Origin of the sequence: Vreelandella glaciei (genome assembly GCF_013415125.1) — a bacterium.
Classification (GTDB): domain Bacteria; phylum Pseudomonadota; class Gammaproteobacteria; order Pseudomonadales; family Halomonadaceae; genus Vreelandella; species Vreelandella glaciei.
In genome coordinates, this window is record NZ_JACCDE010000008.1 from 56,688 (window position 1) to 139,103 (window position 82,416).

Consider the following 82,416-nt stretch of genomic DNA (forward strand, 5'->3'; position numbering starts at 1 on the left):
CGTTGCTGGCGTGGATGCCTGATGATGAGCGCGCTCAATTGCTGGATGGCCGTGAGCTAGCCAGAGTGACCGCTAATACGCTTTATCAGCCCGAGACCCTGCAAGAGGAAACCCAGCAAATTCGCGCTCAGGGTTTTGCCTGTGACCGTGAGGAGCACGCGATCGGCCTGCACTGCGTCGCTGCCTGCATATTTGACGAACACAGTACCCCGCTGGCGGCGATTTCCGTTTCAGGCCCCATGGCGCGTATCCCTGAAGCGCGGCTGTTAACGCTGGGCGCACTGGTACGCCAAACGGCCGATGAAATCACCCAACAGTTGGGTGGGCAGGTGCCACGCTAACGCGGGCCGCTGAGTTATGTTAAGCCTGTTTTTTGTCGCTTTGGTCAGCGCCACACTGTTACCCGGTGGGTCGGAAGTGTGGCTGGCGCGGCTGTGGTGTATGGGCGAACCACCGCTGGCGCTGTGGCTACTCGCCACTACCGGCAATACCCTGGGCAGCATGATCAACGTTGCATTAGGCCGCTATGCCCGCCAGTTTCAAGATCGCCGCTGGTTTCCCGCCTCGCCACGAAGCCTGGCGCGTGCAGAGGGTTGGTATCACCGCTTTGGGGAGCTAAGCCTACTGATTTCATGGGCGCCGATTATTGGCGATCCCCTTACCGTGTTGGCCGGCGTGTTCCGGCTGCCCTGGTGGCGGGCACTGGCGTGGATTGTGATCGCTAAGGGCGCCCGCTACGCTGTGGTCTTACTGCTCGCGCACTACTGGCTAGCACCGCTATGCCTGTGAAACGTGTTGTTAATTAAGGCATGCTACCCTGTACAACTTTTTAACAAGCTGCACAGGCAGTGTAGAGTGTAAGCAGCCGTTAGATTGAAAAGAATACTCACCCGAAAGGAGATTAAGGTGTGAAGCCACTTCGTTTATTACCCTGGCTAGGTGTCTGGCTGTTGGCAATGATTGCCTTCATGGCCACACCAGCAATGGCACAAAGCACGCCGAGTGAAGCGGCCAGCGCCGAAGGCACTGCATCATCAGAAGCCCCGGCACCGACGTCTTATGAGGCGCTGGCCGATTTATTGGAAGATGAGCAGTCGCGACAAGAGTTGATTGAGATGTTGCGCCATCAAGCCTCAGCGCTGCCCGAGGGGATTGCCACCGAACTCTCGCCAGAAGCTGCTGCACAAGGCAGTGAGATAGCGCCGGAGGATGTCTCGTTGCCGCGCCAACTAGCCGAACTCACCAGTCGTGTGGTTAGTGACGTGGGTGGGCAGTTTGAGCAAGTGGTTAGCATTGTAGGTGGGCTATTAGCCGGTCAAGAGGCTGATAGTGTCTTTGACATGGCCGCGTTCACCAGTGCGGCGATTAATCTGGGCCTTGTAATTGTCGCGACATTTGCGATGTTTATGATTTTCAGGCGCTTGGCGAAGCCGCTGTTTACCAAAATCAGCGGCTGGTCGCTAAATGGCAAAAATTTAACCCCCGTTTTACGCTTGGTTTTCTGCGTGGCGATTGCGGCGGTCATCGATGTGCTGCTTGTGGGCTTGGCCTATGTGGGTGGTAATCTGCTGGCTACCTTTGCGATTGGTGAAGCCGGAGAGCTTTCGACCCGCGCCTCCCTATTCTTAAATGCCTTCCTGGTCATCGAGCTGCTCAAAGCCGGTGTGCGGATGCTGTTTTCGTCGCGCTACGAAGGGCTGCGGCTACTGCCAATTTCAGCCCAGGAGGCGTCCTATTGGAACCGCTGGTTAGCCCGTTTGATCGGCATGGTCGGTTACGGCCTGATGGTGGTAGTGCCGCTGGTTAACTTTTACGTGGCAGCCTCGCTGGGTCAGGCCGTCGGCACGCTGATAATGGTGCTGGCGTTTATCTATGCAGTGGTCGTGGTAGTACGTAACCGCACCCGCCTGCGCGATAATCTCAATGAGATGGCGGCAAAATCAACCTTAACCGCCAGCCGCGTCTCGCTGCAGCTATTTGCGCGCACTTGGCACCTGTTCGCGCTGCTGTATTTCTTGATTGTGTTTGTATTGACACTGACGCGCCCCGGCGATGCGCTGCCGTTTGTGATGTACGCCACCCTGAAGTCATTGGCCGCGATTGTCGTTGGGCTGTTGGTGTCGTCCTTTCTTACTCAGACCATTGGCCGCCGTATCACGCTGTCAGACGACCTGCGGCGCAAACTGCCGTTGCTTGAAAAGCGCCTGAATAGCTACGTTCCCAATGCGTTGCGTGTGCTGCGTACCGTCATTCTGATCGTGGTCATCATGATGGTGTTGAACGCCTGGGGCGCGTTTGATTTAGCCGCTTGGTATGCCTCTGAACGCGGTGCCAATCTGGTCGGCAATCTGGTCGGTGTCGCGGTGATTTTGATTGTCGCGCTAGCGGTTTGGCTGGGGCTGGCGAGCCTGATTGAGCATAAGCTCAACCCGGAAACCGGCTACGGCGAACCTTCAGCACGGGCTAAAACGCTGCTTAGTCTGTTCCGCAATGCGCTGGCAATCGCCATGGTAACGATTACCGGCATGATCGTGCTGTCGGAAATCGGTATCAATATCGGTCCGCTGATTGCCGGTGCTGGTGTACTCGGTCTGGCCATTGGTTTTGGCGCGCAGAAGCTGGTGCAAGACGTTATTACCGGGGTGTTTATCCAGGTTGAAAATGCCATGAACACCGGCGATGTCGTAACGGTAGGTGGCGTGACAGGTACCGCCGAACGGCTAAGCATCCGCTCGGTCGGCATCCGCGACTTGTCTGGTACTTATCACATCGTGCCGTTCTCAAGCGTGGACACCGTTTCCAACTACATGCGTGAGTACGGCAACCATGTGGGCGAATACGGTATTGGCTATAACGAGAGCATCGACGAAGCTATTGAGCAGCTCCAATTGGCCTTTGAAGATCTTAAAGCCAGCGAAGAGCACGGGCATAAGCTGCTCGCTGACCTCACCGTGGCGGGTGTGGTGGCCCTGGCGGATAGCTCCGTGAACATTCGTGTGGTGATCAAAACCACGCCGGGCGACCAGTGGGGTGTTGGCCGCGCTTATAATCGCTTGGTGAAGTTGCGCTTCGATGAGGCGGGTATTGAAATTCCCTTCCCGCATACCACGCTCTACTTTGGTGAGACCAAAAATGGGAAGACACCACCTGCCAATGTGCGGGTCTTGGAGTCAACCGCTAAAGAGAAGGAAGTGGAAGAGAAGCCCATCGTGCAGGAAGAGAGCCAAGCGAGTGTTCAGCAAACCCGCGAACCTGATCACCTCAAGCCTGACCACGATGACGTCGATGAAAGGTAGTGTGTGATTGACGACACCGTAAGCATAAGTGAGGCCGCCTTTGGGCGGCCTCACTGCGTTTTAACGATGCTCGTTGTTAGCTGCTGCCGCTTCTTAAAGAAGCATCGGCTTATAATGCATGTTTATAAAGTATAGTTTTCCGAGTGGCGCCCCTCAATATTGATGGACTCACCGCCATCGACAAACAGGATTTGACCGGCCACAAAAGCGTTATTCAATAAATAGTGCAAAGCCTGTACAAGATGGGCAGGATCACCCTGTCGCTTAAGCGGAATACCTTCAATACGCCACTGGACATAGTCACTGGTGCGCTGGGAGGCAGGTAGTACCACGCCAGGGGCAAGGCCATTAATGCGAATACGCGGGGCGAACTCCAGCGCCGCCATGTGAGTCATCTCCGCTAAACTCTTTTTCGACAGTAAATACGCCGCATAGGGGTATTGGTGATAGGCCACTTTGTTATCAATGATATTGATCACCTGGCCCTCTTGAACCACCTCGGCAAAGTGGCGCGTCAGCAGTAGCGGGGTAAACATATTGACTCGGAACTGAGCTTCCAGCATCGCCAGATCCGTCCCGGCTATCGGTGCTGGCTCATAGGCGGAAGCGCTATTCAGCAGCAAACTAAGCCCTGGGAAGCGCTGCTTTGCCGACTGCAGTAAGACGTGTAGATCGTCGTTTAAAAAATCGCAGTGAAATATTTCACACTCTCGTCCTTTGGCGCGAATGCCGCTGGCGACCTCTTCAGCCTCCTCGCGGGAGCGATTGACGTGCAGTGCAATATCATATCCCGCATCGGCCAATGCTTCAGAAAAGTATCGGCCCAAGCGAGTGGCACCGCCGGTGACCAAAGCAGCTTGTTGGTGCATAAAGCGTTCCCTATCGTTTTATGGATATGCAAAACTCTCTGCGTGAGTGCAGCGTTTGTCAATAACTTATACAGAGCTTAAAACATGGCAGGGGCCTGGAGGTATTTATAATGCTGGCTCACAATAGGGTAGTTCCATGTTTCTTAGAAAACGCCACTAACACAGGATGTCGCCATGCTACCCACGACGTTGCCTAGCGAGCAGGCTGCCGCCCTCCATGAGTGTTTGATCTCCCTGGGGTCCAATATCGATCCTGAACATTATTTTGATCAGGCGCTGACGATTCTTAGCCAAGAATGCAAGCTCTTGGCGTGCTCAAAAGCGATACGCACAACACCGGTAGGTTATCAGCAGCAGCCTGATTTCTTAAATGCAGCACTATTAGTCAGCACGTCACTTGAGCAAGAAGCGTTTCGCGCCTACCTCAAAGAAGTGGAAGACCGGTTAGGTCGAGTACGCGGCGCGATTAAGTCAGGGCCACGCACGATGGATCTCGATATGGTGGCGTGGAATGGGGAAGTTGTGGATGAGGGTTACTACCAGCATGACTATGTAAAAGTACCGGTCGACGAAGTGCTCGCCAGCAGTGGCCGCACCCTTGAACCAGTAAAACGCTCATGATTTTTATGGCTAGGCCGATAGTAACGTTATAGCCGCCCAGCGTCTGGGTCGGTTAGCTTCCTCCGGAGGCGTGCGCCTCTCATCTGGTTACGTATCAATAGCGCTAAAGATGACCCGGCAGGGCAGGCGATTGCTAAACGTATGGCGGCGAAAATCAATGGTATGACCCAGGCCAACCAGCAGCCGCAGATGATTCTGCGCCTGCTGGAAGGGATATAAGGTAGCCAGGGCCAGAGCGGCTTACCTATTCAATGATGCCCTGTTCGCGGGCCATGGCGTAGGCTGCCTGTGGACCATTCCAGAGCGATGGCAACAGTATCAACGACACCGGAATCGCGGTGATAACAATGAACTGCTGCAACGCGCCAATCTGACCAGCACCCATATACAGCAGTACCGCCGCCATTAGCGCCATGGCAATCCCCCAAAACGCCCGCATGACCGGGCTCGGGTTATCGTGCCCCGCGCCGACCACCGCAATGGCGTAACTCATTGAGTCACCGGTGGTCGCTACGAAAATCGTCGTCAGCAGTAAAATGGCTAGCGCCATCCAGGTGCCGCCGGGCAATGCCTGGGCAACGGTTAACGTGGCGACATCAAACTGAAAGTTATTAAGTGCTTCGGTTAAATCGATCACGCCATTAAGCTGGTAGTAGATGCCCGAGCCCCCGAGCAGGGTAAACCAAACGGTAGTGGCGATAGGCGCGAGAATCGCCACTGCCACAATCATTTCGCGAATGCTGCGCCCGCGGGAAATCCGCGCCACAAAAATCGCCATCACGGGGGCATAGCCGATAAACCAGGCAAAGAAAAACACCGTCCACCACTGCATCCACCACGCTGGGGCGGTTTCTGCGGTCATGGTCGCCATGGTAAAGAATTCGCTGACATAAGCGCCCATGCCGGAAACATAGCTATTGACCAAAAACAGCGTTGGGCCAAAGACAATAATCACCGCCCCAATACCTAGCGCCAGCAGCACGTTAAAACGGCTAAGTATTTGAATGCCTTTGTGTACACCGCTCATGGAGGAGAGCACGTAGATGCTGGCAAGTATGCCCAGAATAATCAGTTGGCCGGTGTAGCCTTCCGGCAGCCCAAACAGCTCATGCAGACCAAAACTAACCTGAGTGGCCAGAAAGCCAATGGGTCCAACCGTGCCCGCAACTAACGCAATCACACAGCAGGCGTCGACTAAACCGCCCAGTGGGCCACGCATTAAGCGTTCACCGAGTATCGGGTAGAGTAGCGTACGTGGTTGCAGCGGCTGGCCTTTTACGTAATGTGCATGGGCGAGAACCACCGCTGTTAATGACCCCAGTACCGCCCAGGCCATAAAGCCCCAATGCATAAAGGACTGACCTAAAGCGCCAGAAACGGCTGCAGCGGTGCCCGCTTCGCTATCAAAGGCGGGGGGCGTCACTACAAAGTGGTAAACCGGCTCGCCGGCGGCAAAAAATACGCCACCCCCCGCCAACAGGGTGCACAAAATGATCGATAGCCATTTAAACGTGCTCATTTCTGGTGCAGCTAAGTTGCCGATTTTAGCTTTTGCAGCCGGCGTCATCGCTAAGCCAATGGCAATAAAGAACGTCATCAGCAGTAGTAACTGGAAATAGCTACCTAACACTAACGCCGTCCACGCGAAACCTGCGCTGATACTATCCGCCACTAGGGCTACGTCGTAAAACGACAGCGCCAGAAAAGCGACAATAAAGCCGATACTCAAGATCAGCACAATGGGATCGCCAAGTGAGAAACGCTGGGAACCCTCAGCGTTGGGGCTGGGTTGGTTCATGTTTAATACCTTATGGGGGAGCAAGGGGAAGGTGGAAAAAAAGCTTATCAAAGCACGTCGTTAGGTGGTTTAACGCCGTGTCTCAATGAATGTAAATAGTCATTAATATCAGCAGGCATTAATGGAAGTAGCGGTCTACCAAGTGAAGTTTTAGGTAAAAAAAAGCGCCATTCAATGAATGGCGCAAGGACAGGAAACTGCGCGTAGTATACCGCCGATATAGACCAACGTCTAATATGTTTTATTTTGGTGCGTTTTAGGAGCACGCATGCACGCTATTGGCGTGCGGGCAAAGCGTTCTTCGTTATGATCTTGTCGTAATCATCTGATAATTATAAGAAATACTAAATTTGGCAGTATTGCTGCTAATACTTAAGCATGTTTTGTATACAAGGTATGCCGCCATGTCGCCCGTATTGACGCTTCTCCGTTCTACTTTCAACACTGCTGCCTTACGCCATTCGCCTACACGTTTGTGGGTGGGCGGTGCTGCTGCACTGGTGTTAATGCCGTCTCTCAGCCATGCCGACGACACCCAGATACGCTTTCAGTTGGATTGGCGCTTTGAAGGACCCTCCGCCCCCTTTTTGATGGCTGCCGAGAAAGGCTACTTCGCTGAAGAGGGGCTGGACGTTCAAATCGACTCCGGCAGTGGCTCAGCAGGGGCGATTAACCGCGTGGCGTCCGGTGCTTACGAGATGGGCTTTGGCGACCTTAATGCGCTGGTCGAATTCCTCGCTGAGAACCCTGATGGTCCCGGCATTCAGGGCGTCTATATTGTCTACGATGGCACGCCCGCTGCGGTATTTGCTCGTAAAGAGAGCGGTATTGAAAGTCCGGCTGACTTAGCCGGTAAAACCATCGCCGCCCCGGCCTTTGACACCGGTTACCGTGCCTGGGGCGTGTTTGCCGCCGCTAATGGCCTGGAAGCTGACGCAGTTGAGTGGCAGAACGTCGACCCCACGCTGCGTGAAACGCTGCTCACTCGTGGCGATGTGGACGCGATCACCGGCTTTTACTTTACTAGCCTGCTCAATCTTGAAGAGCGCGGTATGAGTGAAGACGAACTGACCATCATGCCGTTCCCCGACTATGGCGTGCCGCTCTACGGTAACGCGATTATTGCCAGCGAATCCTTCGCCGAATCTAATCCAGACGCCGTGCAGGGCTTTCTGCGCGCCTTCAATAGGGCCCTGGGAGAGACCATTGCCGACCCTGAAGCTGCCATTGAGTACGTCAAAAACCGTGACGGTTTGATCGATGTAGAGATGGAAACCCGGCGGTTGAAGCTCGCTCTGGAGAGCGTCGTGGATACCCCCGATGCCCGTGAGAATGGCGTAGGCGGGGTGGATGACGAGCGTCTGGCTCAGGCGATTCAACTGGTCGCCGATGCCTACGACCTCACGTTAATCCCCTCTCCCGATCAGGTATTTAATTCAAACTACTTACCTGCCCAAGAAGACCGCATGCTGTTTTCGGCAGAGGGCGAATAAGCATGGCGGCAGCGTTCGTCACCTTTGATGACGTTAGCCTGGCCTACGATACGTCGGGTAACGCTATTGAAGATATCAACCTGAGCATCCACGAAGGCGAGTTCGTCGCCTTCGTGGGCCCCTCCGGCTGCGGTAAATCGACCTTTATGAAACTTTGCACCGGTCTGCATGCGCCTACCACCGGTGCCGTGCGAGTGGATGGAGCAACGGTTGCCGGGCCGTTGAAGATCTCCGGTATGGCGTTTCAAAACGCCAATCTGCTGCCCTGGCGCACCACCTTGGATAACGTCTTGCTGCCGCTGGAGATCGTCAAACCTTACCGCCATCAATTCCGCAAGCGGCGCGAAGAGTTTGTCGGCTGGGCGCGCAAGCTGCTAAAGACAGTGGGGCTGGAAGGCTACGAAGATCAATACCCCTGGCAGCTTTCTGGCGGTATGCAGCAGCGGGCGTCGATCTGCCGAGCGCTGATTCACCAGCCGCGTCTACTCATGCTGGATGAACCCTTCGGTGCACTGGATGCCTTTACCCGCGAAGAGCTGTGGTGTGTGCTGCGTGACCTGTGGGAGGCGCAGCGTTTTACGGTAGTGCTGGTGACCCACGACCTCCGCGAAGCGGCGTTTCTGGCCGATACCGTCTACATCATGAGCCGCCGTCCCGGCCGGGTAATCGAGCGCCGTGAAATAGAGTTGTCACGACCCCGTGCACTGGAAACCACCTACCAAAAACCCTTTATTGATTTGGTTCAGGAACTGCGGGCGCAAATTGGCGAAGTACGTAGCACTTGATAAACGCACGCAGTACGTGATGAAAGGCGCGCTTATGACGAAAAATAACCCGCTCATTGAACGACTAGCACCATGGATCGCGGTGGTGGCATTGGTGATCATCTGGGAGGTGACAGTGCGCGTGTTTGACGTGCCCAGCTTTATCTTTCCGAGCGCCATGGAAACCGCCCGGGCGCTGGTGACCTATGCTGGCCCTATCGCCATGCACTCCTGGCAAACCTTCTGGACCACGCTCATCGGCTTTGGTCTAGGCGTTGCGGTGGGGCTGGTACTAGGCTTTATTATCGGTTCGTCGCGCTTTTTGTATAACGCCTGCTATCCGCTATTGGTGGGCTTTAATGCCATTCCCAAAGTGGCGTTCGTGCCCATCTTGGTGGTCTGGTTTGGGATTGGCTCGGTTCCTGCCATTCTCACCGCGTTTTTGATCTGCTTCTTCCCCATTGTGGTCAACGTGGCTACCGGCTTGGCGACGCTGGAACCCGAAATGGAAGATGTACTGCGAGTGCTGGGCGCGCGGCGTATGGACGTATTGCTCAAAGTAGGCCTGCCGCGCTCGCTGCCGTATTTTTTTGCCTCGCTAAAAGTGGCGATTACGTTGGCCTTCGTAGGCACGGTGGTATCGGAAACGGTCGCTTCCAATCAAGGCATTGGCTACCTAATGATGAGCGCGGGCTCGCAAATGCGCATGGGATTGGTCTTTGCTGGGCTACTGGTCATCAGCGCCATGGCGATGGTGATGTATGAGCTATTTGCACAGTTAGAGAAACGCATGACCGGCTGGGCGCACCGCGGTCAGAACCGCTAGTCTCTATGTAAAGGCTCACCAGCGATAAAGCAGCGACGCACTGGTAGTGCTGTCGGTGCGTTCGTTGGTGTCGTCAGGCGGCTGGGAGTTGTGCTTGATTTCGTGGGATAGGCGCAGCGACAGCTTTGAGTTGAGCCGGGCAGTAAGGGCCGTTAGCGAACGGGAAGTGATGTTCTGGCTGGTATACTCAAGTGACATTTCCTGTTCGATATCCGCGTAGTCAGAAAATTCCCAGCGGTAATCCAGTGCGGTGTAGGTCACCATCAAGCGCTCATCGTCGTAGTCGCGCAGACGATCATGGCGGTAACCAGGTCCCGCTTCCAGGGAGAGCGTATGGGTTTCGTTCTCCAAAATCTGCCGTCCGTAGCCGCCAATCGCTGACAACTGCTGGTCGTAACCGGCAAAGCGATCTTTCTCCCAGCGGGCAAAGCCAAACAGATAGTGGGGGCCATCGAGCTCGTAACGCTCGCGCCCTGCGATTAAGTACTGCTCAGCGCTGGTTTCATCATCCTTACTAACGGTGCGTACTTCACCGCGCAGAGAGTAGGTGAATTTACCGGTTAACCACGTTAGCCGTGTTTTGCCGATCAAGGTTTGGCTGTTGGTGTTGCCTGACAGGTGGGTAAAACCAAGCTCAGCATCGCCACTGAATACGGGTGCATCTTCCTGGGGCGGCGGAGGGGCATAAAACGGATTGGCATAAGCCACACTTAGCCACAGTGGCCAGCAGGCCAGCAAAAGCATCCATCGAACGATTCTCGCAACAATAGCCACTATCTCCCTCCTTGGTTTCGGCAATCGAGCATTATATCAGCGAATGATGACATGGCGTGTTGGCGTTTAACGTCGTTTGCTGGCGCGTGCCATAATGGTGCGGTCATGTATTTTGAGTCTATCTATGAGCGCTTCTCGCCCCCGAACACTCGCCGAGCTGCAGCGCTGGCGCCGTACCCGCGTTAGGCGCAGTTGGTATAAACGCAGCTTTCGCCTGCAGGTAATGCTGTTGGTGGGGCTATTGCTGGCGGGCATGCTACTGGCACAGGGCACGTATCTCAATCTCCGCAAGGCGGAAATTATTAGCCAGCAGATGGGCGAACGGGCGCTGGCGGTGGCCAAAACAGTGGCGTCAATGCCGCAAATTATCAACGCATTTGATATCCCTAATCCCGCTTTTATTATCCAGCCGCTGGCAGAACGGGTACGCCAAGAAACAGGGGCGCGCTATGTCGTGGTCGGCAATGCCCAAAGCATTCGCTACTCACACCCCGTGCCGGAACGAATCGGACAACCGATGGTGGGTGGGGATAACGATCAGGCGCTGATCCATGGCCAGTTCTATGTCTCCGAGGCAACCGGTTCACTGGGCACCGCCATGCGTGGCAAAGCACCTATCTGGGATGAAGAGGGCAATATTATTGGCCTGGTTTCCGTCGGCTTTATGATGGATCGCGTCGAAATGGACGTGGCGCGCTACAACAGCTTTGGCTGGGTACTGGTGGCGCTGATGATCTGCCTGGGGTTCGCCGGTGCTTATTGGCTATCGCAGCACCTTAAAAAGGTCATTCTAGGCTTGGAGCCTTATGAGATTGCGCGACTGGCGATGGAGAAAGAGGCCATTTTGCAGTCGATCCACGAAGGCATCCTAGCGGTTAACCGAGAAGGGCATATCACGCTGGTCAACCAGCAGGCGCGGCGTTTTCTTAACTTGGATGACGAGCATGTGCTGTTGGGACAGCCTATCCGTGAAATTGTGCCCAACTCACGGTTATTGGAAGTGCTCCGGCGCGGCGAGCAGGAGTTCGATCAGGAGATGTGGCTGGGCGATCATCCCGTGGTGGTCAACCGGGTGCCGATTCTGCACGAGGGTGAGATCGAAGGGGCGGTGGCCACCTTCCGTAGCCGTCGGGAGATAGTCGACCTCTCCCAGGCGCTAACCCAGGCTAGCCGTGACGTGGATATGCTGCGTGCCCAGGCTCACGAGTTTTCCAACAAGCTCTACACCATCTCCGGGTTACTGCAGTTACAGCGCATCGAGGAAGCCTTGTCGCTGATCCATCAGGAAACCGAGCGTGCCCAGGCGCAAATGAGCTTTTTAATGCGCAACGTGGCTGACGCCGTGCTTAGCGGTACGCTACTGGGTAAACTCACCCGCGCGCGGGAGCTTGGCGTAGCGCTGGAAATTGACGAACAAAGCTCGCTCTCCTGCCCGCTAACGCCTACCGGTCAAGAGGTGATGATGAGCGTGGTGGGTAACTTGCTGGATAATGGCTGCCATGCCGCCCTTCATGGACCAAATAAAACGCCCAAAGTACGCCTGTTTTTCACCGACCTGGGTGAGCAGCTACTGATCGAAGTGGAGGATAACGGGCCGGGGGTGCCCGCTGAACTCGCCGAGTCGATTTTCCAAGAAGGCTTTTCGACCAAAGCGGGCAAACACCAGGGCATTGGCTTAGCGTTGGTGGCTAGGCTCTGCCGTCAGTATGGCGGCGCTGTTACTTTGGAAGAGAGTGAGCTGGGCGGGGCGTGCTTTATCGCCGTGCTTGACCGCTCGCTATGCCAAAATAGGCCTGACAGTGATCTAAACCATCATTTCAAAGGCGATCTCATCGACGATCTCAACAACAAGTCCAAAAACAGTGGCCATAGCGGCGAGGGGAAACGCGATGTCTGATAGGCAGTACGGCATTTTGGTCGTTGAAGACGATTTTCGCATCGCCGATATCCACAGAGCCTTCATTGAAAAGAGCGAAGGCTTTTATGTAGTGGGTATGGCGCGCAACGGCAGCGAAGCCAAGGCGCTGATGGCGGAACACGCCGCTAACATCCAATTGATTTTGTTAGATGCCTACCTCCCCGATGTCGAGGGCTTGGAGCTGCTGTGGGCGATTCGCCGCGACTACGTGCATGTGGATATCGTCATGGTTACCGCTGCACGCGAAGTGGAAACCATTAGTGAAGCGCTGCGCGGTGGGGTATTTGACTACCTGATCAAGCCCATTGAAGCTGCGCGAATGACGCAAATGCTGACTCGCTTCCGTCGCGAGCGTGAAGCGTTGGCCAACCGCGCTGAGATGAATCAGGATGAACTGGACTCCGTGCTGGCGCGCCTTAAGCCCGGCGAGCCGTTGCGGGCAAAAAGTCAGTCACTATCTCAAGCCCTACCTAAAGGCATTGACCGGCTGACACTACGCCGGGTGATCGATGCCCTGGCCGATGCCCCCGACTCCCTTACTGCCATGCAAATGGCGCGCATCATGGGAGCTAGCCGCTCCACCGCGCGCCGCTATTTAGAGTTTCTAGTTGCCGAGCAGGCGGTAAGTGCTGAGCTGGGCTATGGTGACGTAGGGCGGCCCGAACGTCGTTATCGACTGTTGAAGACGGCACATGACTGGCTAGACTCTCTATAAGGAAGTGCTGTGAGCTAGCAGGCGTGAACAAAATGAACAAAATGCGCGTAAAGAACTTTTTGTCTTTTATGCGCACAAGCTTGTCGGTCAGGGTGGCGGTCTTCTAACGTTCGCGGCGTGCAGTCTCACAATAAGACGCCCCATACAACAACACTGACACGTGGAGAACGCCATGATCATTAAGCCTTCCTTTAAGTATTTAACGTTGCTGGCCCTTCCGCTAGCGACGCTTACCACTTTTGCTAGCACCGCTTCAGCCTTCGAGCCAAAAGGTAAGGTGGAGTGTATAGCGCCCTCTGACCCAGGCGGCGGTTGGGACTTTACTTGCCGTAGCGTAGGGAATGTCATGCAGGAACTTGATATAGTTCCTGCGAATGTACAAACCATCAATATGGCTGGTGCTGGTGGCGGTGTGGCGTTTGCTCATACCGTCAGTAAGCGCGCTGGCGATGACCACCTACTGGTTGCAGCCTCTACTGCCACGACCACTCGTCTGGCCCAAGGGCAATTCCCAGGGTTGACTGCCGATCAGGTCAATTGGATCGGAGCGCTAGGGGCGGATTACGGAATTATCGCCGTGGCCGCTGATTCCGAGATCGATGACCTCAATGAACTCATGGAATCGCTCAAGGAAGATCCGCGCAGCGTTAAGTTCGCTGGCGGTAGCGCTAAAGGCGGATGGGATTATCTCAAAGTGCTGATCGCCGCTCAGGCAGCGGATGTCGAAAATCTTCCGCGCATTGCCTACCTCTCCTACAACAACGGTGGCGAAGCGCTAACCCAGGTAATCGGTGGCCACGTGGATGCCTTTACCGGGGATATAACTGAAGCCCAAGGGTTTATGGAATCTGGCGACTTACGCGTCCTGGCGGTTCTTTCTGAAGAGCGTCTGCCTGGTGACTTGGCTGACATCCCCACCGCCCGTGAGCAAGGCATCGATGCCATTGGCCCCAACTGGCGCGGCTTTTATATGCCGGCGGATGTCTCCGAAGAAGCTGAAGCGTATTGGACCGATGCCATGGACACTATTTATGAGAGTGAAGAGTGGCAGGATGTCATGGCTCAGAACGGCTTGATGCCATTTCACATGACCGCTGGCGAGTTCGAAGCGTTCGTACTCAACCAGATCAATGACATTGAACAGCTTTCTAAAGATATTGGGCTAATTCAGTAATGACTTTCAACGACCGCATCTTTGGGGTCCTGATGATCGTCCTGGCCGTCGCGTACGGCTGGGCCGCGACTCAGTTCCCGGAACCGTTTGGTGGGGCCGAAGCCGTTGGCCCGGACACTTTTCCGAAGTTGCTCGCCATAGTGTTGGCAATTTCCAGCCTTTATCTGATTGTACGCCCTGATCCCGATAATGCATGGCCTTGGAGCCGTACCGGTATCGAGCTAATCATCGCCGTAGTGGTGCTGATCTTTTACGCCATGCTGCTTCAGCCGCTGGGCTTTATTATTAGCACTACGCTTGCTGTGGGAACGCTTTGCTGGCGCATGGGGGCTCGGCCGCTCAATGCTTACATGACCGGGGCAGTCTCGGCAGTGGTCGTGTACTTCCTGTTTAGTTTTGCACTCGATCTCGCCTTGCCGCTGGGTCTGCTGTCATTCCTGGAGATGAACTAATGGAAACTCTAGGTTATCTGATGGATGGTTTTGGCGTTGCTCTGCAGCCCCATAACCTAATGTTCGCCTTGCTGGGTGCTTTTCTCGGCACCTTGATCGGCGCCTTGCCGGGATTAGGCCCAGCTAATGGTGTGGCCATCCTGATTCCGCTGGCGTTCAGTTTGGGACTCGCACCAGAAACCGCCCTGATCATGCTGACCTCCGTGTATGCGGGCGCCATGTACGGTGGGCGTATTTCATCGATTCTGTTGAATATTCCCGGCGATGAACCGGCCATGATGACCTGTCTTGACGGGTATCCTATGGCCCAGAAAGGCAAGGCTTCTGAGGCGCTGGCGATCTCAGCCGTGGCCTCTTTTATCGGTAGCCTTATCGCCACTATTGGTTTGATCTTGCTGGCGCCACTGTTGGCTAATTTTGCCTTAACGTTCGGCCCTGCAGAATATTTTGCGCTCTTCCTGCTGGCGTTCGCTACCTTAGGCGGCATCACTGGCAAAAACCCTATGAAAACGGTAGTCGCCGCCAGTATTGGCCTAATGATCGCCACGGTGGGTATCGACAATACTGGCGTGCAGCGCTACACCTTCGGGGTGCTCGAACTTTTTGAAGGCGTGGACTTCATCATTGCTATCGTCGGTCTGTTTGCCATTTCCGAACTGCTGTTCTTTATTGAGGAGCGCGCAGGCGGTGGTAAGGAGAAGATGAAGGTCAACAAGCTTTCGCTCTCCTGGAAAGATATCCGCGATATTCTACCCACCAGTTTCCGTGGCGGGGTGCTGGGGTTTGTTGCCGGTGTGCTACCCGGCGCCGGTGCTTCGTTGGGTAGCTTCATCAGCTATACCCTTGAAAAACGTGTGTTGGGTAAGAAAGGCTATTTTGGACAAGGCGACCCGCGTGGTGTGGCTGCTCCCGAAGCTGGCAATAACGCCGCTTCGAGCGGTGCTCTGGTCCCCATGCTAACCCTGGGTGTGCCGGGCAGTGGTACTACCGCAGTACTCTTAGCGTTGTTGATTTCGCTCAATATCACCCCGGGGCCGTTGATGTTCACCCAGAATGCCGACATCGTCTGGGGCGTGATCGCAGCGCTATTGATCGGTAACTTTTTGCTGCTGATCCTTAACATTCCGTTGGTGGGCATCTTCGTCAAGCTGCTGTCCGTGCCGCCGATGTACTTGCTGCCGATCGTCACGATGATTGCCTTCGTGGGTATCTACTCGATCAGTAACACCATCTTTGACCTCTACTTCATGGTGGCCTTTGGGGTGGGCGGTTACGTCCTGCGCAAGCTTGAGATTCCGCTGGTGCCAGTGATTCTTGGCTTGTTGCTGGGGCCTGAGATGGAGAAGAACCTGCGCCATGCCATGGATATCTCCGATGGCGACTGGATGATTCTTTGGGATAGCGGTCTGGCTATCGGCCTTTGGGTCTTTGCTGGATTGGGCTTGATCTTGCCTTATATTGTGGGTCCTCTCCTGCGTCGTGGGATGAAGGGAGCAACGCCTACGTCAGGCTCGCCTGAAAGCGATTAATACTTAAAAAGTCATCTTGAGCAACGGGGTGTCGACGAAAGTCGACGCCCCGTTTTTATAAGTAGTACCTCTGAAAGATGGTCAGGCTCTTTTCTACAGTTTTTGTAACTGAAGAGTAAGTATAAAGTTTCTAAATTGTATATGACTAATGTAAGTGCCGAGTTGGTGCAGTGTTTTCTTATTGGTGCATTGTTAAGGTGCTTTAATAACAGCTTTGCGCTTTATATTGGTGCATTTGACGATAATGAGGAATATTTTAAGATAACTAAGTGGCTGATTAATTAACTATAAGTGAGCGTTGTGCCAATCTGGCGCATCCCTTGCAGGTGTTAATGGCTAGTGGACGTATTGGGGGAGCTAACACAACAACCCCAAGTGCGAAGCCAACCATCAAGCCCCAATCATAAGGGGTGCAAGGAGATTAACAATGAACACTCTCAAACGCTCGACACACCCGCAACGATTCCTTTCAAGTGGCCGTTTCGCCACCGCGCTACTCACCGCCGCGGTCATGGGGGCCAGCGCCCCGGCCTTCGCGCAAGACGATGACCCGATCAAAGTTGGTATCCTGCACTCGCTTTCCGGCACTATGGCGATTAGTGAGACCGTCCTCAAAGACACCGTCGAAATGTTGATCGAACAGCAGAACGAAGCCGGTGGTTTGCTGGGTCGCCAGCTGGAAGCCGTTGTCGTTGACCCCGCCTCTAACTGGCCGCTGTTTGCTGAACGTGCTCGTGAGCTATTGGCGCAAGAAGAAGTCGACGTCATATTCGGCAACTGGACCTCGGTTTCTCGTAAAGCAGTGCTGCCAGTCGTCGAAGAGCTTAACGGTCTACTGTTCTACCCGGTGCAGTATGAGGGCGAAGAGTCCTCTGAAAACGTCTTCTACACCGGCGCCGCGCCTAACCAACAGGCCATTCCTGCGGTTGAATATTTGATCAACGAAGTGGGTATCGAGCGCTTTGCGCTAGTCGGTACCGACTATGTCTATCCGCGCACCACCAACCGTATCCTCGAAGCGTTCCTCAAGGATGAACACGGCATCGCGGAAGAGGACATCATGGTTAACTACACGCCGTTCGGTCACTCCGATTGGCAGAACATCGTGGCAGAAATTCGTCGCTTCGGTGAAGAGGGTAAACCAACCGCCGTCATCTCAACGGTTAACGGCGACGCCAACGTACCGTTCTATACCGAGCTCTCCAACCAGGGCATCGACGCGGCCGATATTCCGGTTATCGCCTTCTCTGTGGGCGAGCAGGAACTGACCGGTATTGATACCGGCCCATTGGTCGGTCACCTGGCCGCCTGGAACTACTTCATGAGCGTCGATAACGATGACAACTACGACTTTATCGATGCCTGGATCGAGTACACCGGCGACGATATGGCGGTGACCAACGACCCGATGGAAGCGCACTACATCGGCTTCAACATGTGGGCCGAAGCGGTTCGCAAAGCGGGCACGACAGATGTCGATACGGTGAAAGACGCCATTATCGGTGTGACCGTACCTAACCTCTCCGGCGGCTATGCGGCGATGATGCCCAACCACCACATCACCAAGCCGGTGCTGATTGGTGAAATTCAGGATAACGGCCAGTTCGACATCGTGTGGCAGACGCCCTCTACTGTGGCGGGCGACGCCTGGTCTGACTACCTGCCTGGCTCGCGTGACCTGATTGCCGATTGGCGCAAGCCGATGGAATGCGGCAACTTTAACGTCGTGAACGGCTCCTGTGGTGGCAGCACCGCAGCAGAAGAAGCCGAAGCGGCACTCGCTGAGTAAAGCCTAAAACCCCTTGCCGCGTCGTGGTTCGATGGTTGGCGCGGCAAGGAGCACGCTATCTTTCCCTCTTAGATAACCAAAGGAAGAACCCCATGAGGCGTTTCCTTTCCTTGGCGCTGCTCTGCTTCCTGCTGTTGGGTATTACCCTCAACGCACAAGCACAATCAACAGACGCCGCCAGCAGCTCCACTAATGATGCCGCCGCGCTCGAACTGCTAGAGGCGCTGGACGTTGAGTCCTACACCGCCAAAGGCGAAGCCATTACTGCCATTTTGCAAAGCGACGATGAGCGTGCCCGTGACTGGCTGCAAGCCCTGCTGGATGGCCGCTTACAGCGCACCGAAGATGGCCGTTTTGTACTGGTGCTCGAGAACCGCGGCCGCGACTGGCCGGTGGCCGATGTACTCACCGGCGAAGCGCTGGGCGAGATGTCCCGCCGTGACCTGGAACGTATCGGCATTAACAACAACCTGCGTAATCAACTGCGTAGTGCCATCGCGGTAGTTGACCTCTATTCGCTCAACGTGGAGCGCCGTCGCACATCAGCCGAGCGCCTGCTAGGTGAAGTAGACGGTGAGCTGGTGCCCACGCTTGATGACTTGATTGCGCAGGAAGAGGACGAGCAGGTGCGCTACCGGCTGACCCAGGCCGTGGCAATTTATCGCGCTGAAGCCGGTGAAATGGCTGGCGTTGAAGCGCTGGACGGCAGCCTGCATCCGCGCTCACGGGTAGCGTTGAGCCGGGCAGCCAATGGCGATGACCCCGTTGTCGCCAATGCCGCCGCCGCTTCCCTTTCGGGTATCGAGCAGCAGCTTAAAATCAACCGCGGCCTGGAAACGCTGTATTTCGGTTTAAGTCTTGGCTCGGTGCTGGTGCTGGCCGCCATTGGCCTGGCGATCACCTTCGGCGTCATGGGCGTGATCAACATGGCCCACGGCGAGCTGATGATGCTGGGCGCCTACACCACCTGGGCGATGCAGCAGCTGCTGCCCGGCCAGCCGGGGCTGGCGTTGATTCTATCGATTCCCGCAGGCTTTATGGTTGCCGCCTTAGCAGGCGTGGCGATCGAGCGCGGCGTGATTCAGTTCCTCAAAGGCCGCCCGCTGGAGACGCTGCTGGCGACCTTCGGTATCAGCCTGATTCTGCAACAACTGGTGCGCACGGTGATTTCACCGCTTAACCGTACCGTCATCACCCCCGAGTGGATGAGTGGTTCGCTAGTGGTGAATGATGCGTTGTCATTAACGCTTAACCGCATGTACGTGCTCGGCTTTGCGCTGGTGGTGTTTGCCGGGCTGATGCTGATTATGCGTCGCACGCGGCTGGGGCTTGAGGTGCGTGCGGTGACCCAAAATCGCGCCATGGCCCGCTCCATGGGCATTCGTGCCACTCGTGTGGATATCATGACCTTCGCGCTGGGTTCCGGCGTAGCCGGGCTTGCCGGAGTTGCGCTCTCCCAGCTCACCAACGTCGGCCCTAACCTGGGGCAGAACTACATCATCGACTCCTTCATGGTGGTGGTGTTCGGCGGTGTGGGCAATCTGTGGGGCACGCTGGTTGCCGGGCTATCGCTGGGGGTGATCAACCAGGTGCTGGAACCCTGGGCAGGCGCGGTATTGGCCAAAATTATCGTGCTGGTGTTTATCATCCTATTCATTCAGAAACGCCCGCGTGGACTCTTCCCGCAGAAGGGCCGGGCTGCGGAGGGCTAAACGATGTCTTTAACGACCGAATCATCGACGAATTTTTGGCTAACACGCCCATTCAGCGAGCGTTCTACGCAGATTTTTCTCGGCGTGCTACTGGCCGCGCTGGCGCTGGTCACCCTGCTGCACGTGGCAGTGCCGCCGGATAACCCGCTGCATGTGGGCGCCTATACGGTCAACCTATTCGGTAAGTACCTAAGCTACGCGTTGCTGGCTGTGGCGGTGGACTTGGTGTGGGGCTATCTGGGCATTTTGAGCCTCGGCCATGGCGCCTTTTTCGCCATTGGCGGTTACGCCATGGGCATGTACCTGATGCGCCAGATTGGCGATCGCGGTACCTACGGCCATCCGGTGCTGCCGGACTTTATGGTGTTCCTCAACTGGGACAGCCTGCCGTGGTTCTGGCACGGTTTCGATATGGCTTGGTTCGCCTTTGCCATGGTTCTGCTGGCGCCGGGGCTGCTGGCGTTAGTGTTCGGCTTCTTGGCGTTTCGCTCACGGGTCACCGGGGTATATCTGTCGATTATCACCCAGGCACTGACCTTTGCCTTGATGCTGGCTTTCTTCCGCAACGAGATGGGCTTCGGCGGTAATAACGGCCTGACTGACTTCCGCGAAATCGTCGGTTTTGACCTGCGCAGCGATGCCACGCGCCTAGGGTTGTTCCTGGCCACCGGCGTTGCGCTGGCGCTGGGGTATATCCTGTGCCGTGCGATTGTGACCAGCAAGCTGGGGCGGGTCAGCGTGGCCACTCGGGATGCCGAAGCGCGTACGCGCTTTCTCGGTTATCGGGTCGAGCGCTTTCAGCTGTTTGTGTTTGTGGTCTCGGCGATGCTCGCAGGCCTGGCGGGGGCGCTCTACGTGCCGCAAGTGGGGATTATCAACCCCAGCGAGTTCTCGCCGATTTTCTCCATCGAGATTGTGCTGTGGGTCGCACTGGGCGGTCGCGCCACACTCTATGGCGCAGTGATTGGTGCCATTTTAGTTAACTACGCCAAAACCATCTTTACCGGCGTAATGCCTGATGCTTGGCTGTTTGCCCTGGGTGCAATGTTCGTACTGGTCACGGTGTTTCTGCCCAAAGGGGTGGCGGGGCTGTTTCGCTACCTCAAGCGCCGTAAGCGCGAGGAACAAACGACGGATCCTGACCATCAACACACGTCCAAGGAGGCCTCCGCATGAGCTTTCTGCAATCGCTGACACAGCGTGACCGGGTGTTCGATTTTATGGCGCCCCAAGCCTCGCCGGTGGACGTTCGCCATGGGCCGATACTTTACATGGAAGATGTCACCGTGAGCTTCGATGGTTTTAAAGCCATCAATAATCTTAACCTGACCATCAACGACGGTGAGCTGCGCTGCATTATCGGCCCTAACGGGGCGGGTAAAACCACCATGATGGATATTATTACCGGTAAAACCCGACCCACTAGTGGCAGTGTATGGTTTGGCAGCCGCCATAACCTGCTGCACATGAACGAGCCTGATATTGCCAGCCTGGGCATTGGCCGCAAGTTTCAAAAACCCACGGTATTCGAAGCGCTCTCGGTGTTTGAAAATCTGGAGCTGGCCATGGCGGCGGACAAGCGGATTTTTCCTACCCTGACCGCCCGCATGACCGGCGAGATCAAAGACCGCATCGATGACGTACTGGAAACCATTGGCCTGACAGCACTGCGCCATCAACCTGCGGGCATTCTTTCCCACGGCCAGAAGCAGTGGCTGGAGATCGGCATGCTGCTGATGCAGCGCCCGCGTCTACTGCTGGTGGATGAACCGGTGGCGGGCATGACCGAGCAGGAGATGGAGCGCACTGCCGAGTTGCTCACCGGGCTGGCCGGTAAACAGTCCGTGGTGGTGGTGGAGCATGATATGGGCTTTGTGCGTTCGATTGCCCGCCAGGTGACGGTCTTGCATCAGGGCAGCGTGCTGGCGGAAGGCACCATGGATCAAGTCTCCAGCGACCCCAAAGTAATCGAGGTCTACCTGGGTGCCGATGACGAGGAGGCCGCCTGATGCTAGCGATCGAAAAGCTCAACCAGTTTTACGGCGAAAGCCACACCCTCTGGGATCTCGATCTTGAGGTACCCGCCGGTCAGTGTACCTGCGTGATGGGACGCAACGGCGTGGGTAAAACCACGCTGCTGAAAGCCGTGATGGGCGAAGTGGCCGTAAAAAGTGGCGAGCTGCGCTATACCGCCGAGGCAGGCGAGATCGAGCTGACTAAAAAAGCCGTTGAGGCGCGCTCGCGGTTGGGAATTGGCTACGTGCCCCAAGGGCGGCAGATATTTCCGCTGCTGACAGTGGAGGAGAACCTGCGCACCGGTCTTGCCGCCCGCAGTGACGGGCTAAAAAAGATTCCCGAGCGGGTCTATGAACTGTTCCCAGTGCTAAAAGAGATGAAACACCGCCGTGGCGGCGACCTTTCCGGTGGGCAACAGCAGCAGCTGGCGATTGGCCGTGCGCTGGTCATCGAACCCAAACTGCTGATTTTGGACGAGCCAGGTGAGGGCATTCAGCCCAATATCGTCGCCCAAATTGGTCAGGTGATTCGTCAGTTGATCAACGAGGATGGCCTTACGGTACTACTGGTGGAGCAGAAGCTGCCCTTTGCCCGTAAATACGCCGACCGCTTTGTGATTATGGATCGCGGCCGACCGGTGGCCAAAGGGGAGATCAGCGAGCTCTCCAATGAGCTGATCAAGCAGCATCTGACGGTTTAAGTTATCCACACCCGGTTACCGCCTGCCCGGCCAAGCGGTTGTCGAAAGGCGGTCGCTTTTTTGCGCGCGGATGAGCGGTGTTTCCAAAAGCTGGGCTTCAAACGCTGGGCGGCGGTTCCACCGGCGCCTGGCGTGCCCGTTGGCGTTTGACCAGTTGGGTAATCACGCCGTAGCGTGGCCCTGCCAGAAAGGCGAGCATCAGGAATATGCCGGTCATGACGGCCATCATGCCGCCAATGGAGACGTTGAGATACACTGCGAGGTAGTAGCCAGAAATACTCGAGGCGATAGAAATTAGCGCACCGATGATAAACATCATCAACAGCCGGTCGGTCAGCAAATAGGCGGCGGAGGCGGGAACAATGGCAAAGGCGATAAACAACACCGCGCCTACCGCATCAAAGGCCGCCACAGCAGTGGAACTAGTTAGCATTAGCAGCACATAGAAAAGAATCGAGGGCATAAAGCCGAACGTTTTGGCCAGCGCCGGATCGAAGGTGGCCAGCTTCAGCTCCTTATAAAAGAGTCCGATAAACGCATAGTTGAGCACCGTCATCACGCTCATCGATACCAGCGCCTGGGGGATGGGCAGGCCGAAGATGTCGAGTGTATCCAGCCAGACAAAACCGATCTCACCGAGCAGCACGGTATGCGTGTCGATATGCACATCATTGGCATAAATATTCAACAGCAGCACGCCGATAGAGAACAGCGCCGGGAAGACCAGGCCGATAGCGGTATCCTGCTTGACCCGTTTGGTGCTCGCTAAGGCTTCGGTGAGCAAGACGGTTAACAGCCCAGTGAGGGCGGCCCCGATCAGTTGTACCGGCCCGCTCTGTTGCTTGGTCAGCAGCCAGACGATGACGATGCCAAACACAATCGAATGGCTGATTGCGTCGGATAACATGCTGTTGCCGCGGAGCACTAAAAAGGTGCCCACCGCCGAGGAGGCGATGCCTACCATCGCGCCCACTAGCATAATGGGCAGGGCAGTTGTGGTCAGTAGCTCTGCCATCATGATGCTAATTCCTCAAAGGCCGCGACCACTCTTCTAGCCTCCTCCTGGCCCTGTGCCGTTAGCCCCCAGCCGTCGTCGCCGCGTGGAGAGCGGGTTAGGTAGCCTTGCTGCTTAAGCTTGTTGAGCATCCTGCGTGAACCGAGTGTTGAAGGGGTGCATGAGGGATCAGCCGTGTGTTTATATAGCGCATAAAGTAGCTGCTGTTTCTGCAGCGCTGACTTCTGGCGATAGTGCTTTATCACACCCCACAGCAGCCCACGGCCGGGCGCCAATGCCAACGATATAAGCACAATGACGGTTGCGGTCAGGACAATCAGCGGGCCGGTTGCCAGGCCGCGCGATAGGGTGCTGATGGTTGCCCCTGACACGCCACTGACAATACCGACGCCTGCGGCGATGGTGAGCATGCCGCCTAGGTGGCGGCTCCACTGTCGCGCGGCCGCCGCGGGTGCCACGATCATGGCGGCCATCAAAATCACACCGACCATCTGCAGGCCGACGACGACCGCTAGCGCAACCATAGCGGTGAGCGATGCTTCAATCACGGTGATAGGCATGCCGAGCGTGCGGGCGTACTCCGCATCAAAGGTGACCAGCTTGGCCTGTTTCCAGAAGACGGCAAGCAGTAGCAGCGTGACCAGCGTAATGCTGCCCATCACCCATAAATCGGAGCGCAGCGTCGCGGCGGCCTGGCCGAACAGAAAGGCCTCAAGACCGCCCTGGGAGGCGTTATTGGTACTCTGGATATAGGTGAGCAGAACGATACCCACGGCAAAAAAGATACTCAGGCAGGCGCCCAGGGCAGCGTCCGTTTTCAGGCGGCTTAAGCGCGTCAGCATCAGCATAATCAGCGCGGCGGCGGAGCCGGTGATCAGTGAACCAATAATAATCCCGCCAATATCCCGGCTGCCGGTGATGATAAAGCTTAAACAGATGCCGGGAAGGGCGGCGTGGGAAATCGCGTCTCCCAGCAGGCTTTGGCGACGCAGCACCGCAAAACAGCCCAGCGGGCCGCTGATCAGCCCCAGCAGCGAGGCGCCAATGACGACATTCTGAAAGGTGTAGTCAGATAAAAGCTCAAGCCACACCATGGGTTACTTCACCTTTGAGGCGGCAAACATTAACGATTCATTGTCGTTAAGTAGCGCGATTTGACCGCCGTAAGCCTGGCGCAGGTGATCGATCTTGAACACCTCCTCGGCCTTGCCGCTGGCGATGACTCGCACGTTGAGTAGCAGTAGCCAGTCAAAGTAGGTGCGAACCGTTTGCAGATCGTGGTGTACCACAATCAGCGTCTTACCCGCGTCGCGCAGGCGGCGCAGGATATCGATAATGGCCCGCTCGGTGGTGGCATCGACGCCCGCCATGGGTTCATCAAGAAAATACACATCGGCTTGCTGCACCAGCGCACGGGCCAAAAATACGCGCTGCTGCTGGCCACCTGAGAGCTGGCTAATTTGGCGCTCAGCCAAGGCACTCATACCGACCATTTCAAGTGCTTCCTGCGCCTCGTGGCGCTCTTTTCGCCCCGGTCTTTTGAGCCAACCTAAACGCCCGTAAAGCCCCATGGTGACCACATCCAGTGCAGTGGTGGGAAAATCCCAGTCAACGCTTGAGCGCTGGGGCACGTAGCCCACCCGTTTACGCTGCGTGGCGTAAGGTCGCCCATGCACCATCACCTCTCCTGACAGCGACGGCACCAGCCCCAGTAGGCTTTTGATCAACGTGCTCTTGCCCGCCCCGTTAGGGCCGACAATGCCCGCCATGACACCGGCGGGGATATCCAGATCGATATCCCAAAGCACGGGCTGGTTATGGTAGCTCACCGTCAGGTTTTTAATACTCAGTGCGGTGTCTGTAAGGTCGGATGTCGCCATGGATCACTGCCTTATCGAATGCTTATTGAGCGAGTTGCCACTCGCTGGCCCAGTCATCCAGTGCCTTTGGCAGCGGGGCCAAGGAACCGCCTAGCGCCTCGACAATGTGCTGGGTGTTACGGTAGATCATGCCCATATAGGTACCATCTACCGTGCCTTCATCGCCCATGGCGTCGGAATAAAGCTGGCCGCCGATGGTCACATCATGGCCGCGCTGCCTTGCAGCATCGATCACTGCCTGAATGGTGCGTGGATTGATGGTGCTCTCGACAAATATGGCGGGCACGTTACGGGCAACAACGCTATCCGCCATGCTGCGAATATCGGCGATCCCAGTTTCGGTTTCGGTACTGATGCCCTGAATCCCTTCCACCTCAATGTCATAGGCACGGCCAAAGTAGCTGAACGCGTCGTGGGCGGTGACGAGAATACGCTGCTCTTCGGGGATGCTGGCAATGCTCTCTTTAACCCACTCATGCAAGGCTAGCAACTGAGCCTGATAACGCTCGGTATTGGTTTCAATCGTCGTGGCGCACTCAGGGCGTGCTTCGCTCAATGCATCGCTTAGGGTGGGCAGTGTTTGGGCCCATAAAGAGACATCCATCCACAGGTGAGGGTCGACTCCGTAGACATCCTGAGCGGTGATCAACGACGCCGGATCAATGGAAGCGGGCGCCACGGCAAGCGTGGGTGTTCGTGCCGAGAAATTCTCCAGCACACTCCCCAGCTGTCCTTCCAATGAGTAGCCTGAATAGAGAATGTGTTCGGCGCCCCGCAGCAAGGCCACGTCGCTAGCGCTTGCCTGATACAGATGGGGGTCTACGCCGGGGCCCATCATGGCTTCCACATTAACGCATTCGCCGCCTACTTCCTGCGCTACATCGGCAATCATCCCAATCGTTGCCACCACGTTTAAGGGCGTTTCATCGGCAGTTGCCAACGCACTAAAAGGCAGCGTTCCCAATAGAATCACGGCATATTTTGTTGCCATTATTTAGCTCCAGACTCGTCATGAGGTAGATGGGTTGAAGTTGCTTTGTGTAAACTGGTTGTCCTAGGGAAAGAAGTATAGCCTTGGCTAAGTTTGTGACGCTATTGATGAAATGTCAAGCGGATAAAAGACGCTGAGGTGGGCTGAAAAAGGCATTTGAGTATTGCGGGAATAAACGTAAGACGGGCTACTAACGCGCCTTTGAAGTCTGCTAAGAACGGTTTAAGTTATCCACACCCGGTTCAAAGTCTTGGATCGGGCTGGAAGGGCAGTGCCTCGGCCGTCGCGATGATTTGATCGAATAAGGGGTGCGCCGTATTGAGCATGTAGTTGAGCTCTCTCGGCACGACCACGCTCGGCACTGCCAGTGCCAGACTTTGGTTGGATGCCAGCCAGCCATCGCCAAGTTCAGCAGTCTCTGCGGGCGCTGGGGCTTCCTGCCAGTTTTCCGGTAGATCTTCTTCGCCAACGCTTAGAATGGTGTCTGCTGGCAGCGTTAGGCGCAGCAGCGCATACGCATTGAGCAGCCGATAGCTTTCCAGATTCACCATAGTTTCCAGTAGCGCCAGCGACTCGGAGCTTGCCACATACACACAGGCATTCCCCGGGCTGTTCCAGCGCCCACCGTAAAGCCGTGCGCCCTCGCCATCAAACGCTGTTTCCTGAAACTTACGCTTAACCAGCCGATAGGCGGTGACCTCGTTCATACCGAGACCCCGTGCTCCAGCCGCCCGATGAGGTTCAACACCGTTTGATACTCCGCCGATGTGGCGCTCATTTCGACAGGGCGACGACCGCCTAGCCCGGCATTGGGTTTGAGCAGCCAGGCGCGGGCGCCCTCCGCGTCCCCCTCGAATAGATCCAGTGTCGCCTTGAAAAGCTCAGCAAAGCGATACAGCCGGTCACTCTCCGCCATTTTGAAGCGGCCCGATTTGGCGCGACGGCTGAGCGTGGCAGAGGGAATATCCACATAGCGCGCCAGGGCCTTCTGCTCGATACCTGATACCTTGGCAAGTTGGGGATAGACACGATATTCCACGCCTGCATGTAGCAGCTCATGCAGCTTACGGCCGCGAGCAGGCAGACCAACTTGCTGCCAGAATCCGGGCGCCAAAGCTTTGGGAGGCTGATATTGAGTGAAATGGATATCCATGGTGTTTTCCATTTGATAGTTTTATGGGCTATCAAATGATATACAGAGTGATGACGCATTCGTCAAGGGCAAGAGTAGTGCCCTTGTATGGTGCTTTTTAGTTCTATTTAGCACTTTTTTGGTGCGTTTTTAATTTATGTAGCTAACAAAACGCAGTATTAGTCTGATGAATGGCCCTGTCCTCTGCTTTTCACCATTTTGGCGCATTAATTGCACTAATTAGTGAATGGCTTACTGAAAGGAAGCGATAGCTAATTATGATGCTATGCGATATCGCAAAATCTCCCCTTGCCTCTGGCCACCGCTTTGACCAGGACCGCTACTGGGCGGCATCGTTAGATCTGCGGTTTGCCCAGCGCGACGGCGTTACCCGCATGGTGCAGGCGCGCCATCAAGGGCCGCTGCGGGTACAGCGGCCGTTCTATCCGGAAGGCCGCAGTGAGGCGTGCCATGTCTATGTGCTTCATCCACCGGGCGGGCTGGTGAGCGGCGATGCGCTCACCATTAGCGCTCACGTCGAAGGCGGTGCCCATGCGCTACTCACAACGCCTGCCGCCAATAAACTCTACAAAGCCGACAGTCAGGGCGTGGCATGGACTCAGCATACCCGGTTAAGCGTTGAAGACGATGCCACTCTGGAGTGGTTGCCCCAGGAGACCATCGCCTTCGATGGCTCGAAAGGCGAGCAGCGCACCCAAATTGATCTTCACGGCAGTGCCCGCTGCCTGGGCTGGGAGGTGATGGCGCTGGGCCGCCCGGCAAGCGACTTACCCTATGTTTCCGGACGCATTGAGCAACACTTCCGCTTAACCCTGGACGGCAAGCCGCTGTGGTTAGAGCGCCAACCGTTAGACCCACTTCACCCACGCTTTGCCGGGCGCTGGGGGCAGGGTGGTGCCACCGTGCAGGCCACGCTCTGGGCGGTAGGCATTGCCGATGCGCCTGGGGCGATTGAAGCCTTGCGTGAAGCGCTGCCGGATAACCCCCGTTGGGCGGTTACCGTCCGTCACGGTGTTCTGCTGCTGCGCTATTTAGGCAACTCGCGTAACGAAGCCTGGGCGTTATGCGAACAGGCCTGGCAACTGCTGCGCCCCCGGTGGATCGAGCGTGAAGCACATACCCCACGAATTTGGCTAACCTAATAGGCATCACTGCGATGCACTGCTGGAGACACGTTCCATGGAATTAACCCCAAGAGACAAAGACAAGCTGCTGCTGTTCTCAGCCGCCCAGCTGGCGGAGCGCCGCAAAGCACGTGGTTTAAAGCTTAATTACCCCGAAGCGGTAGCGCTGATCAGCTTTGAAATTATGGAAGGCGCCCGGGATGGTCGCAGCGTGGCGGACTTAATGAGCTATGGTCGCGAAATCCTTAGCCGTGAGGATGTGATGGACGGCGTCGCCGAGATGGTCGACGAAGTGCAGGTAGAAGCCACCTTCCCCGACGGCACTAAGCTGGTCACTGTCCACACACCTATCAACTAGTTGTCAGCAACCAGGAGAGCGCCTGATGATTCCCGGTGAGTACCAATTAAAACAGGGTGATATCGAACTGTGTGCTGGGCGTGAGCGGATTAGCGTCGAAGTGGCCAATACCGGCGACCGTCCCATCCAGATCGGCTCCCACTACCACTTCGCCGAAGCCAACCCGGCGCTGGTGTTTGATCGCGCCAAAACCCGAGGTTTTCGCTTGGACGTCGCCGCTGGCACGGCAATTCGCTTTGAGCCCGGCCAGACCCGCGAAGTCACGCTGATCCCGTTTGTCGGTAAGCGCGAAATTTACGGCTTTCGCGGCGATGTCATGGGCGCGCTACTTTCTAACGCGCCCGATGCCGCGCGAAATGAACAAAAACCAGGCGAAGCGGGAGGTCAGTCATGAAGCCTGCCAACAAGATCAGTCGGCAAGCCTACGCCGATATGTACGGCCCCACGGTGGGCGACCGCGTGCGCCTGGGCGATACCGAGCTGTGGATCGAAGTCGAGAAAGACGCCACCCACTACGGCGATGAAGTGAAGTTCGGCGGTGGCAAGGTCATTCGCGACGGCATGGGCCAAAGCCAGCGCGCCGACGACACGGTGATGGATACCGTGATTACCAACGCACTGATTCTCGATTGGTGGGGTATCGTTAAAGCCGACGTGGGCATTCAGAACGGTCGCATCGCCGCGATTGGCAAGGCGGGCAACCCAGACGTACAGCCCGATGTGGAGATCGTGATTGGCCCCGGCACCGAAATCATCTCCGGCGAAGGTAAGATCCTCACTGCCGGCGGCATCGACTCTCATATCCACTTTATTTGCCCCCAGCAGGTCGAAGAAGCGCTGATGAGCGGCGTGACCACCATGCTCGGCGGCGGCACCGGCCCAGCCACCGGCACCAACGCCACCACCTGCACGCCAGGCCCCTGGCATATCGGCAAAATGCTCCAGGCGGTGGACGATATGCCGATGAATATCGGCTTTCTGGGCAAGGGTAACGCCAGCCTGCCCGAGTCCCTGGAGCTACAGCTTAAAGCGGGTGCCATGGGGCTCAAACTGCATGAAGACTGGGGCACCACACCTGCCTCGATCAATAACTGCCTCAACGTGGCGGATGCCTACGATGTGCAGGTGGCGATTCACACCGACACCCTGAACGAATCAGGCTTTGTGGAAGACACCCTGGCCGCGTTCAAAGAGCGCTGCATTCACACTTACCACACCGAAGGTGCGGGCGGCGGCCACGCACCGGATATTCTCACCGCCTGCTCCAAACCTTATGTGCTGCCTTCGTCCACCAACCCAACGCGGCCCTACACAGTCAATACTATCGACGAACACCTCGATATGCTGATGGTGTGCCACCACCTCGACCCCAATATCCCCGAAGACGTGGCCTTCGCCGACTCACGCATTCGCCGCGAAACCATCGCCGCCGAGGATATCCTCCACGATTTGGGTGTGATCTCGATGATCGCTTCAGACTCCCAAGCCATGGGGCGGGTCGGTGAAGTGGTCTGCCGCACCTGGCAAACCGCCCACAAAATGAAGGTGCAGCGCGGCCTGCTGCCGGAAGACGAAGCGATGGGTGCCGATAACTTTCGCGCTAAGCGCTATATCGCCAAGTACACCATCAACCCGGCAATCACCCACGGCATCGCCCACGAAGTGGGCTCCATCGAAGTCGGTAAACTGGCGGACCTGGTGCTATGGAAACCGGCCTTCTTTGGCGTGAAGCCAGCGATGATGATCAAAGGCGGCATGATTGCAGCGGCGCCCATGGGCGACCCCAACGCTTCGATTCCCACCCCGCAGCCAGTGCATTACCGCTATATGTTTGGTGCCTTTGGCCGTGCGGCCAGCCAAACCCGGCTCAGTTTTGTCAGCCAAGCCGCGCTGGATGCGGGTATTAAAGAGACCTTGGGACTAAACAGCGAACTGGCGGCGTGTAAAAACGTGCGCCAAGTGCGCAAAAAGGATATGAAGCTGAACGATGCCTGCCCGGAGCTGACGGTAGACCCGCAAACCTACGAAGTGCGCTGTGACGGTGAAATTTTAACTTGCGAGCCCGCCACCGAGCTGCCGCTAGCTCAGCGTTATCATTTGTTTTAATTGAGGCTATTTCATTAGTTAGAGGTGACGGGGGTAGGCCGTAGAGAGGGTCTTTTGCCAAGGCCGGAAAATGTTCCCAACAATTCCGGCATTTCCGCCATCCATGGCGGTCAGATGGCAAAAGTAGCGTACAGGGAGGTATTCACAGCGCCCTCTCGTAGGCCTACCCGCGGCACAGCCGCAGAGATAGCGAAGGGACGAGAGCAATGCTGAAATTAATAGAACGTTTAGGGCCAGTGGAAGAGAGTGCCGCTAGCGACACGCTGACGCTGCCCTTTGAGCTGCGCATTCGTGGGCGCTTAAAAGCGCAAAGCGATAGCGGCCGCGAGCTGGGGTTGTTTCTCGATCGCGGCCCGGTGCTGCGCAGCGGTGAAGGCCTGAAAGCCGAAAGCGGCGAAGTGGTGCGTGTTTGCGCCGCCGTAGAACCGGTAGTCACTGCAAGAGTAAGTACTGGCTTACCGCTGGCGCGGTTGGCCTACCACCTGGGTAATCGCCATGTACAGCTGGCGCTGGGTGAAGATGAAAAGGGCGGCTGGTTACGCTTCCCGCCGGATCACGTGCTGGAAGAACTCGCCGAGCTTCTGGGGGCCGAACTAGAGCACCACAACGCCACCTTCGACCCCGAGCCGGGTGCTTATAACCAAGTGGGCGGTGGGCATTCACATGGCCATTCTCACGGTCATTCACACGATCATGACCACCCGCATGAGCACCACCATGCACACTGAGCTTACCGCACTAGAACGCCAAGGCGACGAACTAGCGCTGCTTGGGCTGATGCAGTTGGTGAGCCCCGCGCTGCCGATTGGTGCCTTTGCCTTCTCCCAAGGGCTGGAAAGCGCCTTCGAGCTGGACTGGGTGCGCGATGAAGCCAGCCTTGCCGAGTGGTTAAGCGGCGTACTGGAGGACGGCCTGACCCGCTGCGAGCTGCCCGTGCTGGCGCGGCTGCATGAAGCGTTAGATCAAGGGGATAGCCAATCAATCGCCACATGGGAAGAGTGGCTGGCCGCCACCCGGGAAACCGCCGAGCTGGCCGCTGAAGACAGCCGCCTGGGCGTCTCGCTTAAGCGCCTACTGGGCAGTTTGGATTTATTGCCAAGAGACCAACAGCTGCCAAGTGAGGACTTACTAACGCCTTTGCTCCCGCCTCAGGCAGGCTATGTGACGCTGTTTGCCTACACGGCTCACTTACGTGGCGTGTCCGTGCGCCAAACCCTACTGGGGTTTGCCTGGGCGTGGTTAGAGAACCAGTTAGCAGTGGCCTGTAAAGCACTTCCGCTGGGCCATACCGCTGCTCAGCGCGTGATTGAGCAGCTGCGCCCAGCGCTAGTGGATGCCGTTAACCAAGCGCTAGCGCTGAAAGATGACGAACTAGGCCCGGTGCTGCCCGGTTTGGCCCTGGCCAGTGCCCTGCACGAAACGCAATATTCGCGCCTGTTTAGAAGTTAAAAAGCTCATAAGTTAAATAGCTTAGAAGTTAACGAGGAGAGAACGATGACTCACTGTTTACGTGTTGGTGTGGGCGGCCCGGTAGGGTCCGGTAAAACCGCGCTGCTCAAGCAACTCTGCTTAGCGCTGCGGGATTACTACGACATCGCCGTGGTCACCAACGATATCTATACCCGTGAAGACGCCGACTTTCTGCTCAAGCACGATGCACTCCCTGCGGATCGTATTCTGGGGGTTGAGACCGGCGGCTGCCCGCATACGGCCATTCGTGAAGATGCCTCGATGAACCTGGCCGCCATCGATGAGCTGCAGGCGCGTCACCCGAAGCTGGAGCTGGTGATGGTCGAGTCGGGCGGTGACAACCTCTCGGCCACCTTCAGCCCCGAGCTTTCCGATCTGACGCTGTACGTCATTGATGTTTCCGCAGGCGATAAAATCCCCCGTAAAGGCGGGCCGGGTATCACCAAGTCTGACCTGCTGATCATTAATAAAATCGATATCGCCGAGTATGTTCACGCTTCGCTAGAAGTGATGGAACGCGACTCGAAGAAAATGCGCGGCGAACGCCCCTTCGTGTTTACCAATCTTTATGACGGGGTAGGGCTTGAGGAGATCATCCGCTTTATTCTCGACAAAGGGATGCTGGATGAGCGGCGCCCGCAGGCTGATAAAGCGGCTGCCGTGAGTACAGGGGCAATTTAGTAAGTCCGCGATAGACAAAGGCCGCCAAATGTTTGGCGGCCTTTGTGGTTTAGCGGCTTATTATTCCAACAGGTTCCACAGGCCAATGGTGAGTGCGGGGAACATGCACAGTAGCAGGACGATCACCATGGTCGCAGCGATGAAAGGTACCGCCGCACGGAACACGGCGGAAGGCGATACCTTGGCGATCTGCGATGTGATAAATACCAACAACCCCACGGGTGGGGATATCCCCCCTAGCTGTAAGGTAATAATCATCACGATCCCCAATTGCACCGGGTCGACGCCGGCATTGGTCATCATCGGTAAAAACAAAGGAGCGATAATCAGCATCGCAGGCGTCAGGTCGAGAAACATGCCGGCCACGGCAAGCACTACTAAAAGGATGATGAACAAGCCGAACTGACTGTCGGCCGCCGTGCCTGCCCAGCCGACTATTTCCTGGGGTACCTGCTCAGCAATCAATATCCATGCGAACGGTACCGAGGCCGCGATCAAAAAACCGACCAGCGCGGCGTCGGTGCCGCACTCAACGAAGGAGCGGTAAAACTGCTTCCAGTCGTACGCTTTGAATACCAGTTTGCCAAGCACGAACGTCCAGAGCAACGCCACAACGCCCGCCTCGGTGGCGGTAATAACCCCAAAGCGGATCCCGCCCAGTACACCAACGGTGATCACCAACACCGGTAGTGCCCGCACGAAGGTATGCCAGATTGTCGCCATTGGCGCACGCGCCGTGGCTGTCTGGTACTGACGGCGCACGGAGATCCAATAAGCCACCAGCATCAACGCACCGGCGGCCATCAGTGCAGGCACAATACCGGCCATGAACAGGCGGGCGATAGAAACGTTGGCGACCGAGGCATAGACCAGCATAGCGATGGCTGGAGGTACCACGTTGGGCAGAATAGCTGATGAGGCGGTGACCGCGCAGGAGAACGCTGGCGAGTAGCCGCGTTTGACCATCTCAGGCACCAGGATTTTGGTGCTGCTGGCCGCATCGGCACTCGAAGAGCCTGAGATACCGCCAACCATCAGGCTGTTGAGGATGTTGACGTGGGCCAAGCCGCCGCGCAGGTGGCCGACCAGGCTTGTGGCGAAATCAATTAAGCGAGTCGAAAGCCCACCCAGGTTAAGTAGGTAACCGGTAGATAGAAAGAAGGGAATCGCTAGCAGGATGAACTTAGTCGAGCCGGTGACCATGTTCTGAACCACCGCTGGCGCCGGTAGAATAAACGAGGCCGAACTGGCCAGAAATACCCCGAACATCAACGAAAAAGATACCGGTACCCCAACCCCGAGTGCCAGAAAGAAAACCACCAGCATGATCAGGCTTGGTGAGACGCCCTGTAAGGGCCCCAATAGGCCTTGATCCAGCCCTGCATAGATCAAGCCAGCGATGACAATCGCCGCCAAGTTGCGGATCAGAATATTTGTATTGTCAGCGTCGCGGGCGAGCAGGAAAACCAGCGCGATGACACCGGAAATGGGAATGACGGCGTACTTGATAGCCGTAGGCCATTGTAAGCTGGCGCTGGTGCCACCCACCATGTCGGCTAGTTGGTAGCCGCCGAACAGCATCATAATCAGTGTCAGCGAAAGGATAAGATTCTGGGTGAAGCCCAGTACACCGGTGAGCCAGGCTGGCAGATCCTTAGGCAGGAAGTCACCAGCAACATGGCGCTGTTGGCGTACCCCTAATGCCGCGCCGAGAAAGATTAACCAGGTAAAGCACCATATCGCGAACTCTTCGGTCCACGAAAAAGAGTCGTTGAAAACATAGCGAGAAACGACACCGGCGAGCACCGCCAGGGTCATGGCCAGCAAAATACCAAAGACGAGGAAACGCACTAGGCTTTCCAGCCCGGTGGCGGCGCGGCCGATGCCCAATGATGAGGTTGCAAGGGAAAAACGGTAGGCAGACATCCGATACGCTCCAGAAGGGCGGCGCCAGTGAAGACGCAACAAACACTCGGCCCCACCATAGCGGTGGGGCCGACAGGGTTGTTATTCCGCGTTTTCGATCAGCGAAACAAGTGCTTCGCCATTCGGGATTTTTTCAACATATTCGTCGCGGATTGGCTTCATAGCTTCTTGCCATGGCCCTTTGTCTTCGATTTCGATGATCGTCGCACCGTCGGCAACGGTTTCATCCAATGCCGCCTGGTCGTCACTCTTACGCATTGCGGGTAGCTCTGCCTGAACCTCCAGTGCTGCTTCAGTGATCACCTCCTGGTAGTCGTCAGGCAGACGCTCCCACCAGTTCTGTGACACTACCCAGGTACCCATGGCGAAGATGTGATCGGTTTTCACATAGTATGGAGCCACTTCATAGAAGCGGTTGGTCAGATAGTTAGTCGCAGTGTTATCAAAGAAGTCGATAACCCCTGTCTGCATGGAGTTATAGATTTCAGGTGCGGGAACTGGCGTTGGGTTGGCGCCAGCTGCTTGCCAGGCGTCGACGTGCAACGGGCTCTGGATGACGCGCATCTTCTTGCCCTGGATGTCGTCAATCGAATCAATCGGGAAACTGCTCATCAACTGACGGATACCATTGACGGAGAAGCCGAGCAGATGGAACCCCTGCTCTTCAAAGTTGGCTGAGAGTTCTTCGGTCAATGGTTCGCTGAGCGCTGTCGCCTGCTCCTCGCCATCGATCAAATAAGGTAAATCGAGCACTTGAACCTCGGGAATCCAAGAGGTCAGTACAGAGCTGGTGATGATGCCCATCTGAACCGAGCCCAACCGGATACCTTCGGCAGATTCGCTTTCTCCGCCCAGCACGCTGTTAGCGAACAGCTGGATATCAACATTGTTGTCTGTGCGTTCACGCACCAGATCGGCAAACTGCTGCGCCGCTACATACTTGGTATTGCCTTCCGGCACATCGAGCGAGAGCTTGGCATTGTAATCTGCTGCTAGAACGGACGTGCTGCTGATGGCGAGCGCCAATGCCGTCAGCACAGCGGGTGTTGTGGTTAAAGCGTGTTTGATTTGCATGAGCCTAGTCCTTGTATGTTGTTATATAGGTCGTTCATCCGGTCATACCGGTGTGGTTGTCTTTCTCGGGTTTTAAATTGCCGTTAAAGAACGGCCAGCATGCCGCCATCGACGTAAATGATCTGACCATTTACGTAGCTCGACGCCGGGGATGCCAGGTAGACCACCGTCCCAACAAGATCTTCGGGAACTCCCCAGCGTTTGGAAGGGGTGCGGCCAACGATCCAGTCATTGAATTTCGGATCATCGACCAGTGGCTGGGTCATTTCCGTGATCATGTAGCCAGGGCCGATGGCGTTGGTCTGGATGTTATGTTCAGCCCACTCCGCTGCCATGGATTGGGTCAACAGACGCACGCCGCCCTTGGAGGCCGTATAAGCACCCACGGTTGGTCGTGCGACTGAGCTCATCAGAGAGCCGATATTGATGATTTTGCCGCCCTTGCCGCGCGCAATCATTTGACGGGCAACGTTGCGACCCAGCAGGAAGGTGCTGGTCAGATTCGTGTTGATCACGGTGTCCCACTGGTCGCGTTCGAGCTCGACCAACGGGCGGCGAAGCTGCATGCCAGCGTTATTGACCAGGATGTCGATAGTAACGCCATCGGCATCAAGCGCTGCCAGCGCCTGCTCAATGGCAGCTTCGTCGGTAATATCGAACGATGTGGTCAATACGCTATGTCCTTCCTCGGAAAGGGCATCACGCGCTGCTTCGAGTTTGTCGCGATTACGACCATGAATAATGATTTGAGCGCCCGACTGAGCCAATCCGCGGGCCATTGCGAGCCCCAGCCCACCCGATGATCCGGTAATAAGTGCCGTGCGGCCTGTTAGATCGAACAAGGTCATCTTTCTCACCTCTTGTATCATTGTTGTGTGAAAAGAATTTTAGGGTTTAGCTACTTTCTAGAGTGAATTAAGCGTTTTTTGAAGGTTATTAACGTTGCGGTGAAAGCTAAAAGTAAGCAGCGTTAAAGATATGTTAGTCACAAGAGTCTGCTTCCACCGTTATTGAAAACTTATTTTTTAAGAAAACATTAAATAAAGAATCAAGTGATGCGCTACTTAAGCGTTATTGACGTATCCATCACATGTGTTCTGATTAGAAATATATTGGTATATACCTTGATATACCATGATACTTATGTCTAATAAGGCACTAATTTATCGGGATTACAAAATAATGGTCACTAAAACATCGTCTTACGGGATGTCCCAAGGAGAACAGGCTTACGAGAGAATTGAGTCATTAATCGCTCACATGGAGCTCAAACCCGGTGAGACCATGACAATGGCCGACTTGCAGGAGCGGGTATCGCTGGGCCGCACCCCGGTGCTTGAAGCGATTCGCAAGCTTTCGGACGACACCCTTTTGGAAGTACGCGCTGGGCGCGGGGTCAAGATTACGCCCATTGACTTGCATCGCGAACGCCGGTTGTTAAGAATTCGGCGCGATATTGAGAGTTTTGTCGTTGAACTGGCCATTGATAACGCCAGTGGTTTGGTAAGAAGTCAGCTGAACCAACTAGCCCGCATGCTTCGAGAATTAAAGTCAGGCAGTGATATTCGCCCCTTCAATGAGCTCGACAAGCGAATGGATCAATTACTGTTGGAGGCTGCCGACGAACCCTTTGTAGAACGGACATTGCGGCCACTTCACACGACGTTTCGGCGGCTGGGGTATCTTTATCAGAGCCACCTGGGTAGTGAGCGCACCGTGCAGGAAAATATCCAGATGCATGTGGATATGCTCGATGCGATCATTGAGCGTGACACTCCTAAGGCATTAAAGGCGACGCATTTGCTGATGGATTTTATGGAAGAGATGTTCGTGCCGCTTGAGCGGGATCTTGCCCCTTCTTATCTTGATGTTAATATCAAGCCCTTTTGATTTTAGGGCTTTTTGCCACGTCGTTTGGCTGTCTTTTTACTATAACGCCAGTACGCGCAGGGAGCGTCAGCCGCCCCAGGTTGCTCATTCAACCCGTGTAATAGGCTGTCGGCTAGGGTCGAGATGCCAGGCCAGACCAAGGCGCGAGTTGCGTTCCAATTCGGCGATCACCTGGGCGCCCAGCAGTAAAATAATGGCGCCTACTTCCAAACTAATCAGCACGATCACCAGTGTTGCCAGCGAGCCGTAAACAGCGTTTACGAACGATAGATTGGCAAAATAGTAGACCAGTAACAGCCGTACGCCTTCCCAGAGTAGCGCTGCCACAAAACCACCCACTACCGCACGGCGTAAGGCGATACGTACCACCGGCAGCACTTTATAAATAGCGCTAAAGAGCAGGAAAACCCCAATGAAACTGGCTAGGTTCAGCACGGGTTCTGAAAAGCTCGCCAACGGCAGCTCGCGCTCGAATAATAAAAAGACCAACGTATTGAGTGAACTGGCCAGGGTGACCACTAGTGTCAGCACCATCAAGCCCGCCCCCAGCACCACCATAAAGGCATAAGGCAACATCACTGACACCCAGACACGGCGCTTGATGTGCGGGCTCTCCGGCGCATCAAAAATGATCGCCAAGGCGTCTTCCAGCATGCGAAAGGCAAAGGAGCTGAACAGTAATAGAACGGGAAAACTCAGAATGCCGATGACATCGCGCGAATCGAGCAGGCTACGCACAGCCTCAAGCAATACCTCGGCATGGGCAGGCGCCATATGCCGGGCCTGGATAGCGAGCACATTGAGAAGATGCTGCTGATCAACGACTTGAGTTAACAGCACCACCAGTACAGCAAATAACGGCACGATGGAGAGCAAAATATTGTAGCCCACCCCGCCTGCCAGCAGAATGCCGTGGTTTTTCAGAAAATTACGAAGTACGCGCCAGGAAAAATGAGCCAACTGAGGAAGCAGGAGCAAGGCCGCGTTAAACAGAGAGGAATTACGAATCATGGCTTGCCATACTCCTTGTGTACTAGCGCCATGATACGCTGCTGGCGATAGCAAGTAACAAGCGCAAATCACAAGGACGTCAGGAAATGTCAGATCGAGAGTCGATAACGAGGTTATTAAGAGAAGGGAAAAAGACATTAGCAATAAAAAGGTCGCCCTGATCAGGCGGTAGAAAGATCAAGGCAACCGAAGAACATGTGTTAGCGTCTTGCTAAAACGGGCCATCCCTGGCCACCACTCCCCCACCATGAATGGATTAGTGTGTTTTTACCTTAACCTAGGTTATGTATCGTTAGTTATTTAGCTAAATAGCTGCCTATAAAGCAAAAACAACCCAAAAGTGGTTAAAGTTGACACACTTTAAGTCGACATATACTTAGTCTATACGCTAAACCCTTCTGCATGGCCGTGGCTTTGCCGTGGTGGCACAAGAAGTTAGGATTCTGGCCAGTCGTTCGAGCGATGCTTCCAAAGAGATTCGTGCGCTTATCGATACGTCCGTTCAGCACACTGAATCGGGCGCGAAGCTGGTGCGCAGCGCCGGTGATCTCACTGCCAATTCTTTTGGTAGCAGCACCTTTAACAGGTGTGAAATGAAACGGGGTTTGCCAATGGCAAGCCCCGTTTCGTTCTAATGAGCGATGCTTAGACAGTGTGGTTAATTGCCAGACCAGCCCAACATAATCGGCACGTAAACCACTAACAGCAGCACCCCGATCAGCCCCAGCAGGTAAGGGATGATCGCCCGAGTAATGCGCTCCAGTGGTAGCTGGGTGATCGAAGACGCCACATAGAGGTTGATCGCCACCGGCGGGGTAATCATGCCGATGGAGAGCCCCACCACGATAATCAAACCAAAGTGGATCGGATCAATCCCCAACTGCAGCACCAGCGGTAGCAGCACCGGTGTGAGGATAATCAGCGCACTGGCGGTTTCAATAAACACCCCGGTGAGCAGAATAATTCCCACGATCAGCAGCATAATCACATAAGGGTTGGTAGACAGCGACAGTACGGCCTGAGCAATCGCCCCCGGCACCTGCCAGCTAGACAGCGTCCAACTCAATACCGCCGACATGGCAATCACCAGCATAATCACCGCGGTGGTCATCGCCGAACGGATCAGCAGCTTATACACCTGCGGAAAGGTCAGGTCACGGTAGACAAACAGCGACACCAGCATGGCGTAGTTCACCGCCACGACCGCCGCTTCCGACGGGGTGAATATTCCCGAGAAGATACCACCCAGGATAATCACCGGCGTCATCAACCCCCAGCTGGCATCTTTAAAGGTATGCCAGATGGTGGCCAGCGAGAGCGGTGTACCCTTGGGGTATTGGCGCTTATACGCCTGAGCAATGGCAATGGCCATTAACCCTAGCCCCATCGCCAAACCCGGCAAAAAACCGTTTAAAAACAGCTTGGAAACGGACTGCTGGGCGATCACCGCGTAGATGATCATCGGCACCGAGGGCGGAATCACCACCCCGATGGTGCCGCTGGCGGCGATCAGGCTGGCCGCCGAGGCCGGGTCATAGCCTTTACGCTTGAGCTCCGGCACCAGGCTGGAACCCACCGCTGCGGTGGTCGCGGCGCCAGAGCCGGAGATGGCCGCAAAGAACATGCCCGCCATCACCGAGACCACCGACAGCCCGCCACGCATAAAACCGACCAAAGAATCGGCAAAGCTGACCAGCTTTTCGCTCACCTTACCCTGGGCCATTAAATCCCCAGCGAGGATAAACATCGGGATAGCCACCAGGGCAAAGGAGTTGATGCCCTGGAACATCTGCTGGGTGACCACCATCAGTGGCACGCCGGATTGATACAGCGCATAGAGCGTGCTGGCGCCAATCGCAAAGGCAATCGGCACGCCCAACAGCATAAACAGGAAGAACAGCCCAAACAGCAGCAGCGTCATAGCGACTCCTCCTGGGGCTGGGAGGTTTCGCCGTTAATCAGCAGCTCGATGATATCGACCAGCGCATACCAGGCCATAATCGCCGCACAGATTGGCATTACCGCGTAAACATAGGTCATCGACAGCCGCAGCGAGGCGGATTTCTGAAAGCTTTGTACCTGCATATAGCGGTAGCCGATCACAATCAGCGCGATCATAAACGCCAGCACAATCAGCAGGGCGGCAAGCCGGGCTAGCTGGCGCAGTCGGCCGGGCAGGGCATCGACCACAAAGGTCACGGCGATATGCCGCCCACGCTGGAATGCCAGAGTGCCCGCTAAGAAGGTGATCCACACCAGCAGAAAGCGGGCGACCTCTTCCGTCCAGCCGACGGCGGTGAATAGCACACGAGAGACGATCTGCAGGGTAATCACCCCAATCAGCGCCGCCATGCCCGCAAAGACCACGGGCTGTAGAATGGCGTCCAGAAAGCGTTCAGAACGCTGTAGCAGCGTTACCAATGGATGCGTGTGAGTGGGCACTTACTTCACTTCCTCCTGAATGCGTTGCAGGTAGTCGCCGAACTGGTCACCGTACTTCTCATACACCGGCGCAACGGCTTCCTGGAAGGCGGCGATATCGGGCGACTCATTTATTTCCATGCCTGCCTCAGCCAGTTCGGCTAACTGCTCGGCTTCCATGATGGCATTTTGTTCTCTGGCATAGCTAGCAGCTTCGCTGGCGGCATCGAGTACGATCTCCTGAACTTCCTCTTGCAGGCCGTTCCAGGCGGGTAAGCTCATAATGAAAATCGCTGGCGCATAGATATGCCGCGTCATGGTGAGGTAGCCCTGGGTTTCCGCCAGGTTAAAGGCATGGATGGCGTTAACCGGGTTTTCCTGACCATCAATCGTGCCTTGTTGCAGGGCGGTCAGCGCTTCTGTCCACGCCATGGGCACGGCATTGGCGCCGAGTTCGCGGAACGTATCCACATAGACCTCATTCTCGATGACGCGCAGTGTCAGGCCTTCGAGATCCTGGGGCGCATTAATCGCGTGCTGACTATTGGTGATATTGCGAAAGCCGCGCTCAGCAAATGCCAGCCCTTTAAGGTTCACATCCTCTAATTTACCCAGTATCTCCTGGCCGATCTCGCCATCCAGCACCGAGTAGGCAGATTCGGCGGAAGGGAAGAGGAAAGGCAGCTCAAACACTGAGAACTCATCAACGAAGTTGGCCACGGGCCCGTTGGTGATCACGCCCATATCGACAGTGCCGATCTGCATGCCTTCCAGAATGGTGCGCTCGTCTCCCAGAGAAGCGTTGGGGAAGATCTCGACAGAGACCGCACCGTCGGTCTGTTCGCTGACTAACTGCTGAAAGCGCTCGGCGGCGATATGGTAAGTATCTTCTGTATTCACCACGGTCGCTAAGCGCAGATTGGTAGGGGTTATTTCCTCGGCGTGGGCCATGAGCGGTAAACCAAGCAGGCCAGCGCATAGCAATGACAATTTTAACTGTTTGAATTTGCTTGTATTACAGGATGCGGCGTGAGCGGTGAAGCGGGCGTTGTGATTCACATTATCTCCTAGTGGTGGCTGTTCTTATTATCTTATTGGGCTTCATCTATATCACATCGAACTAACAGGGCAAATTACTTATTTTCATTCCACTATTCGCGATAATAATCCAAAAAATCTTTATAGATCTGGGGCTTGAGAGTGGTGATGGTTAGCGCTAGCCTGCAAGCATTACGATTGATTAAACGCCTTGGAAGGCAATTGTAAGGCTTAGTCGGTGGTTAAGTCTTACTAACCATGGCAACGCCAGCTAAAACAGGAATAACCAATGGATAAGTTGCTTAACGACCTAGTAGCGGTAGTCGGCCCAGAAGGCGTGCTGCTCGGTGAAGATGTCTCCCAGCGTAGCGTCGACTGGTTTACCGGGGCGCCCTGTCGTGCCAAGGCCATTGTAAGGCCCCGCAACACCGAACAGCTCAGCCGGGTGATGGCCTTATGCTACCAGGCCGACCAGTTGGTAGTGACCCATGGCGGCATGACCGGCATTGTGCACGGTGGGGAAGCCAGCCCCGAGGAACTGGTGGTTTCCCTGGAACTAATGAACCAGATCGAAGAGGTCGACCTGGTTGGCTCTACGATTCAGGTTCAGGCCGGGGTGACACTCCAGCGTGTGCAGGAAGCCGCGGCGGAGATCGATATGCAGTTTCCGCTCGATCTTGGCGCCCGGGGATCGTGCACCATTGGCGGCAATATCGCCACCAATGCGGGCGGCATAAGGGTCATTCGCTACGGCATGATGCGCCAGCAAGTGCTGGGGCTGGAAGCCGTACTCAGCGACGGCACCGTGGTAAGCTCGCTGAACAAAATGCTCAAGAATAACGCTGGCTACGACCTCAAACAGCTATTTATCGGTAGCGAAGGCACGTTGGGTATCGTCACCCGTGCAGTACTCCGGTTGCAGCCACATATGCCCAGCGAACAAACCGCACTGGTCGCGGTGCCCTCCTTCGAGGCCTTGACCCAGCTGTTACGCAGGGTCTCCCAAGAGCTCGCCAATAGCCTTAGCGCCTTCGAGGCGTTGTGGAATAGTCACTACAAGTTAGTGACCACCGAGAGCGGCAAGCACGTGCCCCCGTTGGCCGACGACTCGCCTTTCTACGCGATCATCGAAACCCTGGGGCTAGATGACGCCCAGGATGCGGCGCATTTCTCAGAGATTCTGCAAAAGGCGATGGAAGACGGCTTGATCACCGATGCCGTGCTGGCCAGTTCCGGTGCCCAGCGCCAGGGCATCTGGGCGATCCGAGAGGATATCGAAGTGCTGGTGCACCAGCTGAAGCCGATGTTCTCCTATGATATCAGCCTGCCGATTCCGCATATGGACGCGTACGTCGATACCCTGGAGCAAAACCTCAAGGCGCAGTTTCCGCAAACCGGTAAAATGATTGTGTTTGGTCATCTGGGCGATGGCAACCTGCACATCATGATCACGGTGCGCGACGACAGCCCGCAAAGCCGCCGCCAGGTTGAGCAGTTGGTATACTCCCCCCTACAAGCGTACGGCGGCTCGATCTCTGCCGAACACGGCATTGGGCTCGAAAAGCGCGACTACCTGAGCATTTCCCGCACCAGCGAAGAGATCGCTTTAATGAAGCGTATGAAAGTCGCTCTTGATCCCAAGCTGCTGTTGAACCGCGGCAAAGTCGTGGCGGTGGAGTGAGTTTGGCTATTTGATTAAGGGGCGCCCAGGGCGGAGGGGGCGGGTGTTATCAGCTCCCTGGTGAGGTGCCGTAACCAGTGGATGCCTGCATCGTGATCCTTGCGTTCATCCCAGCACAGGCAGACCTTGAACGCTGGGACATCCAGGGGCAGGGCGTAGAACTTCAGGCTATTGTTGCGGCAAATGACCCTGGCGGCGCTCTCTGTGACCACGCAGAGCAGCGTTGTGGAGGCCAATATTTCCTGCAGCGGATTAATATAGGGCGTCTTGGCGACGATTTTGCGCTCCAACCCTAGTTCCCGCAGCTTTTCATTGATGAGCAGCGGGCTGTCCTCGCGATGGGATAAAGCCACTTGCGGGGAGTTTAAAAACGCCTGAAGGCTAATGGTGCTGCCCTCGCCATGAAAAGTCGCATCGCCCACACAGCCAATCACATCGTCAAACAGGTACTCATGATGCGCGGTGAGCGGCAAGGTTTCGAGCTGCACCACCGCCAGGTCGATATCGTGCTCTTGAAGGACTTGTTGGGCGCCTTCCGCGCTGGCGATGCGCGTGGAGAGCATGTTGAAACACACATCGGGCGCGTGCTCCAAACAGTGCTGGATCAGTTTGGGTTGCAGCTGCTGGCTGACATAGTCCACCAAACTGACACGAAACTCCCGCTTTGATGTGGCGGGAGAAAACTCGTTAGTGCTGTGAACGGCCTGGTCAAGGTAGAACAGCCCTTTGGCCACCGCGGCGTCCATCTGCCGGGCGAGCGGGGTGGGCTGCATGCCGTCCAACGTCTTGATGAACAGCGGGTCGTCCATTAACAGGCGCAACTTTTTCAGCGAGTGGCTGACCGCCGGTTGCGTCAGGCAGAGCGCCTCAGCGGTCAGCGTTAAACTCCGTTTCCAATACAGCGTGTGAAAGACCAATAGTAAATTGAGATTTACCTTATTGAGTCTGTTCGCCAGCTTAAGATGGGCGGTGTCAGCCATCAGGCGATTCTCTTGTATTAGGCGCGTTACTTGAGTGCCTCCTGGATGCGCGGCAGGTAATCACCGAACTGCTCGCCGTACTTCTCATACACGGGTACAACGGCGGCTTGGAAAGCTTCCATATCCGGCGTGTCGTTGATCTCCATGCCGGCATCGCGCAGGGCCTGCAACTGCTCGCTCTCCATCTCCGCGTTCACCTGACGTTCATACTCCGCTGCTTCCTGGGCGGCCGCTAGCAACACTTCCTGTGCGTTTTCAGGCAACTGGCTCCAGGCGGGCATACCCATGACAAAAATCGCCGGGGCGTAGGTGTGGCGGGAAAGGGTCATGTAGTTCTGGGTTTCATCCAGGTTGAACGAGTGAATCACGTTCACCGGGTTCTCCTGGCCGTCGATGGTGCCCTGCTGCATGGCGGTGAGCGCTTCTGTCCACGCCATGGGGATGGCGTTGGCACCCAGCTCGCGGAAGGTATCGGTATAGACCGGGTTTTCCATTACGCGAATGCGCAGGCCGTCCAGATCTTCCGGTGAGTTTACCGCCCGCTCGCTGTTGGTCAGGTTGCGGAAACCGCGCTCGGCGTAGGCCATGCCTTTCAGGTTCACCTCGGAAAGCTTATCGAGCAGTTCCTGGCCAATCGGGCCATCGAGCACTGCGTAAGCGGCTTCCGGGGAGGGGAACAGGAACGGCAGCTCGAACACCGCCATCTCTTCCACAAAGTTAGCCACCGGGCCGTTGGTAATCACGCCCATATCCACCGTGCCGATCTGCATGCCTTCCAGCAGCGTGCGTTCGTCACCCAGGGTGGCGTTGGGGTAGATCTCGATATCCACCTTGCCCTCGGTGCGCTCTTCGACCAGCTCTTCAAACTTGGTGGCGGCAATGTGGAAGCCATCCTGCTCATTGACCACGTGGGCCAGGCGCAGGGTGACAGGATCCATATCCGCAAAATCAGCGGCGTTCGCGGCGCCCACAAGCGCCAGTGAGATGCCCAGAGCCAGCGTGCTACGTGCAAATGTTTTCATATTATTGTGTTCCCAATCGATAAAGGTGCAGAAGTGCTCTCAAAGCATGCACCACCGCGGGGAAAACGGTCAATTGACCAAAGGACTCAAGCGCCATACGGCTGGACACAGCGCCCCTGCACAGTTACGATACGCACCCACAAGCGCCCGTAGCTCAGTTGGATAGAGTATCGGCCTCCGAAGCCGAGGGTCGCAGGTTCAAATCCTGCCGGGCGCGCCAAACATCAGAAAAGGGGCCTACGAGAAATCGTGGGCCCTTTTTTTGTTTGGCTGCTTTCGGCCAGGAGCTATCTTTTAGTCGTCTCTGATATAACTCCGAAGCTCAGTTGCCGCGGGAGCAACCGAAGGCTGCGGAGGGAAGCCAAAGCGCGGCAGCGCTTTGGGCGGTCAACTGCAGCGATATGTTGGGCCTTTTCACTGGAGCGGACGGATAAATAGACTCCAAAGATGTTCCGCCACTCCTTGTTGGGAAAGTGCTTCATCCGCGCGGTTCTCAAACGACTGCATGCCCATGGGCGCAAGCGCGAGCGAGTATCCGTCATCAACAACGGAGATCATCTCGTTAAAACTATTGCGGCTATTGTCGTCTGAGTTCGAATAACAAATCCCATGGCCACCAAGCGTGCCGCCAAACCAAATAGAACATGTAGCAGCGCGAGTCCCAGATGAGTAGATTGAACCGGTAAAACGCGTGTTATCAATGCGCTTAAACCGCGCTTGAATTTGCGAATTCCTTTGCTCGAGTTCTTCCAAAGAGCCAGCGAAGAAGCGCGCTATATATTCGTAGCTATCTTCTAGAAATTCGTCTTTTTCGTGATCATTGAAGCTTCGCTTGATCGCAAGATTACTCGATCTAGGTTTCGTCATCGGAGACCTCGTCGGCTCAGACGTTTCAGTATCAGGCTCAGTTGAGAGTTGACGTGGTCGAGCTTCTATGGCTTCGCGAATATCTTTAGTGATTATTGAAAATGCTTCTTGAGCATTACCGTGCATTGAAACTGGTTTCCCATCGGTTGGTGTCGCACGTAGATGGCCGAATGGAGCCGAATGCCAGTCGCACGGATGTAAGATTACCGGGATGACAACCGCTAAACCGCCATTGTGCTTCTCGATAGCATGGTTCATCTCCGTGTCGTAGCAATAATCAGACGCGAGAAAGTTAGCGCTAACGAGGAGAAGAATAATTTCCGCTTCCTCCAACTCTTGGCTAATCGTTCGATGTATATCGGTACCCGCTGAGATTCTCCGATCGTGCCATGCCGTGATACGCCCCTGACGCTTCAACAATGCAAGATGAGTTTCTAGCTCATTACGCATAGCCTCATCTTTATGCGAATATGAGAAAAACAAGGTCGTCATCAGTCTATCCTCGTCTTTAAGGTCCAGCGCCGCGCTCTGTTATGCATTGTTCTCTCTGACCTGAGCCAAGCAAAGGACTACGTGCATGATTCTATCTGCCGTGGAATAATTGAAGGCACCTACCGGGCTGATTCCATGGCATACATCATTTCGCATATTCCAACCGCGTTGATCAGTAAGTAGCATCCTGAAATAGAACGATGAATCAGTACCAAAACAGTCTTCTACCCTTTCGTCTCTTAGTAAATCGTCAAACATCCTCAGCTGTAGTCCACCCTGCCTATTCTTCCTTAAAGTAGCACCCCCCATTAACTCCACTAACGTTCGAATAGCTGCCTCTGCCTGGGGAACCAGTATGTGTATTGCAGAGATATAATTCTCGGCAAGGTAAGCTTGGATACCAGTATGAATAAGATTCTTTTTAGACTCTTCGAATATAGGTGACTGAAATATATATTCGGTCAATTCTTGATCGTCAAATCCGTAAACTTCAGAGGCTTTGTTAAATGAATGCCTGAGAAAAAATGAGTCAATATTCATATTTTGTGAAAGCTGGTGAATAACGTTGCCTTCTAGATCTTCTTCTATTCCTCCAATCGTCGCCACAGGTCTTCCCTTGTGGTCCTGCAGTGTCTTCGTAAATAAATATGTCAATGGATGATTTTTTGCCAGATCCAAGACCTGCTGTTCTACTTGACCTTTCTTCGGAATAAATTGCGCTGCGATTCTACTAAGTGTTTTATGAAGCCCACCTTCCGTCATCGAAGCTAGATATGCTTCTAATTTTTCCTTTGGAATCTCCATGCTATGAGAGAATTCTTGCATACTCTCTACGACACTTGGCCCTACCTCAGATATCTTCTTCGAAACGAGTTCTGCGTTTTCGATCATGTTGAAGCTTATATAAATGTCGTGCACATGTTGGAGCCAAGAAGAGACCTGAATTGGAGCCAAGCCATCACACGTATCTTCAAAACAATTTCCAACAACTCCAATCACTCGAGCAACATCGTCGTTCATTCCCTTGCTACGATAATAAGTGGCTAACGGGATAGCCGCCGATTCACACACCCATGGTGAATGCTCTTTGGAGACACGTGTTAAACGGGACTCGAGATCATCCACAAGATTCTGCTCTTGTGCCTCAGACAAATTCCTATATTTACCTAAAACAAAAAGCTCAAAGCAAAATCCCCAAAGGCCCGCCTTGTCATCTTCAGCAATTCTGTCTTCTAATTTAATCGCGCTTTCAACACACCTTTCTGCCAATTCTCTGTTATTCAGTGCGGACGCAACTTTGAACGCCCTAGTGATTTTCGTTATTGCTTCGGTTGGGTGTTCGCAGAGATCATTATCAGTTACATCAAGAAGTGCATTTACATAGTCAATAGCAATCCTATAGTCAGGCTTTTCGTCCACGGCAGCTTCAGAGAGATCCCAAATAAGCCCAGCATAGCGAGCTTTCATTAATGGATTATTGGTTTCTTGTGACCTGCTTCTCCAGTGCTCAATAGTCTCTTTGGTTACCAATGCAATGCTGGGACTTTCATACGCTTTACCGTCATCCCCTACCCAAACCATCATAGGCCCAAAATATGTGCCCCAGCCATTTGGCTTATCCAAATATTCTTCGCAAAATCCAAATGCAATTCGTTCGGCTATGGCCTTTGGACTTTGATCATTTTCGGTAGCACGATTTATTTTTGACGAAATAGAATATTCGCTAGCTATCTCCTTAGAATGATCCAAATCTTCCATTAATCTAACTAGCTCTTCATTCATGATAAGCTCCTCGTTGAAGTTGCCTAACACCTGAGTTAAGTCGCACCGCGAAGCGGTGCCGGCTTGGACGAATTGTTAGGCGCTCTCCCGACGATGCCACAGAACACGCTGTTACAGGCCATAGACCTGCTCCCAGTCCACGCGCTCGTCAAGAATGGCGTGGAAGTTCTCCATGGCGATAGCCCATAGCTGCATGTCTAGCTCCACGTGCCATGCTGACTTTCCCTGTTTGCCGTGCAAATGATAACAGCCGGCCCAGTACTCTATCTTCTTGGCTTTCCGAAGGTTGGCGCAGGCCCAGCCGAGATCAACCTTGCTAGCGTGAATGATCTTGTTGCAGCTTTCGCGAACGGTGAGGTCAAAGGCTCCGCTGTGAACGACGCCAATCTCGAAGCCTTCTCTAGCCTCACCGTCTACGCTAGCCAGATCGACACCGGTGCTGTTGGCTGCGACAAAGTCTTGAACCATACTGGTCTTGATAGCGCACTCGATGGTGTAAGAACTGACGAGTTCCTGCAGCCGGTACGAATAATCGCTCCACGCGCCCTCGCCATAACGACCAACGGTACGTCCTATGTCCCTTTCTACACAGTATGCGCGACTGCCAAGGACAATATTTTGGATAAGGAAGAGCTTTTCTTCGATTCTTTTAAAGTCGATGCTATGGGTCATAACGTGCCTAACAGCGTATTAGACGGCACGCTCTATGACTCAATGAGCGTGCTAGGACTGGTTTCTGGCAAATACAGCTTGTATCCCGATCCTAAGTATATGATTTTATGGGTTATAAACTTCCATTAGGCGGTGTATCCAAAATTCACGAGCCTGCTGTACTTTCCAGAGGAACGCTTAGGGCGTTTTCAGCCTTGTACCACTAGCTTTTGATCTTTCGCCCAGTGCTTAATGAAATTAGCCTAGCACAAGGCTCCCAAATAGACTGAGGCTCCTGAGCTTTTTCTGTTCAACGCTCATTCGTAGCTTGCTGCTGATGGCTCGCACCGTCCTACAGCGTTGGCAGTTGTGCAGGCGATGCAGTCTTGGTTAGGAGGGAGTCAAAGTGCAGAGAAAACAATAACTCACGGGCAAGTTGGTGAGGGCCAAGAGTCTCAAGATGGGCTTGTTGGCATCATGCTGTTAGCCGTTATACCAAAAGCCCCATCCTGCCGCGGAAAGATAAGGGCGCTTCATAGGAAGCGCCCTCATGGTAACGGTAAAGAGGGTGCGTTACTTAAAACTCGACGGTTGCCGAAAGCTTGAAGGTGCGTGGTTCGCCTTGAATCAAATAATTCGCAAAGGACGTCGAGGCGCCCGACCAGTAGTTTTCGTCGGTAACGTTGTCGATGCCTGCGCGCCAGATCCAATCAGCGCCACCGACCGGCGTGGTGTAGCGCAGGCCAAGATCGAGGCGTGACCAGGAATCCAACTCCAAGTCGTTGGCTACATCGGCGTACTGCGAGCCCGTGTGCAGGACGCGACCAGTGGCAGTGAGGCGCTCGACGAAGGGCGTATCCCATTCGCCACCAAGCACAAAACGATACTCAGGAACGCCCGTGGCGTCATTTCCTTCGTTGCCATCCTGAGCTTTGGTGAGTTCGGCATCTATCCAGGTCGCGCTACTGAACAGGCGCACTCCTGTCGTCGGCTCACCGTAAAGGCTTAGCTCCAGGCCGCGATTACGCTGCTCGTTATCCAGGTTGCCGACGCCATCGACGACCGCTGCAGAGGGTAGCTCGATCTGGAACAGGCTAATGCCACCGCCTAGGTTGCCGTAGTCGAACTTAGCGCCCACCTCGTGCTGCTCGGCATGGGCAATGCCCAAGTGCTGCCCAAAGTTCAGCGCTGTGGTATCGGTGACCGTGCCGCCATCCCGCAATGCTTCGACGTAGTTGGCGTAGAGCGAGATACTATCCGTGGCCTTGAACACCGCGCCGACGGCGGGGGTTACCCGACGATCGGCATAGCGATTGCTGCTGCCGTCGTTAGGACGTTCGTCGATCTCGAGTTCCTGATAGCGTGCGCCCAGCGTCAGCAACAGTCGGTCATCGATGAATCCAAGCGTATCGCTCAGCGTGACCCCTTGGGAGCGTGTGCGCGTCACGCTACCCCCCACGAAAGGCGTGCCATCCGGGCGAGATAAATCGACAGGATCGTAGATGTGGGTCGTGCCTGCCGCGAGGAAATTCCAGTCCGTGTCGAACTTGCGATAGGCGCTAGAGTAGCCAACGGTGATGTCATGGCTAACCGGGCCGGTCAACACATACCCACGAAGCCCCGCCTGGCTGGCGACGTTGTCGATATGGTTGTTGGTCTCGAAGTCGTTGACACTGGCATTACCCGCGTCATCGGTAAGGCGCGGAGTCGCCGACACGATGCCTTCGAGCGTGCGGTTACCCCCCAAGGCCGCGAAAGCGGTCCAGGTGTTGGTGAGGTCATATTCGCCTCTGACCATGCCGAAATTGGTTTCTAGCTCGGTTCCACCGAAAGAGGGGGTGTAGTTCAACGAGGAACCCGGCGCAGCGGGCACCCGAGTGGCCGCGCCGGTGTTGACGCTTGAACGGCCGCCATCCAGGGTGAGCTTTTGATGACCGATATCGAACAATATCCGGCCTCGATCGCCACGGTAGTCGAGCCCAACGACAACGGAGGTATCGCGCTGGTTTTCGTCATCAATGGCGGTGTCACCACGGCCGCGCATGGCACTTACCCGTGCCCCCCATTGCTTCTGATCACCATAACGCTGGCTAGCATCGACGCCCACTTCGCCGTAGCCATCGGAGCGGTAGCCACTGGATAGATTGAGCATCGGGTCATCCCCTGCATGCTTGGGCTCGATGTTGATGGTGCCACCAATTCCGCCGCTCCCGCCGATGGGAATGCCCGACGTAAAGGCGCTGGCGCCTTTGAAGACTTCGACGCGCTCGGCAAGGTCGCTGTTGATTATTTGTCGTGGCAGTACGCCGTAGAGGCCGCCATAAGCCACGTCGTCACCGTTCAGGTCAAAACCGCGCACTTTGTACGCTTCGCCATAGATGCCAAAGCCCAGCCCTACCGATACCGAGGCATCGTTCTGCAGCGTATCGCCTAGTGTTTGGGATTGCTGGTTCTCCATCAGCTCACTGGTATAACTGATGACGTTGAAAGGCACGTCCATCGCGTCCCTTTCACCGATCAGACCCACGCGGCCCCCCGCCGCGATTTGGCCACCGGCGAAGGCAGGAGGTGGCGTATCGCCATAGGTCGGTATGGAGCCCGTGACGGTGACGGTATCCAGGGACTGATTTTCAGCACTCGTTTGCGCCAAGGTGGTCATGGGCGTAATACCCATCGCGAGCAGTGTCATCACGCGCAGGAGCCGTGCTTTGCGGCGCTTAGCCGCTGTGTTAGAGGTGTTCCCAAGAGGCATAATGTCGATCCGATCGTTTGTACAGCAGCACTCGGCCGCCGCGTTTTTTATGAAGGCGATATAAGGAAGCGGAGGACTTGGCTGAGTGCCATGACCACCTGCCCGATGTGGATCTATATAATAAACAAAATGAGATGTATTAGCATCTACGGGTGTTATTTATTCGTGATGCCTTGCAAAAAATGCGCATTGACGTCTAAATGTGCTCTCTTTTTTCTGATGCTCTAGCTGCTATGTGCCACCGGTTGATGCTCTCTTTTGTGGCTCGCTGCTGTTTAACGGCTGCTTGCTTGCTGCCCTTGTCGAATGCCCACGCGCAGTGGGCCACTATCAACTGGACCATTGCCGAAACGCTACTGGCCATTGACGTGTCGTTGATTGGTACCGCTCAACAAAATGGCTACCATGAGTGGGTAGGCGAGCCAAGAATCCCCGACGGCGTTGCAGATCTTGGCCTGCGATCACAGCCCAACCTCGAACTCATGGCGCAATCGCCACCGACGCAAACGTTCATTTCGCCGATGTTCGCCAGTTTGACAGAGCGTCTGGAGAGAATTGCCCCCGTCACGTCGTTCTCCCCCTATTCACCCGGCACCCATACCTGGCAAGAGATACAAACACTCACCCGGCAGCTAGGTGAGTTGACCGGCCACCGGCTGCAGGCAGCGCAGCTAATCAACGAAACGCATGCGTTGATGGACACGCTTAGCCAACAGCGCCCCGATGCACCGCCGCTACTGATGGTGCAATTCATGGATGCCCGTCATGTCAGGATTTTTGGCGGCAACAGTCTCTATAATGCCGTGCTTGAACGAATCAATTTGACCAATGCCTGGGAACGGCCCACCAACGCCTGGGGATTTTCACTCGTGGGTATCGAAGCGCTCTACGACTATCCTGAGGCCACGCTGGTCGTTATCGAGCCGGTGCCCGCTGGAGTTGAAGACACGCTGGCGAAAAGTGGTTTATGGCAACATTTACCCAGCGTTAAAAACGCCACTCTATTGCGTTTACCGCCGGTATGGAGTTTTGGCGCGCTGCCTTCCGCTCAACGCTTTGCTCGGGAGCTGGTTTCTGCCCTGACTTCGCGCGCCCCCCCTTGAGTAAGCGTTTGAGCGCTTAACCCTATTTCCGATCAGACTGGGTGCTATTCCATGTTTTACTTAACATTGTCAGTAAAGTAGGTAGAGACGCCCGCAGGCGCCGAAGTGTTGCTGACGCTTTAGATTGATAAGGCCGTCACTCAGGCTATCGATCCCTGCCAAGCTGAGATTGCCCAGGGCTTCGAACTCGACTAGCCCAGCTGCTTGGAATGCTCAGCTTAGTAGTGTTCGAATTCAGAGCTATTGTGGCCTCTCGCCCAAATCATGCTATGTGGCTAGCTAAAATGTTATTCGCAACAGGTTCGCTATTCAGAGTGGCTGTCTATTATCGCCACAGCTCTACACCACCCAGCCGATGCGCGCTCAATCAGTACCGGGAATGCCGAAAAGGTGAAGCCGTGTGTTGGCAACTCATTGAGCCGAGCTAGTTTCTCGATGTGGCAATACTCCTTATCGCGTCCTGCGTAATGCCCTGGGAAGAATGCATCTGAGTCACCTTTACGAAGCGCCTCGGCCATCATCGGTATAGGAATATCCCATCCCCAACCATCAGTACCCATCATGCGAATACCTTGCTCAATCAACCATAACGTCGCCTCTCTGCCCATACCGGGGTGACGCATCGCCCAGTCGTGTCGATCAAAATCCATCCAGCGATCGGTGCGTATTAGCACGATATCAAATGGTTTTAGCGTGTATTCGATGCGCGCCAGTGCTTGCTGTAGATCATCGACACCAATCACCTGCCCAGCTTCCATCCATGAAAAATCCAAGACCACGCCGTCGCCGTGGCACCACTCCAGAGGAATCTGGTCGATGGTGCGTGCTGGCTTGCCCTCTGAGGTTGGGCCGTAGTGAATGGGGGCGTCCATATGTGTGCCTGCATGGGAGGATAGGGTGATTCGCTCGCTGGCCGAATGGACACCAGGCAATGGCAGATCACCGGGGTCCACTCCATAGGCGGTGGCCCGCTGCCGAGCCATCGCATAGTGGTCGATGTACTCTATATGCTGCTCTTGGGTATCAAATGATGCGTTGCGAATGGGTAATGACAAATCGATGATGTGTTTGCTCAAGGGAAACCTCCTAATGCATTACAGGCTTGATGAAAAGGAATCGCTATCGGCCAGCCAAAGGGGGGCATCGAAGCGATGATCAATAATCGTCTCAAGATGGTGAGCGAGGGCGAGGACGCCTAGGTCTGTATGGCGTGGTCCTACAATCTGCAGCCCAAGCGGTAACCCGTGTTGACCCAGGGCAAAAGGCAGGGATACAGCAGGCACCTCGCAGTAATTGAAAAGAGGGGTAAACGCGGCGTGGGCCCGCTGCGAAGCGGGTTGTCCGCCGATGGTGCCGGGGTGCGAAGCTTTTACTGGCCAGGCTTCCACCGGCGTCGTGGGGCAGATAAGAAAGTCGAAGCGTTCGAAAAAGTTATCCAAGGCCTGAATGAGCGTTTTGCGACGCAGCTCGTCCGCAGCATAATCCGCCCCGATTATGCTTAAGCCTTGAGTGATCTGATCGGCTAGGGCGGGGTCCAACAGTTCCGGCGTATCACGCAGCACATGGCCAAATTGAGCAGCCAGGGCCGCTTGCTGTTGGCGTAATAAAGGATACTCGAATGTATGGGCGGGCCAGTCGGGGGCAGCGTGTTCGAGTGTTAGCCCTGCGTTAACCAGCGTAGCGATGCAGTCATCGAAGGCTGTTGCAACGTCTGCATCGAGGCGAAACCCACAGCCTAGGTCGCTGGTCCAGCCAATACGAATAGCCTGGGAATCGAGACGTTTTAAAGCATTTGTGAAGGGGCGGTCGACGGTGAGCTGGGCGGGTAGCGGATGGCTACGCGGGTCGCGACAGTCATGGAATACCGCGGCGTCGAGTAGCCAGGCGCAGTCCTCAACATCTTTGGCCAATACGCCGATGTCGGAAATCGCATAGCTGGGGTCATCGAACCCATGAGGATCGGGAATCAGGCCATGCGTTGGCTTGAAACCTACTAATCCTGTGTGGGCCGCAGGCCGACGTATCGAGCCACCCGCATCGGTTCCCAGCGCTAGCGTGCCTAGCCCAGCGGCAACCGCGGCTGCCGCACCCCCCGAAGAGCCGCCGGGGGTGGTATTTAAATCCCAAGGATTCCGGGTCGTACCATGCAAGGAGTTACTGGTATGACCTTTGCAAGCAAATTCCGGGCAATTGGTGATGCCGATGCATAGAGCGCCGAGTCGTTTAAGGCGTGCTACAACGGCACTATCGCAGGGGGCTACATGATGGCGATAAACTTGCGAGCCATAGGTCGCAGGCCTGCCACCCAGCCAGAGGTTGTCCTTGATGCTAAACACACTGCCAAGCAGCGGAAGTGCTTCGCCAGCACGTCGGCGTACTTCGATAGCCTCCACCTGACGCATCACATCAGCGTGGTCAGCGTCTACGAAGGCGATCAGTGAGGGGTTGATAGCCTCAATGCGAGCCAGGGTGGACTCAGCGAGTTCGGCCATTGTTAGTCCGCCCTGGTGGATAATGTCATGCAGGGCCTTGGCGCGCAGTTGATGAATCATATGGATGTCCTTGCCGACGGCAGGCCACTTAGTAACTCCGTACACGGGCCGCTAAGGCCTGACAATATCGTGGTGTAAGGCTTGGCATCACCGTTCACGTGTGAGATGGGCAGATTCAGTCGGATCAGGCCTTCCAGGAGAATTACCCCGCTTGAGATGCCATCGAGGAGCGGCACAGGAACCAGTGGTTGTAAGCGACGCTGGAGGCCCGTCATTGAAGCGCCCGCAAGCACCACGGCCTCGCTGCCTTCATTTACGACCAGGTCCATGATAGCTGCGTGAAGGGCAACCTCGCTGTCTACGGGAGCGGCGTGATGCGTTTGTACCGTGGCCTCAATAGCACGTAGCCCGGCAAGCCGTTCACGCAAGCCATAGTTCAAAATGCGTTCACGATAAAGGGGAAGGGTATTGCGATCCGGCATCACCACGCCGAACCGGTTGCCGATAAGGCACGCCTGCCAGCAGGCAGCCTCGGTCATCCCAACCACTGGAACACTCAGTACTTCACGCAGGGCTTCCACGGCCGTATCCAGTGAAATCGCCACCAGAACGGCGTCATAAGGGGCTTGATGGTGTGCCACGGCATCCAGAACAGCATGACCGGCGATAACGTTACTGGCCCGATCCGAGACCAGATCTGCACCGAAGCGGGCTGTTACCGCACTGATCTGAACATTGGCCCCCGCATGACGTTCGGCCTCGGCCAGCAGTTTTTGGGTAACCGTTTTGGAGGTGTTGCCATTGACGAGCAGCAGCCGAGTCATTGTCTGACTCCCGCTTCGAAAGGCGACGGCGGCGGGCAATGTCGCAGCCAGTGCTGGGCTATCTGTTCACGGGTGGCATACCAGATAGGTAGCCCATGCAGGCTTGCGAATAGGTCGCGAAGGCCATCAATGCGTCCAGGGCGACCAATGATACGAGTATGCAAGCCAATGGTGAGCATGCGCGGTGCCTGTTCTCCTTCACGCAGCAGGGCCTTCACGGCGTCCATCACATAGTCATGAAAATCGCGCCCGCGATGAAAGCTATGGTTGACGAAGAAGCGCATGTCATTGGTATCGAATGCGTAGGGGAGTACTAGGTGGGCGCGTTCGCCATGTGTGACGTAATAAGGCAGGTCATCGTTGTAAGCGTCGCTGTCGTAGAGGAAACCGCCATGCTCTATCAATAGACGGCGCGTCTGGACGGACGGGGAAGATTTGGTATGCCAGCCCACCGGCGCGTTGCCAGCAATATGTTGGAAGGTCGCCATGCAGCGGTCGATTAAGGCACGTTCCTCCGGTTCCGACATTCCAGCGTGGGATTCCCAACGCCATCCATGACAGCAGAGTTCATCGCCGCGCTGTCGTGCATAGGCCGCCACCCAAGGAGTCGCCTCGAGGGCGCGGGCACAGACATTCAAGGTGACGGGCACACCGGCTTCCTCAAAGGCTGACATGACGCGCCAATAACCGGCACGAGTGCCATACTCGAAGTGACTCTCCATACACAGGTCTGGAGCGTCCTTGATTTGGCACTGCACCTCATGCGTGTCCTCGTTGCTTGGGTCGCCCGCACGCAGACTAAATTCGGCACCTTCTTCCAGATTGAGCACGAAGGAGAGCGCTAGTCGAGCGTTATTGGGCCATTCAATACGAGGTGGCGAGGCGCCGTAGCCAAAAAAATCCCGTTCGATGAGTAAGGGTAAGCGTGTCTCCATACTCATCGCTCCCACAGGTCGGCGTAGCGTGCTTTCCAAGGAGCAAGGCGCTGGTAGCGCTGCGCCAAGTCGAGCAGTAGGTGTTCCGACTGCCAGGGGCCGATTAGTTGCAGCCCGATAGGCAGGCCTTCATGCGACGGCTCGACCGGTAGGTTGATGGCAGGATTGCCTGCGGCATTCACCCAGCCAGTGAACACTGCATGTCCCCGCGGGCCGACGGGCTGGCCGTCGATGGTCGGCGGGTAGGCTTGGCTGGCAGGCCAGGAAAGGGCGGCGATGCTGGGCATCAGCAACATGTCTGTGCTGGTGAAAAGCGTATCCACCTGGCGGCGCAGGCAAGATACAACGTCCAGAGTGTGCCACAACCGGCTGGCCGGCAGACGGGCACCTGCGTTGGCCATGTCTTGGTACTTAGGGGAAGCATGTTCCAGCCAGGTGGGATGAGTCTCGGCGAGGTGCGCTAGGCCAATCTGCCCGACTTCGCTCCAGATTTCGTTAAGCGCTGCTAACTCCAGTGGGAGTGTATCGAACACGACCTCTAGGCCCATACGGGAGAACGTGGTTGCTGCCTTTTCAACATGTCGACGTATCTGGGGATCGACAGGGCAGCCCGGCAGCGAGGAGACACACAAGACGCGTGATGCCGTGGTTCGCCGCCCAGAGTGTTCCATCCATGATTGGCGGTCCTCTAGACAGGCGCCTTCTAGAACATTCAGCATTAGGGCGGCATCTTCAACACAGCGCGCCAAGGGGCCAGCTACCTCGAAATCGAGCAATATCTGAGGAAATCCATCGGCCCTGGGAACCGTTCCAATGGATGGTTTTAGCCCAACCAGCCCACAATGGGCAGCAGGACGCCTGATCGATCCGCCGCCGTCTGTGCCTAACGCCAGCGGCCCGATGCCAGCTGCGACGGCGGCAGCAGCCCCGCCGCTTGACCCGCCCGGCGTCAACGCAGGGGCCCAAGGGCTTCCCGTCACGCCATATACCGGGTTGTCGGTATAGCCTTCTAAGGTGAATTCTGGCGCGTTCGTCTTGGCGAATAGCACCGCCCCGGCCTGGCGTAGCCTGGCAACGGGCAACTCGTCGTGGTCTGGTATCCAGTGGCGTAGGGCGGTCGTGCCCCAGGTTGCGGGTACGCCTGCCAGCAAAAGATTGTCCTTGATGCTGATGGGCACTCCGTCCAGCGGGCTCAGTGGCCTTCCCTCGATATAACGTAAGCTGCTGCGTTCGGCGGCTTCCTGAGCATCGTCGGCGAGGGCGATGACCGCATTGAGCCCTGGGTTAACGGCTTCCAAACGTTCGAGAACCGAATCAAGGGCCTCCTTCGGTGACCACTGTTTAGCGCGAAAGCCAGCGACCAGCTCCGTTGCCGTGCATTGCCAGAGTGCCGTCATCGCATCATCTCCGGGAGCCACGTCACAATCGCCGGTACGGCGATAATTAAGCCCGCAAACAACAACATCAGTAGTACGTAAGGGAAGGCACCTTTCATAACGCCGCTGATACTTCCATTGTCTGGGCGAATACCATGCACGACGAATAGGTTCATGCCGACCGGCGGGGTAATAAGACCCAATTCACACATTAAGACGACAAAAATACCGAACCAGATTGGGTCGATACCCAGCGCCAGCGCCATGGGGTAGGTAATCGGAATGGTGGCTACCTGCATGGACAGCACATCCATGAACATGCCCAGCACGAGATAGAACACCACAAGCGCCAGCAGGAACATAACCGGTGTTAGGCCCAGGGAGGTGACCCAACTCGACATGGTACTGGCCACACCCGTCAAGCTGATGGTTAGGTTAAGAATGAAGGCGGCAGTGATAATCAGCAAAATCATACCGGTTACCCGGGCCGTTTGGATGAAACAGGTGCGCAGGGTGGTCCACGTCAGCTTGCGCTTGAGCCCGGCAAAGATAAGGGCTGTCACCACACCGAGGGCGGCAGACTCCGTGGCGGTGGCGAGGCCGCTGTAAATACTGCCCATGACAATAAAGAACACAACCAACGGGGGAATCAGGTCAACAGAGGCACTGAGCCGTTCTCGCCAGCTGTAGTTTGCTTCTTTGTCTTCATGGCGGGTTCGCATGAGGCTGGACACGGCAATGTAGGCCATGAAAAGCAGGGTCAGCGTGATTCCCGGGATGATGCCCGCCATGAACAATTGGCCAATGGAGGTATTGGTGAGTGAGCCATAGACAATCAAGTTGACGCTCGGTGGGATCAATATCCCCAAAGCCCCACCAGCGGCCAATGAGCCTAGTGATTGATTAATGGGATAACGGCGTTCATTTAACGATGGCAAGGCCACTGTGCCGACGGTCGCGGCAGTGGCGACTGAGGAGCCGGAGGTCGCCGCGAATAGAGCACAAGTACCGATGTTGGAATGCAGTAGCCCGCCTGGCAGACGCCCAAGCCATATCGATAATGAGCGATACATGCCATCGGCAATGCCTGCACGTAGCAGAATCTCACCGAGCAGCACGAATAGCGGTATGGATGTCAGCAGACTGTCGTTCTGTACTCCCCACACTACCGGAGAGATGGAGTTCATAAAGGGGAGGCCGTAGGCCATGATGCCACCAATGATACCAATGGCGGCCATCGATACGGCAATCGGCAGGCCCAAGAGCATCATGGCGACCATCAGCGCGAAGGCAATGAAGATGTAGTCCAAGCTCATAGCGACGGACCTCGCTGCCGTTGTGATGCACTATCCAACTCATCCTCCAATTCCTGTTTGGCGCTCTTGGGCTGGTACTCCTCGTCAAGACGGGCAAGCTTACCGCTGATAAGCAGCCATAGACTTTTCACAGCCAAGCCAATAGCCGCCAGCATGAAAATGGCCTGTCCGATATACCAAATGCTCTGAGGGTAGATGAGGGGCGTTGCCCAGGACGTCTGGGCAACGCTGCGATAGGCCAAGGTGTCTCCGATGACGTTCCAGGCCAGGTAGCCCAACAGGCCAGCGAAGCTGGCCATCAGGATGCTTGATAAGCAGTTGAGTACTGCCCTGAACAAGCGTGGCAGTCGTTCGTGGATGATATCAATTCGAATGTGATTGCGACCAAACAGCGCCAGGGTGAACGACAGTGTGGCGCCCACCGCCAAGGCATAGCCGCCCAATTCATGGGAGCCCTGAAGGGAGAACCCGAAGAGCTTACGCAGTAGTACCTCCAGCGTTATCAGCACCGAGAGGGCGAGGAAAATGGCACCGAAGATAACGGCCAGCATGTTTTCGAGTCGCTCGATCATGAAAGGCTCCTTATTGGATTACTCGAGACCGATGACCGGTCCAACGTTGGCTTCCCAGTTTGCCGAGCAATCTGGATTCGCCTGATCACAGATATCAGCCCAGGTCGGCAGCGAAATGTTCAGGAGGGCCTCACGCACTTGAGCAAGGTCAGCTTCCGTTGGTTCGACATTAACGAGATCGTATTCAGTGCCGGTTTCACATGGCTGCTGGCCGCTGTTGCAGTTAAGTGCATCGTTGTAGAGCGATTCTGAGTACTCCCAGATCTCATCGTTGAGCTCGTTGAAAGCGGTTTGAAGGGTTTCTTGCTGATTGCTATCCAACTGATTCCAGGCCTTGAGGGAAATGGCATAACCGTTCATGGCGCTGCCCATGCCAAGCGTCAGCTGATGCGTAGTGACCTCTGGCCAGCCGGCTGAGTTGGCGGAGCTAGGGCCTGTGATGGCACAGTCGACGGCGCCAAGCGACAATGATTGATGAACCTCTGGAAAGCTCATCGGCACGGCTGTGGCGCCAACTGACTCAACGAATTTGGCGAGGTTTTGGTCGTAGACGCGAACCTTTAGCCCCTCGATATCAGAGAAGCTGGAAACGGGCGCATCACAAAACAGAATTTGCGGACCGAACGGCCAAGCACCGAGAAGCTTAACGTCAAAGCTTTCCTGAAGTTGCTCGTCAAGCACCGGTAAGTAGGCATCTGTAACCGTTCGAGCCGTAGCGTAATCAGGGTTCAGGCCAACCAGATCAAGGCCGGTCAGGACCGGTGCATCTCGCGAGTTGGGTGACATTCGCAGCGAAACGAGATCGAAAAGCCCCGCTTTCATAATGCGCAACTGCTCGGTATCTTTGATGCCAGTCGTGTCGACAGGCTGATAATTGATTTCAATGGGTAACCCAGTGCGTTCAGCAAAGTTCTCGAAGAACGGCTGCTCTTTCTGGCTCTGTATCTTTCCTGTCGCAAGGGGTTGGCCGAGCACTTTCCACTGAATAGTGTTTTCTTGCGCGGCGGCCGAGCCGATGAGTGAAACTGACATTAAGCCAGCGGCAAGGAGAGTAGGTAGTCGTTGCATCTTGTCGTTCTCCAGTAGAGGGGATAGATGTTGTCAGATATTGCTTCAGATTGAGAACAATCATGAGAACAATAAACGATGTATTGCATGTTATGTGCCAACTGAACGACAAGCGCCGCGCATTACTGATTTATATTGTCTATGAACGGCTAAAGTCAGAGAATGAGCAGGCGAGATGTGAGGCTTTCTGGTGCATTCAGGCGTCGATATGCACCATTCAATGGCAAAGATATTATTTTTGAGCCTTGTCTTTAAGTTGTTCGACGCAATGTTGTTGAGCGCTGTAAACTGAATCTGTACACAATATTGGAAACTAAAAATGCAAAATATGGAGGCTGGAAAGCCCACCATCGAAAGCATCGCTGAGCGCATCAATAACGCTGTGATGGAGCATCGGCTGGCGCCAGGCAGCAAGCTTTCCGAAACACGCATGGCGGCCGCCTTCAATGTCAGCCGTACCAAAATTCGCCAGGTGCTTGCTGTCCTGGCCAAGAAGGGGCTAGTCGAGGTATATCCCAATCGAGGTGCCTTCATCGCTAGCCCTACTGTGCAGGAGGCCCAAGAGCTCTTTGCGACTCGCCGGTTACTTGAGCCTGAAATTATCCGCAATGTAATTGCACAGGCGCAAAAGGCCGACCTGAAGCGGCTACATGAGCACCTCGATAAAGAGAAGACCGCTCGCCAGCAGAAGAATCGTCGGGCCATTATTCGTCTTTCTGGCGATTTTCATCTCCTACTGGCGCGGATCTCGGGGAATCGTTATGTCGAAAGCATGATGGGGGAATTGTGCCCGCTGACCTGCTTGATTATTGCTATGTACGACCTGCCTCAAACCCCCGCTTGTCCCGAAGACGATCATGATAGGATCGTGGCAGCCATTGAGAGGCGTGATGAAAAGGCCGCCATTGAGCTTATGCTGCATCACTTAGAACATATTGAGAGTGCGCTGCACCTGACGAGTAACCACCGCGACGATGTAGACTGGGATCAAATCCTTGGTTGAATCTTTGCAGTAATGAGATTCAGCTTGGCATGGTTTGTGCTTTATATTGTTAACAGTATTGTTTTCATAGTTGTTAACAAATTTTTTCTCGATGCGCTTCACAGCGGACCGGGTCTTAACCAGGAGCTAAGCCAAGTCCATGTCTCAACCTCGCATTCGATTCGGTATCCTTACGCCTTCTTCCAATACCGCCTTAGAACCGCTGACCTGCGCGATGCTCGCCGATATCGAACCGGTGAGTGCTCACTTTTCCCGTTTTCGCGTCACTCAAATTTCGCTTGAGCCTGAGGCATTGGGCCAATTTGATGACCGTCCTATCCTCGCGGCTGCCAAGCTATTAGCCGATGCCAAGGTCGATGTGATCGGCTGGAGTGGCACCGCTGCGGGCTGGCTAGGATTTGAGCACGACATCGAACTCTGTAGGCGCATTGAGGAATCAACCAATATCCCGGCGACTTCTTCAATTCTGGCGCTTAACGAACGTCTTAAAGAAGACAACATTTCAAAGCTAGGGCTTGTATCACCCTACGTTGCCGATGTTCAGTCACGCATTATCGAGAATTACCAAGGTATCGGGATTAGCTGCGTTGCGGAGAGCCATCTCAACATCAGCGATAACTTTTCTTTTGCCGAGGTAAGCCAGGCTTGCTTAACCGATCAGGTCGAGACCGTGGCTAAAGCTTCTCCTCAAGCCATTGTCACTTACTGCACCAACCTGAATGCTGCCCATCTGGTGACTGAATGGGAATCGAAATTAGGCATTCCGGTGCTGGATACGACGGCTACCGTCGTCTGGAAAATGCTGCGCATGACGGGAGTCGATCCGAGGGAAGTCCGTGGTTGGGGCAGTTTGTTCAGGCAGGAGGCTTGATATGGCGAACTTTGATTGCATCATTCGCAATGCTCGCTGTGCAACGGCGTCAGATGTGTTCGAGGCTGATATTGGCATCGTCGACGGTATTATCACTGCTCTAGGCAAAAAATTGAGTGGGGGTGAAAAAGAAATTGATGCTGGCGGACGATGGGTATTGCCTGGGGGTATCGATGGACATTGCCACTTTGACCAACCCACCGAAGATGGCACCGTCATGGCCGACGATTTTCTCTCCGGAACGCGTTCGGCAGCCTGTGGGGGCACGACAACGGTTATTCCCTTTGCCCTGCAGCGTAAGGGGCAAAGCCTACGCGAGGCGGTGGAGGACTATCATCGCAGGGCAGAAGGTAAAGCCACGATTGATTATGCCTTCCATCTGATCGTGACCGACCCCACCCCCCATGTGCTAGACGAAGAATTGCCAGCGCTCATTGCAGAGGGCTATACCTCTTTTAAAATCTACATGACCTATGACGAGCTCAAGTTAGCTGATCGTCAAATTATCGATGTACTCGCGGTGGCGCGCGAGGAGGGCGCGCTGGTGATGGTTCATGCTGAAAATGCAGACTGCATTTCGTGGCTAACCGAACGTCTTCTTCGGGCAGGAAAGACCGCGCCACGCTATCACGCAGAATCACGTCCCATGCTCGCCGAACGAGAGGCGACTCATCGAGCTATTACATTCGCAGAGTTAGTCGATGTGCCAATTCTGATTGTCCACGTCTCAGGGCGAGAAGCTATTGAGCAGATACGGTGGGCGCAAGGGAACGGTTTACGCATCTATGGCGAAACCTGCCCCCAGTATCTCTTTCTTACCGCTGAGGATCTAGGCGGCGAGGATGACGTTGAAGGAGTTAAGTGTATTTGTAGTCCGCCCCCTCGAGATAAAGCTAATCAGAAGGTGGTTTGGGACGCATTAGAGTCGGGGGCCTTCCATGTGTTTTCGTCGGATCATGCCCCTTTCCGTTTTTCTGGTCATGATGGAAAGCTTGCCACGGGTAGCGCGCCTAGCTTTGATAAGGTAGCCAACGGAATTCCAGGCGTTGAGACACGTCTCGGCTTACTCTTTTCGCATGGTGTTGAAAAAGGGCGCATTGATATCAACCAGTTCGTTGCCCTGACATCAACGAACGTGGCCAAGATGTATGGGCTTTATCCGCGAAAGGGGACCATTGCGATTGGGGCGGATGCTGACTTGGTCATATGGGAAACAGGTGGCCAAAAAGTAATCAATAACAACGATCTTCATCATAATGTTGATTACACCCCCTACGAAGGCATTGAGATTAATGCGTGGCCGCTCATTACGATGAGTCGAGGGCGCGTTGTGTGGCGCGACGGCCAATACTTAGGCCAGCCTGATTTAGGTGAATTTCTACCTTGTGCTCGACCGGCCATGGCCACTCCGAAGCCCTTTTGGGAGGAACGTTGATGAACAGTTCTAACACCCTTCTTAGCAAGGCATTAGTCGACGCATGGCGAAGTGGCAAAGTATTGGATGCTGCCGACGCAAAGCGCTTGGCCCCGGAAACGGATCAGGCGGCTTATCGCATTCAGCGTGAAATCGGTGAGGCGTTAGGATGGTTTGCCAATGCTAAACCAAAAGCTTGGAAAGTCGGTGGGACGCTACAACGACCCACTGCTTCACCTATAGCAGATCAGCACATCGTGAAGGGGCCGTTCGCTATGGCCTATAGCGAACGCCATACTATGATCGGTATAGAGGTGGAGTTGGCTATCCAGCTCGAGACGCCCTTACCGCATGGGTCGACGTTGAGCGATGCATACAAAGCGGTAGGATCAGTAATGGCTGCGATCGAAATTTGTGACGTTCGCGCCGAGTGTTGGCAGGAATTGCCAGATACGTTCCTGCTGGCTGACCATCAAATGAATCGTTGTTTGATACTGGGCGAGGCTGTTAAAAGCGGCTGGAAGCCACATTATGCAAACAGCAGCGTTAGTATTAAAAGCAACAAGCGTAATATTAAAGGTAAGGAACTACGTCATCCTCTAGCCGATCCGTTAAGTTTACTTCCTTGGTTAGCAAAACATGCCGCATCACAATACCCGCCGGGACTTCAGGCGGGTGACGTTATCACGACAGGGACTTGGGCTGGCATTTTTGAGGCTCACCCTGGTGAAATAGTTAAGGCTAGCTTTAGCGATATGGTGGAGGTTAGCTTCTCAGTAGAGCAGTAACCTGAGACTCTGAATTAAAAGTTGTTAGTGCAATGAAACTGGAGTCTACGACGGCGGTCTTTGAGACCGCCATATTCCGCTACGCTAACATCTATCCCCTTCCGCGAATAATTGAAATCAAGAACAAAGATCTTACCCAGCAACAATGGACACTTGTTTAAGCAACCATTCGGGCTTCAAAAAGCCTCTGGGCTGTTTATCCAATGGTACTTTACGGCGATATGAATCGCCCCGGATATTCTAGCCACTCGTTAGGCTCTTAAAGTAACGCCTTTCATACTCAACGCAGCTTATGCCCACGAAATGGTTTGGGTTGTGGGATTGGATCAAGAAGGTTCTCCAAGGCAACGGCAATGGCTAATAGCCTCGAATCGTTATTGCCAGGCCCATTTAATTGCAAGCCAAGTGGCAAGCCATTCGAATGTGTTCCCATTGGCAGTGTAACGGCACACCAATCGAAATAATTGGCGGGCTGTGTATTGCGCGTCATACCCATCGCAGCCTGCATCGCCATGTCAGGATCCTGTAGTTCACTCAGCTTCTGCGGTGGCGCTTGGGTGGTAGGGCTAGCAATCACATCGATTTGATCAAACAGCGGTTGAGCTGACTCAATATGACATTGCCGCTCTTCCGCCAGTGTTAAGTAGTGATGGGCTTTGATACTAATACCCTTATCAATACGTGCACGAATAATAGGATCAATGAGTTCCTGGTGTTCTAGAAAGAACTCCTCGCCGAGCCAAGCCAATAAGTGAGCAGGCATGGCGACGGGGAAATAGCGTTCGCGACCATCTACATCCGGAACATGAACGTGAGTCTGCTTAGCGCCATTCCTTTTAAAAACGGATAGGGCACGATCAAATGCGATTTTCATCTCCGAATCGACGCCCTCAAGGAAGTAATTATCAGGCACACCCAGTGTCAACTGGTCAGGTGTTATCGGAGTCTGATGCGGTTGTGATGAGGGGTTGATTCTGTTATTCAGCGCATGAAATGCAATGGAGGCATCCTGTGCGGTTCGTGTGAGCAGGCCGATGGAGTCGGTATTAGGTTCCAGTGGAAATGCGCCGTCAGTAGGCCATAGGCCCACTGTAGTCTTTAAGCCAAACAATCCGCACATCGCTGCGGGAACTCTGACTGACCCCCCTGTATCACTACCTATGGACAGGCCACACAATCCTGAGGCAAGCGCGACCCCGGCACCAGAGCTGGAACCACCAGGAAGACGATGCTGCTGGTCATCCCATGGATTCCAGGGCGTGCCACGAGACTCGGAATGTCCTGTTATGCCGAGCGCAAACTCTACCATCCGAGTGGTACCCAGAATTACGCAACCTGACGATTTCAACGCAAGAATGAAGGTTCCTTCATGAGTACCCAATTTGTCCTGAAGAGGCAGATTGGAGCCAGCATGTGGTGTTATTCCATCAACAATGAATAGGTCTTTCACCGATACCGGCAACCCCATAAGCGGTCCCAGGTCGACCCCGTTGGCCAGCAGCATATCCATGGCGCGCGCTGTGGCTAGAGCACGAGTGGCATCTACTGTTTCATAGGCGCGGACCAATGGATCCAATATTTCAATACGGGCTAGGTACGCACTAACCGCCTGCTCAGAGGTGATATCTCCTCGGCGCAATGCGTCAGCGAATCCAGCGATTCCCAGTGATGCGACTGGGTCCGATGGGAGATTCATGGATGCTCCTTATTCATTGTTTTTGGTGCGATAGAGGTAAATTGTTTGAACGACAGTGGTTACCGTTTAATGAAGTTGGCTTGCTAACGTTTGTAAGCTTGATCTATACATAATTTAGTCGTGAATAATCGAAAAGATACTAAAAAATCGACTACATGTCCTTTTATAGATCTTATCAAGAGGCAAGATAATGAAAAAATTAATCGCTGTCGCTTCAATGTCTCCCTGGCTTCTGGCGGCTCCCACTGTATTAGCTGATATCGAAGTCGGTGTCATTAATAGCTTGTCTGGTCCATTCGCCGCCTTTGGTGAGCGTTATCAGGCTGGAATGGAAGTTGCTTTGGAGGAAATCAACGAAGGCGGCGGGGTGCGTGGAGAGCCTCTGGTGCTAGCCGTGCAAGATGACCGTTCTGAAGCTACCAGTGCATTGGCAGCGATCGAGTCACTTAATCGGCAGGATGTTCCTTTGATTATGGGCTCCTATGCATCAAGCATCACTGGCCCAATGGCGCAGTTGATGACTCGCCAAGAAATTCCCCTCATTGTGCTCGGTAGCGCAGACAACAGTATTACCAAACCAGGGTCACCCTGGGTATTTCGTGCCAAGCACAACTCAACGATTGTGGCTGAAAGCTATTTTGACTATTTCGATTTCCTTCGTGAACAAGACGATAGCTTGGAAACCGTCGCCATGTTGTATGGCAATGGTGCTTGGCCGGCATCGCTTGCCGAGGAGGGCGAGCGTTTAGCGGAAGAGCGGGGCTATGAAGTCGTGGGCAATCAGTCCTACGATCAAGGCACATCCGATTTTAGACCCATTCTGAACCGTTTTCGTTCTGAAGAACCTGACCTGCTCTATGTGGTTGCCTACGCGGAAGATGGCGTAGCTATTGCGCGTCAGATGCGTGAAGTGAACCTAAATGCCAAGGCCGTGGCTATCGACACTGGCGCCGCCTTGCCTAGCTTTATCGATCAAGTGGGTGATCTTGCTGAGTATGTGGCCACTGTAGTGAGCTGGAGCAAGGACGTTCAGTACGATGGTGTGGAAGATCTCTACGAGCGCCTAAAAGCCAAAACGGGTGAGGAACCCACTTTCTACGAAGCAGAGGGTTATCTGGCACTTCGAGTAGCTGCTGATGCGCTTGAACGCGCCGACTCCCTTGAGCGTAGTGACGTCAGAAATGCGCTAGCCGAAACCGACCTGGATACACCGGTCACTCATGTTGTGTTTGAAAGCTACGACGGTTTTCAAGGGCAGAACCCGATTCGCAGTCTTGTATTGCAGATCCAGGACGGTGAGCACGTCACCGTGTTTCCAGCCGACCTGGCTGCTGAAGAAGTTCAGTACCCAACACCGGTATGGGACGAACGTTAATCGGGACGCCTGCATGGCACAACTTGAGAGATCATGATGTTTGACTATGTATCCTTCCTGCAGAATCTGTCTAATGGCGTGTTGATCGGTGGGGTCTATGCGCTGATTGGGGTAGGGCTAACGTTGGTGTTCGGGGTAATGAAGATAATCAACTTCGCCCACGGAGACTTCGTTATTCTGGGCATGTATTGCGCCGTATTGCTCAACTCCCTACTTGGCTGGGATCCTTACCTGTCTCTACTGGTTGCCATGCCTCTTGGATTTATGGCCGGGGCATTACTACAGCGATTAGTGCTCTCCCGCTTAATGGAAGCACCGCCAGAAAGTTCGCTCCTGGTCACCCTTGGGCTAGCCTTGGTTATCGGCAATATACTGTTGCTGACCTTTGGCGCCGAGCCCAAGTCCGTCAATGTGTCGTATGCCTCCAGTACGGTTTCTCTGGGGAAGGTCAGCTTCTCAATAATCCTGCTGCTCGCGGGTCTGGCAACGATGGTAGTGATTGCCGGACTTTATACGGTACTCAACCATACGGAACTGGGCCGTGCCATTCGCGCCACTGCTGACAACCGCTTGGGTGCTGAACTCGTGGGTATTAATACCCGTTGGATCGAAGCTGTGGTTTTCGGTATTGGTATGGCTCTGGCCGTTACGGCAGGTGTCGTGCTGATTCCGCTGCTGTTTGCCACACCGACATTTTCAGGTGCCATTTTCACGCTCAAGGCTTTTGTGGTCACCGTGTTAGGGGGATTGGGTAATATTGGGGCTGCTATCGCCGGTGGGTTATTGCTGGGGGTGGTCGAGGTGATGGGTGCTTCCTATCTTACATCGGACTACCGAGATGCCTACGGGCTGCTGGTGTTCTTGTTGATACTGTTACTGCGCCCCGAGGGTCTGTTCGGTAAGACGGTGAAGCGCGTATGAAAAAGCATTACGTCATTTTTGCCGGGTTGGTTCTGATGGGTATTTTTTATCCACGGATGTTTCCGGGCTATCTATCGGTGGCCATTACCTTACTGTTATACGCTGGCTGGGCTACCTCCTGGGACATTCTGGGGGGATGGGCCGGCCAGGTGAGCTTAGGCCATGCGAGCTTCGTAGGACTTGGTGCCTACTTCGTTGCAGTGGGGACATCCCATCATGAAATTGCTCCCTGGTGGGCGGTTCTGATGGCACTGTTCGCTGCCTCTCTGGTGGCCTACCTATGGGGTCGGTTAACCTTCAAGCTCAAAGGGCCTTATTTCACACTATCCACCATCGCCATCGCAGAGATCTTTCGACTGGTCGCCATTAATGAAGGCTGGTTGACCGGCGGCGCGACGGGGGTCTTCATTATGACACTGCCGGAGCCCTTTGGACTGGATCTCTTCTCTCGCCAGGTCAACTACTATCTAGCGCTGGCATTCGCGGCGATAACCGTCTTGGTAGTGATGCTAATATCGCGCAGCAAGTTTGGCTACCAGCTTCGCGCCGTGCGGGAAGATGAAGATTCCGCCATGGCGTCGGGTATAAATCCAACCACCGTCAAGCTGAAAGCGTTCATGCTCTCGGGTGCACTGACGGCCCTAGGAGGGGGTATCTATGCGATCTTTCTCTCCTTCATCGAACCTCACATCATTTTTTATCTGCTGCTATCGGTACAGATCGCTTTAACGGCCATCATCGGAGGGCGGGGAACCATCTGGGGGCCATGCATAGGGGCGCTGTTGGTCGTGGGGTCGGGTGAGATATTCCGGACGACTTTCGCAGAGGCCAATATGTTGATTTACGGCTTGTTAATCATGGTCGTGGTTATCTTCATGCCTCGTGGCATTGTTGGCGAGCCAGCGCGTTATTTGATCAGGAGGGTTTATGCCAAGCGCGCTCAGAGCTGATGGCATCACCGTAAAGTTCGGTGGAGTCGTCGCGGTAAACGATGTTTCGTTGGATGTCGAGCAAGGCAAAATTCTTGGGTTGATCGGACCTAACGGGGCGGGCAAAACTACGTTATTCAACGCCCTGACGGGCTTCGTTACCCCCCAGGAAGGCCGCATTTACTTGCACGGTAATGAGATCACCCGCCTTCCACCGTATAAGCGTACCCGTGTTGGTATTGGTCGTACGTTTCAGACAGAAAGGCCCTTCGAAGAACTGACATTGCTTGAGAACGTCCTGATAGCAGCCTTCCTTAAAGAGCCTAAGCGAAAGAAAGCCGAACAATTAGCCATGGACGTTCTGGAAAAGGTGGGCCTTGCTGATCGCTATGATCAACCGGCGCTAGATCTAAATCTGGCCAGGCGACGGCGTTTAGAGCTGGCGAAAGCATTGGCTGTCCAGCCTAGCGTCCTGTTTCTTGATGAGATGATGGCCGGTTTAAACCCGCCAGCTCTCAAGGAAATGATCGAATTTGTTCGGCGTTTGACTGACCAAAATCTGACCATCGTGATGGTGGAGCATATTATGGAAGCCATCATTGAGCTATCGGATCATGTGATCGTCATGGCAAACGGTAGTGTGATTACCGAGGGTTTACCACGCGATGTGATCGAAGATCCACGCGTCATTACCGCCTATCTGGGAGAGGACTGATGTCAGATCAAGCGGATAATGTACTGAGTGTCCAGAATGTCGATCTTGGTTATGGTTCATTAAAGGTGGTCTTCGACGCCTCGCTGACGGTCAAAAGTGGTGAACTGGTGGGATTAATTGGCGGCAATGGCAGTGGCAAATCGACCATCTTGCGAGCAGTGTCAGGGATGATCAAACCCTGGAAAGGAACCATTCATTTTGATGGACAAGAAGTTTCTGGGCGTAAACCTCATGAGATGGCGCGCTTGGGGCTCGCTCATGTACCGATGGGGCGTCAACTGTTCGGCAATATGACGGTACACGATAACCTGCTGCTAGGGGCATCACTGCCCGCAGCACGTGACCGCCGTGACGAAAATCTGGAGAAAGTTCTTACGCTCTTTCCTGATCTCAAAAAGTACGCTCGCGAAAAAGCAGTGCAACTTTCGGGGGGGCAGCAGCAGATGGTGGCGATTGCTCGGGGGTTGATGCTTGGTCCTAAGATGATCTTGTTGGATGAACCTAGCCTGGGATTGTCGCCTCTATTGGTTAAGGATGTGATGGCGGCAATACGTCGAGTCGCGGATACCGGCATGCCCATTTTATTAGTCGAGCAGAACGTTAAGCAGGTGCTACAGGTTAGTGATCGCGCCTATGTGCTTGAAAATGGATACCAGGTTCTGGATGGTCCCTCTAGCGCGCTGCAGGGTAATGAGATGATTAAGAAGGCATATCTGGGCCTCTGATAGTGAAGCTGTGCGCACTTTTTTCATGACCTTTACATCGATAATAATAAATAAGCGATAGGTGCAGTCTCTGGGTACTACACTGTTTGCCGTCTAATAACAGTGGTACTCAGAGGCTGCTTATATCTTTATATTTTTCAAACTGGCTAGAATTATTTCTGCTCTTAAAGCCATACTTCATAGTGACCTGGACAATTTCTAGATCTTTTTTAGGTCATCACTAGTATACATATTAAGCCAATAGCTTTACAAAAAACATTGTAAAGCTTGGAATAAAGGTTACTATCATTAGTGCCACGACTTCACAAGCTACGAAAGGAAGTACAGCTTTAGCGGCCTTAGTGAATGGAATACCAGCGATTTGTGAGGCTAAATATAATGCCAAGCCAATCGGAGGTGTAATATGAGCCATCGACAAGTTGGTAGTCATAATGGCACCAAAGTGGACAGTATCTACGCCGACAGCTTGTATTGAAGGCAACAGAAGGGGGACTAATAAGTAAATTGCTGAAACCGGATCTAAAAATGCACCGGCTATAAATAGTATGAAATTAACTAGCAGTAGCATGATAACTGTACTACCACCGCTAGCGGTGAGTAACCATTCTCTTACCTGCATGGCAGTACCGTCAACCATCAAAATAAAGGAAAGGATGGAAGACATGGCGAGAATTAGCATTACAACACCGGTAGTTAGGCCAGATTGAAGCATAAGATAGGGATAGTCAATAAAGCGAATTTGGCGGTAAACAAAACGATCGATAATGAAGACATACATGACAGCTACGGCTGCTGCTTCTGTTGCTGTAAATATTCCCCCATATATACCACCTAGAATAATAACTGGCGCCATTAAACCCCAAAATGCATCCTTAAAAGCTCTCCTAAACTCTGGCCAGCTTCTTTCAAATTCTGCTGTCGGGAATTTCTTTTTTTTCGCTACGATGTAAATATAAGTACAAAGAACCGAAGCTAAAATGATACCTGGCCCAATGCCAGCAGCAAAAAGCGCAGGTATAGAAGCGTTTGCTATTACGCCATAAAGAATAAGGTTGATACTTGGTGGGATCACCACTCCAAAAGTACAGCCTGCTGCAACAGTGGCACATGAAAAACCTATCGGATAGCCTGCCTTTTGCATCGCTGCAATCATGAAGCCTAATGCTGCAATAGCTGCAACATTAGAACCCGAAAGCGCGCCTAAAAAAGCACCCGCTACTATTACTGTTATAGCTAAACCGCCAGGCACTCGCCCAAGAATAAATTGAGCGAGATAAACTAGCTTACCTGCTATCCCTGTTTGGGCAATCATATTACCAGCAATGATGAAAAGCGGTATGGCTAGAAGCGTGAAAGAATCAATAGCTCCCGAGAATATTTGAGGTAATGTAGTAAAAGGTGCAATTTGGTTATAGGCAAAAACTACCAAACCAGCTAAACCCAAAGCGACTGATATGGGAAAGCTTGCCAGAAGGAATACAAAAAAAAGTACAAGAGCTACGATACCTGAGCTAGCAAATATGTCCATTGCAGTGTCTCATTTAAGTATTAGATTTTTTTATCTAGGTTTTCTTCAGAAATAATACTGTTTGATACAGGTACCGTTGGGTATCTATCCATACCCCTTAGGTCTCTTATTATGGCAACGAAACATCTGACTGAACACATTGCCAGAGCCCCAAAAATTCCAGCATTGACCATCCATACGGGAATGCCAGTTGCAGGGCTAGTTTGGCCAACTCTCATGGATTGTCCCAGAAAGCGCCAACTATAATAAGTAAGAAAAGCAAAGAAAACTGCTGTTAACGCCAATACTAATAAGTCGGATATTCTGCGAAGATTTGCAGGAAGCATATCTGCAAGTAAGGGCACTCCGCCATGTTTGTTATACTTAAAAGCCGCAGATGCACCAAAAAGTGAAGCCCAGAGAAACATATAAGTTGCAATTTCGTCTGCACCTGCAATTGGCATCCGAAAAACATAGCGTGCAATAACAGCGATAAAAGTTAAGATGACGATCCCAAACATGCAGATAATCACAATAATTTCTTCAAAGTGATTAAAGATAAATGTAAAAAGTTTTTTTAGTTGGTGCATATGTCTTTCCCCATGTGTTCTAAATTATAAATCGGCCTGCTTAAGCAGGCCTTTTCTGCGGGGGTTACTGAAGCTCAGCCACACCATCTTCAAATATGCTTACAAAATCCGATCCAAGCGATTCCTTATAGCGTTCATATACAGGTGATAAAACATCCTGAAACGCTGACAATTGTTCATCAGTCAGGGTGGTAACTGTCATCCCTGCTTCCTCTAATTCTCCCACGAGATCAATATCCTCCTGCTTGACTACTTCGCGCTGAAAGTCCATTGCCTCCTGAGCTGCTCGGCTGAACATCTCCTGGTCTTCTTCACTTAAACCTTGCCAGAAAGGCCCACTTCCGACGAAAGCCAACGCATCATAAGAGTAATTCCAGATCGTGACGTGATCCTGAACATCATGAAAGCGTGAAGACCAAATGAGTGATAGTGGGTTTTCTTGACCATCAACTGCGCCTGTTTGCAGGGCAGTGAACACTTCAGCAAAATTCATAGTAGTGGGAGAGGCACCGAGTTCTTCATAAATAGATAGGTAAAGTTCGATGCCGGGTACTCGAATTCTCAATCCTTCAAAATCCGCAGGTTCTGTTATTGGGCCACGTGAGTTCGTTACTTGACGAAACCCATTCACACCCCAAGCTAGTCCTTTTAGATCTTGCTGTTCGAGATCTTGCATCAACGCATCCCCTGCAGGACCATCTAGCACAGCGTTGGCGGAATCATGGTCTGGGAATAGCCACGGCAAACCGAGAACTTGATAGCGAGAGTCTAGTCCGGTCATCCAGGTTGTTGATTTAATTAAAAAGTGAATAGCGCCTGATTGAGTCATTTCCATTTCAACACGATCACTGCCACCGGCAAGAGCCGCGTTAGGATGCAGACGAACTTGATAGTCTCCTTCTGAATATTCGGCAACTAGGTCACGAAACCTTTCCGCCCCCTGGTGCCAGCTAGACCCCTCAGACACGTTGTAGGAAACGTTGACTGGCTGTTGTGCAAAGGCTGTCGAACCACTTATGAGAACAGCCAAGGAAATTCCAGTCGTAACTACTATGCGATTAATGTTCATTTGCTTCTCCGGTTAAACAAGTAAGTTTGAAATCTTCAAGCTGAACGATCGATAAGGCGCTACTGAGTAGCTTTAAGTCCTCCTTTGGTTTACCAATTAATGGGATACCTATTGGCATGCCATGAGAGCCCTTGCCGGTAGGAAGATGTAGGCATGGAAGTCCAAGTAGGGTCCACGGGCGGCAATAAACTGGGTCGCCAGTAGTATTTAAGCCAACTGTCGCTTCGCCTATGGTGCTTGGTGCTATGAGGATGTCTGCCTGATTGAAAAATGTATGTGTAAGGGTATGAAGGGCATGATCTCGAAACGCTAGGGCATCTAAGTATTCAGGTAGATCTATTGCTGCTCCAAGTTGAATAATATCCACCAACTCTTTACCCATAGAGTTTTTATAAAATTGAAACTCATGCACTAAAGTTCGCGAGGCCTCGTAAGCCATAATGCATTTTTGTACATTGATAAGCTTGCAAAAAAGTTGGCTCTCCTGGATCTCTGCAGTACGAGCTGTTGCCTTTTTTAGTGTATAAAATGATTTTTTCAGAAGTGCTCTAACATCGTTGTCGAGTGGAATGTTCTCTATTTCTATGAGGGCATTTACACGAAGTGTGGCGAGAGCCGACTTGGGCAAGTCAGTGTTATGTTGCCGTTGGGTTGCAGCGTCGAAGAGCAGGGCACAGTCATGAATGTTTCTCGTAAACCAGCCAACTGTATCTAGAGACTTACTAAAAGCTTTAACTCCCGAGCTAGGAATGAGGTCTGCAGAGGGCTTGAATCCTACTACACCGCAGAAACTAGCTGGCCGAATAATGCTTCCAGCTGTTTGGGAGCCGATTGCAGCGCGTGACATTCCATCAGCGACAGCTGCTGCTGACCCACTTGACGAAGCGCCCGGTGTCCTTTTCAGATCATGTGGATTACGAGTTTTTCCGGGTGTGAAATAAGCCAGCTTAGTACTGACTGTTTTACCGATTAAAATTGCACCAGCTTTTCGTAAAGAAGCTACAAGAGATGAATCAGCCTGGGACTTAGGGGAATACAGATATGATGTCCCCCACTGGGTAGGCATATCAGTAGTATCGAAAATATCTTTGATACCAATTGGCATACCTGAGAGTAAGCCCTTAGGCCCTTTTTCGCACTCTGCGATGGCTTGTGCGGTTGGCTTTAAATATTGGAAAGCTCCAACTTCATTTTCTCGTACTGCTACCCTCTCGTAACAATTTTTTAGCGTTGTAATGGCAGGGCTAAGTTGGTGCATTTTCATCAAATCTCAACCTTTTATGCGCTATTTATGTGCGGTATTGGTAGTCAAAACCAAATATTAAAAGCTGGATATAATAATGAATTCAAAATCTTATATTCATTCGTGAGAATTAAAAGCTTTTGGATTAATAGATAATTTATTTCCCTGATGCTAAGTACTGCATTATTTATGCCACTTAGGTTTTGGAGCAATGCTATCTAGTGGGGAGTACTCACGTTGTGCTCGGTCCCAGTACAAGAGCCGAGACCTTTCTGGGTTAACTTAAGAATCATTGCTTTGGCTGGTGCTAGAAACCTCTAGTTATCTGAATCGCCCGGTGTTTCGTAGACACTTCCAGGCCTTATACTGGACTGCCCTGTGTTCTCCGGATACTTCAGCAATGAAAATCCAAAGGTGGACCTTCGCCTACGGTTGCGCAACACGGGAGAGGTAATTACGGATCTGCTGCGTTTCGATGCAGATTTAGGGTTGATCGAAGGGCAGTGTCACGAATCGCGCCTGGAGAGTGAAACTTGGTGTGAGGACCAGCTTGTGATTGTCTGTTCTCCACAGCATCCCTTGGCTCAGAAGAAGCGGCTTGATGACATCGATCTCGGTGCTGCTCCCTGGATACTTCGCGAACTGGGGTCAGGAACACGTGAAATATTTGAGGCCGCCATATTGCATCATGTAGAGCGACTGCAGGTGCGTATGGAGCTCAGTCAGCATGAGGCCATTAAGCAAGCAGTGATAGCCGGCCTCGGTTTGGGCTGCCTGTCGTATCGTAGCGTGGTGGGGGAGCTTGAGCGTGGGGAATTGGTTTCAATGCAGAGTGGGCTAGAACTATCTAGGATCTTTTCATTGGTGTGGCATCCCGAGCGTTATCGGAGCCCGTTGTGGCAGGCATTTAAGGTCTTCTTAATCGAGAGCCATGGGCATTCACCGAAGCCTGGCAAGCAATAAATTCTCGGCGCGAAATACATGCGAGCCAAAACATTGTTTTTAAGTCCTGACCTTTACCATAATTGATAGACGAGGTACGCAACAAAGAGCGCCGTGAGCAAGGGCACCCCAAGTCGCTGTGTTGGGCACTGTTGAAGAACCTGGAAAATGAGAACCTGACACCCGAACAGCTGGCGGCGCTCCAGGAGTTGGTAGCTGATCAGAGCGCCACTGCCGATGCCTGGGTGATCAAGGAAAAGCTACGCTGGATCCAGAAGGCCCCGGCACCCAGAGCGGCTCGGTCATGCGCACATGGCTATCGTAGCGAGGCTAATTTCATCGCCATGATCTACCTGATTGGCAGCCCGGTGGGCCGTCTGTTCGATCAGGCCAAATCCACATGAAGTGACGAAGAACCTTAAAGAAATCCTCATCTCGTCAAGATTCTCCGCTGTTAATTCTCTCAATGAGCTCGGTGGCTCCGCTAATGTCGGGCAAGCACTCTCCCTGGGCCACGCGCTGGAGTATTGCTTCTTCCTGTTGTTGCAGTGAAACGGCTTTTGAGGCAATAGTCCCTGCTTCTTGAGCAGGTACTACAAGAACACCGTTCTCATCAGCAAGGATAATATCACCGGGGTGGATAACGAGCCCCCCGACACTAACCGGAAGATTCATGGTGCCTCCTAGTCCCGCCAGCTTGGTGGTCAGTGCCGACACACCGCGGCACCATACCGGGAACTCCTGTTCGCGGATGGATAGTGCATCCGTCGCCATACCGTCGATGATGACCCCGGCGACCCCCAACCCCTTGGCTACCTGGGTCATTACCCCGCCCCAGCAGGCGTGCCGGTCGTCGCCTTGCCGGTCGATGACCAATACATCCCCCGGCCGAACCAGACGCATCGCATGATTGAGTAGGGTGCCATCCGTGGGCGGTAGGGAAAGTGTGACGGCGGTTCCCACCACTCGCGTCCGGGCAAGCAAAGAGTGGATAGCCGGGTCGACGAATCCGCTTTCCCGAAAGTGGCCGATAGTGGCCGTCTCGCAGTCTTGTAGTTGCCGGCTGATATGGGCGTCGATCGCTGTAGGCATCGGACCGATGTGATACATAGATATCTCCTGATGGTCAGATCAAACTGGGCAGAAATGTGATGAGCGAGGGTAGGAAGAACAGCACTAGCATGCCGAACAGGAAACAGATAACGATCGGCCAAGCGGCGGCGAAGATCGTCTGCATCGGTACCGACGGCGCCCCACCCTTGATCGCAAACAGGTTGTAGCCGAAAGGTGGTGTCAGGCTGCCGACCGAAATATTGATCAAGAACAGGGTCCAGAACCAGATTGGATCGAAGCCATAGAGCTTGACCAGCGGTGCATAAATGGGGATGACGACCATCATGAACGCGATCTGATCGATGAACATGCACGCAAAGAACGGCACGAGCATCAACAACAACAGCATCCACGCGGGATCAAGCTCCAGGCTGGTGGCCAGCCCGACCAGGCCTGACGTCGCCCCTGCGAAGGAGAGCAGCTGACTGAATAGTTTCGAGCAGGCCAGGATAGCGATGATCATGGCGCTGATGCCTAACGACGAGAGTATCGCCTGTTTCGCCATGTCGAGGGTGAAGCGACGGTAATAGACCGCAACCAGCATGGCACCGAGCACGCCGGTGGCCGCAGACTCGGAAGGTGTGGCGACCCCCAGCATGATCAGGCCGAGTACCGAGAAGATGATGATGCTGAACGGTGCCATGTCCAGCAGCGCCTTGCCGCGTGCGCGCCAAGTTCCGCCCCCACTCTCGTCGGCAGCGGGTGCCAGGGAGGGATTGAGCATCAGCTTTAACATGACATAGCCGACAAACAACCCCGCCAGGAGGATACCGGGAATGATGCCGGCGATCAGTAGCCGTGCGATCGAGATATCGACCATGGAGCCGATAATGATGACCAGCAGGCTCGGGGGAATAATCGGCGCCAGGCTGGCGCCGCCCAGGATTAAGCCGATGGAGAGACGGTCATCATATCCCCGCTGCTGCATCGTGGGTAATGCCGAACGACTCAGCATCGCGGTTACCGCCAAAGCCGATCCCGACAGGGCGCCGAACAGGGTGGCAAGCACGATGACGAAGAAGTACAGGCGCCCTTTCATACGTCCCATCAGGGTGTCCAGCGCATCGAAGATGACGTCTATTGAGCCCGACCGAAACAGCAACTCCCCCATCAACACGAACAGCACGATGGTAGTGAGGGTTTCCGATGTGACGGTGCTGTATACGCTGTTGGCGAACATGCCGAAGCCTGCACTGCCCATCAGCCAGATGGTCCCCAGGACATTGATGGTAAGAAAGGCGACGAAGATAGGGACACCCAGCGCAAACAATCCCATCAGTAGGGTGAGCGCGATGCCTAGCGAGATATACCACTCCATGATCAAACCTCCTGCTGTTCGTTGCCGTCATGAGGTATGCCTGGGAATAAGGCATAGCGCAGGAAATACAAGGCGGTATTGATAAAGGCATAGCAGATAAAGATTGATACCCAGTACTTTGGGATATCCAGGCCCAGTGCAGTGGTGGTACCACTGCCGAATTGGCGAAGCGTCTCCTGAATGAGTATCCAGGCGGCGACGGTACAGACCACGCCGGCTGCCAAGGCGATCATTCTGTCATAACGCTGTCGGCTGGCAGGAGATAGTCTTTCGGGCAGGACGGTAATCGCGATATGGCCATTGGTACGCGCCAGTTCAGGTACACTTAGTGACACCGCGATACAGAGGAAATAGGCCACTAGTGAACTCGACCACAGGGTCGGGGCGTTGAAGAAATAACGGGCGACCACTTCGATCCAGAAGCATGCGACGATGCCACACAAGGTGGCACCGCCAAGGTAGAACCCGAATCGCGTGATACGATCATGAAGTCTTGCTATCGGGTGGTGCATGTTGATTCCTATTCGGAGGTCGCTGTCATGTTGTTTTGTTCAGCTATCTCTCGCATGGTGCCGACTGCCTCGGGCGACTTGTCGATACCCAGCTGCCAGATGCCTTCGTTGACCAGGGCGTCCAGTCGCTCGGCATCGTCCGGCTGGAAGTGCGTTTCCTGCATGCCCTTTTCCTTCAACGACTCCCACTCCTGCAGTGCCAGTTCATCGAGGATCCCGGCAGTCTCGTTTTCCAGCTCTCTGCCCTGTTCAAGCAGCACAGCCTGTTCTTCTTCATCAAGTGCATTGAACGCAGCCAGGTTCATGAACAGGTAGGTATAGGTCTGACCAAAGGTCGGCTTAGAGAAATATCCTGCCACTTCATCCCAGCCAAAATCCTCGACACCGTTGAGCCCCCAAGCAGCCCCATCGATCACCCCACGATCAAGGGAGGAGTACACATCGCCCCCGGACATGAGCACGGGGGTGCCTCCCAGCCCTTGTGTAGTACTGGTGTATGTCGCGCTGCCGCGAATACGACGTCCTTCTAGGCCCGGTGTACCTTCGATGGGATCCTTGAGTACGTATTGAAAGCCGCTGCTGCCCAGGGGAGGAATCGCTAACAGCTTGAGGCCAAGCTCATTGTAATGTTCATCGATATAATCCCAGAGGCCAGATTCGTGGGTGGCATCAGGGCCGACGAAGACGGCATCCATGGCAGCCCCTACGCCAGTGGTGTTGGTATGATAGGCACCGTGAGTGTAAAGCAGATCGAACACACCGGCCGACACGGGCTGAAGCTGTTCGAAGGGTGAGACGACATCTGGGCCATTCAAGCCGATAGTAAGATCACCTTGGCTGGCCTCTTCCACTCTTTCGATGTAACGCTGAGCGACTTCACGAGTATAGGCGCTGGTCTGGTCATAGCTGGTGAGCATTCTCAACTCAGTGGCCATGGCTTGTGATGCACTTAGCATAAGGATAATGGCAGTAAGGGGGCGATTCATTTTTTACCTCATTGTGTTTTACTAATCAGTTAAAGGTTCTTGCATGGGATGACTGAATCTAGTCATGGCAGTGACGCTCGGTCAATAGAATCCAGCAAGCTAGTGTTTTTTTATTTTTATGTTTAAGATTAATGAAATTTATACAAGTAGATTTCTAGTCATGAAAACCTCACGACGCTACACGAAGCCATGTTAATTAATA

77 protein-coding genes, 1 tRNA gene and 2 pseudogenes (1 of these 80 cut by a window edge) are annotated in these 82,416 nt (G+C 54.2%); 41 read left to right on the forward strand and 39 right to left on the reverse strand.

All coding sequences use genetic code 11. From position 1 onward, the window contains the following. The 3 genes from HZS80_RS07290 to ybiO all read left to right on the forward strand — a co-directional run. A protein-coding gene (locus HZS80_RS07290; protein ID WP_179915634.1) for an IclR family transcriptional regulator domain-containing protein crosses the window boundary here: on the forward strand, positions 1–341 show its 3' end. It extends 481 nt beyond the left edge of the window; only the last 341 of its 822 coding nucleotides appear in the window; its start codon lies beyond the left edge, outside the window; its stop codon occupies positions 339–341. 16 nt (positions 342–357) lie between these two features. Next, positions 358–789 carry a YqaA family protein gene (locus HZS80_RS07295; protein ID WP_035555167.1) on the forward strand — a complete coding sequence of 144 codons (432 nt, stop codon included), beginning with the start codon at positions 358–360 and terminating at the stop codon, positions 787–789. 119 nt (positions 790–908) lie between these two features. Then, on the forward strand, positions 909–3,296 hold the full coding sequence (gene ybiO, locus HZS80_RS07300; protein WP_179915635.1) for a mechanosensitive channel protein: 2,388 nt from the start codon (positions 909–911) through the stop codon (positions 3,294–3,296). A 122-nt stretch (positions 3,297–3,418) separates the two neighbouring features. Here the strand turns inward: ybiO and HZS80_RS07305 are convergent, their stop codons facing one another. Beyond that, a complete protein-coding gene (locus HZS80_RS07305) occupies positions 3,419–4,165 on the reverse strand; it encodes an SDR family NAD(P)-dependent oxidoreductase (RefSeq protein WP_035555174.1) in 747 nt (248 codons plus the stop codon). Between the two features lie 174 nt (positions 4,166–4,339). On the opposite strand from HZS80_RS07305, the gene folK reads away from it, so the two are divergent. Continuing rightward, positions 4,340–4,786 carry a 2-amino-4-hydroxy-6-hydroxymethyldihydropteridine diphosphokinase gene (gene folK / locus HZS80_RS07310; RefSeq protein WP_045812040.1) on the forward strand — a complete coding sequence of 149 codons (447 nt, stop codon included), beginning with the start codon at positions 4,340–4,342 and terminating at the stop codon, positions 4,784–4,786. 87 nt (positions 4,787–4,873) lie between these two features. Next, positions 4,874–4,966, forward strand: a pseudogene (locus HZS80_RS24085) (flagellin N-terminal helical domain-containing protein); the annotation flags it as partial. 64 nt (positions 4,967–5,030) lie between these two features. Here HZS80_RS24085 and HZS80_RS07320 read toward each other — a convergent pair. Next, positions 5,031–6,584, reverse strand: coding sequence for a BCCT family transporter (locus HZS80_RS07320; RefSeq protein WP_179915636.1), 1,554 nt, complete (start codon positions 6,582–6,584; stop codon positions 5,031–5,033). A 404-nt stretch (positions 6,585–6,988) separates the two neighbouring features. On the opposite strand from HZS80_RS07320, the gene HZS80_RS07325 reads away from it, so the two are divergent. The 3 genes from HZS80_RS07325 to HZS80_RS07335 are packed head-to-tail and all read left to right on the forward strand — an operon-like array spanning position 6,989 to position 9,667. Continuing rightward, positions 6,989–8,077: an ABC transporter substrate-binding protein gene (locus tag HZS80_RS07325; RefSeq protein ID WP_246361792.1), complete on the forward strand. Its 1,089-nt coding sequence runs from the start codon at positions 6,989–6,991 to the stop codon at positions 8,075–8,077. Between the two features lie 2 nt (positions 8,078–8,079). Then, positions 8,080–8,862, forward strand: a complete 783-nt coding sequence (locus tag HZS80_RS07330) for an ABC transporter ATP-binding protein (RefSeq protein WP_179915637.1) — start codon at positions 8,080–8,082, stop codon at positions 8,860–8,862. Between the two features lie 34 nt (positions 8,863–8,896). Further along, positions 8,897–9,667 carry an ABC transporter permease gene (locus tag HZS80_RS07335; RefSeq protein WP_035555184.1) on the forward strand — a complete coding sequence of 257 codons (771 nt, stop codon included), beginning with the start codon at positions 8,897–8,899 and terminating at the stop codon, positions 9,665–9,667. 15 nt (positions 9,668–9,682) lie between these two features. Here HZS80_RS07335 and HZS80_RS07340 read toward each other — a convergent pair whose 3' ends face one another. After that, entirely contained in the window at positions 9,683–10,411 is a 729-nt protein-coding gene (locus tag HZS80_RS07340) for a DUF481 domain-containing protein (protein WP_035555187.1), read from the reverse strand. Between the two features lie 154 nt (positions 10,412–10,565). On the opposite strand from HZS80_RS07340, the gene HZS80_RS07345 reads away from it, so the two are divergent. The 10 genes from HZS80_RS07345 to urtE all read left to right on the forward strand — a co-directional run bounded on the left by HZS80_RS07345 (position 10,566) and on the right by urtE (position 22,446). Next, positions 10,566–12,338, forward strand: a complete 1,773-nt coding sequence (locus HZS80_RS07345) for an ATP-binding protein (protein WP_235272473.1) — start codon at positions 10,566–10,568, stop codon at positions 12,336–12,338. Then, entirely contained in the window at positions 12,331–13,074 is a 744-nt protein-coding gene (locus HZS80_RS07350) for a response regulator (protein WP_035555190.1), read from the forward strand. The genes HZS80_RS07345 and HZS80_RS07350 overlap by 8 nt, the downstream gene beginning before the upstream one ends. Positions 13,075–13,246: 172 nt before the next feature. Beyond that, positions 13,247–14,248: a Bug family tripartite tricarboxylate transporter substrate binding protein gene (locus HZS80_RS07355; RefSeq protein ID WP_179915638.1), complete on the forward strand. Its 1,002-nt coding sequence runs from the start codon at positions 13,247–13,249 to the stop codon at positions 14,246–14,248. After that, the gene (locus tag HZS80_RS07360; protein WP_035555193.1) at positions 14,248–14,700 is read left to right on the forward strand and encodes a tripartite tricarboxylate transporter TctB family protein; all 453 of its coding nucleotides are present in this window, start codon (positions 14,248–14,250) and stop codon (positions 14,698–14,700) included. Before HZS80_RS07355 ends, HZS80_RS07360 begins: the two co-directional genes overlap by 1 nt. After that, entirely contained in the window at positions 14,700–16,229 is a 1,530-nt protein-coding gene (locus tag HZS80_RS07365; RefSeq protein WP_035555196.1) for a tripartite tricarboxylate transporter permease, read from the forward strand. The genes HZS80_RS07360 and HZS80_RS07365 overlap by 1 nt, the downstream gene beginning before the upstream one ends. Positions 16,230–16,656: 427 nt before the next feature. Then, on the forward strand, positions 16,657–18,018 hold the full coding sequence (gene urtA, locus HZS80_RS07370) for an urea ABC transporter substrate-binding protein (RefSeq protein ID WP_035555198.1): 1,362 nt from the start codon (positions 16,657–16,659) through the stop codon (positions 18,016–18,018). A gap of 92 nt (positions 18,019–18,110) precedes the next feature. Beyond that, positions 18,111–19,730 carry an urea ABC transporter permease subunit UrtB gene (gene urtB / locus HZS80_RS07375; protein ID WP_179915639.1) on the forward strand — a complete coding sequence of 540 codons (1,620 nt, stop codon included), beginning with the start codon at positions 18,111–18,113 and terminating at the stop codon, positions 19,728–19,730. Between the two features lie 3 nt (positions 19,731–19,733). Next, positions 19,734–20,906: an urea ABC transporter permease subunit UrtC gene (urtC, locus tag HZS80_RS07380; RefSeq protein WP_179915640.1), complete on the forward strand. Its 1,173-nt coding sequence runs from the start codon at positions 19,734–19,736 to the stop codon at positions 20,904–20,906. Beyond that, positions 20,903–21,739: an urea ABC transporter ATP-binding protein UrtD gene (gene urtD, locus HZS80_RS07385; RefSeq protein ID WP_179915641.1), complete on the forward strand. Its 837-nt coding sequence runs from the start codon at positions 20,903–20,905 to the stop codon at positions 21,737–21,739. The genes urtC and urtD overlap by 4 nt, the downstream gene beginning before the upstream one ends. After that, positions 21,739–22,446: an urea ABC transporter ATP-binding subunit UrtE gene (gene urtE / locus HZS80_RS07390; RefSeq protein ID WP_138799495.1), complete on the forward strand. Its 708-nt coding sequence runs from the start codon at positions 21,739–21,741 to the stop codon at positions 22,444–22,446. Before urtD ends, urtE begins: the two co-directional genes overlap by 1 nt. Before the next feature lie 97 nt (positions 22,447–22,543). On the opposite strand, the gene HZS80_RS07395 is transcribed toward urtE, so the two are convergent. From HZS80_RS07395 to parS, 6 genes are all read right to left on the reverse strand, one after another. Beyond that, positions 22,544–23,464: a metal ABC transporter permease gene (locus tag HZS80_RS07395; RefSeq protein WP_179915642.1), complete on the reverse strand. Its 921-nt coding sequence runs from the start codon at positions 23,462–23,464 to the stop codon at positions 22,544–22,546. Beyond that, positions 23,461–24,555: a metal ABC transporter permease gene (locus HZS80_RS07400; RefSeq protein ID WP_179915643.1), complete on the reverse strand. Its 1,095-nt coding sequence runs from the start codon at positions 24,553–24,555 to the stop codon at positions 23,461–23,463. Before HZS80_RS07400 ends, HZS80_RS07395 begins: the two co-directional genes overlap by 4 nt. 3 nt (positions 24,556–24,558) lie before the next feature. Then, entirely contained in the window at positions 24,559–25,341 is a 783-nt protein-coding gene (locus HZS80_RS07405; protein ID WP_035555219.1) for a metal ABC transporter ATP-binding protein, read from the reverse strand. A 22-nt stretch (positions 25,342–25,363) separates the two neighbouring features. Continuing rightward, positions 25,364–26,332: a metal ABC transporter solute-binding protein, Zn/Mn family gene (locus HZS80_RS07410; RefSeq protein ID WP_035581816.1), complete on the reverse strand. Its 969-nt coding sequence runs from the start codon at positions 26,330–26,332 to the stop codon at positions 25,364–25,366. A 242-nt stretch (positions 26,333–26,574) separates the two neighbouring features. Next, positions 26,575–27,039, reverse strand: coding sequence for an RES family NAD+ phosphorylase (locus HZS80_RS07415; RefSeq protein ID WP_035555225.1), 465 nt, complete (start codon positions 27,037–27,039; stop codon positions 26,575–26,577). Then, positions 27,036–27,485 carry a type II RES/Xre toxin-antitoxin system antitoxin gene (gene parS, locus HZS80_RS07420; protein ID WP_179915644.1) on the reverse strand — a complete coding sequence of 150 codons (450 nt, stop codon included), beginning with the start codon at positions 27,483–27,485 and terminating at the stop codon, positions 27,036–27,038. Before parS ends, HZS80_RS07415 begins: the two co-directional genes overlap by 4 nt. Before the next feature lie 257 nt (positions 27,486–27,742). On the opposite strand from parS, the gene HZS80_RS07425 reads away from it, so the two are divergent. The 7 genes from HZS80_RS07425 (at position 27,743) to ureG (ending at position 33,224) form a co-directional block, all read left to right on the forward strand. Beyond that, positions 27,743–28,627 (forward strand): urease accessory protein UreD, encoded by an 885-nt coding sequence (locus HZS80_RS07425; protein ID WP_179915645.1) that lies wholly within the window; start codon positions 27,743–27,745, stop codon positions 28,625–28,627. 37 nt (positions 28,628–28,664) lie between these two features. Then, the gene (locus HZS80_RS07430; protein WP_008956141.1) at positions 28,665–28,967 is read left to right on the forward strand and encodes an urease subunit gamma; all 303 of its coding nucleotides are present in this window, start codon (positions 28,665–28,667) and stop codon (positions 28,965–28,967) included. Between the two features lie 25 nt (positions 28,968–28,992). Next, on the forward strand, positions 28,993–29,361 hold the full coding sequence (locus HZS80_RS07435; RefSeq protein WP_179915646.1) for an urease subunit beta: 369 nt from the start codon (positions 28,993–28,995) through the stop codon (positions 29,359–29,361). Continuing rightward, positions 29,358–31,073 (forward strand): urease subunit alpha, encoded by a 1,716-nt coding sequence (gene ureC, locus HZS80_RS07440; RefSeq protein WP_179915647.1) that lies wholly within the window; start codon positions 29,358–29,360, stop codon positions 31,071–31,073. Before HZS80_RS07435 ends, ureC begins: the two co-directional genes overlap by 4 nt. A 206-nt stretch (positions 31,074–31,279) precedes the next feature. Then, a complete protein-coding gene (gene ureE / locus HZS80_RS07445) occupies positions 31,280–31,801 on the forward strand; it encodes an urease accessory protein UreE (RefSeq protein ID WP_179915648.1) in 522 nt (173 codons plus the stop codon). Continuing rightward, on the forward strand, positions 31,791–32,522 hold the full coding sequence (locus tag HZS80_RS07450) for an urease accessory protein UreF (RefSeq protein WP_246361800.1): 732 nt from the start codon (positions 31,791–31,793) through the stop codon (positions 32,520–32,522). Before ureE ends, HZS80_RS07450 begins: the two co-directional genes overlap by 11 nt. A gap of 45 nt (positions 32,523–32,567) precedes the next feature. After that, on the forward strand, positions 32,568–33,224 hold the full coding sequence (gene ureG, locus HZS80_RS07455; protein WP_035555244.1) for an urease accessory protein UreG: 657 nt from the start codon (positions 32,568–32,570) through the stop codon (positions 33,222–33,224). Positions 33,225–33,284: 60 nt separating this feature from the next. On the opposite strand, the gene HZS80_RS07460 is transcribed toward ureG, so the two are convergent. The 3 genes from HZS80_RS07460 to HZS80_RS07470 form a co-directional block, all read right to left on the reverse strand. After that, positions 33,285–35,150, reverse strand: coding sequence for a TRAP transporter large permease (locus HZS80_RS07460; RefSeq protein ID WP_179915649.1), 1,866 nt, complete (start codon positions 35,148–35,150; stop codon positions 33,285–33,287). Positions 35,151–35,231: 81 nt separating this feature from the next. Further along, on the reverse strand, positions 35,232–36,224 hold the full coding sequence (locus HZS80_RS07465) for a TRAP transporter substrate-binding protein (protein WP_035555252.1): 993 nt from the start codon (positions 36,222–36,224) through the stop codon (positions 35,232–35,234). 83 nt (positions 36,225–36,307) lie between these two features. Further along, positions 36,308–37,072 (reverse strand): SDR family oxidoreductase, encoded by a 765-nt coding sequence (locus HZS80_RS07470; protein WP_035555256.1) that lies wholly within the window; start codon positions 37,070–37,072, stop codon positions 36,308–36,310. A gap of 334 nt (positions 37,073–37,406) precedes the next feature. Here HZS80_RS07470 and HZS80_RS07475 point away from each other — a divergent pair, with 334 nt between their 5' ends. Next, complete coding sequence (locus HZS80_RS07475) at positions 37,407–38,114, forward strand: GntR family transcriptional regulator (protein ID WP_045812041.1); 708 nt, start codon at positions 37,407–37,409, stop codon at positions 38,112–38,114. 84 nt (positions 38,115–38,198) lie between these two features. Here HZS80_RS07475 and HZS80_RS07480 read toward each other — a convergent pair whose 3' ends face one another. Beyond that, positions 38,199–39,125, reverse strand: coding sequence for a YihY/virulence factor BrkB family protein (locus HZS80_RS07480; protein WP_035555261.1), 927 nt, complete (start codon positions 39,123–39,125; stop codon positions 38,199–38,201). Positions 39,126–39,526: 401 nt separating this feature from the next. Here HZS80_RS07480 and HZS80_RS07485 point away from each other — a divergent pair. Continuing rightward, positions 39,527–39,673, forward strand: a pseudogene (locus HZS80_RS07485) (methyl-accepting chemotaxis protein); the annotation flags it as partial. Between the two features lie 110 nt (positions 39,674–39,783). Here HZS80_RS07485 and HZS80_RS07490 read toward each other — a convergent pair. The 3 genes from HZS80_RS07490 to HZS80_RS07500 are packed head-to-tail and all read right to left on the reverse strand — an operon-like array spanning position 39,784 to position 42,605. Beyond that, positions 39,784–41,046: a TRAP transporter large permease gene (locus tag HZS80_RS07490; RefSeq protein ID WP_179915650.1), complete on the reverse strand. Its 1,263-nt coding sequence runs from the start codon at positions 41,044–41,046 to the stop codon at positions 39,784–39,786. Continuing rightward, entirely contained in the window at positions 41,043–41,567 is a 525-nt protein-coding gene (locus HZS80_RS07495) for a TRAP transporter small permease (protein ID WP_008956153.1), read from the reverse strand. The genes HZS80_RS07490 and HZS80_RS07495 overlap by 4 nt, the downstream gene beginning before the upstream one ends. Then, entirely contained in the window at positions 41,568–42,605 is a 1,038-nt protein-coding gene (locus HZS80_RS07500) for a TRAP transporter substrate-binding protein (protein ID WP_179915651.1), read from the reverse strand. A gap of 268 nt (positions 42,606–42,873) precedes the next feature. Here HZS80_RS07500 and HZS80_RS07505 point away from each other — a divergent pair, with 268 nt between their 5' ends. Next, positions 42,874–44,265, forward strand: coding sequence for an FAD-binding oxidoreductase (locus tag HZS80_RS07505; protein ID WP_179915652.1), 1,392 nt, complete (start codon positions 42,874–42,876; stop codon positions 44,263–44,265). 14 nt (positions 44,266–44,279) lie between these two features. Here HZS80_RS07505 and HZS80_RS07510 read toward each other — a convergent pair whose 3' ends face one another. Together HZS80_RS07510 and HZS80_RS07515 are read right to left on the reverse strand one after the other, a co-directional pair. Then, the gene (locus HZS80_RS07510) at positions 44,280–45,245 is read right to left on the reverse strand and encodes a LysR family transcriptional regulator (protein WP_179915653.1); all 966 of its coding nucleotides are present in this window, start codon (positions 45,243–45,245) and stop codon (positions 44,280–44,282) included. A gap of 26 nt (positions 45,246–45,271) precedes the next feature. Beyond that, on the reverse strand, positions 45,272–46,267 hold the full coding sequence (locus HZS80_RS07515) for a TRAP transporter substrate-binding protein (protein WP_179915654.1): 996 nt from the start codon (positions 46,265–46,267) through the stop codon (positions 45,272–45,274). Positions 46,268–46,410: 143 nt separating this feature from the next. Between HZS80_RS07515 and HZS80_RS07520 the strand changes: the two genes are divergently transcribed. Beyond that, positions 46,411–46,487, forward strand: a tRNA-Arg gene (locus tag HZS80_RS07520). 194 nt (positions 46,488–46,681) lie between these two features. Here the strand turns inward: HZS80_RS07520 and HZS80_RS07525 are convergent. The 4 genes from HZS80_RS07525 to HZS80_RS07540 form a co-directional block, all read right to left on the reverse strand. Next, positions 46,682–47,626, reverse strand: a complete 945-nt coding sequence (locus tag HZS80_RS07525) for a toll/interleukin-1 receptor domain-containing protein (RefSeq protein ID WP_179915655.1) — start codon at positions 47,624–47,626, stop codon at positions 46,682–46,684. A gap of 39 nt (positions 47,627–47,665) precedes the next feature. Then, positions 47,666–49,408, reverse strand: a complete 1,743-nt coding sequence (locus HZS80_RS07530) for a DUF4209 domain-containing protein (protein ID WP_179915656.1) — start codon at positions 49,406–49,408, stop codon at positions 47,666–47,668. 111 nt (positions 49,409–49,519) lie between these two features. Next, positions 49,520–50,080, reverse strand: a complete 561-nt coding sequence (locus HZS80_RS07535) for a hypothetical protein (protein ID WP_179915657.1) — start codon at positions 50,078–50,080, stop codon at positions 49,520–49,522. A gap of 556 nt (positions 50,081–50,636) precedes the next feature. Continuing rightward, the gene (locus tag HZS80_RS07540) at positions 50,637–52,811 is read right to left on the reverse strand and encodes a TonB-dependent receptor (RefSeq protein WP_179915658.1); all 2,175 of its coding nucleotides are present in this window, start codon (positions 52,809–52,811) and stop codon (positions 50,637–50,639) included. Between the two features lie 248 nt (positions 52,812–53,059). On the opposite strand from HZS80_RS07540, the gene HZS80_RS07545 reads away from it, so the two are divergent. Beyond that, positions 53,060–53,914, forward strand: coding sequence for an ABC transporter substrate-binding protein (locus HZS80_RS07545; protein ID WP_179915681.1), 855 nt, complete (start codon positions 53,060–53,062; stop codon positions 53,912–53,914). A 305-nt stretch (positions 53,915–54,219) separates the two neighbouring features. On the opposite strand, the gene HZS80_RS07550 is transcribed toward HZS80_RS07545, so the two are convergent. Genes HZS80_RS07550 through HZS80_RS07585 form a run of 8 tightly spaced genes read right to left on the reverse strand, consistent with a single transcriptional unit; the run spans position 54,220 to position 62,497 of the window. Beyond that, on the reverse strand, positions 54,220–54,990 hold the full coding sequence (locus HZS80_RS07550; RefSeq protein ID WP_218927624.1) for a cyclase family protein: 771 nt from the start codon (positions 54,988–54,990) through the stop codon (positions 54,220–54,222). Positions 54,991–55,008: 18 nt separating this feature from the next. Continuing rightward, complete coding sequence (locus tag HZS80_RS07555; protein WP_179915659.1) at positions 55,009–56,466, reverse strand: amidase; 1,458 nt, start codon at positions 56,464–56,466, stop codon at positions 55,009–55,011. Continuing rightward, positions 56,463–57,230 (reverse strand): aspartate/glutamate racemase family protein, encoded by a 768-nt coding sequence (locus HZS80_RS07560; RefSeq protein WP_179915660.1) that lies wholly within the window; start codon positions 57,228–57,230, stop codon positions 56,463–56,465. The genes HZS80_RS07555 and HZS80_RS07560 overlap by 4 nt, the downstream gene beginning before the upstream one ends. Further along, entirely contained in the window at positions 57,227–58,165 is a 939-nt protein-coding gene (locus HZS80_RS07565) for a polysaccharide deacetylase family protein (RefSeq protein WP_179915661.1), read from the reverse strand. Before HZS80_RS07565 ends, HZS80_RS07560 begins: the two co-directional genes overlap by 4 nt. A 2-nt stretch (positions 58,166–58,167) precedes the next feature. Beyond that, positions 58,168–59,562, reverse strand: a complete 1,395-nt coding sequence (locus HZS80_RS07570) for an amidase (RefSeq protein WP_179915662.1) — start codon at positions 59,560–59,562, stop codon at positions 58,168–58,170. Further along, positions 59,559–60,857, reverse strand: coding sequence for a TRAP transporter large permease (locus HZS80_RS07575; protein ID WP_179915663.1), 1,299 nt, complete (start codon positions 60,855–60,857; stop codon positions 59,559–59,561). Before HZS80_RS07575 ends, HZS80_RS07570 begins: the two co-directional genes overlap by 4 nt. Next, on the reverse strand, positions 60,854–61,429 hold the full coding sequence (locus HZS80_RS07580; protein ID WP_218927625.1) for a TRAP transporter small permease subunit: 576 nt from the start codon (positions 61,427–61,429) through the stop codon (positions 60,854–60,856). Before HZS80_RS07580 ends, HZS80_RS07575 begins: the two co-directional genes overlap by 4 nt. A gap of 18 nt (positions 61,430–61,447) precedes the next feature. After that, positions 61,448–62,497 (reverse strand): TRAP transporter substrate-binding protein, encoded by a 1,050-nt coding sequence (locus HZS80_RS07585; protein WP_179915664.1) that lies wholly within the window; start codon positions 62,495–62,497, stop codon positions 61,448–61,450. Positions 62,498–62,816: 319 nt separating this feature from the next. Here HZS80_RS07585 and HZS80_RS07590 point away from each other — a divergent pair, with 319 nt between their 5' ends. From HZS80_RS07590 to HZS80_RS07605, 4 genes are all read left to right on the forward strand, one after another. After that, positions 62,817–63,500 (forward strand): GntR family transcriptional regulator, encoded by a 684-nt coding sequence (locus HZS80_RS07590; RefSeq protein ID WP_218927626.1) that lies wholly within the window; start codon positions 62,817–62,819, stop codon positions 63,498–63,500. A 139-nt stretch (positions 63,501–63,639) separates the two neighbouring features. Beyond that, positions 63,640–64,371 (forward strand): maleate cis-trans isomerase family protein, encoded by a 732-nt coding sequence (locus tag HZS80_RS07595; protein ID WP_179915665.1) that lies wholly within the window; start codon positions 63,640–63,642, stop codon positions 64,369–64,371. Between the two features lies 1 nt (position 64,372). After that, the gene (hydA, locus tag HZS80_RS07600; protein WP_179915666.1) at positions 64,373–65,806 is read left to right on the forward strand and encodes a dihydropyrimidinase; all 1,434 of its coding nucleotides are present in this window, start codon (positions 64,373–64,375) and stop codon (positions 65,804–65,806) included. A gap of 62 nt (positions 65,807–65,868) precedes the next feature. Beyond that, a complete protein-coding gene (locus tag HZS80_RS07605; RefSeq protein WP_179915667.1) occupies positions 65,869–66,573 on the forward strand; it encodes a fumarylacetoacetate hydrolase family protein in 705 nt (234 codons plus the stop codon). A gap of 280 nt (positions 66,574–66,853) precedes the next feature. On the opposite strand, the gene HZS80_RS07610 is transcribed toward HZS80_RS07605, so the two are convergent. Continuing rightward, on the reverse strand, positions 66,854–68,269 hold the full coding sequence (locus HZS80_RS07610; protein WP_179915668.1) for an amidase: 1,416 nt from the start codon (positions 68,267–68,269) through the stop codon (positions 66,854–66,856). A gap of 190 nt (positions 68,270–68,459) precedes the next feature. Between HZS80_RS07610 and HZS80_RS07615 the strand changes: the two genes are divergently transcribed. From HZS80_RS07615 to HZS80_RS07635, 5 genes are read left to right on the forward strand one after another with little or no spacing between them, the layout of a single operon-like run. Beyond that, entirely contained in the window at positions 68,460–69,644 is a 1,185-nt protein-coding gene (locus tag HZS80_RS07615) for an ABC transporter substrate-binding protein (RefSeq protein ID WP_179915669.1), read from the forward strand. 33 nt (positions 69,645–69,677) lie between these two features. After that, positions 69,678–70,565, forward strand: a complete 888-nt coding sequence (locus HZS80_RS07620) for a branched-chain amino acid ABC transporter permease (RefSeq protein WP_246361794.1) — start codon at positions 69,678–69,680, stop codon at positions 70,563–70,565. Continuing rightward, on the forward strand, positions 70,562–71,515 hold the full coding sequence (locus HZS80_RS07625) for a branched-chain amino acid ABC transporter permease (protein ID WP_179915670.1): 954 nt from the start codon (positions 70,562–70,564) through the stop codon (positions 71,513–71,515). The genes HZS80_RS07620 and HZS80_RS07625 overlap by 4 nt, the downstream gene beginning before the upstream one ends. Continuing rightward, positions 71,493–72,209 carry an ABC transporter ATP-binding protein gene (locus HZS80_RS07630; protein ID WP_179915671.1) on the forward strand — a complete coding sequence of 239 codons (717 nt, stop codon included), beginning with the start codon at positions 71,493–71,495 and terminating at the stop codon, positions 72,207–72,209. Before HZS80_RS07625 ends, HZS80_RS07630 begins: the two co-directional genes overlap by 23 nt. Further along, positions 72,209–72,934 (forward strand): ABC transporter ATP-binding protein, encoded by a 726-nt coding sequence (locus HZS80_RS07635; protein ID WP_179915672.1) that lies wholly within the window; start codon positions 72,209–72,211, stop codon positions 72,932–72,934. The genes HZS80_RS07630 and HZS80_RS07635 overlap by 1 nt, the downstream gene beginning before the upstream one ends. A 232-nt stretch (positions 72,935–73,166) precedes the next feature. On the opposite strand, the gene HZS80_RS07640 is transcribed toward HZS80_RS07635, so the two are convergent. The 4 genes from HZS80_RS07640 to HZS80_RS07655 all read right to left on the reverse strand — a co-directional run bounded on the left by HZS80_RS07640 (position 73,167) and on the right by HZS80_RS07655 (position 77,364). Beyond that, positions 73,167–74,462 carry a TRAP transporter large permease gene (locus HZS80_RS07640; protein WP_179915673.1) on the reverse strand — a complete coding sequence of 432 codons (1,296 nt, stop codon included), beginning with the start codon at positions 74,460–74,462 and terminating at the stop codon, positions 73,167–73,169. A 20-nt stretch (positions 74,463–74,482) separates the two neighbouring features. Beyond that, the gene (locus HZS80_RS07645; protein ID WP_179915674.1) at positions 74,483–75,031 is read right to left on the reverse strand and encodes a TRAP transporter small permease; all 549 of its coding nucleotides are present in this window, start codon (positions 75,029–75,031) and stop codon (positions 74,483–74,485) included. 64 nt (positions 75,032–75,095) lie between these two features. Then, positions 75,096–76,100, reverse strand: coding sequence for a TRAP transporter substrate-binding protein (locus tag HZS80_RS07650; RefSeq protein ID WP_179915675.1), 1,005 nt, complete (start codon positions 76,098–76,100; stop codon positions 75,096–75,098). Beyond that, a complete protein-coding gene (locus HZS80_RS07655; protein ID WP_179915676.1) occupies positions 76,090–77,364 on the reverse strand; it encodes an amidase in 1,275 nt (424 codons plus the stop codon). The genes HZS80_RS07650 and HZS80_RS07655 overlap by 11 nt, the downstream gene beginning before the upstream one ends. A gap of 357 nt (positions 77,365–77,721) precedes the next feature. Between HZS80_RS07655 and HZS80_RS07660 the strand changes: the two genes are divergently transcribed. Both HZS80_RS07660 and HZS80_RS07665 read left to right on the forward strand, forming a co-directional pair. Continuing rightward, on the forward strand, positions 77,722–78,306 hold the full coding sequence (locus HZS80_RS07660; protein ID WP_281662203.1) for a LysR substrate-binding domain-containing protein: 585 nt from the start codon (positions 77,722–77,724) through the stop codon (positions 78,304–78,306). Between the two features lie 62 nt (positions 78,307–78,368). Beyond that, complete coding sequence (locus tag HZS80_RS07665) at positions 78,369–78,689, forward strand: transposase (RefSeq protein WP_035556564.1); 321 nt, start codon at positions 78,369–78,371, stop codon at positions 78,687–78,689. 34 nt (positions 78,690–78,723) lie between these two features. Here HZS80_RS07665 and HZS80_RS07670 read toward each other — a convergent pair whose 3' ends face one another. The 4 genes from HZS80_RS07670 to dctP are packed head-to-tail and all read right to left on the reverse strand — an operon-like array spanning position 78,724 to position 82,214. Beyond that, positions 78,724–79,395 carry an RraA family protein gene (locus tag HZS80_RS07670; protein ID WP_035556566.1) on the reverse strand — a complete coding sequence of 224 codons (672 nt, stop codon included), beginning with the start codon at positions 79,393–79,395 and terminating at the stop codon, positions 78,724–78,726. A gap of 16 nt (positions 79,396–79,411) precedes the next feature. Continuing rightward, the gene (locus HZS80_RS07675; protein WP_035556569.1) at positions 79,412–80,716 is read right to left on the reverse strand and encodes a TRAP transporter large permease; all 1,305 of its coding nucleotides are present in this window, start codon (positions 80,714–80,716) and stop codon (positions 79,412–79,414) included. Between the two features lie 2 nt (positions 80,717–80,718). Then, positions 80,719–81,228, reverse strand: a complete 510-nt coding sequence (locus tag HZS80_RS07680) for a TRAP transporter small permease (protein ID WP_052703704.1) — start codon at positions 81,226–81,228, stop codon at positions 80,719–80,721. 8 nt (positions 81,229–81,236) lie between these two features. Further along, positions 81,237–82,214, reverse strand: coding sequence for a TRAP transporter substrate-binding protein DctP (gene dctP / locus HZS80_RS07685; RefSeq protein ID WP_179915677.1), 978 nt, complete (start codon positions 82,212–82,214; stop codon positions 81,237–81,239). Positions 82,215–82,416 lie beyond the last annotated feature (202 nt).

Coding starts and splice junctions, on each gene's coding strand:
- HZS80_RS07295 (WP_035555167.1), top strand. CDS start 358: ATGTTAAGCCTGTTTTTTGTCGCTTTGGTCAGCGCCACACTGTTACCC.
- HZS80_RS07305 (WP_035555174.1), bottom strand. CDS start 4,165: ATGCACCAACAAGCTGCTTTGGTCACCGGCGGTGCCACTCGCTTGGGC.
- folK (WP_045812040.1), top strand. CDS start 4,340: ATGCTACCCACGACGTTGCCTAGCGAGCAGGCTGCCGCCCTCCATGAG.
- HZS80_RS07320 (WP_179915636.1), bottom strand. CDS start 6,584: ATGAACCAACCCAGCCCCAACGCTGAGGGTTCCCAGCGTTTCTCACTT.
- HZS80_RS07325 (WP_246361792.1), top strand. CDS start 6,989: ATGTCGCCCGTATTGACGCTTCTCCGTTCTACTTTCAACACTGCTGCC.
- HZS80_RS07330 (WP_179915637.1), top strand. CDS start 8,080: ATGGCGGCAGCGTTCGTCACCTTTGATGACGTTAGCCTGGCCTACGAT.
- HZS80_RS07335 (WP_035555184.1), top strand. CDS start 8,897: ATGACGAAAAATAACCCGCTCATTGAACGACTAGCACCATGGATCGCG.
- HZS80_RS07340 (WP_035555187.1), bottom strand. CDS start 10,411: ATGCTTTTGCTGGCCTGCTGGCCACTGTGGCTAAGTGTGGCTTATGCC.
- HZS80_RS07345 (WP_235272473.1), top strand. CDS start 10,566: ATGAGCGCTTCTCGCCCCCGAACACTCGCCGAGCTGCAGCGCTGGCGC.
- HZS80_RS07350 (WP_035555190.1), top strand. CDS start 12,331: ATGTCTGATAGGCAGTACGGCATTTTGGTCGTTGAAGACGATTTTCGC.
- HZS80_RS07355 (WP_179915638.1), top strand. CDS start 13,247: ATGATCATTAAGCCTTCCTTTAAGTATTTAACGTTGCTGGCCCTTCCG.
- HZS80_RS07360 (WP_035555193.1), top strand. CDS start 14,248: ATGACTTTCAACGACCGCATCTTTGGGGTCCTGATGATCGTCCTGGCC.
- HZS80_RS07365 (WP_035555196.1), top strand. CDS start 14,700: ATGGAAACTCTAGGTTATCTGATGGATGGTTTTGGCGTTGCTCTGCAG.
- urtA (WP_035555198.1), top strand. CDS start 16,657: ATGAACACTCTCAAACGCTCGACACACCCGCAACGATTCCTTTCAAGT.
- urtB (WP_179915639.1), top strand. CDS start 18,111: ATGAGGCGTTTCCTTTCCTTGGCGCTGCTCTGCTTCCTGCTGTTGGGT.
- urtC (WP_179915640.1), top strand. CDS start 19,734: ATGTCTTTAACGACCGAATCATCGACGAATTTTTGGCTAACACGCCCA.
- urtD (WP_179915641.1), top strand. CDS start 20,903: ATGAGCTTTCTGCAATCGCTGACACAGCGTGACCGGGTGTTCGATTTT.
- urtE (WP_138799495.1), top strand. CDS start 21,739: ATGCTAGCGATCGAAAAGCTCAACCAGTTTTACGGCGAAAGCCACACC.
- HZS80_RS07395 (WP_179915642.1), bottom strand. CDS start 23,464: ATGATGGCAGAGCTACTGACCACAACTGCCCTGCCCATTATGCTAGTG.
- HZS80_RS07400 (WP_179915643.1), bottom strand. CDS start 24,555: ATGGTGTGGCTTGAGCTTTTATCTGACTACACCTTTCAGAATGTCGTC.
- HZS80_RS07405 (WP_035555219.1), bottom strand. CDS start 25,341: ATGGCGACATCCGACCTTACAGACACCGCACTGAGTATTAAAAACCTG.
- HZS80_RS07410 (WP_035581816.1), bottom strand. CDS start 26,332: ATGGCAACAAAATATGCCGTGATTCTATTGGGAACGCTGCCTTTTAGT.
- HZS80_RS07415 (WP_035555225.1), bottom strand. CDS start 27,039: ATGAACGAGGTCACCGCCTATCGGCTGGTTAAGCGTAAGTTTCAGGAA.
- parS (WP_179915644.1), bottom strand. CDS start 27,485: ATGGATATCCATTTCACTCAATATCAGCCTCCCAAAGCTTTGGCGCCC.
- HZS80_RS07425 (WP_179915645.1), top strand. CDS start 27,743: ATGATGCTATGCGATATCGCAAAATCTCCCCTTGCCTCTGGCCACCGC.
- HZS80_RS07430 (WP_008956141.1), top strand. CDS start 28,665: ATGGAATTAACCCCAAGAGACAAAGACAAGCTGCTGCTGTTCTCAGCC.
- HZS80_RS07435 (WP_179915646.1), top strand. CDS start 28,993: ATGATTCCCGGTGAGTACCAATTAAAACAGGGTGATATCGAACTGTGT.
- ureC (WP_179915647.1), top strand. CDS start 29,358: ATGAAGCCTGCCAACAAGATCAGTCGGCAAGCCTACGCCGATATGTAC.
- ureE (WP_179915648.1), top strand. CDS start 31,280: ATGCTGAAATTAATAGAACGTTTAGGGCCAGTGGAAGAGAGTGCCGCT.
- HZS80_RS07450 (WP_246361800.1), top strand. CDS start 31,791: ATGCACACTGAGCTTACCGCACTAGAACGCCAAGGCGACGAACTAGCG.
- ureG (WP_035555244.1), top strand. CDS start 32,568: ATGACTCACTGTTTACGTGTTGGTGTGGGCGGCCCGGTAGGGTCCGGT.
- HZS80_RS07460 (WP_179915649.1), bottom strand. CDS start 35,150: ATGTCTGCCTACCGTTTTTCCCTTGCAACCTCATCATTGGGCATCGGC.
- HZS80_RS07465 (WP_035555252.1), bottom strand. CDS start 36,224: ATGCAAATCAAACACGCTTTAACCACAACACCCGCTGTGCTGACGGCA.
- HZS80_RS07470 (WP_035555256.1), bottom strand. CDS start 37,072: ATGACCTTGTTCGATCTAACAGGCCGCACGGCACTTATTACCGGATCA.
- HZS80_RS07475 (WP_045812041.1), top strand. CDS start 37,407: ATGGTCACTAAAACATCGTCTTACGGGATGTCCCAAGGAGAACAGGCT.
- HZS80_RS07480 (WP_035555261.1), bottom strand. CDS start 39,125: ATGATTCGTAATTCCTCTCTGTTTAACGCGGCCTTGCTCCTGCTTCCT.
- HZS80_RS07490 (WP_179915650.1), bottom strand. CDS start 41,046: ATGACGCTGCTGCTGTTTGGGCTGTTCTTCCTGTTTATGCTGTTGGGC.
- HZS80_RS07505 (WP_179915652.1), top strand. CDS start 42,874: ATGGATAAGTTGCTTAACGACCTAGTAGCGGTAGTCGGCCCAGAAGGC.
- HZS80_RS07510 (WP_179915653.1), bottom strand. CDS start 45,245: ATGGCTGACACCGCCCATCTTAAGCTGGCGAACAGACTCAATAAGGTA.
- HZS80_RS07515 (WP_179915654.1), bottom strand. CDS start 46,267: ATGAAAACATTTGCACGTAGCACGCTGGCTCTGGGCATCTCACTGGCG.
- HZS80_RS07525 (WP_179915655.1), bottom strand. CDS start 47,626: ATGACGACCTTGTTTTTCTCATATTCGCATAAAGATGAGGCTATGCGT.
- HZS80_RS07530 (WP_179915656.1), bottom strand. CDS start 49,408: ATGAATGAAGAGCTAGTTAGATTAATGGAAGATTTGGATCATTCTAAG.
- HZS80_RS07535 (WP_179915657.1), bottom strand. CDS start 50,080: ATGACCCATAGCATCGACTTTAAAAGAATCGAAGAAAAGCTCTTCCTT.
- HZS80_RS07540 (WP_179915658.1), bottom strand. CDS start 52,811: ATGCCTCTTGGGAACACCTCTAACACAGCGGCTAAGCGCCGCAAAGCA.
- HZS80_RS07545 (WP_179915681.1), top strand. CDS start 53,060: ATGCTCTCTTTTGTGGCTCGCTGCTGTTTAACGGCTGCTTGCTTGCTG.
- HZS80_RS07555 (WP_179915659.1), bottom strand. CDS start 56,466: ATGATTCATCAACTGCGCGCCAAGGCCCTGCATGACATTATCCACCAG.
- HZS80_RS07560 (WP_179915660.1), bottom strand. CDS start 57,230: ATGACTCGGCTGCTGCTCGTCAATGGCAACACCTCCAAAACGGTTACC.
- HZS80_RS07565 (WP_179915661.1), bottom strand. CDS start 58,165: ATGGAGACACGCTTACCCTTACTCATCGAACGGGATTTTTTTGGCTAC.
- HZS80_RS07570 (WP_179915662.1), bottom strand. CDS start 59,562: ATGACGGCACTCTGGCAATGCACGGCAACGGAGCTGGTCGCTGGCTTT.
- HZS80_RS07575 (WP_179915663.1), bottom strand. CDS start 60,857: ATGAGCTTGGACTACATCTTCATTGCCTTCGCGCTGATGGTCGCCATG.
- HZS80_RS07580 (WP_218927625.1), bottom strand. CDS start 61,429: ATGATCGAGCGACTCGAAAACATGCTGGCCGTTATCTTCGGTGCCATT.
- HZS80_RS07585 (WP_179915664.1), bottom strand. CDS start 62,497: ATGCAACGACTACCTACTCTCCTTGCCGCTGGCTTAATGTCAGTTTCA.
- HZS80_RS07590 (WP_218927626.1), top strand. CDS start 62,817: ATGCAAAATATGGAGGCTGGAAAGCCCACCATCGAAAGCATCGCTGAG.
- HZS80_RS07595 (WP_179915665.1), top strand. CDS start 63,640: ATGTCTCAACCTCGCATTCGATTCGGTATCCTTACGCCTTCTTCCAAT.
- hydA (WP_179915666.1), top strand. CDS start 64,373: ATGGCGAACTTTGATTGCATCATTCGCAATGCTCGCTGTGCAACGGCG.
- HZS80_RS07610 (WP_179915668.1), bottom strand. CDS start 68,269: ATGAATCTCCCATCGGACCCAGTCGCATCACTGGGAATCGCTGGATTC.
- HZS80_RS07615 (WP_179915669.1), top strand. CDS start 68,460: ATGAAAAAATTAATCGCTGTCGCTTCAATGTCTCCCTGGCTTCTGGCG.
- HZS80_RS07620 (WP_246361794.1), top strand. CDS start 69,678: ATGATGTTTGACTATGTATCCTTCCTGCAGAATCTGTCTAATGGCGTG.
- HZS80_RS07625 (WP_179915670.1), top strand. CDS start 70,562: ATGAAAAAGCATTACGTCATTTTTGCCGGGTTGGTTCTGATGGGTATT.
- HZS80_RS07630 (WP_179915671.1), top strand. CDS start 71,493: ATGCCAAGCGCGCTCAGAGCTGATGGCATCACCGTAAAGTTCGGTGGA.
- HZS80_RS07635 (WP_179915672.1), top strand. CDS start 72,209: ATGTCAGATCAAGCGGATAATGTACTGAGTGTCCAGAATGTCGATCTT.
- HZS80_RS07640 (WP_179915673.1), bottom strand. CDS start 74,462: ATGGACATATTTGCTAGCTCAGGTATCGTAGCTCTTGTACTTTTTTTT.
- HZS80_RS07645 (WP_179915674.1), bottom strand. CDS start 75,031: ATGCACCAACTAAAAAAACTTTTTACATTTATCTTTAATCACTTTGAA.
- HZS80_RS07650 (WP_179915675.1), bottom strand. CDS start 76,100: ATGAACATTAATCGCATAGTAGTTACGACTGGAATTTCCTTGGCTGTT.
- HZS80_RS07655 (WP_179915676.1), bottom strand. CDS start 77,364: ATGAAAATGCACCAACTTAGCCCTGCCATTACAACGCTAAAAAATTGT.
- HZS80_RS07670 (WP_035556566.1), bottom strand. CDS start 79,395: ATGTATCACATCGGTCCGATGCCTACAGCGATCGACGCCCATATCAGC.
- HZS80_RS07675 (WP_035556569.1), bottom strand. CDS start 80,716: ATGGAGTGGTATATCTCGCTAGGCATCGCGCTCACCCTACTGATGGGA.
- HZS80_RS07680 (WP_052703704.1), bottom strand. CDS start 81,228: ATGCACCACCCGATAGCAAGACTTCATGATCGTATCACGCGATTCGGG.
- dctP (WP_179915677.1), bottom strand. CDS start 82,214: ATGAATCGCCCCCTTACTGCCATTATCCTTATGCTAAGTGCATCACAA.